Origin of the sequence: Citrobacter sp. R-1.5.2, assembly GCF_035064245.1 — a bacterium.
In the GTDB taxonomy this organism is placed as follows: Bacteria; Pseudomonadota; Gammaproteobacteria; order Enterobacterales; family Enterobacteriaceae; genus Citrobacter.
The window spans coordinates 57,672-173,014 of record NZ_JASEYC010000008.1 but is presented as its reverse complement, the minus strand read 5'-3'; the positions used below and the strand labels follow the sequence as shown (position 1 = coordinate 173,014).

Here is a 115,343-nt window from a genome sequence, read left to right as displayed (position 1 = left end):
CTTTCTCAAAAGCAGAACTCTTTTTATTTTTTATGCCATACAAAGCATGGATATCGGGATTTTCAGATAAAATAGGAATGGTATCTTCGTAGAGTAAAACATCAATATCAGCATCAGGATAATTCTTTTTAAGCGTGCTGATGACCGGTGTGGTTAGCAACATATCGCCGTGAAAGCGCATCTTTATTACCAGGATCTTTTTCACACTCTACCCTTTCAGGTTATTGTTAATTTTCAAATCACGCTACCGCCCCAGGCTCAACAGCTACCTGTGTACTGCAGAACACACCATCTTATTTTATCGTTTATATTATACCACTATTCACTTGACAATTCGATATCTATGTGAATTAGAGAACAAATGAATATTTACAATATATGAGACTATCGATCATATTATGAAAATTGAGCCTACATTCTCAACTACGGCACATAGGCTCATTTTAATGCTAATTCGTTACTTTTTCTGGCTCATTTTTGTCATACAACATCAGGATGGCTATGCTGTATAATAAAAAAACATTTATGAACATCTTTTCAAATAAACAATATATAAGAATGTAGCCAACGAGAGAGCACAGTAATGAAATGCTAAAAATATCTTTTTGGCTTCTGGCTCGGATATATATGTCTTTAAATGTAATGCAAAAAGCCGCAGTAAACAAGACGAGACCAATTGCTCCAACATTATAAAGAATTATCATAAAGAACGGTTCATCTATATTATAGCCATTGTTCCGCTCAGAATATACTCCACCATTTTTCGGCGCGTTATGGTCCTCTAAATACTGGTTGTATGTAGAATTTCCATACCCAATGCCAAAGACGGCATTGTTGATATTTTTCATTACTAAAGGAAAACGGTCTGAGATGATTTCATCACGACTGGATGTGACGTTATTCATTTGCAGAGTTTGATCGACTTTCATTTTTACCTGACCCACTGTGTTGTAGGCCCCGAAAAGCAAAGCAACCATTATAAATAGCAAGCCACAGGTAGCAGCGATAAATCTCTTGATGGTTTTACTCACCAGAAATGAAATCAGGAAAATCTCTACAACAATTGCTAAGATTCCTGCCCGACTCCCGGTGTATGATAAAAAAACAAATGCAAGCGCAGAAATGATATACAATACTGTTTTCAGAAAGTGATTCTTGAATAAGATCGCCCCTGTTAATACAAACGGAAATAGCATAACAACATAGAATGCGAAACCATAGCGAAGCTGTAGATACAGTTCCTGCGGGTTATTTTTTATAATTCTTAAAATTGGCACCACTAAGACAATATAGGATAGAGTAAGTATCGCACCAATGACAAAAAACTGTCTCAGTGAGGTGATATGTTTACTGAATGCGCCAAAAAACAACATCATCACTAACGGGTAACGCCAGTCTTTTATCAATATGGTAAAGGCATCAAGAGATTTATCTTTATAGGTAAAAAATACAATACAAAAAACACACCATAACGTGAAGAGTAACAATAATTTTCTCTTCTGCATGAGATCGAGCACAATGTTTTTAATATCTATTTTGTTGGCTTTAATATAGTAAATAGATAAAACCACAGCGAGCAAAGAGGTCATATTTAGCACCCCCTGATTATCTATCGTAAATAAGCCAAAAATCATTAAGACCAATACAACTTTGCTTAAAATCAAGATATTACCATTTTGACTGTATCTTACTTGATTCATAAAATTCAAATCTCACTTCTTCAAATTGCCTTGTTAATCAACAACAAACACTCACTCGCACGATTTATGGGGCATATCTTATTATATAACATCGTAAAAATCCCCCATTAATTTTAGTCTCTTCCTCTCATTGTGTTTCTTCGTTCTAATCACAAAAAAAATATCATATAACACCATGATTAATAAAGAAAATTTACCCACCAAGTATCTCTTTCCTTCCTTTACAGTTTGTTCTATTCTATGCCAACAGGAGAGCCATTTTGTCTTACATAAACACGCGTGCACTCTGAAAGAATCAAAAGGAAAAAGATGTGAAAGAAAATATAATAAAATATATTAAGAATGCACATATTAATAATGACGATAAAAACATTCCATGTGTCAATATTACCTATGGCGCTGACAGACCCTTTCTTTATGGTACGGGCGTTTCAATAACATCGGTACTTTTAAATAATCGGGATCTGAACTTCCATTTCCATATTTTCACTAATTATCTTGATGAACATCAACTTCATCTTTTTTCTGTCCTGGCAAGTCAATACAATACCCGCATTACGTTTTATGTGCTGGATGATAATGAATTAAAAAATCTACCTACTGCATCTAAGGCATGGAATTACTCAATCTATTTCCGACTTATTGCAATCGATTATTTTGCCGATAAACTCAGTAGCATTATATATCTTGACTCTGATATTATATGTAAAGGAAGCCTTGCCTCGTTACTCACGGAAGAATTTAATGGTAATGTATTAATGGCTGTCCATGATAGCTTTGTCGATACGTCTGCTGTTGCCGGTATCAATCCAGGCCTGTACTTCAACTCAGGTTTTATGTATTTTAATCTTCCAGAATTGAAAGATACTAATTTGACTCTGCAGGTCATTTCAAAGGTCAATGAAAACCGTTTTTCACATCCCGATCAGGATGCGTTGAACGTTCTCTTCAATGATCGCGTAAAAATTCTGGACCATAAATTCAATTCATTCTTTAACATCGATACGTTAGCCAAGAAAGGTGGTGATGCCTTTAAAATCACATCACAAACGGTATTCATTCACTATGTCGGCGTCACTAAACCCTGGCATGACTGGGCGCAATATTATGCTGAAGTCGAATACTTCAAAATAGCCAGAGAGAATTCGCCGTGGAAAGATATTCCTTTATTGGCGCCTACTACGTATAAACAGCTATCGCGGAAAAGCACACATTTAAAACACAATGGTCATCTCCTCGGTGCTTTTATTTTCTATGTTAAGTATTTAGTTAACAAATATCAAACACAGAAAAAACGCTAATACTCTGATATTATTATCTTTTCAGGAATGGTTGTGTCTCTGGCATATTGCATAAAATGATCGATTTTTATGACCATAACCATTCCGTTTTTAGCCTTCCACTGCAGAGATTACAAAGCGGGACAACACAACTCAGGCCCCCTTTCTCGTGATCCGTACAGTTTCCTCAAAAAATCAGCAAAAATGATGGTAAAGCCATAGTTAAATACATAGAATCCCCAGCACATCCATAAGCCAGCTACTATTATGCTAGAATTGCTTTACACCGCCCTTTTCTACCTTATTCAGCCTCTGATCTGGATACGGCTTTGGGTGCGCGGACGTAAAGCTCCGGCGTACCGTAAACGCTGGGGTGAACGCTACGGTTTTTATCGCCGCCCACTGAAACCAGGCGGCATCATGCTCCATTCAGTTTCCGTGGGTGAAACGCTGGCAGCAATCCCATTAGTCCGCGCTCTGAGACATCGTTACCCCGATTTGCCGATCACGGTTACCACCATGACGCCAACCGGTTCTGAGCGCGTGCAATCTGCTTTTGGCACAGACGTTCAACATATCTATCTTCCCTATGATTTACCGGATGCACTGAACCGTTTCCTGAATAAAGTTGACCCCAAACTGGTGTTAATTATGGAAACCGAGCTCTGGCCAAATTTGATCGCTGCGCTGCATAAGCGCCATATCCCGCTGGTCATCGCCAACGCACGCCTTTCCGCACGTTCAGCCACTGGCTACGCTAAATTAGGGAAATTTGTTAGCAGGCTATTACGCCGCATTACGCTGATTGCTGCACAAAACGAAGAAGATGGCGCTCGCTTCATTGCATTGGGAGCCAGAAGCAATCAGGTCACCGTCACCGGTAGCCTGAAGTTTGATATTTCCGTCACCCCACAGCTGGCCGCTAAAGCAGTTACGTTACGACGCCAGTGGGCACCTCATCGCCCGGTATGGATTGCGACCAGCACGCATGACGGGGAAGAAAGCATCATCATCGCAGCTCATCAGGCGCTGTTACATCAGTTCCCGAATCTTTTATTGATTCTGGTTCCCAGACACCCTGAGCGCTTCCCGGATGCCATTAACCTCGTACGCCAGGCTGGTCTAAGCTTTACCACACGCTCTTCTGGCGAAGTTCCGTCCTCAAGTACCCAGGTGGTTATTGGCGACACGATGGGTGAGTTGATGCTGCTGTACGGCATTGCCGATCTTGCTTTTGTCGGCGGCTCTCTGGTTGAGCGTGGTGGGCACAACCCACTGGAAGCAGCGGCACATGCTATTCCTGTATTGATGGGCCCGCATACCTTTAACTTCAAAGATATTTGCGCCCGACTGGAACAGGCAAGTGGGTTGATCACCGTCACCGACGTCACCACGCTGGTGAAAGAGGTTTCGTCCCTACTGACCGATGAAGATTATCGTAATTTTTATGGTCGCCATGCTGTTGAAGTACTGTACCAAAATCAGGGCGCGCTACAGCGTCTGCTGCAGCTGCTGGAACCTTACCTGCCACCCAAAACGCATTGAGGGCTGTCATGCAAAAACGGGCGATTTATCCAGGAACCTTCGATCCCATAACTAACGGCCATCTTGATATCGTGACACGCGCGACAAGCATGTTTGATCACGTGATCCTGGCAATTGCCGCAAGCCCCAGTAAAAAACCGATGTTCACGCTGGAAGAACGCGTTCAACTGGCACAGCAGGCAACGGCGCATCTGGGTAATGTAGAAGTCATGGGATTTAGCGATTTAATGGCAAACTTTGCCCGCGATAATCAGGCCAATATTCTGATTCGTGGCCTGCGTGCTGTGGCTGATTTTGAGTATGAAATGCAGTTGGCGCACATGAACCGCCACTTAATGCCTCAACTGGAAAGCGTCTTTTTGATGCCTTCTAAAGAGTGGTCGTTTATTTCATCATCGCTGGTTAAAGAAGTCGCCCGCCACCAGGGTGACGTGACCCACTTCCTGCCGAAAAATGTTCATCAGGCGCTAATGGATAAGCTGAAGTAGTGCATTTAGCCGGGTAAGCCGACAAGGTTTATCCGGCCTGCAATGGATGTTATTTCTGACAGCGGCGGCAGTAGAACGTCGTTCGCTGAGCGTGCTTAGTCGCAACAATTGGCGCTCCGCATACGCGGCAAGGCTCACCTTCACGTCCATAAACCTGTAATTCCTGAGCAAAATAGCCCGGCTTGCCGTCACTTTGCAGAAAATCTTTCAGCGTCGTTCCACCCTGTTCGATAGAGCGCAGCAATACAACCTTAATAACGCGTACCAGCAGCTCACACTCATCTTTCGACAGCGATGATGCCAGGCGGTCAGGGTGGATGCCAGCCGCAAAGAGAGACTCACTGGCGTAGATATTTCCCACCCCCACTACCAGCTTATTATCCATCAGCCAGGGTTTTATCGCCGTTTTCTTCTTTGCGCATTTCTGCTGGAGATAAGCGGCGTTGAAATCGTCGCTCAGCGGCTCTGGGCCAAGATGAGCGAGGACATTATGTCCATCCAGTTCTTTCGTCCACAGCCAGGCGCCAAAACGTCGAGGATCGGTATACCGCAGGACTTTGCCATTACTCATCACTAAGTCGACGTGATCATGCTTTTCTGCGGGAAGTTCTTCAGGAAGAATACGCAGACTACCCGACATCCCCAGATGAATGATAATCCAGCCATCCGCCAGTTCCAGCAGCAGGTATTTCGCGCGGCGCTGTACGCTCAGCACAGGTTTATCGCTCAGGCGATAGATTTCCTCAGATACCGGCCAGCGCAAACGACCATTACGCACAGTGGCGTGTAGAATCGTCGCCCCTACCAGATGCGGCTCAATACCACGGCGACTGGTTTCGACTTCAGGTAATTCAGGCATAGCATCTCCGGCGCTGTAACAGGTCTCATTAATATGGGGACGGCCAGAAAACAAAAAACCCCGCCGAGGCAGGGTTTTTCTTTACATCAAAACGAAAATTATTTGATTTTCGCTTCTTTGTATAAAACGTGCTGACGGACAACTGGATCGAATTTTTTCAGTTCCAGTTTTTCCGGCTTAGTACGTTTGTTCTTCGTAGTGGTATAGAAGTGACCAGTACCAGCAGAAGAAACCAGCTTGATTTTCTCACGAATACCTTTAGCCATGATTTATTTCCTCTTAGTACTTAGTACTTTTCGCCACGGGCACGCAGTTCGGACAGAACTGTTTCGATGCCTTTCTTATCAATTACACGCATACCTTTAGCAGATACACGCAGGGTGACAAAACGCTTCTCGCTCTCAACCCAAAAACGGTGAGAGTGCAGGTTAGGCAGGAAACGGCGTTTAGTCGCGTTCAGTGCGTGGGAACGGTTGTTACCGGTCACCGGACGCTTGCCAGTAACTTGGCAGACTCGGGACATGTCTATTCTCCAAAAATCAAATTAGCTCGAGCTTCGTATGGGGTATTGGCGCCTCGTCAGGCTTCTCAGCCCGGTTATCGCAGTTCAATACACTTAATCGTTCATACTGCAACGTCGTTGGATGCCGAATGAATGATTTTATGTATTTGCGAACTCTCGATTGCCAGGCCCAAATGCCAAACCCGAGATTCTCAAAGGTGGCGTAGTATACGCTGAGTCAGCGATGTGCTCAAGTCCCGAACAGACAAAGATCCCGATGGATCGCGTAAAGTGCGTTAAATCCAACCGCGTTCCGCTAAAGAAACGTACTCTCCGCGCCCAATTATCAGATGATCAAGCACCCGGATATCCATGAACTGACAGCATTTCACAACACGCTCGGTGATGAGTTTATCTGCTTTGCTCGGCTCTGCACACCCCGAGGGGTGATTATGCGCAAGGATCACCGCCGACGCATTCATTTTTATCGCTTCACGGACAATTTCTCGCGGATGCACCTCTACATGGCTAAGCGTCCCGGAAAAAAGTTTGCTGTGTTTTATCACTCGATGTTGCGAATCCATGAAGATCACCAAAAAGATCTCGCGCTCTTCTTGCGATAGCTGACTTTGCAGAAACTCGCGTGCCATTTCCGGGCTAAGTATCGACCTTTCTTCTATCACCCGCACGTCGTAGTAGCGTCTTGCCAACTCAGCAATGCCCTTAAGCTGAGCGTACTTCGCAAGGCCAATGCCTTGAACCAGGCTAAAATCCATGTAGTCAGCCGACAACAAGCCGTAAAGCGAATCAAATTGCTGTAGCATTTCTTTCGCCAGCGTCAGGACATCTTTTCCCCTGATTCCAGTGCGTAAAAACAGCGCCAGTAACTCGACGTCCGTCAGTGAATTGACCCCAAACTCCATCATCTTTTCCCGGGGCATCAAACATCCTGTATTTTTCATGCTTCTCCTCCCTTTCGCATCCGCATGGTGGCATAACACCAGCGGCGGATCGATGCTCTGTTATCCATTCCTCGTGGCGCTTCGCAAAGTGGATCACGGTCAAAAGCACGATAAATGATGGAGTGTGATAAAATATCCGCCTTCTGGTGTAACCCAACAGGAAAGATCATGATGAGCCTGGCCGGTAAAAAAATTGTACTTGGCGTCAGTGGTGGCATTGCTGCGTACAAAACCCCTGAGTTGGTACGTCGCTTACGGGAACGTGGTGCAGACGTCCGCGTAGCAATGACTGACGCGGCAAAAGCCTTTATTACTCCCCTGAGCTTACAGGCAGTTTCGGGCTATCCGGTATCCGACAGCCTGCTTGACCCCGCTGCTGAAGCCGCAATGGGTCATATTGAACTGGGTAAGTGGGCCGATTTGGTTATTCTGGCCCCCGCCACGGCAGATCTGATTGCTCGCGTCGCAGCAGGTATGGCCAACGATCTGGTTTCAACAATCTGTCTGGCAACCCCTGCTCCTGTTGCAGTGCTGCCAGCCATGAACCAGCAAATGTACCGCGCCGCCGCAACTCAACATAATCTTGGCGTCCTCGCCTCCCGCGGTTTACTCATTTGGGGACCCGACAGTGGTAGTCAGGCATGTGGCGACATCGGTCCTGGCCGTATGCTGGATCCCTTAACAATTGTGGATATGACGGCAGAACATTTTTCTTCTGTAAACGATCTGCAACATCTCAATATCATGATAACCGCGGGCCCAACGCGCGAACCGCTTGATCCTGTGCGTTATATTTCCAACCATAGCTCCGGGAAGATGGGATTTGCTATCGCCGCCGCAGCAGCCAGACGCGGGGCGAATGTCACTCTGGTATCGGGCCCCGTTTCTCTGCCCACACCTGCTTTTGTACAGCGCGTAGATGTCATGACGGCATTAGAAATGGAAGCAGCCGTGCAATCTTCAGTGCAGCATCAGCATATTTTTATTGGCTGCGCCGCAGTTGCTGATTATCGCGCGGAGACCGTCGCCCACGAAAAAATCAAAAAGCAGGCGACGCAGGGCGATGAATTAACAGTAAAAATGATCAAGAACCCGGATATTATTGCCGGTGTTGCCGCACTGGATGCTAACCGTCCTTTTGTCGTTGGGTTTGCCGCCGAAACAAATAATGTGGAAGAATATGCCCGGCAAAAACGCCTCCGCAAGAACCTTGATGTGATCTGTGCGAACGATGTTTCGCTTTCTACTCAAGGATTTAATAGCGACAGCAACGCATTACACCTTTTTTGGCAGGATGGAGATAAAGTCTTACCGCTTGAGCGCAAAGAACTCCTGGGCCAACTATTACTCGACGAGATCGTGACCCGTTATGATGAAAAAAATCGACGTTAAAATTCTGGACCCGCGCGTAGGGAAACAATTTCCGCTCCCGACGTACGCCACCTCTGGTTCTGCCGGACTTGACCTGCGTGCCTGCCTTGATGACGCCGTAGAATTAGCGCCTGGCGCAACAACGCTGGTGCCAACCGGGTTAGCCATCCATATCGCCGATCCTTCACTGGCCGCAGTGATGTTGCCACGCTCAGGTCTGGGTCATAAGCACGGTATCGTACTGGGTAACCTGGTCGGTTTGATTGATTCCGACTATCAGGGTCAGCTGATGGTGTCTATCTGGAACCGTGGCCAGGATAGCTTCACCATTGAGCCAGGCGAACGTATTGCACAGATGGTCTTTGTACCGGTTGTGCAGGCTGAATTTAATCTGGTGGAAGAGTTTGAAGCCACCGATCGTGGCGAAGGCGGCTTCGGCCATTCCGGGCGCAAGTAACCCGTAGAGAAGCATCCCTCAGCGTAATAACGCAATAACATACCGCAAACAGTCGTTTGCGGTCGCTGTGTGGATGCCTGCCTGGCAAGTGCTTATTTTCAGGGGTATTTTGTAACATGGTAGAAAAGCAAACTGCGAAAAGGAATCGTCGCGAAGAAATACTTCAGTCTCTGGCGCTGATGCTGGAATCCAGTGATGGAAGCCAGCGTATCACGACAGCAAAACTGGCAGCCTCTGTGGGCGTTTCCGAAGCGGCATTGTATCGCCATTTTCCCAGCAAGACCCGCATGTTCGATAGCTTGATTGAGTTTATCGAAGATAGTCTGATTACCCGTATCAATCTGATCTTAAAAGATGAAAAGGACACCAACGCACGTCTGCGTCTGATCGTTCTGCTGATTTTAGGATTCGGTGAACGTAACCCCGGTCTGACGCGCATTCTGACCGGGCATGCGCTCATGTTTGAACAGGATCGTCTGCAAGGCCGTATTAACCAGCTTTTTGAACGCATTGAGGCACAGTTGCGCCAGGTTCTGCGAGAAAAAAGAATGCGTGAAGGCGAAGGTTACACTGTAGATGAAACGCTGCTGGCCAGTCAGTTACTGGCTTTCTGTGAAGGTATGTTATCTCGTTTTGTGCGCAGCGAATTTAAATACCGTCCAACGGATGACTTTGACACCCGCTGGCCGTTAGTTGCCGCACAGTTGCAGTAACGACTTCGTTTTGTCCGGCCTACGTAAACCGTAGGCCCGGTAAGTGCGTAGGCCGGATAAGCGCAGCGCCATCCGGCAGTTCTTATACGCCGAACTCTTCGCGATATGCTCGCACGGCTGCCAGATGTTCTGCCATTTCAGGCTTCTCTTCCAGATAGGCAATCAGGTCTTTCAGAGTAATAATAGAAATCACCTTGCAACCATAGTCACGCTCTACTTCCTGGATAGCTGAAATCTCGCCACGCCCACGTTCCTGACGATCGAGAGAAATCAATACGCCAGCAAGCCGTGCGCCATTCGCCTGGATAATCTCCATTGACTCACGAATCGCTGTCCCGGCGGTGATCACATCATCAACCAACATCACACGTCCTTGTAGCGCGCTCCCCACCAGGTTGCCGCCTTCGCCGTGGGTCTTCGCCTCTTTACGGTTAAAGCAGTACGGTAAATCTTTGTCGTGATGCTCCGCCAATGCAACCGCTGTCGTGGTAGCGATAGGAATACCTTTGTACGCAGGGCCAAACAGCAGATCAAAATCAATACCGGAATCCACCAGCGCCTCGGCATAAAAACGGCCTAACAGTGCCAGGTCGCGCCCGGTATTAAACAGCCCGGCGTTGAAGAAATAGGGGCTTTTGCGCCCGGATTTCAGCGTAAATTCGCCAAACTTTAGTACCTGCTTGCTAAGCGCAAACTCAATAAACTGGCGCTGATACGGTTTCATGGATTCGCTCCTCATCTCACTTTATTACAGACAAAAAAAAGGCGACTAATCAGTCGCCTTTAAAATCAATTTTCTAACGCCGCCTTCTGCGTCGCTACAATGGATTCAATTCCCCCTCGGGCCAATGCCAGTAGGGTGAGTAGCTCTTCGTGGCTGAACGGCTCACCTTCTGCCGTACCTTGTACCTCAATAATGCGACCGTCCTCGGTCATCACCACGTTCATGTCGGTTTCTGCGGCAGAATCTTCAACGTATTCCAGGTCGCAGAGCGCTTCGCCATTTACAATACCTACGGAGACTGCCGCAACCATCCCTTTCATTGGGTTGGTTTTCAGCTTACCGCTTGCTACCAGTTTGTTCAGCGCGTCAGCCAAAGCGACGCAGGCACCGGTAATGGATGCGGTACGCGTACCACCATCAGCCTGGATAACATCGCAGTCCAGCGTAATGGTGAACTCGCCAAGAGTTTTCAGGTCAACTGCTGCACGCAGCGCACGCGCAATAAGACGCTGGATCTCCATGGTACGGCCACCCTGCTTACCTTTTGCCGCTTCACGTGCGTTACGGGTATGCGTGGCACGAGGCAGCATGCCATATTCTGCGGTGATCCATCCCTGGCCCTGGCCTTTCAGGAAACGCGGAACACCTTCATCAATAGACGCGGTGCACAACACTTTGGTATCACCAAATTCGACCAGCACGGAGCCTTCAGCGTGTTTTGTATAATTACGGGTCAGGGTGACGGGACGCACCTGATTGGCACTACGACCTGCTGGACGCATGATAAAATCTCCGGCTTGAAACGAATGTGGCTGCGCATTATACGGACTTCCGACGGTTATTCCTATCCTGACAAGACGTGGATGGCTATAATCCTCCCATCTCATCTTCAAAAACAGGAACGTCTATGATCCGCAGCATGACCGCCTACGCCCGGCGTGAAATCAAGGGTGAATGGGGTAGCGCTACCTGGGAAATGCGCTCGGTAAACCAGCGTTATCTGGAAACCTATTTTCGTCTGCCGGAGCAGTTCCGTAGTCTTGAACCTGTTGTGCGTGAGCGCATCCGCACACGTCTGACACGCGGTAAAATCGAATGCACACTGCGTTTTGAACCTGATGCCAGCGCACAAGGCGAACTCATTCTGAATGAAAAACTCGCTAAACAGCTCGTTAGCGCTGCTAACTGGGTCAAGATGCAGAGCGATGAAGGCGAAATTAATCCGGTCGATATCCTGCGCTGGCCGGGTGTAATGGCCGCTCAGGAGCAAGACCTGGATGCTATTGCCGCTGAGATCCTCGCCACGCTTGACGGTACACTGGATGATTTCATTGTCGCGCGTGAAACTGAAGGTCAGGCACTGAAAGCACTGATCGAGCAACGCCTGGAAGGCGTTAGCGCTGAAGTGACGAAGGTTCGTGCACATATGCCGGAAATTCTGCAGTGGCAGCGTGAGCGTCTGGTCGCCAAACTGGAAGACGCGCAGGTCCAACTCGAAAATAACCGTCTTGAGCAAGAATTGGTGCTGATGGCGCAGCGCATCGATGTGGCGGAAGAGCTGGATCGTCTGGAAGCTCACGTCAAAGAAACCTACAACATCCTGAAGAAAAAAGAGGCGGTAGGTCGCCGTCTGGACTTCATGATGCAGGAATTCAACCGCGAGTCGAACACCCTGGCATCCAAGTCTATCAATGCAGAGGTCACTAACTCCGCGATTGAACTGAAGGTATTGATCGAACAGATGCGCGAGCAGATCCAGAATATCGAGTAAGTCACCATCTCACGTAGCCCGTCGATAAACGGCGGCGCTACGTGTTTTTTTCGATGAGCATGTTTATAACTTCTCACTACGCATTATATTTTCTCATCATTTATCACCATCAGTAATATAATGAAGCGCATGCCATATGGCATTTTCATCAATCCTGCATTAGCTGTAGTTATTAAAATCACTTCGCCTTAGAAAATCTCAATCGTGACAGTGCGCACAAATCGTTAACCTTAGCCCCCAGCAAATCAGGGGGAAGACATGCTGTTACACGTTTTATATTTAATTGGTATCACTGCTGAAGCCATGACGGGTGCGCTTGCGGCAGGCCGTCGTCGTATGGATACATTTGGCGTTATTATTATTGCCACCGCAACAGCCATTGGCGGTGGATCAGTGCGCGACATTCTTCTAGGCCACTATCCGCTCGGCTGGGTGAAACACCCTGAATACGTCATTATCGTGGCAGCCGCTGCGGTACTCACCACCATTATTGCTCCTGTCATGCCCTACCTGCGTAAAATCTTCCTCGTACTGGATGCGCTGGGCCTGGTGGTCTTTTCTATTATCGGTGCACAGGTTGCGTTGGATATGGGACACGGGCCAATTATTGCCGTAGTTGCAGCGGTTACCACCGGCGTCTTCGGCGGCGTATTACGCGATATGTTCTGCAAACGCATCCCGCTCGTATTCCAGAAAGAACTTTATGCCGGCGTGTCATTTGCCGCTGCTGTGCTGTACATCGTGTTGCAACATTATGTCTCCAGCCACGATGTTGTGGTTATATCTACCCTACTGTTCGGCTTTACAGCACGTTTACTGGCGCTGCGCCTGAAGTTGGGACTACCGGTATTTTATTATCGCCATGAAGGCCATTAAGGCATAAAACCGGCGATACGCTGAGCAGCTAACCAGTTGCTCAGCGCTATTACCTCCCTGTTTTTCAGCCACTGCATCACCAGTTGGACCCGCCGCTCACCCATAGACGGAAGCTGCCGCCAATCTTTTTCATCGCGTTGTTGTAGTTGCAGCCAAGCGCTATCACCGCTGGCATTCACTGCGGCCTGGGTCAACGGTATGCCCATCGCACCAACCCAGCGGTTGAAGGGAAGACGGCGAGACTGATTAAACTGATGCCACAGCCTCTCCCCTTTGCTTATCCCAAATGTGGATCGTAGCTGTTCCTGGGTTAATCCCAGCCAGGAAAAAATGTGCTCAAAGCGATATACCTGATGCAGCTCCCGCCATCCCGCCTCACCTATCCCCTGCAGATCCAGCACCTCTTTTGCCCCAACCCAGATCAGCCTGGCCACAAACTGCTCGTAACACTCGGGTGCGGCATAAAAACAGGTCAGTGAATTAAAGTGCCCATCAGGTGGTATTGGTTTAGTGCGCTGGGTACTACGCCAGACAACTTCATCAATGCGGGGGATACCTTGTCCGGCCAGGCTCACCAGAATGTGATCGCCAGGTGCGATATCCCATTCATTCCAGCGTCGTACAGACCCAACATTGACGCGCTGTACCCGTTTATCATCCAGCATGACGGGTGCCAACACTGCAACAACGGCAATTTTTCCACTCTTACCAACAGAGAACTGAATACCTGTTACTTCAGATATCCGGGAAACAGGGGGGTATTTCCATGCAGCCAGCCAGTCTCCCTGCCCAGGAAACCAATGCCGTGCTTGCGGCTCTTTTTCTGCACGTATCACCACACCATCCGTCACGAAAGGTAATGCCGAAGTCCACCATCTGGCGCGGGCATGCTCGACCTGATCCGCATTTGCCACCGGCTGCGTATAGCGTTGGGTGAGGCTGAATCCCGCACCAGTGAGTTGCCGTAGTCTTTCCGTCATCTCCACAGGACCATCAGGCCAGGCCCAAATAAATATGTTCAGAGAGCGTAATAACTCCGGCGTGTTCTGCTGCATCATCATACCGGCAACCTTAGAACGGGCATTCACACCGCCTTTCTTTTGCTGGATATGCCCATCCTGCTGCAAAAAAATCTCCCCCTGCAGCGTGCTGTTCGCAAGCTGTCCTCGGACAGTCCGCGGTATCGAAGGCATCTGGAGAACCTTGTGTGTCCAGTCTTCGCCTTTGATGCCGTTACCACGGCTGATCGCCTTAATCAGATTGCCATCCCGATAAACCAGCGTTACTGCAACACCGTCTACTTTTGGTTGCACCCAGAGATCGCTACGCGTCTGCATCCATTGCTGCACCGCTTGCTTATCTGCCAGCTTACGAACACCCGTATGAGGAACAGGGTGCAATATTGAGCCGCTTATCGGTGGCGCAGACAGGTCTGTCTGTGAATCACCTCCGAAACAGCGTTGCCATTGGTGTAGCTGCGCATTCAACTGATCATAAATACCGTCATCTACGGCACTCACACCCTGCTTCCAATAACTATCATTCCATTGCGTTATCTGCTGTTGTAGTCGCGACATTTCCTCGTTTGCCCGATCCGCAGACCAGGCGGGACACGCGGCCCCGGCCCGCAAATGGCAGAACAGCAACACCAGCACAATGCTTTTCCATAACCCCATACCACCTCCGCCTGAAAATGCGTTTCCCGGCAGATATAGCGCAAAGCGCCGTCAAAACAGAGCGGCAAAAATTCATCATGCGAGCAGCTTTCCTGGCATTTTCACTTTTTGCAGCAAACCGCCAGTAAAACAGGAAACTGGTACGCAAAACGCAATAAACATGCGCAAAAAGTGTGACAAAGGCTACGTAGCAAAGCGGCTACGTGTATAATAAGCCCGTATGTAGGCTCTCTTTCGACAATCACATACATTAAGATACTCATGGCTCAAGGCACGCTTTATATTGTTTCTGCCCCCAGTGGCGCGGGTAAATCCAGCCTGATTCAGGCTTTATTAAAGACCCAACCGTTGTATGACACCCAGGTTTCTGTTTCACACACCACGCGCGCACCGCGCCCGGGGGAAGTGCATGGTGAACACTATTTCTTTGTGAACCATGATGAATTCAGAACCATGATTGGCAGAGATGCGTTCCTGGAACACGCTGAGGTATTCGGCAATTATTACGGCACCTCGCGTGAAACCATTGAGCAAGTATTAGCATCCGGCGTAGATGTCTTTTTAGATATCGACTGGCAAGGTGCACAGCAAATTCGTGAAAAAATGCCGCATGCGCGCAGCATTTTTATTTTGCCACCTTCTAAGATTGAGCTGGACCGCCGTCTCCGAGGCCGCGGTCAGGATAGCGAAGAAGTAATCGCGAAACGTATGGCGCAAGCTGTTGCAGAAATGAGCCATTACGCCGAATATGATTATCTTATTGTGAATGATGATTTCGATACTGCCCTGGGCGATTTGAAAACCATCATTCGCGCCGAACGTCTGCGCATGAGCCGCCAAAAGCAGCGTCATGACGCTTTAATCAGCAAACTGTTGGCAGACTGAACCCACATTCAGTATCATGCCCAGTCATTTCTTCACCTGTGGAGCATTTTAAGTATGGCACGCGTAACTGTTCAGGACGCTGTAGAGAAAATTGGTAACCGTTTTGACCTGGTACTGGTCGCCGCGCGTCGCGCTCGTCAGATGCAGGTAGGCGGAAAGGATCCGCTCGTACCGGAAGAAAACGATAAAACTACCGTAATCGCGCTGCGCGAAATCGAAGAAGGTCTGATCAACAACCAGATCCTCGACGTGCGTGAGCGCCAGGAACAGCAAGAGCAGGAAGCCGCTGAATTACAAGCCGTTACCGCTATTGCTGAAGGTCGTCGTTAATCACAAAGCGGGTCGCCCTTGTATCTGTTTGAAAGCCTGAATCAACTGATTCAAAACTACCTGCCGGAAGACCAGATTAAGCGTCTTCGGCAGGCGTATCTCGTTGCACGTGACGCTCACGAGGGCCAAACACGTTCAAGCGGTGAACCCTATATCACGCACCCGGTAGCGGTAGCCTGCATTCTGGCCGAGATGAAACTCGACTATGAAACGTTAATGGCTGCGCTGCTACATGACGTGATTGAAGATACCCCTGCCACCTACCAGGATATGGAACAGCTTTTTGGTAAAAGTGTTGCTGAACTGGTCGAAGGGGTATCAAAGCTTGATAAGCTTAAGTTTCGCGATAAGAAAGAGGCGCAGGCCGAAAACTTTCGCAAGATGATTATGGCGATGGTGCAGGATATCCGCGTCATTCTCATCAAACTTGCCGACCGTACCCACAACATGCGCACGCTAGGCTCATTACGCCCGGATAAGCGTCGCCGCATCGCCCGTGAAACCCTCGAAATCTACAGTCCGCTGGCACACCGTTTAGGTATTCATCACATAAAAACCGAGCTGGAAGAACTGGGTTTTGAAGCGCTGTACCCGAACCGCTATCGCGTGATTAAAGAAGTGGTTAAAGCCGCTCGCGGCAACCGCAAAGAGATGATCCAAAAAATCCTCTCAGAAATCGAAGGACGTTTGCAGGAGGCTGGCATTCCGTGTCGTGTAAGTGGACGCGAAAAGCATCTGTACTCTATCTATTGCAAGATGGTACTCAAAGAGCAGCGTTTTCACTCGATCATGGATATCTACGCTTTCCGCGTTATTGTTCATGACTCCGATACCTGCTATCGCGTACTCGGCCAGATGCATAGCCTGTACAAACCACGTCCTGGTCGCGTTAAAGACTATATTGCCATTCCGAAAGCGAACGGATATCAGTCTTTGCACACCTCAATGATCGGCCCACACGGCGTCCCGGTTGAAGTACAAATTCGTACTGAAGACATGGACCAGATGGCAGAGATGGGGGTTGCAGCACACTGGGCGTATAAAGAGCACGGCGAAACCAGTACTACGGCACAAATCCGCGCCCAGCGCTGGATGCAGAGCTTGCTGGAGCTGCAGCAAAGCGCCGGTAGCTCATTTGAATTTATTGAAAGCGTCAAATCTGATCTCTTCCCGGATGAGATTTATGTTTTCACACCGGAAGGGCGAATTGTCGAATTGCCTGCCGGTGCAACACCTGTAGACTTCGCCTATGCTGTGCATACCGATATCGGTCACGCCTGCGTTGGTGCCCGCGTAGACAGGCAGCCTTACCCACTTTCGCAGCCGCTCTCCAGTGGCCAAACCGTTGAAATCATTACCGCACCAGGCGCTCGCCCCAATGCGGCATGGCTCAACTTTGTGGTCAGTTCAAAAGCTCGCGCCAAAATTCGCCAACTGCTGAAAAACCTTAAACGCGATGATTCCGTCAGTCTGGGTCGTCGTCTACTCAACCATGCCTTAGGCGGTAGCCGTAAACTGGCAGAGATCCCGCAAGAGATCATCCAGCGTGAGCTTGAGCGCATGAAGCTCGCCACGCTTGACGATCTGTTAGCTGAAATCGGCCTGGGTAACGCCATGAGCGTGGTCGTTGCGAAAAACCTTCAGCAGGGTGAGGTGCCGGCAAATGCGCCAGCACAATCTGGTCATGGTCATCTGCCGATTAAAGGCGCAGATGGTGTGCTGATCACCTTCGCGAAATGTTGTCGCCCAATTCCTGGCGATCCAATCATTGCCCACGTCAGTCCGGGTAAAGGTCTGGTGATCCACCATGAGTCCTGCCGTAATATCCGTGGCTACCAGAAAGAGCCTGAGAAGTTTATGGCGGTTGAATGGGATAAAGAGACCGAACAGGAGTTCATCACTGAGATTAAGGTGGATATGTTTAACCACCAGGGTGCTCTGGCAAACCTGACGGCGGCAATCAACACGACCACCTCCAATATTCAAAGCCTGAATACTGAAGAGAAAGATGGCCGCGTCTACAGCGCCTTTATTCGCCTCACTGCCCGCGATCGCGTACATCTGGCGAACATTATGCGCAAAATCCGCGTCATGCCGGACGTGATTAAAGTCACCCGTAACAGAAACTAGTCTTTTATGAATGAACAGCGTTATGCACGTATCCGCGAGATGCTCGCGCGGCGTCAGCCCGATCTGACTGTCTGCATGGAGCAAGTCCACAAACCTCATAACGTTTCTGCGATCATTCGTACCGCGGATGCCGTCGGCGTGCATGAAGTCCACGCCGTCTGGCCGGGTAGTCGTATGCGCACCATGGCCTCCTCTGCCGCGGGCAGCAACAGTTGGGTGCAGGTGAAGACTCACCGCACTATCGGCGATGCCGTCACGCAGTTAAAAAGCCAGGGCATGCAAGTTCTGGCAACTCACCTCTCTGACAAAGCTGTCGATTTCCGCGAGATTGATTACACGCGACCAACCTGCATCCTGATGGGCCAGGAAAAAACCGGTATCACCCAGGAAGCATTAGATCTGGCAGATCAGGACATCATCATTCCGATGATTGGTATGGTGCAGTCGCTGAATGTCTCGGTCGCCTCGGCGCTGATTCTGTACGAAGCACAACGCCAGCGGCAAAACGCCGGGATGTACCAGCGAGAAAACAGCATGCTGCCGGAAGACGAGCAGCAACGTTTGCTGTTTGAAGGGGGATATCCAGTGCTGGCCAATGTGGCGAAGCGCAAAGGACTCCCCTATCCCCACGTGAATACGCAGGGCGAAATTGAAGCCGATGCAACGTGGTGGGCCACTATGCAGTCTGCGAGATAAACACGATGAAAGGCCGTTTACTGGATGCCATCCCACTCAACTCTCTGACGGGCGTTGGCGCAGCACAAAGCAGTAAACTGGCTAAAATTGGCCTGCACACCGTGCAGGACCTCCTGTTGCACCTTCCTCTGCGCTACGAAGATCGTACTCATCTTTACCCAATTGGCGAACTCTTGCCGGGCGTCTACGCCACCGTTGAAGGCGAAGTGTTGAATTGCAATATCACCTTCGGTGGCCGCCGGATGATGACCTGCCAGATAAGCGATGGCTCGGGTATTCTGACGATGCGCTTCTTCAATTTCAGCGCCGCGATGAAAAATAGCCTCGCTACCGGAAGACGGGTGCTGGCCTACGGCGAAGCCAAACGCGGGAAATATGGCGCCGAGATGATCCACCCGGAATATCGCGTACAGGGCGATCTCAGCACGCCGGAACTCCAGGAAACGCTCACTCCGGTTTACCCGACAACCGAAGGCGTGAAGCAGGCAACACTGCGTAAACTGACCGATCAGGCGCTGGATTTGCTTGATACCTGCGCCATTGCCGAACTGCTACCACCGGAATTACTACAAGGGATGATGAGCCTGCCAGAAGCTCTGCGCACGCTGCACCGTCCACCGCCGTCACTCCAGCTAAGCGATCTGGAAACCGGACAACATCCGGCACAGCGGCGTTTGATTCTGGAAGAACTGCTGGCACACAACCTCAGCATGCTGGCGTTACGCGCCGGAGCCCAACGTTTTCACGCCCAGCCGCTGAGCGCGAACGATACGCTAAAAAATAAGCTACTGGCAGCCCTCCCCTTTAAGCCAACCGGCGCACAGGCGCGAGTAACCGCCGAGATTGAACGCGACATGGCGCTGGATGTCCCGATGATGCGACTGGTACAGGGTGATGTTGGTTCCGGGAAAACACTGGTTGCAGCACTTGCTGCTCTACGGGCAATTGCACATGGCAAGCAAGTTGCGCTGATGGCCCCCACCGAGCTCCTGGCTGAGCAGCACGCAAACAACTTCCGCAACTGGTTTGCACCGCTGGGAGTTGAAGTGGGCTGGCTGGCCGGCAAGCAAAAGGGTAAAGCGCGTCAGGCACAGCAGGAAGCTATTGCCAGCGGCCAGGTACAGATGATTGTCGGCACTCACGCTATTTTCCAGGAACAGGTTCAGTTCAACGGTCTGGCACTGGTTATCATCGACGAACAACACCGCTTCGGCGTGCATCAACGTTTGGCACTATGGGAAAAAGGTCAGCAGCAGGGGTTCCACCCGCATCAGTTGATCATGACCGCCACGCCAATCCCACGCACGCTGGCGATGACCGCCTATGCCGATCTCGACACATCAGTAATTGATGAACTGCCTCCAGGACGTACACCGGTCACCACCGTCGCGATTCCGGATACCCGCCGCAGCGACATCATTGACCGCGTGCGTAACGCTTGCACGCACGAAGGTCGCCAGGCGTACTGGGTCTGCACGTTGATCGAAGAGTCTGATTTACTGGAGGCCCAGGCAGCAGAGGCCACATGGGAAGAACTTAAACTCGCTCTGCCGGAGCTTAATATTGGTCTGGTGCACGGGCGCATGAAACCTGCCGAGAAGCTGTCTGTCATGGCTGCGTTTAAACAGGGCGAAATGCATCTGCTGGTCGCCACTACAGTGATTGAAGTCGGTGTAGACGTACCAAACGCCAGCCTGATGATTATTGAAAACCCGGAGCGTCTGGGCTTAGCGCAGTTACACCAGCTGCGCGGCCGCGTCGGTCGCGGCGCAGTCGCTTCTCACTGCGTCCTGCTGTACAAATCACCGCTGTCAAAAACAGCGCAAAAACGTCTGCAGGTGCTGCGAGACAGCAACGACGGATTCGTTATTGCGCAAAAAGATTTGGAGATCCGCGGCCCCGGTGAGCTATTGGGTACACGCCAGACCGGAACGGCGGAATTTAAGGTAGCGGATTTACTGCGCGATCAGGCAATTATTCCGGAAGTTCAGCGCATTGCCCGCCATATTCACGAACGTTATCCACAGCAGGCAGTGGCGCTGATAGAGCGCTGGATGCCAGAAACTGAACGTTACTCCAACGCATAACCCTCTTCATCGCGGCGGTTATCACACCGCCGCACGGCCTTTATTGCGCAAAAATCGGTAACAGCAGATACAGCTTAATCACCAATGCGTTGACGATATCGATAAAGAACGCCCCCACCATCGGCACCACCAGAAACGCCATATGTGATGGACCAAAACGTTCGGTAATCGCCTGCATGTTGGCAATCGCTGTCGGCGTTGCGCCGAGGCCAAAGCCACAGTGCCCGGCAGCCAGCACCGCCGCATCGTAGTTCTTACCCATCAGGCGCCAGGTGACGAAAATTGCATACAGCGCCATGAAAACGGTCTGTACAACAAGGATTGCCAGCATTGGTAGCGCCAGCGAGGCCAGTTCCCACAGCTTGAGGCTCATTAACGCCATTGCCAGGAACAGCGACAGACTGACGTTACCAAGCACCGAAACCGCTCGCTCAAACACCCGATAAAAGCCCAGTAGCGCCAGACCATTACTCAGGATCACGCCGACAAACAGTACGCAGACGAAGGTCGGTAGTTCCAGCACCGTACCCACCAACATTTGCGCAACGATTTTGCCCACCGTCAGGCAGATAGCAATCAGCGCGATAGTTTCAATCAGCACCAGCGAGGTGATCATGCGCCCAACATCCGGCTTTTCAAACGCAGTCGGTACTGCCTGATCGTCCGGCATACCGTCCGGAGTTGTGGAGTGTTTTACCAGATAGCGCGCAACAGGCCCACCGATCAAGCCACCCAGCACCAGGCCGAACGTTGCGCATGCCATTGCCACTTCAGTTGCATTAGCGAAACCATAGCGTTCAATAAACAGCTTGCTCCACGCCGCTCCGGTTCCGTGTCCACCAGAGAGCGTTATCGAACCGGCAATCAGGCCCATCAACGGGTCGAGACCCAGCAGGCTTGCCATACCGATACCGATGGCGTTCTGCATTAATAGCAGCCCAACAACCACAATCAGAAAGATGCCCACCACGCGGCCACCCGCGCGCAGGCTGGCAATATTGGCATTCAGGCCGATAGTTGCGAAGAACGCCAGCATCAGCGGATCGCGCAACGTCATATCAAAATTGACCTCCCAGCCCATGCTTTTTTTCAGCACCAGCAACGCGATCGCCACCAGCAATCCACCTGCTACAGGTTCGGGAATCGTATATTTTTTCAGGAAAGAGACTGACTGGACGAGCTTACGCCCCAGCAGCAACACCAAGGTTGCAGCAACCAGTGTTGATAATGTATCGAGGTAAAACATATACAGCTCCATTAGTGCGCTTTGCAGTTCTGCTACGCACGATTCATTCCAGGTCGATTTTTAGCTCTTAATGAGTTATCGGGGTGGATTTTAAGCAGAAAATGGTGAAAAGTTATATAAAAATGTTTGTTTATCCGTTTTAAATATTAAGAATAGTTACTCGCAAACGTTTGCTTTTCTGTCCTGGTCAGATAAAATCACCGCTTTTCCACCATGGGATTGCCTCTGATGTCCGTTAACGCCGTAGAGTCGACAAATGCGCAACCGGTTGCGCAGACTCACAACAGTGAACTGATTTACCGTCTTGAAGATCGACCCCCGCTAGCCCAAACCCTGTTTGCCGCCTGTCAGCACCTGCTGGCCATGTTCGTCGCGGTGATCACGCCTGCTCTGTTAATCTGCCAGGCGCTCGGCTTACCGGCTCAGGATACTCAACACATTATCAGTATGTCGCTGTTCGCTTCCGGCGTGGCTTCTATCATTCAGATCAAAGCCTGGGGACCGGTGGGTTCAGGGCTGTTATCCATTCAGGGCACCAGCTTTAACTTTGTTGCGCCGCTGATTATGGGCGGTACGGCGCTAAAAACCGGTGGCGCCGATATCCCAACCATGATGGCGGCGTTGTTTGGCACACTGATGCTGGCAAGCTGCACCGAGATGGTTATCTCGCGTGTATTGCATCTGGCACGTCGTATTATTACTCCGCTGGTCTCAGGGGTGGTAGTGATGATCATTGGTCTGTCACTGATTCAGGTGGGCCTGACATCGATTGGCGGCGGTTACGCGGCAATGAGCGACAACACCTTTGGCGCGCCGAAGAATTTGATGCTGGCTGGTGTCGTGCTGGCGCTGATTATCATTCTTAATCGCCAGCGCAACCCATACCTGCGCGTTGCGTCACTGGTGATTGCCATGGCGGCGGGCTACCTGCTGGCCTGGTTTATGGGCATGTTGCCGCAAAATACCGCGCCGGTAAGTCAGGATCTGATCATGGTGCCAACGCCGCTGTACTACGGTCTGGGCATTGACTGGAGCTTACTGTTACCGCTGATGCTGGTCTTTATGATCACCTCGCTGGAGACCATCGGTGATATTACGGCCACCTCCGATGTCTCCGAACAACCGGTCTCGGGTCCGCTGTACATGAAACGTCTGAAAGGCGGAGTACTGGCGAACGGCCTGAACTCGTTTGTTTCTGCCGTGTTCAACACCTTCCCGAACTCCTGCTTCGGTCAGAATAATGGGGTCATCCAGTTAACCGGCGTTGCCAGCCGCTATGTTGGTTTTGTGGTGGCGCTGATGCTGATCGCACTGGGTCTGTTCCCGGCAGTCAGCGGCTTTGTACAACATATCCCTGAACCTGTTCTGGGCGGGGCAACGCTGGTAATGTTCGGGACTATCGCCGCCTCCGGGGTACGCATCGTGTCACGTGAACCGCTGAACCGCCGTGCCATCCTGATTATCGCACTGTCGCTGGCTGTCGGTCTCGGCGTCTCCCAGCAACCGCTGATCCTGCAGTTTGCGCCTGACTGGGTGAAAAACCTGCTCTCTTCCGGTATTGCTGCTGGCGGTATTACCGCTATTGTTCTGAACCTGATTTTCCCGCCAGAGAAAGCGTAAGCGAAATGCGGCGTTGATTCTGAATCAATGCCGCTGTAACGCTCTTTCACCATTCCCGCCTTGAGGATTGCGCGTAAATCGTGCATAACTTGACTATGTGCACTTCGCGGGATGGAAGACCATGAAATTTATTGGAAAGCTGCTTATTTACGTGCTGATCACCTGTGCAGTGGCGATCCTCGGCCTTTATTTTCTACTGCAAACCCGTTGGGGTGCAGAGCATGTCAGCGCATGGGTGTCAGAGAACAGCAGCTACCACCTGGCTTTTGATGCCATCGATCACCGGTTTTCCTCCCCATCCCATATTCTGTTGAAAAATGTCACTTTTGGTCGTGATGGGCAACCTGCCACGCTGGTCGCAAAAACGGTTGATATTGGCCTGAGCAGTCGTCAGATCACCGACCCGTTGCACGTTGACACCATCTTGTTGCAAAACGGTACGCTCAATCTTTCTCAACAAACTGCGCCGCTTCCGTTCCAGGCCGATCGCCTGCAGCTACAGGATATGGCATTAAATAGCCCCGGCAGTGAGTGGAACCTGAGTGCGCAACGCGTGAACGGCGGCGTTATTCCCTGGAACCCTGAGGCGGGTAAAATTCTCGGCAACAAAGCGCAAATTCAGCTCAGCGCCAGTTCATTAACGCTTAACGACGTTCCCACCACCAACGTGCTGATCGAAGGCAGCATTGACCATGACCGCGTGACGTTAAGTAACATTGGCGCAGATGTCGCACGCGGCGCGTTAACCGGCGTTGCGCAGCGGAATGCTGATGGCAGCTGGGTCGTGGAGAACCTGCGGTTAAATGATATCCGGCTACAAAGTGATAAATCACTGGTCGATTTTTTCGCACCACTAACCACAATTCCGTCCCTGCAAATTGGTCGTCTTGAGGTGACGGATGCCCGTCTGCAAGGTCCTGACTGGGCAGTAACAGATCTCGATCTGAGTTTGCGCAATATGACCTTCAGCAAGGACGACTGGCAAACTCAGGAAGGGAAGCTGTCGATGAACGCCAGTGAGTTTATCTACGGTTCACTGCACTTTTTCGACCCCATTCTGAATGCCGAATTCTCACCGCAGGGCATTGCACTACGCCAGTTCACCACTCGCTGGGAAGGCGGTATGGTTAGAACATCCGGTAACTGGTTGCGCAGTAACAAGTCGCTAGTCCTTGACGATGTTGCCATTGCCGGGCTGGAATACACGCTGCCGGAAAACTGGAAGCAATTGTGGATGAAACCCCTGCCTTCCTGGCTAAACAGCCTGACGCTGAAAAAATTCAGCGCCAGCCGTAACCTGATTATCGATATCGACCCTCTGTTCCCATGGCAGCTCACCGCACTGGACGGTTATGGCGCCAACCTCGGGCTGGTACAAAATAATCAGTGGGGTATCTGGAGTGGTAGCGCCACGCTCAATGCCGCTGCTGCGACGTTTAACCGTACCGACGTGCGCCGACCTTCTCTGGCCCTCGCCGCGAACAGCAGCACCATCAATATCAGCGAGCTAAGTGCCTATACGGAAAAAGGGCTGCTGGAGGCGACCGCCAGCATTTCGCAGTTGCCGCAACGCCAGACGCAGGTCAGCCTGAACGGGCGTGGTGTGCCAATGACTATCCTGCAGCAGTGGGGATGGCCAGCACTGCCGCTTCCTGGTGACGGTAACATTCAGCTTACGGCCAGCGGTAATATTCTGGCAGATGCGCCACTCAAACCGACCGTGAACGGCCAGCTACATGCTGTAAATGCTGATAAACAGCAGGTGACGCAAACCATGCAGGCGGGTGTGGTATCCGGTAGTGAAGTCTCAGCGCCGCCACTTGCGCAGTGATTATTGCCCGGTGGCGCTTCGCTTACCGGGCCTACTTCCGCTCATAAACGAATATATTCACTGCACAACAACCATTTCACCGGCTCGTCCTCTTCTATCGCCGGGAAGCGTCCCCCAGGCTCAAGAAAGTGGTTATCGTGCCGGTCGTCATTCACCATTGAGATTTCCCAGCCCAATACAAACGCTTTCTCGGCCCAGAAACGATGATACAAACGGGGTGGCAGACAGATGCCTTGCCCTGGTTTCAACACCAGCGTTTCACCGGGCTTAACGGTTCGCCGCTGACCATCCACACTTACCTCAATAATATGCTGCGCGTCATACTGAGCATCGGGCGTGGCCCATGCCAGCTGCATACATAAATCACCGCCGCCGCGATTGACAATATCTTCCATTTTATGGGTGTGAAAATGCCACGGCGTTTGTTGATCTTGTTGAATTTGCAGCATCTTTTCGGCATACGGTTTGGGGTAGTTTGCCGAACCCAACACGCCATTGCGCAACGTCAGTAACGTCAGCCCGGTTTGCGCAAAATCTCCGCGCCCAAAGTCAGTAACGTCCCAACCCAGCTGGAGATCGCGCACTTCACGCCACAGAGTTTGATCCTGTTGCCGCCAGGCGTCGACGGTAAAATACGCAAAGTCAGGCAGACAGATTCGAAAAGTCTCGGCAATTGCATGCGCCTTATCAACGGCATAATTAATTTGTGAACGCTTCATTCCACTTTTCCTTGTCGCGAAAGAGGCGGGTTTCCCCGCCTGCATGCCGTTAGTAAAGTGATGCTTTGCCAGTAGATCCAAACAGCTTCATTTTATGGCGTATCACATCCCGTGCGGCGCTAATCGCTTCCGGGTAAATCACGTTCGGGTCCCACCAGGTTTCTTTCGCCAGAATTTCACGCACCTTCTGGAAGTAGGCGTACTTCATATCGCTGGAAATATTGATTTTGCCCACGCCCAGCGTGACAGATTCGGCAATCTCCGCATCCGGGTTCGCCGAGCCGCCGTGCAGCACCAGCGGAATATCCAGCCGCCCGGCGATATCACGCAGAATGTTCATTTGCAGCTCTGGCTGCATTCCTTTCGGGTAGATCCCGTGGGCGGTACCAATCGCTACTGCCAGCGTGTCAGCTCCGGTACGGGCGATAAAGTCCTGCGCCTGAGCAGGATCGGTGTAGGTGACTTTTGATACACCGCCTTCCACTGACGTTCCGGTCTGGCCGATCGTCCCCAGCTCCCCCTCAACCGAGACACCTACCGCATGCGCCAGTTTGACTACTTCGCGGGTCAGGGCCACGTTTTCCTCATAGGGCAGCAGCGAACCGTCGATCATCACCGAGGTAAACCCACACTGAATCGCCCGCAGGACATGTTCCACCGATGCCCCATGGTCCAGATGCAGAGTAAAGGGTACAGGGCTGCGCATCGTGATATCGCGGACATAGCTAAAAAACGCATCACCGACGAAATCATGCTCGCTGGGGTGAATCGAGATAATCGCTGGCGTGTTGGTTGCTTCCGCCTCTTCGACCACTGCACGCACAAAGCAACTATCCGCCACGTTGAAGGCGCCAATGGCAAAACCGTGCTGACGAGTAGGCTGCAGTAATTCTTTCATCGAAACTAACATGTTAATTCTCCAGTTTCAGGGTGTAGAAAGCCCTGCCAGTGCGTCATCGCAGAGGCATAGAAGGCGTTACAGAAAATGAATCAGGCTTTGCCGATAGCGCCGCTGGCCTGCAGATACGGAATAATGGCTTCTTCGCAGGCCTGTTCCATCAGGGCCAGGGCATCAACAAGTTCACAGGATTTGTCGCGACACAGGGTATGTAGCAATGCGGCTTTTCCGGCTTCAAAAACCGCCGCGCCAACGTTAATTTTGGCGACGCCAAACATCGGACAACGCTGTAGCTGGTCAAACGGCGTACCGCTGCCGCCATGTAGAGCCAGTGGCACCGTCGATAAACGGGCAATCTCCTCAAGGCGCTGGAAATCAATCACCGGCGTCACACCCGGCGCATACATACCGTGCGCCGTACCGACCGACACCGCCAGCACGTCGATCCCGGTCTGCTGGATAAATGGCTCAACGTCAGCAGCCTGGGTCATCAAATCAACGTTCGTCGCGTGGTCGTAGCGTGGAGCATCGGCAAGATGCCCCAACTCGCCTTCCACACACAGCGAGACGCTGGCAGCCAAATCCACAACCGCACGGGTCTGACGAATATTTTCCTCCAGCGCAAACGCCGAAGCGTCGATCATCAAGCCACTAAACCCGGCGCGAAAAGCCTGGCGGATGCGTACAGGATCTTTGCCGTGGTCCAGTGCCAGCACGACCGGCACCGAAGCTTCATCCGCCAGCGTTTTGACGACCGCAACGGCTATCGATGCAGGAAAATGGTCCAGATGCCCCTGATACAGATTCAGAATAATGGGCGCATGATGTTTCTCAGCCACCCGAACCGCCGCCCGGGCGCTTTCCAGGTTCATACAGTTGATTGCCAGCAGCGCGTACTGTTCACGCCAGGCTTTCGTCACCATACTTTTCATATCAGCAAACATACAGCCTCCGGTTATTCCAGGGTGAAGGTGATTTCTTCGTCTTTCAGCTTCTGATCGCTGAGTTCGTCAAACTCCTCGTCACGCTCAGTCACCGGTTTCTTCCACAGTGAGAGCATCACGCCGCAAATCACCGTGCCGATCCCCAATGCCAGGCAAAACAGCAGCGGGTGTGTGAAGAGTGGGACCACGAACATGCCGCCGTGCGGAACCGGACTTTCGACACCCCATACCATAATCAAGCCGCCCGCCACCGCTGATGCCACCACACAGGACCCAACCACACGCAACAGGTCACGTGCCGCAATCGGTATAACGCCTTCGGTAATCATGCAGATCCCCATCGGGAATGCCGCCTTCAGTGCCTCACGTTCGGCCCGGGTGTACTTGTGGCGCGTCAGCAGGAAGGAGAGCGTAATGCCGAACGGTGGGATCATCGACCCGACAAACTTGACCGCTTCAGGGCCATACACGCCGCTAACCAGCATGCCATCCGCAAACAGCGACATGGTTTTATTTACCGGTCCGCCGAAGTCGAATGTCGCCATTGCGCCGAGGATCGCCCCCATCAGAAAACGGGACCCACCCTGCATGGACTCCAACAGGTGGATCAGCGCGTCCTGCAGCCAGGCAATCGGCTTGCCGATCAGCGTCATCATCAACAGACCGCCAATCACAGTACTCAACACCGGTAGCACCATGATGGGCATCAGCCCCTGCATTGATTGCGGTAAACGGATATAACGTTTCAACAGCAGAACGGTGTAGCCAACCAGAAACCCGCCAAGCATTCCGCCAATAAAACCGGTATGAATTTCGCCACAGACAAAACCGACAATCAGACCCGGCGCAAATCCGGGGCGATCGGCAATGGAGTAAGCAATCGCCGCGCTAATCAGCGGCACAATCAACCCCATCCCCCAACCACCTATCTGGTTGAGCATCCAGGGTATTGTCCCGATTTTTTCACCCACGTTAGTGCCGCCAAGTATTTGCCCCAGAGCAATACAGATCCCAGCGGCAACAATTAACGGAATCATCCACGAAATCCCCGTTAACAAATGCTTTTTAACTTCCTGAGATAGCGGAATTTTATTTTCACTCATGTGAAACCCCTCCAAAATGAGGATCGCTACTGGTTTGCGTTAACTAATGATTTTTCAACCTTTTCAAGAAACTGAACCGGTGATTTTATGACTATTTCCGTTTTCACTCGCACAATGCGTTTATTTGAAAACCGTTCCTCACCTTTTATTTTTACATCCACAGCAAGAATCACGACATCTGCAGATGAAATATCCTCTGCCAGCAATTCATTTTCCGTTCCGATAGTGCCCTGGGTTTCAACTTTAATATTATGACCAAGCGCTTTAGCACCTTTAATTAATTTCTCACGGGCAATATAGGTGTGCGCAATACCCGCCGTACAGGCGGCAACACAAACAATATTCATAACATGCTCCACTTTTTATTTAGCAGACATTGGATTCAGCATATTGGCTAAATAGCTCAATAATTTTCTGTGGACTGCTTTCGATCAGTAATTGTTCAATAATATCTTCGTCAGCCAATGCTCCGGCAACCTGCGAGAGCAGACGAATATGCGTGGTGTTCTGATCTTCAAGACGAACGGCAAACAAAATAATGCACCGCACATTGCTGCCATCCAGCGTTTCCCAGGGAATATCCTGCCGGGTACGCCCAATAGCCAGCGTCGTATTGATCACCGCTGATGATTTTCCGTGCGGGATCGCAATATGATTTTCGAAGCCGGTTGATCCCTCAGATTCACGCTGCCAGACATCCTGAATAAACGTTTCCCGACAGCTAATAGCACCATCTTTTTGCAGAATATCAGTCAGTTCCTCAATCACCTCCGTTTTGTTTGTCGCCTTCATGTCCAAAATAACGCGATTCGTATTAAGTATTTTCGTTATGTCCATCAATCATACCTCATGGAGTTCAGACATTAATTTTCAACGACCAGTGACGTCGCCCGATGTAATTTTTCAGTAATAACCGTTTCCATTACCCGCTTAATATCCGCATCATTGAAGAAGGCGGTGACATACACGACAGGCATAGCAATGGCGGGTAAATTAATGGTCGACACCACCAATTCAATATCGTCCGTCAGCACAGAGGACAAACTACCTGCCGACACCACGCCAACAATGGCCCAGTCCGGAAAGGCACGCAGAATGCGGCTCTTGAGTAAATGGGAGGTGCCAATACCGGTCGAGCAGACCAACAGCACACGCTTACGCGCCATCTGGCGCTCCATTGCCGCCTGAAAGTGGACGGTAAGATATCCCACCTCATCTTCCGATACCGCCCGCTCGCCCCAACCGCTAAACACCCGATTCACCGCGCATTGGGTCAACCGCCAGACGTCCTGCAGCTCGCCTTTGATATCCTCCAGCAGCGGATTGCGAATGCGGATCTGGTAGTTCAGGCGGTTAATCAGCGGCTTAATGTGGATCAGCAATCCGTCATACAGCGCCGTGTCCTGGCTAAGATCGCTGTCGACCATCTCGGCGAAGGTGGCAATCAACCGATGGGTAATCAACCGCGCTTCATCGCTGGAGTGCATATGGCCAATGACGCTTACATCGTTATGCTCCTCAATCACGACGCCAGACGAGATAATATATTGATAAATAAACCAGACTTCGTCTTCCGGCAGTGAATGGGCTATACGTTTTTCTATACGTTGAATCATGCGGCTGGCAATTGAGAAAATGCTCTCATCACATGAAGTGATATTTTCATCTTTTCGCGGTAAGGCATTTCCACGCGTGATGCGATACATCATGATCAGAATATGAGTAAAAATATTGACGTAATACGGTTCGCCTAACGACCAGCACAGATCATTCTCCATTTCCTGCAACAGCGTCTGGACAAATAAAACGTCTTCCTCACCAAAATAATGGACTAGCGCTTTATAGCTCCCCGGGTCAAGACGTGAATAAACCACACTACCGGGTTCATTATGGTTAATCACACCGTTGATCAGTGATGCCATCGCCTGGCGCACACCACTCTCGCTACCTTCGATATGCGTGCCGCTTTGGCTGCGGATCAGCGATAAACCCAGCGGGGCAATCCATGATTCAATCACCTTCAGATCGTTAACTATCGATGCACTGCTGATAAAATAACGTTCGGACAATTTACTGATCGATGTTTCATGTGGCGTTTCGCTTAATAATTGCGAGGCTATCTTGACGCGTCGTGAGTTATTCATCATGCCGTCAGCATCATCACCCTCCGTCCCTAATAACTGGTCTAAATATAAAAGATCGGTAATATTATCGGCACTTAATATCACACCTGCGCCAGCACGCTTATCAATGGCTATTTTCCATTCCGATAACCACTGTTCCAGTAAACGCAGATCGCGTTGTACGGTCTTTTCCGAAACAGATAAATGCTCAGCAATTTTCAACAGTGTGACATATTCCTTCCGGGACAGAAGAAACCTTAATAATCTGTTTTGTCGCGAGGTAATCATTTGCATTATTTACCCTTATTACACACCAGATTAAATATCTAAAGAAGCATTTATGCTCCACGTGTAATCCGTGATGATAAATATAAAAGGACTACGATGATGCAACAATACTAAATCGTGTCCTGTATTCCGGACAGAAATAAGACAAAAAAGGGAATAGTGAGATATTTACAGCGCAGATCACATTTTTTTCATGTATTAGAGTGACAGCGATCGCAAATATGGATAGGTAAAAATTTAAGTCAGGATATTTTTTCTTTTCAGATCTGGAACGCTGTACGCACCGTAGGCCGGATAAGACGCAATGCGTCGCCATCCGGCACCACATTCACATGCGCTTATAGGGTTATCTTCAACATATCTTCCTCACCAGGCGTAACCACCGTTCCCCACGCGCTGCACACAGATGAACCGCCCTGCACATCGCTAACCTGCGGAATATTACGCAGACACAGCGTCCAGTTACGCGCTTCACCGACACCCTGCACGGTCAGCGTATTGCCCACTCGTACTACCTTCAGCGTGAAGATAACCGAGCCGTCAGACGCCGGAACTTCACAGAGCGCTTCACGCCCTTCCTGCAGATGGAACAACTGAAACGCGGTCCCTTCGTGCCAGGCGTAATCCGGCTTCTGATTATTGTTCCCCAGCGCCAGCAGCGTGTTATCCCTCACATACACCGGCAGGCTCAGGAAGTCGTGCCGCTGCTTATGCCAGCGACTGCCTGTTATCTCGTCATTACGCCACAGGTGCGTCCAGTCACCTTCCGGCAGGTAAAATTGCACGTCACCGGTTTCCGAGAACACCGGTGCCACCATCACGCTATCACCCAGCATGTACTGACGGTCAAGATAATCACACGCCGGATCGTCCGGGAACTCCAGCATCATCGCCCGCATCATTGGCGTGCCATGGGTACTGGCGCGAACCGCTTCACGATACAGGTACGGCATCATGCGGCATTTTTGCTCAGTGAAGAAACGCACCACATCGCAGGATTCATCATCGTACGCCCACGGCACGCGGTAGGATTTGCTGCCGTGCAGGCGACTATGGCTGGAGAGCAGCCCAAACGCACACCAGCGTTTATAGACATGTGCTGGCGCAGTATTCTCGAAACCACCAATATCGTGGCTCCAGAAGCCAAAGCCCGACAGGCCGATAGATAAGCCGCCGCGCAGACTTTCCGCCATCGATTCGTAGTTGGCATAGCAATCACCTCCCCAGTGCACCGGGAACTGCTGTGCACCGACAGACGCAGAGCGGGCAAAAAGTACCGCCTCTTCTTCTCCCACCGTCTCTTTCAGTACGTTCCACACCAACTGGTTGTAGATGAACGCATAATGGTTATGCATTTTTTGTGGGTCAGCGCCGTCAAACCACTGCACATCCGTTGGGATACGTTCGCCAAAATCCGTTTTGAAGCAATCGACGCCGATATCCACCAGGCCTTTCAATTTGTTGGCATACCACTCGCAGGCCGCAGGATTCGTGAAATCATAAATCGCCAGCCCCGGCTGCCACTTATCCCATTGCCACAGAGAACCATCAGGGCGTTTAAGCAGATAGCCTTTCTCTTTCAGCTCGTTGAACAGCGGCGATTTCTGGCCAATGTACGGGTTGATCCACACACAGACCTTTAACCCTTTTTCTTTCAGGCGACGGATCATCCCTTCCGGATCCGGGAACGTCGCCGGGTCCCACTCAAAATCACACCACTGAAATGCCTTCATCCAGAAGCAGTCAAAATGGAAGACATGAAGCGGCAGGTTGCGTTCGGCCATACCGTCGATAAAGCTGTTCACCGTCGCTTCATCATAATTGGTGGTGAACGATGTGGTCAGCCACAGGCCGAACGACCAGGCGGGCGGCAGCGCCGGACGACCGGTAAAGCGGGTATAGCGATCCAGCACCGCTTTCGGCGTTGGGCCGTCGATGACGAAATATTCCAGATACTCGCTTTCAACGCTGAACTGCACTTTCGACACTTTCTCAGAGCCAATTTCAAACGACACACACTGCGGATGGTTCACCAGCACGCCGTAGCCGCGGTTGGTGAGATAAAACGGGATGTTCTTGTAAGACTGCTCAGTACTGGTGCCGCCATCGCGGTTCCAGGTTTCCACCGTCTGACCATTACGTACCAGCGCAGTAAAGCGCTCGCCCAGCCCGTACACCGTTTCACCGACGCCCAGATCCAGGCGTTCAAACATATAGTTTTTCCCGCTGTTGGTGTCCTGGACATAGCCGTTATTTTTCAGCTGGCTGCCGGTAATACGTTCGCCGTTACGCAGGAAATCCAGCGACCAGAACTCGCCTTTAGTGACCCGCACGCTCAAATTACCGCTCTTCAGTTCGACAAATTCAGCGGTGTTTCGCATCTCGACGCTGATGTCCTGCAGCACGTTCAGCGGGTAATGCGGGCCGGTATCCAGCGCGCCCTGGAAGTGTTCCATACGCACCCCAACCACGCCTTCCTGCGGCGAGAAAAAGCGCAGGGTGAAGAGTGGAGTATCCAGTTGCCATGTACGTTCACGCACATCGCGCGGCGCAACGTAGACAATCATCTCGTTACCCTGCTGTTCAACCTCGAACACCTGAATCGGGTGAGTTAAATTCAGGCCAGGCTGCGTCAGCCAGTTTCCGTCGCTAATTTTCATCGTCAGTTCCTTAGTTCTGTCATTCTTTCGTCGTAAAATCCTGCTGATTGCGGCGCGCGCCCTGAGCCAACTGACTCATAATTTCCGTCAGATACGGGGTTTTCAGGGTGTAGAAACGTTTGGCAATCACGGCACTCAGCAGGTAGCAAATGGCCGGGACAATCGTGAACAATGCGATAATGATGCTAATGGTGGCGCTATTTTGGGTTTTCGCTGCGGCATCGTAGCCGCCGCCCGCCAGCATCCAGCCGATCATCGCCCCGCCAAGCGCCAGGCCCAGCTTGAGCACGAACAGCGTTCCCGCAAAGCTGATACCCGTCAGACGTTTTCCGTTGCACCACTCGCCGTAATCAACGGTGTCGGACATCATTACCCACTGGATTGGCGTCACGAGTTGATGCAGTACGCCAATCACGAAGATGAAAGCGAACATGGTGAGGTTGGCGTGCATCGGCACGAAGAACATTGCCAGGCTGATGACCGCCAACAGGGCATTCGTCCACCAGAAGACACTCACTTTGCATTGCCAGTCAGTCAGCGGTTTTGCCAGCGCAGAGCCGATCAGATTGCCGACACAATAGGTGGTGAGGAAGGCCACAAACACTTCCGGCTTGCCCAGAATCCAGGTGACGTAATACATCATCGCCCCGCCGCGAACGCAGACGGCAAGGATGTTGAGAATGGTCAGCAGGCCGACGATGCGCCATTGATCGTTTTGCCAGATATCACGCAGGTCTTCACGCATTGAAGTGCTGCCCGGCGGCGCTTTCACACGTTCTTTGGTGGTGAAGAAGCAAAACGCCAGCATCAGGAACGCCACGACCGAGAGCACGGCAATCCCGCCCTGGAAGCCCAGCGCTTTATCTTCACCGCCAATCAGATTAACCAGCGGCATCATCAGCACGGTGGAGAGCATGCCGCCCGCCGTCGCCAGCACGAAGCGCCATGACTGTAGGGAGATGCGCTGCGTGGGGTCATTAGTGATCACGCCGCCCAGCGCACAATAGGGAATGTTCACCACGGTATAAAGCAGGGTCAGCAGCGTGTAGGTGATTGCGGCATAAATCATTTTGCCGTGCAGGCTGAGATCCGGCGTGCTGTAGGCGAGCACACAGACCAGACCAAACGGCAGCGCACCAAATAGCACCCACGGGCGGAATTTCCCCCAGCGTGAACGGGTGCGGTCGGCGAGCAGTCCCATGCAAGGGTCTGAGATGGCATCCAGCGCGCGGGCCAGTAAGAACATGGTGCCGACAAATCCGGCCGGAATACCAAAAATATCGGTATAGAAGAACATCATATATAACATGACGTTATCGAAGATAATGTGGCTGGCGGCATCACCCATGCCGTAGCCAATCTTCTCTTTAACGGACAAAATCTCACTTTTCATTACTCATCCTTGTTAGCACTTTCACACGCACTGATACCGGTTACAGTTCTTGTAAACCATCCCTGTGAGCGCGGGTATTGCGATATCTCGTTATCAAATTACGATTCTTATTTTCTGTGATCGGGGTAGCGTCGAAAAATGTGTCGAAGTGTAAGCGATGGATTTTGTAGAGATTTATTTGAAACTGGTCATGGTAAGGAGAAAGGGAAGTTAAAAAAGTGAGTGAGGGGGTGTGGAAACCGTAGGAAGTAGCTATAATGCGCCCCGCCTCCATGTAGCAATCGAGGCGCGGAAGATCGTCATCTCCGGTGAGGTGGCTGGACTTCAAATCCAGTTGGGGCCGCCAGCGGTCCCGGGCAGGTTCGACTCCTGTGATCTTCCGCCAATTAACCTCGTCTGAACTCTCCCGAAGTCAACAAACCCCTTCGAATCCCTTGTATATCAGGATTTCTTTGCATCCAGAGGTCAACCGACTTCAACCCGTATCAAGTTGTTTTTGGGGGTGCTTTAGGGGGTGTTATTTCCTCTTGAAATATCCGCACCCCCATAATGGAATAAATGTGATACATAACAACGGCTTTTAACAACATCTTTGTTATAAAAGGGGTGCATTGGGGGTATCGGGTTAGTTACTGGCAGAAATCCCCTCAGGAGCATGGATTCATCAAAAGCCGGAGGATGTCATGGCACTAACCGATGTTAAAGTGAAAACCGCAAAGCCAAAAGAAAAGCCCTATAAGCTGGCTGATGGCGGCGGTATGTATCTACTAATTAACGCTAATGGTTCCAAATACTGGCGAATGAAGTACCGATTTGCTGGTAAAGAAAAGATGCTTTCTATTGGCGTTTATCCCGATGTTTCACTGGCCGACGCGCGCGAAAAACGCAGTGAAGCCAGAAAAATTCTCGCTGCGGGAGGCGATCCGGGCGAGGTAAAGAAAGAAGAGAAAGTGGCCCAGCAAATGACTCTGAAAAACACTTTCGAAGCTGTTGCTCGAGAGTGGCATCAGACGAAAGCCGATCGCTGGTCATTACGATATCGTGATGAAATCATCGATACCTTTGAGAAAGACATTTTTCCCTACATTGGCAAGCGCCCTATTGCCGAAATCAAACCAATGGAGTTACTGGAAACACTGCGTAAAATGGAGAAACGCGGAGCACTGGAGAAAATGCGCAAGGTCCGCCAACGCTGTGGTGAGGTGTTCCGCTATGCAATTGTCACAGGTAGGGCCGACTACAACCCCGCTCCCGATCTTGCCAGCGCGTTAGCAACACCGAAAAGAGTGCATTTCCCCTTTCTTACTGCCAATGAACTTCCTTATTTCCTTAACGATCTGGCAGGCTATACCGGCAGTATTATCACTAAGACTGCCACTCAGATCATTATGTTAACCGGTGTTCGCACGCAAGAACTGCGTTTCGCACGCTGGGAGGATATCGATTTTGAGACAAAATTATGGGAGATCCCAGCAGAAGTGATGAAGATGAAGCGGTCACATATTGTGCCGCTCTCAAAACAGGTCATTGAGCTGTTTAAACAGCTTGAGCCGATCTCAAAACACCACCCACTGGTCTTTATCGGTAGGAACGATCCTCGCAAGCCAATTAGTAAGGAAAGCATTAACCAGGTCATTGAATTGCTGGGATATAAAGGCAGGCTGACGGGACACGGTTTCCGCCACACGATGAGCACCATTCTGCATGAAGAAGGCTTCAACTCAGCGTGGATCGAAACGCAGCTTGCTCATGTGGATAAGAACGCAATTCGTGGGACATATAACCATGCACAGTATCTGGATGGACGTCGGAAGATGATGCAGTGGTATGGGGATTACATTAGTAAAATTGGAAAACCCAAGTTAATAAATGTCTCGTAATTAATAGTCTTGAGTGGATCCTGACGCAAAATCCAGTGCCATTCTGAAACAGAATCTTGGCATGATCTTTACTCCCTGAACGGAGGTGGTACCGATGAAAAATCGCCATTCACCGAAGAGTAGATTGTCTTAGCCCTGAAGCAGGCCGAACTGGGTACGCCGGTGCCTGAGGCCTGCCGTAAGCTGGGCATTTCTGATGCGACGTTCTATACGTGGCTCAAGAAATACGGTGGTATTTCACCCTCTGAGATGAAGCACGTACGCCAGCTGGAAGAGGAAAACCTGTGGCTGAAGAAACTGATGGCCGATCTGAGCCTCGACAAGGTGATACTGCAGGACGTGCTGGCAAAAAAAACCTGACGCTGGCACGGCTGCGCGAATGAGTCTGGGAGCGGCAGGTGCGTTAACGGATAATGCCACCGTGGGGTCATTCAACGGCAGGTTACGCTAGGAGTGCCTGAATGAGAACTACTTCATGTCGCTGGAGGATGCACGGTGCAAAATCGATGCATGTCGCATACCCTATAATCAGAGGCGTACCCATTCTGCACTGGGCAGGATGACGCCAGCAGAATTTGCTGAGATGTCTGCCGGTTGCCAGAATATGCGGCCAACATGAAGCCGGTTATTCCTGATTACGGCTGGCTCATATCCGGGTCAGGGTCACTTTCAATGAGCCGAGTATAGTTGATGCTACTAAAACCAAGTGTGTAGTTCTTAATGCAGTTTGAGTATACTCAGAACTGAGCAAGATCAGAAATCAACACAGTATGATAAGATAATGATTCAAAATGATTTATAATAAGTGAAGTTAAGATTTTTCTAAAAACTAAAAGCCACAAATGTGTTATAAATCATAAATAAATCTTCACAATCATATCTTTTCGTTGTTAAACATTATTAATTTCAGAGAGCAACATGACCGTACAACCAACACGAGTCTTGCCACAAAATTCAATTCAAGCAATTGAAAAAGAACTGATTTTGTTAGGCCTAATGCAGACAGAACAGCTTGGCTACTTTTCATTAGTTGGTGGGCGTCACGGCTTTGTTGCAACCTCTCGCTGGAACACAACCATTGAGTCCATTAGAAATACTTTAGATAATCCAACCCAAGGCAATAAACATGCCACCCTGCAAGCTCTAAAGGCCATAACAATTAAAATAATAACAGGCGCAAATCATTACTATGCTATTGATGAGATCGCTACAGGAAGCGAAACACGGAAACTTTCGAATCTTATAACGCTCATGAGTGAACCAGGGCGTGAAAATGAATTTAGTAAGGTATTCCCTTCAAGGTTAACAGAAGAAAATGGTCTTCCAGCTTATGCAGGGCATCACCTAGCAGCAGTTGAAAAATTGTCAGATGGAATAGCCTTGATTTATGCCCATGTGCAGATAAAAAAAATACCTAAAGGTAAATATGCTGGGGAAACTTATTCCGAACAATATTTCAACACAGTCTTCATTCCCAATACACTGAGCCGAATTGAGTATCGCATTGATCGTAAGCTTGGCTCAAGGGCGGCAGCAAAAGCCATGGAAGAGATTAGATATGAATTTTTGGCTTTGCTAAACCTGAAAGATATTAATCTTCAACTTACATCTGTTAATTTTTATAAAGCTATTAACAATGCCTATCAGGATAAGAACTACGGGCGTGTTGTCCAAGCGGATGCTGTAAATGCCATTAATGATGAAGACGCGAACTTTAGATGTAGAAGTGGTAAAAAATATGATGCTCGATATAGAAAAATAGTAAGAACCGAAACTGGTACTGATGTTGATATGCCAATCGAGTTTTACTGCGTTTGCGTTCGCTTCGATTACACTACAGGGAGCGAAGAGCATTTTAACGAAATTGGGTTTGAAACAACTCGCCAAAACTACATGAATAAGCAATTTTGTGGGAGTTTTTTTATGACCCAGCAGTCAGATAATGTTCCACACATGGGGGTGATAGATGACATCCTCAAAAGAGCTAGATAATATAATGTTATCTTTACTAGCTGAACAGAGAAGAAAAATCAATGATATTTCTTCCGGCTCCCTTCTCGCCAATGGCGAGAAGATTGCCATGTATAATTCTTTGATAGATTATATAGAACTAAATTATTCCTCAATTGAAATCTATACGCCAGCAACCTTACGTAAAGCTACACATTGCAAAAATGATGACGACCTTTATCAAGTTGTTCAATACTTCAGTGGCGGGTATTCAAAGTTATTTGATGTTAAATATTGTTATTATCAGGAAAGACAACAACTTGAAATCAGAAAGGAAGAATTTTTAAGTTACATTGAGATGAAAATAGAACCTGTTGATAAAGATGGTGTTCAAATTGAAGATTTTGATCCTGATAACTTATCATTTTATTGTGTAATTAAGAATGGAAAATAAATTACAACTAGCCTCCCTAGTAAGCAGAACATTCTTTTCGAGTGAAAATTCTTTTATTGAAAAATTATATGAAGATATTCACAGCATTATAGAGCGCCTCGAAAAAAGCAGTGATAAATATTACTGTGATGACGAGGACAAAATAACCAATGCTATAGTTCTTACCTTATGTGAACTAGGATATGATGCAACCGAACAAACCAAGCAGAATGGTTCTGTAGATATCACTGTCAAGCCTAAAGACAACTCATTCACATGGATTGGAGAGGCTAAAATAGGTTATGCAAATACCAAAATATTTGAAGGGTTATTACAACTATTATCTAGATATATTAAGAGAGATAAGAACGCAGGTCTTCTTATATATTTTCAAAATAAGAAATCGCACACATTATTCAATGCCTGGTTAAAATATCTATACCATCAGGAATGGATAAATTATTGCGTTAAACAGGGGATTTTAGATGAAGTCACTCCATTGATCGGTCACTTACAAAAGCAAGATTTTAAAAAAAATGACAATTATTTCCATGACTTATCTGTAATCAAACCCTGTGGTAAACCAGTAGAAATTAGAATGTTTTATGCAGATTTAAACCATAACCCAGTGGACAAAAGTGGAGTTAAAAATCAATCTTTAAAATTAGGTCAAGCGAAAAATACCCTTAGAGGCTATTGCCAGAAATGGGATGATAAAGATTTCAGCACATCCGACTTAACTAGTTTATTTGAAAGCCTCAAACTTTTTATTGATTTTGATTAAACCAACTAACAATAGCAGGAAAATAGCTTGCAAATAATAAATTAATGTTTTTGCAACACCCCTCATCTAATTACAATACTTGTCGAGTACTATTTCCACCGACATCAATCAATCATCCCTCTATAGTTTTTATTTTTTTGCCACCATAAAATTACAAAATGACCTTTCGGATGCATTTTTCAAGGCATACATTAACATTAAGTAGCGCCATATGTAAGTATCCAGTGACCTCCCCTAAATAACTGTTCTAAATATTAGATCACATAAAGGGAACTCAGCCCGGATTGTGCGCTCTGATCAATCGCCAAACATCACAAACCAACAACCGGACTGAGCGATGCCGATCATAGCACCAATACCCCGTACTGAACGACGCCTGATGCAGAAAACAATCCACAGAACACACGACAAGAACCATGCCCGCAGACTGACCGCCATGCTGATGCTGCATCGGGCCGCTGCGTCAGCGACGTTGCCAGAACCCTCTGCTGCGCCCGTTCATCTGTGGGGCGCTGGATTAACTGGTTTACCCTGTATGGTGCGGAAGGCCTGAAATCCCTGCCTCCGGGTCGTGAGCGTCGCTGGCCGTTTGAACAGATTTGCTTATTGTTACGTCAGCTCGTAAAACGTTCTCCTGATAACTTCGGATACCAGCGCTCACGCTGGAGTACGGAACTTCTGGCAATAAAAATCAACGAGATAACAGGCTGTCAGTTACATGCTTCAACGGTTGGCCGCTGGTTACCTTGCGCAGAGCTGGTATGGTGCAGGGCCGCTCCCACACTGCATATCCGTGATCCACATAAAGATGAGAAGATGGCGGCTATCAATGGAGCGCTGGAAAAATGTAGTGCGGAAAAACCCGTGTTTTACGAAAACCATCAGCTCATTCCCCGGAGGTAAACATGGGCAGTCAAAAGTGTAGCGGTATTCGGATCAGTTATTTAGGATTAGATACAACTGTCAGTTAGTAATATCAGTATGTTGACTTGAAAAAACCATACTGGCTGCTTTTGTATAACTATGGAAAAATGGAGAGTGGAATATCAGGGCAACGGAGGGATGTTTATGTTGGCTTTTCATAACTGGCTGTCTGGGATCGCAGGCGGAAATAATTTTGTCTACATCAAACGGCTGTCCGCCAATGATACTGGAGCAACTGGCGGTCATCAGGTCGGGCTTTATATCCCTTCAGGCATTGTTGAAAAGTTGCTTCCATCCATCAACCATACACATGAGCTGAACCCTTCAACCCATCTCACTGCGCATGTTTTCTCACACCAGTGTCCTGATAGTGAGGCACGGGCCATCTATTACAACAACCGTTTTTTTGGCGGGACCCGGAATGAAAAGCGTATCACACGCTGGGGAAGAGGCAGCCCACTGCAGGATCCTGAAAATACTGGAGCCCTGACGATCTTGGCCTTTAAGCTCGATGAACAGAGAGGCGATTGTTCGTCTGTGGAAATCTGGGTCTGCGTCAGCCCTGATGAAGAGGATATTATCGAGTCCGCTATCGGTGAAATTATTCCCGGAACGCTGATATCCGGGCCTGCAGGAGAAATTCTCGGAGGTCTATCTCTTCAGAATGCACCTGTGAATCACAAATATGCTATCCCTGAAGACTGGAAAAGGCGTTTTCCGACAGGAAGTGAAATAATTCAGTATGCCGCTGGCCATTACGTGAAAAACGCCGACGATCCGGATGAACAGCTTATTGACCGTCGGCGAGTCGAGTACGATATCTTTTTGCTGATTGAGGAATTACATGTACTGGACATCATCCGAAAGGGATTTGGTTCTGTGGATGAGTTTATTGCGCTGGCCAACTCTGTCAGTAATCGTCGTAAATCCAGGGCAGGAAAGTCATTAGAACTGCATCTTGAACACCTTTTCGTTGAGCATGGTCTGCGGCACTTCGCTACGCAGGCAGTCACTGAAGGTAATAAAAAGCCTGACTTTTTGTTTCCGTCTGCGGAGGCTTACCATGATGTAGAGTTTCCTGAAGAAAATCTGCGTATGCTAGCCGTGAAGACAACCTGTAAAGACCGCTGGCGCCAGATACTGAACGAAGCAGATAAAATCTCGCAAGTGCACCTGTTTACGCTACAGGAAGGGGTTTCTCAGACTCAATATAGAGAAATGCAGGATGCAGGGGTCAGGCTGGTTGTGCCATCGTCGTTACACAAAAAATATCCAGAAGCGGTTAGAGAAGAATTGATGACGTTGGGAGCGTTTATTGCGGAACTTACTGGGCTCTATGCAGAGCTGACGTAGGCACTACCTGGCATGAACATGCAACAACATGCCAGGTAGTGGTAGTTAAACCTTTTTAGCATCGGCAGAAACAGCTTTCAGGATGTAAGGTTCCAGCAGTCTAGCAACAGCTTCAAACACCGGTACCACCACGGAGTTACCGAACTGCCGGTATGACTGCGTGTCGGAAACCGGAATACGGAAGGGTTTACCGTCTGGCTTTTCAAAGCCCATCAAGCGTGCGCACTCACGAGGGGTGAGCCTGCGCGGACGACGAGCCTGGTTTTCTTCATTTAGAAAGTCGGCTTCACCTGCGGCCATATCCCAGCCACGATCTACCAGAATTTCGGATCCGTCTTTGTGATAGCGGGCAGAAAGCGTACGGGCAACACTTTCCTTATTTTCAGGATTAACGAGGCCAAAACCGAAGCCATTCCCTTTAGCCGCATGCTTTTTTGCATAGTTGTAGAGATATTCCCAGAGTTTGGGCGTCAGGATATATTTACTGTCAACGACTGGTTCCAGAAGCTCGCGAAATAACGGTCGTCGATCCGGATAAAAACGACTCACGTCGCGCAGGGTAAAGCCATTGTGAATATTCAAGTCGCGGCGGAAACCGACCAGAACGATACGTTCACGGTGCTGGGGCAGGAAATGTTTTCCATCGATGACCTTAGGATCGCTTTTTCCCACATCAGCCGCATCTGCAACTTCATAGCCCAGCTCGTCGAGCGTCTCCATGATTACTTTAAAGGTTTTACCTTTGTCATGACTCTTAAGATTTTTCACGTTTTCCAGCACAAAGATGGCTGGCTTTTTGGCCCTGATAATACGTGCCACATCAAAGAAAAGCGTTCCCTGTGCCTCACATTCAAAACCATGCGCACGGCCAAGTGAGTTTTTTTTGCTCACGCCAGCAAGGCTGAACGGCTGGCAGGGAAAACCTGCCAGAAGCACATCATGATCCGGCACATGCTCATCAATGAAGGCATAGGCGTCGGTTTCCGACACTTCAGGTTTGTCACTAAGAGTGACTTCCCGGATATCTAGATTGAATTTGTGTGCGTGTTCATCATTAAACCAGTTGGCTTTATAGGTGCGCACAGCTTCTTTATTCCATTCGCTGGTAAAAACGCACTGACCACCGATAGCCTCAAAACCATTTCTAATACCACCAATGCCAGCAAACAGGTCAATGAAGCGGAACGCATAGTCTGGATGATGTACAGACGGTTCCGGCAGCATTTTACGAAGAAGCTCTACTTCTGCTGAAGTCAGCGACTTAGGGGGGCATTTGCCATTAATCCAGCGGTTAATTGTTTCCCGAGTCCAATCATTTTTGCCAACTTTCCTCAATAACTCAGCCACGTACTTCTGGTCATAGATTTCCAGTACCTGCTCAATCAGTTTCTTATCATTTTCCTGTCGCTGTTTTTCTTCTGCTTCTGCTTTCTCAAGCAAATCCTGCGCCAGTAATTCAAATTCAGACATATCACCTCCATTGGGTCTTATAGGTGAAACTCTATCACTCATTTGACCCAGAGGAAATATTTTTGTCTGGATATTTAAACAGTGCTTGTTGTTAATCGTTGTCAATTCCTGAAAGCGCTACGCATAAGGCAAACAGCCTACTATAGCGATATGGTGCAGATGATGGTGTTAAATCACGATTCTGTATGTGCAAACTATGAGCGTTGCGTGTCTTACTCAGGATGGTATTGCAAAGACGGCAGATCATCGTGAGATGTATATACCGTTCTGGCACCAATCAGACGGCCATTACCGTCGAGAGCGATAAAGGGCATTCCAAAGATGGTAGATCCGTGCATGCAGGGTAAGCCTTACATGAAGAGGCGGTACCCAGTGCATTAACATTTAATATTTAATATTTAATTTTCAACCCAGGTTTCAATAAGAAACAATTAGTTCCTCGATTCGTTAATACGACAATATAACCATTCTTCAAGATCACTTTTAAGCCAGCGAGATGCCCTACCCAACTTAATTGGTTTTGGAAACATCCCGTCCTGTATCAGTTTATAGAACCATTTATCGCTCAGACCAGTGAGCTGGGTAATGAATTTCATATCAATGAATTGATCTTCAAGTAGTGTAGGTTTTGTATACATAGTGATGTGTTCCGGTTAAGGATTAATAACCGGAGCTGTTAGTAAACTGATTTACTGCCAGCTCCTCCACATCAATGGTTTCTGTTGTAAAAATATGCAGGGGTGATAATCTCCTGCATTGAATACTTCGTTTACACGTTTCTTGGGCGGCCTAACCCGCTTGGTGGCGGTACCTCATTACAGGCGTAAATATTCATGCCATTCTTTTGTTCCTGCTTGGCAAGGTAGCTGATGATATATCTCAAGCCATGGATATAATCGGTATCCCGATGGTTAATAGTTTTGTTGATATCAGCTTTATAACTCTCCTTATATTCACATCGATGATATTTACCTTCCCCTTGCGTTATTTCCTTCCACAAAGCACCTATGCGTTCTGCTATCGGAAATGCTTTACGTATTTTTTGCCCATCCAGATACACCACCGAGTGAGAATGAAACCTACTGTCCTGACCATATTCAATCACCCAGAAAAATCCAGCTACACCATGTTCCTGTTCAACTTGCCAAAATAGCTTTCGAAGATCCTCCTGAAGACAACTGTACTCCTTTTTGTAACGTTCTGAGTTCTGGTTGTACGAAAAGTCCAGTCGAATACCGAGAATCTTTGAATAGCGTTCAATGACTTTGTTCAGATGGTGATTTATCAGACTATGTAAAAACCAGTCCATTTTATATTTTGCAATATATGGATAGTTATCGTTCATATTGTTTCCTCTGAGGTTATGGTTCAGAGGAAGGGGATGTGTTGTATTTTTATATCTGTGGGTATCTAAGATGGAGCTCTTATTAATTATATTAATTAACCTTAATTATTTGAAAGTACAATCAAATAAAAACCACCAACTTAATCATGGTTCTAACCTAACGGTTTTGCTTCAGGCGAATCAGAGTTCTGGGCTGGTAAAGGTGACGAGTAACACAAAATGGTGATTTTTTGTCTCTATGTACATGATATATATTGATAATGAATAATTTACTTTAATAAAATGACAACCTTTATGCATGAAATCACGTAGTGATTATTGGTGGGGGTTATGGTTCAGTTTTTTGATGATAAACATGAAGTTAATATGTTGTATTCTGCCTTAAAGACTTTGGGTGTAGATTACTCACCTGATGCAGGGGAAATTAACGTAAAGGGTTATGAAGAGAGTGTTCGGCAGTTTTTGGTACATAATGAATTTGATGAACAAGGCGCTGATTCTTTAATAAATAATGCCTATGCTATCGTGAAAAACTCCAGCCCTTTACCAGACGAATTAGAGTGGTTTGTTTGTGACCCTAGAGCCAGTTATTGGTTTCTTGTTAAAACTGAATTATCAGTAAGCATGCCCAAAACTTCTAGTGATATATTTACTGAAATTTTTTGTACTTATAATTTTAAAGTGTCTGGGAAATTGCTACCCCCAGAGCATAATGCCAGGGTTAACTACCTGAAAGAAATTGTACGAAAACTTACTCCTACACTAAGCATGAGAGAGTACATAATTAAATCTCATCGTGAATGGAGCGATATGATTGTGGGGCAAAATATTTTTAATGATGTCAATGGTAGTACCGGTGTGCCCCTTAAATGGCTAATCACTTACCTGCGGGAAAATAAGGTGGCTCTGAGCGAATATCCAGTAGGGGAAAGCATGGAGGAGAAACTCGCATTTTGTTATGCATCCTATTTCACTTGGTTCTCGTGGTATGAAAACAGTGACGCTGATAAAAAGCTTTTTCTAACAAGGTTTAAAAGTGCACTAAGCACTCAAAAATCAAGGATTAAGAAAAGGACAGGAAATCTCAAAGTGCTTAATGTGAATGTCTCTGAAGAAACCCATGACAAAATACGGGATATTTCCATCTCTGAGGGGATATCTAACTCTCGGGTTATTGAGTATGCTATCAATCTTGCATGGAAAGAGAAAAGGTTTAAGAATTAAAACTAAGTTAGACATATATTACTCTCATGAACATACCAGCATAACGGCAGAACTTTACGGTCCTGCCGTTTCTAGTTTTATTTATTGCAGGAGTCGTCATGAATAACCAGCAAGGTTTGCAGTCATTAAATCATTCGCTTTCCAGCCTGCCGCAATGGGTGTCTGAACGCATACTGCAGCAGATAAATCAGTTAACCCATTACGAGCCAGTGATCGGCATTATGGGTAAATCCGGAGCCGGGAAATCCAGCCTGTGTAATGCACTGTTTGCCAGTGAGGTATCACCCGTCAGCGAGGTGGCGGCCTGTACACGTGAGCCACTGCGCTTTCGCCTGCAAGTCGGTGACCGCTATATAACGCTGATGGATCTGCCCGGCGTGGGCGAAAGTGGCGCTCGCGATACCGAGTATGCTGCGCTGTACCGCGAACAGCTTCCTCGCCTCGACCTGGTACTGTGGCTGATTAAGGCCGATGACCGGGCGCTGACGGTGGATGAACATTTTTATCATCAGGTGATTGGAGAGGTATACCGGCATAAGGTGCTGTTTGTTATCAGCCAGTCGGATAAGGCCGAACCTACCAGCGGTGGGGGACAGTTGTCCACGGCGCAGAAGCAGAATATCAGCCGCAAAATCTGCCTGCTGCATGAGCTGTTCCAGCCCGTCCATCCGGTGTGTGCTGTGTCGGTCCGTCTACAATGGGGGCTTAAGGTGATGGCCGAGCGGATGATTAAGTGCCTGCCACGTGAGGCCACCAGCCCGGTGGTGTCGCAACTCCATCCTTCCTTTCGCACGACGGTAGTCCGGGAACAGGCTCGTAGCGATTTTGGTGAAACCGTCGGGGCCGTACTCGATAGCATCAGTGCCTTTCCCCTGATACCCGCCCCGGTGCGGGCCGTCATTCAGGCCGTGCGCACCACCGTGGTGTCAGTGGCCCGTGCCGTCTGGGATTTCTTCTTCTGAGTATTTAACCCATCCCTGTTACTTCCCTGCCCCTGTCGCCGATGCGACGGGGATTTCTTTTATTTGTTTTCCCATTATGAGGAGTCTGCTTATGACCCGTCTGGCTTCGCGCTTTGGCGCAGCAAACCTTATCCGTCGCGACCGTCCGTTAACCCGTGAAGAGCTGTTTCGCGTAGTGCCCAGTGTATTCAGTGAGGACAAACACGAGTCCCGTAGTGAGCGTTATACCTATATACCCACCATCTCCCTGCTCGACAGCCTACAGCGAGAAGGCTTCCAGCCATTCTTTGCCTGTCAGACCCGCGTGCGTGACCCGGGTCGTCGTGAACATACAAAGCATATGCTGCGCCTTCGTCGGGAGGGGCAGATTACCGGTAAGCAGGTGCCGGAAATCATTTTGCTGAATTCACATGATGGCACCAGTTCGTACCAGATGTTGCCGGGACTATTTCGCGCAGTTTGTCAGAACGGGCTCGTCTGTGGTGAGTCGTTTGGCGAGGTGCGGGTGCCGCACCAGGGGGACGTGGTGAGTCAGGTAATTGAAGGCGCGTATGAGGTACTGGGCATTTTTGACCGTGTGGAGGAGAAGCGGGATGCGATGCAGTCGTTGCTGTTGCAGCCTCCTGCGCAACAGGCACTGGCACAGGCTGCACTAACGTACCGGTTCGGGGAGGACCACCAGCCGGTTGCGCCGTCACAGGTGCTCTCCCCGCGCCGCTGGCAGGATGAGAGTAACGACCTGTGGACCACGTACCAGCGTATTCAGGAGAACCTGATTAAGGGCGGGCTCAGTGGTCGTAGCGCAAAAGGCGGGCGCACGCATACCCGTGCCGTGCGGGGCATAGACGGTGATGTGAAGCTTAACCGGGCACTGTGGGTGATGGCGGAAGCGATGCTCAGTGGTTTTCGGCCTGCGTGAGTTCACACTTTGCATCAGATAACGTTACGGCGGTGTTAATAAATGACACTCCCTGTCATTTTTGGTGGGAATTTTTGCCGAGTATTTCACCGAAAAATGGCGCAGGCCTGACAGATTCAGGCTTCAGGCCTCCCTCAAAATAGCGGCTCCAACAGACATATCCTGACAACCCCCTCCTTTAGAATCTCATGTCTTTCAACCGGTTAACCTGCACGGAGGAACCATCATGCCACCGACAGAGCGTCGCTACGACAGACTGGCGGTCAGGCTGTCGTTGATTATCAGCCGCCTCGTAGCGGGTGAAACGCTGGATATGCAAAAGCTCGCGACCGAGTTTGACGTGTCAGTCCGCACCCTCTACAGAGACTTTCGTGAACGGCTGATTTATCTGGATCTCGAATGCCATCAGGGCTGCTATCGCCTACGGACAGGGGCCGGGCCGCAGGGCGAGCTGGATGTCCTGACGTTTGCCCACCGTACCGGCATCGCCGGCCTCTTTCCGGGGCTGGACCGTCGGCTGGTGAGCCTGCTGCTGAACTGCGAGGGTGCCCCCTGCCTGACCGGAGATGCGGTTTCTGTGGGCTCACCTGCGACCCAGCTGTCCTTTTACCGGCTGGTACAGGCTATTACCACCTGCCAGCGCGTCACGTTGCTGACTGACGGAAATCGTTGCGAAAGACTGGCCCCTTACAGGCTGATTGCCCAGCAGAGCCACTGGTACTTGGTTGCGGAGCATCACGACCGTCCGGTGGTGTTTTCGCTCAGTGATATTCACCTTGTGCAGCCCCTCACTGAGAGTTTTAAACGCAACGAGCGCTTTTACCGACTGACAGAAGATTTAAGTTTTATCCGAGCACTGCCGCATTTTCAGTTTATTCAACAGGCAATCACCAACATAACTACAACCTAAAGGAAATCAGCTTCTTGCCGATACCCTTTTAGGGGAAATTCTACACACAACAAGGTATTTATGATGAAGCGAAACCTGAACACCAGCTACCGGCTGGTATGGAACGAAGTTTTGGGAGCATTTGTTGTTGTCTCAGAATTGGCAAAAGCAAAAGGAAAGCGCAGCACTGCTGTTCTCGCGCTGGCAGTTGCCGGACTGGTGGCAAGCCCTGCGGCACTGGCTGATGATGCGCCGGGAAACACCCGTACGGTAGCGGCCGGTGAGGTAGTCAATGGTGCGGTGATCGGCAATCACGACTCACAGATCGTTTTCGGTAAGACAAACAACACAGTCATCAACACAGGCCTGGAGTTCGGTGCTGATAATGATGACAACAGCGGTGGTCAGTGGGTACAGACGGGGGGCGTGGCAAACCAGACCACCATTAATAATAGCGGGCTGCAGGGTGTACTGGCTGGCGGCAGCGCCACAGACACCACAGTCAACAGCGGTGGTGGTCAGAGCGTGCATGGTCAAGCTTCAGATACCACGCTTGACGGTGGTACACAGTGGGTACACAGCGGCGGTATTACCTCCGGCACGATCATTAATAAAGACGGGGCTCAGCTGGTAAAAGCTGGAGCGCAGGCTACCGGTAGTGTGGTGAATACCGGAGCACAGGGTGGTCCCGATGCAGAGAACAACGACGGGCAGTGGGTTGCCGGTACCGCAACTGATACCACCATTAATAACGATGGTCGTCAGATTATTGCCGCTGGTGGCCTCGCTACCAGCACAGTGATTAAAGCGGACGGCGACCAGAGTGTGCACGGTTCGGCAATTAATACCCTGCTGGAAGGTGGCTTCCAGTACGTTCATGAAGGTGCCAGCGCCGAAGGTACAGTGATTAGCCAGAACGGCTGGCAGGTGGTGAAGAACGGAGCGACGGCAACGGATACCACTATCCTTAATGGTACTGGCACCGAGGTGGCAAACGGCAACAGCGCATCCTCGCAGAGTGTGCAGGCTGGTGGCTCTGCCCTGAACACCACTATCGGTGATGATTCACCCTCCGGCGAATTGCTGACCGACCTGTCGTATCAGATGGTGGATGGTGGACGTGCGGAAAATACCACCATCAATAATGGCGGGGTACAGTCGGTTTTTGCCGGTGGTACAGCTATCGGCTCGGTCGTGAATCGTGGTGGTCGGCTGGAAGTGTCCATCTGGCAGGATGAACCTGTTGCCGGGAAAACGGCAGTGGCCGGGTCGGCGAATAACGTCACAGTGGAAGCGGATGGCATATTGTCGGTGGATGCGGGCACTTCCGCGACGGATGTGGTCATCAAACAGGGCGGTGCATTATGGGCGACCACCGATTCCACGGTTACCGGGACGAACAGTCTTGGGGATTTCTTCATTGATGGCACCACGCATATCGCTACCAATGTCCTGCTGGAAAACGGCGGGCGTCTTGATGTACTAGGCAATGGCATCGCCGATACCACTACGGTTAATCAGGGCAGTATTCTGGCCGTCGCGACCGGTGGTAAGGCGCAGAACATCGTAATGCATGACGGCGGTGTGCTGATTGCCGATACCGGTGCAACGGTCAGCGGTACGAACACCACCGGCGCATTCGGCATTGACGGCGCAACCGGTAAGGCCAGCAACCTGCGTCTTGATAACGGCAGTCAGTTCACGGTACTGGGTAACGGCAGTGCGGATAACACCACAGTGGGTGCAGGCAGTACACTGAATGTGGCCCAAGGTGGCACGCTTACTGGTACCACCACATTTGGCGACGGTGCATCGCTGACAGGGAGTGCCACCAATAGCGGACAACTGCACTTCAGCAACGGTAACGCAGCCATCAGCGGTTCGGTAAGTGGTGACGGGCAATTACTCAAAGAGGGTAACGGTACCCTGACGGTCAGCAATGGCACGTTGTCTCAGTCACAGGTAACCCTGAATCAGGGAACGCTGGCGCTGAACAATGCGATCATCAACAGCGATATCATCGCACAGTCTGGTACCCAAGTGCGCCTGACTGGCAACTCGGTGATGAACGGCGCGATTGACCCGACTGACGTCACCCTCGACAGCGCTGCCAGCTGGAATATTCAGCGTGGGGCGGCAGTGAAATCGGTGCTCGATAACCTCGATAACGCCGGAACCATCAGTTTTACTCCAGCCACCGGTAGTCAATTTGTCCCGGAAACACTGACGGTCACCAATCTGACGGGCCGTAACGGCACCATCAACATGTCGATTCGTCTTGATGACCCGGCCTTCCCGACCGATATGCTGGTCATTGACGGCGGACAGGCAACCGGCAAAACTTGGCTGAACTTCACCCATACCGGTGATGCAGGGCTGGGCCTAGCAACAACCGGCAACGGCATCAAAGTGGTGGATGCGATTAACGGAGCCACCACTGAAGCCGGAGCCTTTGCGCTGGGCCGCAAATTGCAGGCCGGGGCGTACAACTACACCCTGAGCCACGGCAGTGCCGATGAAAACTGGTACCTCACCAGTGAAGCGGGTTACCGTGCCGAAGTGGCGCTGTACGCCTCTTTGTTTGCGCAGAGTATGGATTACGACCGTGCATTGGCGGGAACATACAGTCAGCGCAGCAGCGCCGTGAACGACCAAGGGATCTGGGGACGTATTCAGGGCGGGCATACCGGGCGTGATGGTAACGGCGGCATTGCACAGGGCGACACCCCGGAAAGCAGCGGCAGCTACGGTTTTATGCAGCTTGGTGGTGACTTGTTCAAGCATGATACCGGTACACTTTCCCTAACCACTGGTCTGTATGGCGCAGTAGGCCAATCGTCGGTGGATGTGAAAAACGACGATCGCTCTGCGGCAGGCAGCGTGCGTGACACGGTGTACAGCATCGGCGGCTATCTGACAGCAGTTCATGATGCCAGTGGATTGTGGGCAGATATCGTGGCACAAGGCTCCCGTCACAGCCTGAAAGCCAACTCTTCGGATAACCGTTTTGATACTGACGGCACTGGCTGGCTGGCCTCTGTGGAAACCGGTCTACCGTTTAACATCAGTCAGGGATTGGTGCTGGAGCCACAACTGCAGTACGTCTGGCAAGGACTGTCTCTGGATGATGGGCATGACAACGGCGGTTACGTGAACTTTGGTGACGGCAGTGCGCAGCATGTCCGCGCCGGTATCCGTTTTGGCAGTTCGTCTGAAATGGACTTCGGTCAGGGTACCTCTGCGGTCACAGGGTTTGCTGACAGCATGAAGCGCAGCGCAAGTGAGCTTCCGGTGAACTGGTGGGTACGTCCGTCGGTCATCCGCACGTTCAGTTCCGATGGCGATATGAGCATGGGCACGGCGACTGCAGGCAGCAATGTCAGCTTCACCCCGTCTCAGAAAGGCACGTCGCTTGACCTGCAGGCGGGTATTGACGCACGAGTACGGCAGAATGTCACACTGGGCGTGCAGGGCGGTTATACCCGCAGCGTCAGCGGTAACAGCGTTGACGGTTACAACGGTCAGGCCACACTGAAAGTCACCTTCTGATAATCCTGCCACTCTAACCAGAGTGGCATCAGTAGTCCTCACAGCCCCTGTTGCTCTGGCAACAGGGGCTTTTTGCATTTAAGGAGGCATATGCCTGAATCTCACTTACTGCCACCGGGGCCCTTCACCCGAAGACATGCGCAAGCGGTCACTACCACGTACAGCAATATCACCCTCGAAGACGACCAAGGCAGTCACTTCCGCCTTGTGGTTCGTGACACTGAAGGCCGGATGGTCTGGCGGGCATGGAACTTTGAACCCGATGCCGCTGAAAGTCTTAACCGCTACATCCGCACCTCCGGCATCCGTACAGGCACCTCCACCCGCTGACCGCGAAGCATTTACCCGCACATTTCACCTCCCCGAACACGCTTTATTCCCCCATTTGCCAGCCATCGCCGCTGGCGTTTTTTATTAACGGAGACATGCCCATGACAACACAGACGCAGTACGACCTCGCACCCGCTAACCAATCAGAATTTGAACTGACCGTCACGCAGGTACCCGACGAACAGCGTATCGATTTCTGGCCGCAACACTTTGGCACTATCCCGCAGTGGACAACCCTGGAACCGCATATTTTTGCCTGGATGGACCGCTTCTGTTCGACCTACAGCGGTGGTATCTGGTCCTTTTACACCCTCAGCAATGGCGGGGCGTTTATGGCTCCCGAGTCTGACAATGATGAGACATGGCGTCTGTTTAATTGCCTGAACGGCAACGATGCCCAAATGAGTGCAGAAGCCGCAGGTGTCGCTGTCTGCCTGATTGAATACAGCCATCACGCCTGTCGCACCCAATGCGATGCCATGACTGAACACTATTACCGCCTGCGGGACTACGCCCTGCAGCATCCAGAGGCCCACGCCATTCTGCGTATTATCGACTGACCGAAGGAGCAACAGATGAAACAGCTTTCCTTTTTACCCGGCGAGATGACGCCACAGGACCGGCGTCTCATTCAGCGGGCGCTCAGGGCGCTGGACCGGCACCTGCATGAACCTGGGGTGGCCTTCACCTCCTCACACGCTGTCCGTGAATGGCTGAGACTGCATATGGCCGCACTTGAGCGGGAAGAGTTCCGGGCGTTGTATCTGGACAACCAGAATCAGTTGATTGCCCATGAAACGCTCTTCACCGGCACGATTAACCGTACTGAGGTGCATCCCCGGGAAGTGGTCAAACGTGCTCTGCACTTCAATGCCGCAGCAGTAATACTGGCGCATAACCATCCTTCCGGCGAGGCGACACCCAGCCAGGCCGATAAAACCCTCACGCAGCGACTGGTGCAGGTGCTTCAGTTGGTGGATATCCGCGTTCCTGACCACCTGATTGTCGGCGGCAGGCAAATCTATTCGTTCGCAGAACACTGTCTGCTATGAGGTATGACATGAAAATTATCAGTAAACGCCGGGCAATGACGATATACCGCCAGCATCCTGAGTCCCGAATCTTTCGTTACTGCAGTGGAAAATATCAGTGGCACGGTAGCGTCTGTCATTACACCGGCAGGGACGTTCCGGATATCACCGGAGTCCTCGCGGTATACGCCGAACGCCGCCAAGACCGCAACGGGCCCTATGCCTGTCTGATGAGTATCACCCTAAACTGACAATAAAGGAGGTTATCAATGAGCAATATCACATGGGGCCTGCAGCGGGATATCACACCGCGCCTGGGGGCCCGTCTGGTACAGGAAGGAAACCGGCTGCATTATCTAGCTGACCGTGCCAGCATCACCGGTAAGTTCAGTGACGCCGAATGCCGGAAGCTGGATGAAACATTCCCGCACTTTATCAGCCAGATGGAATCGATGCTGACCACTGGTGAAATGAATCCTCGCCATGCCCACTGTGTCACCCTGTACCACAACGGTTTTACCTGCGAAGCCGATACCCTTGGCAGTTGCGGCTACGTATACATCGCCGTTTACCCCATCCAACGATAACGAATTTCACGAGAGAAAGCATGAAAACTCTACCTGCTATAATTTCGCGGGCGGCGAAGCCCTGTCTGTCGCCCGTTGCAGTCTGGCAAATGCTACTTACACGCCTGCTGGAAAAACACTATGGTCTGACCCTGAACGATACGCCGTTCTGTGATGAAACCGTTATACAGGAACATATCGATGCCGGTATTACGCTGGCTGATGCCGTTAATTTTCTGGTGGAAAAATACGAGCTGGTTCGAATTGATCGCAAAGGATTTAACTGGCTGGAACAATCCCCTTATCTCCGGGCTGTTGATATTCTTCGAGCGCGACAGGCAACTGGCTTGTTGCAGAAAAGCCGTGACGACGAAGCACGGTGAATATTGCGTAAAACCTTCCCGATTCACAATGTCGAACTTTCCTCCTTAAACGTTCATTGCCTAATGCGCCTGCTATTATTGGCGGGCGCGTTTACTATTACGGACAACATATCATGCAGAAAGAAGCTGAAGTCTTAATTGACCATCATGAACTGGTTTGTTCAACCAAACTTGAACGCGTAGATGGTTGTTGGCAAACTTAATGTGACAAACTTCAATTGCTCGGTTTACAGAAGAACTACGGCACTTAAGGGAAGCGGAAGGTCAGAAGTGGATGCCGCCTTGCCACAGTGAAAAAGACTAAAAAAACAGCTAGGCATACCCCTGATCCACTCAAGCAAAATTATCTGGGGGTGCTTATGGGGGTTCTTCATTTATAAGTAAAAAATTATCACTATGAATTCAACAAGTTAACTATTAAATTCGACTCCTGTGATCTCCGCCAATTTGCTTATCTTATATCCGCCATTTGCCATATCTTCTCCATTCACAAATTCCTTTATGATTCTCAGTTCAAAATTCTAAATACATCTATTCACTTTGAGAATATTATATGAGCACAGCGCTTACTATTTTAGCCATTACAGCTACTGTAATTAGTCCATTATTAGCCGTTCAAACTCAGAAATTCATTGAAAGGTACTCACAAAAAAAATCATTGAAGATTGATATATTCAAACAACTCATGGCGACACGATCTCAGAATGCCAGATTATCCAATGAGCATGTTCGCGCGCTAAATATGATAGACTTAGCATTTTACGGTAAAGTAAAAAAAGGAAAGACAAAGAGGAGCACTTCTGAGGGTAGCGTATTATCTTCATGGAAGCTTTATTTTGCACACTTGAATACTTCATACCCAGGTAACGATAATGCCCAGGGCGCTATATGGAATCAAACAAGTAATAGCTTGTTCCTGGACTTATTATCAGATATTGCAAAAGATATTGGCTATGATTTCGAGCGAGTCCAATTACAAACAGCTACATATTCTCCGGTTGCCCATGGAGCAATCGAGAGCGATCAGATAAAAATAAGAAAAGGTTTAGCTGCAATATTTTCAGGAGAAGATGCCTTAAAAATGGAGATCATAAATATTCCGGGAAGGCAGGATAATTAATAGACCCACTGCTCATTTTGAGTCTCAACACCCAACCTTTCCAACGCCTTTCTGCCCAAGGAGTTCGACAAGCCACGCCCAAAATTTCCCTTCCGACAAGTGGCTCCGCGCGGCGGGATTTGATACCGGGCAACAGATTACTGTAAAAGTGATGAACGGCTGTATTGTCCTGATGGTCTATGGCGAGCAGGAACAACGGCTGCAGGATGAGTTGAAAGAGGCACATCAGAAGTTGAACAGAATTGAGAGCACGCTGGCGACTCTCCAGTGAGGTACGACTGAACCTGTATGCGTTACTTACAGGTTCAACTGATGCCGGATGGCGCTAACGCTTATCCGGCCTACGGACTGCATGCAATAAGAGACAACATTGCGGCCTTTCATTTTCAGTTATTCGGTTTTACCGAACAACTGCCATAACCCCATATTCAATACGTAAAAAACCACCGATCGGTTAATCAGCGCTTCTTTCAGATCACCGCTCATCCTGAAACGGGAGGCTTTCGAGAGCAATATCGCTGCTATATGTTGCGAACAGGCTAGATCAGGATAAAAGGAAAAGATGCAGGAAACTGCATTTGAGATTCGAAGAATTTATTTATTAATAAAATCAGTGAATAACAGAGGGGGGATTATGGCACCATTTCCATGATCGGCTGGGATATTTATTGAGGTTCAATCCTGAGTATTTCAGTAACTGTGATAATAAATAATATTTTTATACTAACTAATACAAAATATTAATGATATAAACAGTATGTTTTTTGATCAAAAGAGTTATTTCTAATGCATTTTATAGTTACAGATAGTTTTGATTTATTTGCATGATGAATAATTTCTTTGCTGTTCAAAAAACAGCCACATCAATTTACCTCATCAATGTATATGGCTGAGAATTAACTTTAATTTGTTTGTTTTATGATGAACATCAATTAATTAAGGGTTAATACAATGTTTCAAATCGCATCGTTAAGACTATTCTCAATTCATACCCACTACGAGACTATCTCCTTTATCAATTTATTCATCAGAATAATTATCCTGGAGAGCTTCAAATGCGCCATAAGTCTCGTCGTACCTTGCTATCACAATGTATCATTTTATCCCTGACCTCTATTTCTGGTTATGCGTTAGCTGATTCGTCAATGGCCAGCAGTGGTAGTGATCCTGTGGTTAGTGGTTTGACTCAATATTCAACATCGGGTTATCACTATAACAGCGATACCACTGATGCAGTCATGACCGGAGGGCAAAGTAAGACTAATATTTACCTGACTGATAACTCCAGAAATAGCAACGGCCATCGGGGTGACAATGATACTCAATCATTGACAGTCAATGGTACGAATATGGACGGCTATTACATTCAGGCATATGATGGTGGAACAGCAAATATTATTCTAGAAAATGGTACGACTGCCGATATGATTGAGGCAGGTGGCCACGACGTCAGTACAAACGTTAATATTACCGTTGATAACTCAACATTAGCGGGTGAAAACAACGCCGACGATGCTAATTATATTAAGAACGATAAAAGCTACATGGGTGGCGCATCCATTTTCGCTGACTCTGGTTCAACTGAAGGCTCAAACGATATCGCGGTAGAAAACGGTAGCCAGCTGGGTGGTGCCATTTATAGCGTAACCGGGGGGAACAATACTATTGATGTCTCTGGTGGCAGTACCGTAAACGGTGCAATTTATGCGTTCAATAATACTACTTCTGGTCGCAACAACATTACGGTAGATGGCAGTACTGTTACTGTTGATGCAAACAATAGTACATTGCAGGGCTACTTCGAAGGTACTGCAGAGAATAACTATGCCGACAGCGTTTATGCAGGCAATAAAGACGCAGCAGAGATTAATGCGTCCCTTCAAGGACAGACCATTGCAATGGGTGTTTATGGGACACAGGCCTCCAATATTGCTCTAAATAATAGTACCGTAACCGGTTCTATTGCTGTTATTGGTGATAATTACTCCACAGCCTCCACAGCCCAGATCTCTCTGGATGGTAGCATCCTGAATGGCAGTATCAATTCCGCAGATGAAAACAGCACTACCGTTCAATTGAACGCTTCCACTGTAAACGGCAACATCACTACCGGCGCGGGTGATGATACGGTGACATTAACCAATAAATCGACAGTGACGGGTGATGTTGACGGTGGCGCAGGTACCGATACTCTTTCTATGGATGCTGACAGTTCTATTAACGGGACAATTAGCAATTTCGAAACCATCAATACGACAGACAACAACAATATCGATATTACTAGCACCGATAGCACCACCTGGAATATTCAGAATGGTTCTACATTACAGTCAGACACCACGGGCAGCAATGTACAGGTCAATATGACTTCTGACAGCCATGTTGATTTTGGTGAAGTTGACGGCACCAATGACAGCCTGACGGTGACCAGTATTGCTCCGTCCAGCGCAAGCCAGCAAGATGAGACGATTGCGACCTTCACGACCACCTCTGGTAACGCTGATAATCCTGACAGTGCCGTTGAAGCCCAGTTCAGCAATGGTAAACAGCAGGTCGAAAGCCGTAGCGGTGCGTACAACTACGACAACTCTCTGACTATTGAGCAAGCAGCACAGCTGAAGAGCGCCCGTCTTACCGCGCCTGCCGGAACGGCCTATAACGTCCAGCTCGACAGCTCTCGTGGGGAACTGGCCAGCGACGTACAGGGCGCGATTGCCGGTCTGGATGCTGCTAAACAAGCGGGCCGCATGGTGACCGACGACCTGGCTAACCGTCTGGATCAGGTACACCTGCAAAGCCTGTACGGCCACGTTGCAGACGGCGCGCAGATCTGGGGCGACTTCCTGTACCAGAATGGCGATTACAGCGATGACGTCGACTACAAAGACATCACCCAGGGCGTACAGGGCGGTGTTGACTGGACGTCTCGAATGGCAAACGGTGACAGCTTGACCGGAGGTATCGCGCTGGCCTGGACCCGCAGTCGCGACCAGAATAACAACGGCAGCTCAAACAGCTTTAACAATACCGTGTACGGCAACTACTACAGCGTGTACGGCGGCTGGCAGCAGGCGTTGCACGACAACCTGTGGAGCATGTTTGTTGATGGTAGCTTCAGCTACGGCGATATGCGCTACAACATGTCTGCCAGCAACGTCAAAGATAACACCAGCGGCATGACCGAAGCGCTGAGCGGCTCTTCTGACGGCAACCTGTACACCACTCAGGTTCGTACTGGTGTGAACGTACTGCTACCGGGCGATACCGTCCTTCAGCCATATGCTACCCTGGGCTGGGATAAGGCCGATGAAAACAGCTTCTCCGATCAGGAAGTCACCTTCGGCGACAACCAGGTTTCCGAATGGAATACCAGCGTCGGTATGCGCGTTACGACAAAACTGGCCGACCTCAACAAAAACGTCGAGCTGTACCCATGGGTGGATGCCCGCTACCAGACTGAGTTCAGCGATAATACCGATATTACTGCAGCGGATTATCACAACAGCGACGGTAACAACATGTCGATGGGGATCTTCGGTGCTGGTATCAACACCACCATCGGTAAAGATTTCTCACTCAACACCGGAGTGTACTTCGGTACGGGTGATGTAGATAACGATGCCAGCGTTCAGGCCGGTATCAGTTACCACTTCTAATCTATCCAGGAGTTTATTGCTCCTTTCAGCGGATGAACGAGTAAGCGTGACTTACACGTTCACCTTGTGCCGGATGGCGCTTGCGCTTATCCGGCCTACAATTCGCGCAAAAAATAAAGCCGCCGATCGGTTAATCAGCGGCTTTTTCTTTTATCAGCACTGACGTCAGAAGTTATATTTCACACCCAGCATACCGCGGGTATCGCTGTAGCCTTTGTCACCAACCTGTTGGGCCACGTTGCTCCACACGTTGAGGCGCGGGGTGATTTGGCCTTCAACACCCACTTTCAGCTCGCCGATATTTTTGGTGCCGCGCATGTCGTTGCTCACATCGTCCATTTTTACGCTGGTTGTCTGCGTGTTGTGGATCCAGTTGGCTTCCACGAACGGCTGAAACTCGCGAGATTTACCGTCATCGATGGCGTTATGGCCGTTGATATAGGCCTTCACACCCAGACGGGTCATCAGGTTACCATTAGTGTTGTCCTTCACGCGGGTACCGTTCGCTTCGCGGTGATTGTCGGCCTGCACGTCCATCCACACCACCTGCGCTTTTGGTTGCAGCCAGTAGCTATTGCGCTCACTTTCGCCCAGCTTGAAGCTATAACCGGCCTCGACCGAAGCGGTTATCCCGCTGGATTTATATTTCTCCGTCGCCTGCTCCTGGCCCATCACTTTGTTATCAAACCAGTTGTACAGCGCCCAGGTATCCACATAGGTACCTGACTTGTCTGCCTCATTGGCATACCAGGTGCCGTACAGTCCCACACTGTAGCCAGTAACCTGACCACGCGAATAGTAGCCTGTCAGGCTGGACTGCGTACGGCTCTGGCTGTTGGCATAACCGGCCATCGCGCCAATGTGCCAGCGATCAAGACCATCACTACTCCACTGTGCCAGGTCACCCCCCAACTGCATCACATAGCTGTTACTTTGGGTTTTTAGCTGCCCGCTACTCTCTTTGAAACGGGTATGGGCACCAACGTTACGCAGCCACAAACTGGTGACTTTTTTCTCGCCCGTCAGCATGTCGGTGTACTGTGTTTCGCCCAGGCGATCGTGCAGTCGGGTCATAAACAGCGTGTTAGCGGCATAGTTGTTCGCCAGATAGCTACCCGCTTCCGGGCGGTACTGCTGCTCTGTAACAGGAGGTGCAACAGGTTCTTCCGGTTCAGGAATAATCGGGTCCACAGGATCGACCGGGTCTGGGTCAACAGGATCAGGGTCATGCGGATCGACGGGGTCCGGGTCTTCCGGCTCCGGCGGAGCAGGAATAAAACTGGTCAGATACCAGTTGTTACCCTTCTGCACCACGTTATAGTCGTATGCGCCAGCAACAATACGGCCCGCCTTCTCAAAGGTAGCGTCAGAATTGCCCGCAACGTCGATTATCTCAATACCTTCAACGGTTTGCGCCCCGGCCCCACCAATGTTGTTTACTGCCACAAAAGCATTGCCTGTGGTGTTGCCAAGCACCTTCAACTTATCGGTTTCAGAGGTATCGTCATTCAAAACTGTGTTGAAAACCAGCTTACCGCCGTTCCCGGTGAAATCTTCATTAATAGTAAGCGTCTGCCACGGCTCACCGTCAGCATGGCCAAAGTTCACGACTGCTCCACCGTTCAGCGTCAGGTCAGTCAGCGTTGAGCTGTTGGTCATGTTCCAGGTTGCATCGCTCATTTTAAGCGAAATCACGCCCGTCCCGGCAGTAGCGCTGGTGATGTATGACGCCCCACTCCACAACGAGTTATCGGTCATGTTGAGCTTAATGGTACTGTTTTGCTGTGGCAGGCTGCTGGTTGCGGCAGTCGCGCCGGCGGCGTGAATATCGCCGTCGATAAGAAAACGTCCGCCAGCAGAACCATCCACAATGCCACCCGTTTCGGTGCTGATGGCATAGCTTTCGTTGCTGTTGTCGCCCGCCATGGTAATGGCGGCACCGCCTGCGAGGTTTATCGCGCCGCGTGAAGCTGCATACAGGCCGCGCGGGGCTTTGCTGTATGACGCCGCTTTCGCCGAATTGTTGACGTTGATTGTTGCATTTTCGCCGAGATTCACGGTCGCGTTGGTGGAATAGACCGCGTGTGCACTAACGCCGTTGACCGTAATCGTCGCGTTATTGCCCAGTTCCGTTTTCGACGATGAGGCGGCATAAATCCCAGTGGAGGAAGCACCCGACGTCTCGATGGTGGCGTCATTGCCAAGCAGGATCGAGGAACCGCTCTGCCCGGTGCGAAGACCTTCTGAACTGTCACCTGTCGTCACAATGTGTGCCCGGTCGCCGACCACAATGGTATTTTTGGCCTCCGTTACGTCTTTCATCGCGTTTGCTGTGATACCACGTCCCTGAGAACCGGTGGTTTGAATATACAGATCGTCGCCGACGTAAATGCTGGCCGAGCCTTTCCACCCCTGACTATAAGAGTTGTAACCGGCGTTAATACCGTCACCATCCTGACCGTCGACATAAATGCTGGTACGATCCCCGGTGATGATAAAGACCGGGTTATCCGGCGTATTGGCCCCGTGTGTGCGGATACCGTCAACTTCTTTACCATTATTGGCGGCATTCTTCGACTGCGTGCGAATCGTCAGGTCGTCACCGAAAATAACGCCCGGACTACCCGTTGTACTGTTCTGAATAACGGTAATAGAGTGCTCAAAAGCTTCAGCGCCGGGTCCATTAATCGTTAATCCATTGCCATAAACGGGAATAGTGCCCGCACTCCATTGGTAAACATAATTCGGCATAGCGCTGGTTTTTGCGAAATTCGCACCTGCCTGTGCGGGTATTATAGCCTGCAATTCCGGGGGTAGACTGCTCACCAGCCCGCTAGAAGGAAGACTATCAACGTCAACCCAGGCGGCATGGGTTGAAAATATCATTGAGGCCAACGCGGCTGATACCGATATGGCAAGACGTGAGTAATTCCTGGGGTTTGGCATAATAGCCTCCTGCTTTTGGGCGTAGAGCGTCCGTCACATCGCCATGATGTGAAAATAATAAAATGAAAATAGATTTATAAAATATTAGAAAGAATTTTATGAATACTTAGACCGAGCTTATCTTCAAGCCGAAGTTTATATACATATATTCTTTTAACATCTATATTGTCTATCTTGGTTATTTGCTGAATACTAATACCTGAAACAAATCGCTTGAGTAATATCATTTCCGTGTAGTTTAGTGAGCGTCCGCGTTTGCTATTGGCGAGATGGCCAGTAAACAGTCGGCGGATTTTCTGATGTTGGACATCCTCATCATCGTCAGAATAAATAATACCTTGTATTTTATTACTTTTTGCAAGCCAGTAATTGGCTAGCGGCGTCAGGATCCTGTCAGATATCAGCACGATATGCATACCACTTTGCGTCAGGCGATCCACCCAGTGCGGATCAGCAAACAGGCGCAAATTCGGGAATGAAAAATCAATAAAAATAAACCCATGAGATAAATAGTTCTGATTATTAAGCAGGAGTTTTTCGATAATTCCTGTTTTCAGAAAACGATTTCCCTCTGGCCAGATTGCAAAGGCGGCACGGTGACAGTACTGTGCCCGTACCGCAGCATCCGGAAATAATTGACAGGATAATTCACAGCTTATGCAACGAACACTCTGTAGCGGTTTTATCTTCATCAACGATGACCCCTGCTATTTTTCCCTAAATATTTCATTTGTAAATAAATGTGTCAATCCAACACATTGTGAGTTCCATGTCAGTTAATAACAGTGAGTCATTAGAAATGTTATAAACTCCTGAGGAGTAAATTAACATTGGCTATAAATAACATGATACAGCGTAGTATTCCGACGTTTTATATCGGATTATTCGCCAGTTCATTAGGATTTTTATGCATAAACCCGGACTATAGGATAAATCCGAATATAGCACTATTTGCTAAAATACAACCTTAATGAACGATACTTATTAATAACACAATTCTGATAACTCAATCACCCATGTGATGCTGGGGATAAATATAATTGTCATTCAGATAAAACTGTAATGAATTCTTATTATTTCACCTTAGCTAATTCTCACCTAAGAAATAATATCGATAACTATTTGTATTTAAAGGGTTTTAATGATTAACAAAAAATTCTTATCCTCGATCATGTACAAAGATAGAGGCGCGCTATCAATTTGCATGTAGTATTAAAAGGTGCACTACAGCACCCCGTGGTACGTTACGTGACAGAGGGCCGGGCAATTGTACCTTATCAATCAGTTGGTCGAATTCAATCCTGATAACAAAAGTCTGGTCAACCGGCAGACCGGGCATGCAATTCAACTGCAACTTCCTGCCTCGCTGTGTTTTCTCTATTTAATTACTCACGCGAGTGACATTGTTTCTCAGAACACGCTGATAAAAGTAGGCTGGGGAGAGAGAAATAATGTCACGACGACCAATACCCTCTACCAGGCTATTCTGACACTACGTAATGCATTGGCGGATGTCGGGTTGCCCCGTGATACGGTGAAAACTATTTCCCGCCGCGGACTTACATTGAATGAAAATACGCAGGTAGAGACAATTACGCTTTCTCCTGGTGATGTTTCTTTGTCAGCCAGTATTCCAGGACATGACGACCCTGAGGTAATACTCCCCCCGGCACAGACAACGCAGGTCGCCTGGTGGAATCTTTTATTTACCGCCAGCGCGGTTATCGTCATCCTGATTATCTGGCTGGTGTGGTATCAGACGCGCCCGACCATGCCGTTTAACAATTTTGTGTCCATCTCTATGCAGATTCCATCGCGTCAGAACTGCAAAATTTATTATTCACCAAATGAGCAAGATCACGAGGGCTATTTCAGCCTGATGCAGTTACATCCCGAGCTCTGTGAAAAAAACAAACATGTGTTTCTTACCGGTTACCGTAAAACAGAAAGAGTAGTGGCATTTGTATGCGATAAAGATGCGCGGGTAGATGCTCGCGCATTTTGTACCACCCATTACTACTGGATGCACGAGACAAGAAATGAAAAAAACACGTAATCGGACCCTGCTCGTAGCCGTGCTGGTCGTGATGTTCGGTTCAGGTGCCTGGTTATGGCATTCGCGGTATGCTGACCAGCCACTGAATTGTGTGGGAAACGTTGAATGGAATATTGGCAACAAGCGTTTTACCGGCACAGTATCGTTTCGCATGCGCAATGATGAAGGGCTGGCGACCATCACCGGAAAGTTATATGGGCATAACACCACGGATATCAGCAGAAACATTTATTTTAGCTATACCCGGCAGCACGATGCGCGATTACTGCAGGCGATGCAGGTCGTAAAAACCTTCGCTGACACAGCAGATGAGGCCGATATCAACAATACTCTGCCAGGGTTTTATCGCCAGACCGGACGGAGTCTGAGCCTGGTGATGGAGGAATATAAAGGCGCATGGATTTTTGCGAGTTCAAGTGTTCCCTCACTGTACTGCCGCAAAAAGTAACATCAGATTCAGATACAAAAAATACAGTTTCTCCGTGGTGATGCATATTTGTCATCATTGACTTACGAGACATGTGTCACTGAATCCACCAATAACCCATTGCTATTCTTTCCCCCGAATCAGGAAACCTCCTGAATACCTTGATATTCATTGCGTAATAATTAAGCGAAATGGACGCGTTATTTCGTCCCAAAGACTTCAACAGACCAATGGATATTTGGAGAAAACGTGGGCAGGGACGTTTATCTCTCCGGCGAGCAATGTCTGACTATTCAGACGTTATTGCATTTCAGGAAACAATGTGTTTCCGATGTATTTATGGCGTACTTATTGAGGGATATTTAATGTTTACGTTTAAAAAGTGCCTGATTGCACTTTCTATTAACCTGGCTGTCGTTTCATCGGGTTTTGCCTGTACAACCCTGCTGGTTGGCAATGAAGCATCAGCGGACGGATCGATGTTGGTTGCCCGTAGTGCCGACAGTGATGCCCTGAAAGCTCAACATTTTGTCATTCATCCGGCCAAACAGAATCAGACCGGTGTTTACAGCACCAAAGCGCATAATGGCGCAAATGATTTTACCTGGCCCCTGCCGAAAAACTCCCTGCGTTATACCACCGTTCCTAACTGGAAAACCCAACTGCACGGCGCAACCGGGTTTAACGAACTGGGTGTTGGCGTAAGCGGTACAGAATCTATTTTTGCCTCGCCAAAAGCACTGGCAGTCGATCCGTACGTTGAGGATAAAGGGATCACCGAAGACGATATCCCGGATATTCTGCTGTCACAGAGTAAAACCGCACGGGAAGCCGTAGCACTGCTCGGCCATATCGTTGAAACCGCCGGTGCAGGTGAAGGCTTTGGGGTCGCCGTCGTGGATGATAACGAAATCTGGTATCTGGAGACCGGTAGCGGCCACCAGTGGATGGCGCAGCGTCTGCCCAACAATCAGTACTTTGCTACCGGTAATCAGGGACGTTTACAGGATTATGATCCTAAAAACCCGGACATGATGGCATCGAAAAACCTGGTTGAGTTCGCCACTGAAAAAGGTCTTTACGATCAGGCAAAAGATGGCAAATTCAACTTCTCCAAAGTCTATACCCGTGATGATGAACGCGACCGTAACTATAACGATCCCCGTGTCTGGACCATCCAGAAAGCGTTCAATCCTTCTGTAAAACAGGATATGGCTAACGGTCGTGAATTCCCGGTCTTCATGACGCCAGAGAAGAAAATGACGCTGGATGATGTGAAGGCGGTACTGCGTAATCACTATGAAGGCACCAGCCATGACCCCTATACCAACGGCCTGAACGGGAAAGAGCCGTGGCGCCCTGTCAGCGTGTTCCGTACCTACGAGGCACACGTCATGCAGGTACGTCCGTGGTTGCCAAAAGAGATTGGTGAAACGACTTATATCGGTTTGGGTATGGCCGATCTCACCGCTTTCGTTCCGTACTACAGCGGTCTGAAAGCCTATCCGGCCAACTATACGATGGGTACAGATAAGGCGGACGATCAGTCTATTTACTGGAAATATCGTAAATTGCAGACGCTGACGATGACCGATTATCCGAAGCTCGCGCCAATCGTTAAAAAAGCCTACAAAGCGTGGGAAGATAAAGTTGCGAAGGAGCAAAAAGAGGTCGAAGCAGAATATTTGAAGATGGCGAAAACTGATAAGCCTGCTGCGGATAAGATGCTGAATGACTTCAACTTGCGCATCATGGCCGATGCTGAGAAGCTGACGGAAGACCTGACCAATCAGCTGTTCACCCTCCGCACCAAAGACATTCAGTCTGATATTTTCTTTGCTAACGCCGCGAAGAAAGACTGAGTCACGACGCGATAATAGGCTGGCGCAAAGCGCGTATTAGCGTTGCGCCAGCATTTCACACCGCGCCTTTACCGCCTCGTGCAACAGGCGCACCGCCGTTGAAAGCTGCTTCCGATGCGGGCATATCATATTCAGTGGGACTTTTTCTCCCTGATAATCCGGCATCAGCAGTTGTAATCGACCGTCACGCACATCTTCACTCACATCCAGCCACGACTTGTACGCTATCCCCTCGCCGGCAATCGCCAGTCGGCGGATCACTTCAGCATCGTCGCTCATAATGGTGCCGTTGACTTGCACACTGCTCACCTCACCGTTGCGCGTAAACGTCCAGCGATCGTGCAGCCGCCCACGCAATACAAAGGTCATGGCATTCAGTTGTGCTAAATCATCCGGACATTGCGGCTCACCGTTTTGCAAAACCCACTCCGGAGAAGCCACCAGCACACGTCGGTTACCCGGTGCAACGGGCAGCGCGATGTAAGACGCATCTTCTGTATTGCCGTAGCGAAACGCGACATCGACGGGGTCTTTAAAGACATCCGTGACCTGATCGGAGAAAAAGATCCGCAGACGCAGCGCAGGATAACGGCGTCGAAATGACTGAAAAACCGGCAGCAACAAATTCCGCCCGAGATCGGAAGGAACGGCTATTTGCAGCGTGCCTGAAATTTCATCTTCCGGCGTCTGGATTTTTTGTAACCCGGCATGCATCACATCCAACATCTGGCGGGCATAGGGCAACCAAACCTCGCCTTCCGGCGTCAGCCGCAGACTGCGTGTGGAACGGGCAAACAAGCGGATGGTGAGCGTGGATTCCAGACGCTTGATGGCAGAACTGACCTGAGCGGGCTGGACGCCAGCTTCGCGTGCGGCATCGCTAAAGCTATTCAGCGCCGCGGCGCGGACAAACAACGTGAGATCTTCAAGCCGGAACATTTTCACTCCCCGAGTATAAGTCCTGTCGCCGTGGGGCTATTTTTCCCGTTCTGTTGCCGGTTTACCATCGAATTATTCAACTGATTCCTGTAACCGGAGAGACCATGAAAGCCATCGCCATTACTCGCGCCGCAACCCACGGCAACAACATTGAGTTTTTACACGAGATAGATCTGCCTGTTCCGGTCGCCACTGGGCATGACCTGCTGGTTGAAGTGAAAGCGATTTCCGTCAATCCAGTCGATACCAAAGTTCGCGAAGGTTTCAATGCGGACGTGCCGCGCGTGCTGGGCTGGGACGCTGTGGGTGTCGTGAAATCCGTCGGTGAAGCGGTGACATTATTCTCACCAGGTGATGAAGTCTGGTATGCCGGTGCGCTGGGTCGCGCCGGGAGTAACAGCGAATTTCAACTGGTTGATGAGCGCATTACCGCGCTGAAGCCGCAATCACTGGATAACGCATCTGCCGCAGCCCTGCCGCTGACCGCGATTACCGCATGGGAAATGCTGTTCGATCGCCTCGGCGTAGAGGAAGGTGGCAATGAGAATGATGTTTTATTGATTGTTGGCGCTGCTGGCGGCGTCGGCTCCATTTTGACTCAACTGGCCAGTAAGCTGACGAAAATGACCGTGATCGGCACAGCATCACGCGCGGAAAGCCAGAAATGGGTCCGTGAAGCGGGTGCGCACCATGTGATTGATCACAGTAAACCGTTAACGGATGAGCTGGCGCGGATAGGAATCAAGGAGGTAACACACGTTGCCAGCCTGAATAATACCGAGCAGCACTACCAGCAAATCATTGATGCACTGGCTCCGCAGGGAAAACTGGCGTTGATCGATGATCCGCAAACGCTGGATGCACGTCCGCTAAAAGCCAAAAGTATTTCGCTGCACTGGGAATTTATGTTCACCCGTTCGATGTTTACCACCCACGACATCATTGCACAGCACCAGTTATTAACGCGTGTAGCAAAGCTTATCGACAGCAACGTGATCCGCACGACACTGGGCAAACATTTTGGCGCTATCACGGCGGAAAATGTGCAAAAAGCGCATGCACAAATTGAAACGGGTCGTTCAGTTGGCAAGATTGTGTTGGAGGGGTTTTAGAATGTCAGATGCTGAAATTATTTCCATTATTGCGGTACTGAAAGCCAAACCAGGGAAAACCAACGCACTAAAACAGGCGTTAAAAGCGCTGTTACTCCCCACTCGTCGGGAGCCGGGAAATATTGAGTATGACCTGTTCCAGTTGCGCGACACACCGGATGTTTTTTACGTGCGTGAGTCCTGGCGCGGTCAGGCCGGTTTGGACGACCATATCGCCCTACCACATTTTCAATCATTCATTCTGCAAATGAATGACCTTCTGGCTGAACCGTTACGGCTGGATTATCTGACCCCGATTGAGCCGTAATATTAATACCATGCTCCCCTGCGGTTTGGGGAGCACAACAAATACCAACCTGAGGATTTACTTAACACAAGAATAACAGGACAAAAAATAGATATGCTCATTAGCCTCTAAAAAACAGTGGCTTTCATCACAAAGTTAACATTGAATGTATATCGTTAATATTCATTCTATTTCACAATAATAATGATCATATAAAGATATATCAATCAGAAACATCCGCCAAATTCTCGCCCTTTACTTCCGGTGCATACCATAAAAAAAGATGAATACAGAAATATTATTTCATAATAACAAGCATTGTTATTTTAATGGGGTGGGAGGAAATTAAGTTCACTAAGGAAATTCTGATAAAGATAACTTTAGCCCCCTGAAATTAACCATGATGATGTCAATAATGGTTAATTAGCTGTAGAGCAAAATGGATATCGCCCAGGCGATTATAGACTTTACTGCGGGTTAGATAACCCGCAAAAAGCAACAACAAGGAATGGATCATGTCTACACCCGCGAATTTTAATGGCCAACGCCCAGTGATTGATGTCAATGACGCAGTTATGTTGCTTATCGATCATCAAAGCGGCCTGTTCCAGACCGTTGGCGATATGCCAATGACTGAACTGCGTGCAAGGGCAACGGCTCTGGCAAAAATCGCCACCTTATGCAAAATGCCGGTGATCACCACCGCTTCTGTGCCGCAGGGGCCAAATGGTCCGCTTATTCCGGAAATTCATGAAAACGCACCTCATGCTCATTATGTCGCGCGCAAAGGTGAAATTAACGCCTGGGATAACAAAGAGTTTGTTGCGGCGGTAAAAGCGACAGGTCGTAAAACACTGATTATTGCCGGTACCATCACCAGTGTATGCATGGCATTCCCGGCCATTAGTGCGGTAGCTGAAGGTTTTAAAGTCTTTGCAGTCATCGATGCTTCCGGCACTTACAGCAAAATGGCGCAGGAGATCACCATGGCCCGCGTCGTACAGGCTGGCGTTGTGCCGATGGATACTGCCGCGGTTGCGTCCGAACTACAGAAAACCTGGAATCGGGAAGATGCAGCGGAATGGGCTGAAGTCTATACCAAAATCTTCCCGGCTTATCAGTTGCTGATTGAAAGCTATACCAAAGCCCAGGATGTCGTGAAAAATAACGAACTGCTGGACTCTCAGCGCGCTTAACTTTTTCCTTCTTTCACAAACGCCTGTTTAGTATAAGCAGGCGTTTTGTCATATGCGGCATCAACCCCTGTCAGCCATTACGTCCAGCCATAACACCCCCATCGACATCCCAGATGGCGCCAGTCACCCATTGCGTTTTGTCTGACAACAGGAACGCGACGGATTCAGCCACATCACGCGGCGTACCGACCCGACCAATCGGATGGAAGCTGTCAAAGCTACTCATCACACCTTGTACGTCTTCTTTCGGGATAAATCCTTCGTAGATAGGTGTATGCACGACGGCTGGCGAAACGGCGTTGACGCGAATACCGTGAGAGCCCAGTTCGATAGCCAGATTTTTGGTCAGAGCATGCAGACCCGCTTTTGCCATTGAGTACGCTGAAGAAGGCGTTGCGCCAATCGCCTGTTGTGCCCACATCGAACCAATATTCACGATGGCCCCCTGGATGTTAGCCGCCACCATATTTCGCACGACATCGCGGGTGATAAAAAATGTCGCACGGTTGAGGCTCATGTACAGTTCATAATCTTCAATGCCATGCTCAGTAAACGGTTTGGGGAAGAAGACCCCGGCCGCATTCACCAGCAGGTTAATGTCTTTGTGCTCGGCGTTCACCGTTGCCATTACCTGCTTCATTCCGGCGTCTGACATCAGATCCGCCACAATGACCGCCACATCACCCAGCGCCGCCAGTGCCTGACGGGCCCGTTCCGCTTTCTCGGCACGATTGCCAACCAGTACCACGCGGCCACCCCCCTGAAGGATCAGCTTCGCGGTTTCAAATCCGATACCACTGGTGCCACCCACCACTAACAGTTTTTTTCCGGCAAATAATGCGTTCATCGCTAACCTCATTTAAAGAGTGTGTTGATGCACTAAAGATGCCAGCTGGCGGCGGTACTGACGAATGAGAAGAAATAGCGTATCAAGAAAGAAAATCTATCTTGCTGGCGTATACTCAGAACACTCAACGAGAAGGGAAAATGGCAAATGCGTTCACTCAACCGGCTAAAATGGTTACATGCTTTTGAAGCCACCGCCCGTCATGGCAGCTTTACCGGCGCAGCGCAGGAATTGGGGGTGACGCCTGCGGCCGTTGGTCAATTGGTTCGCGCGCTGGAAGATTGGGTAGGCCATCCGCTGCTGCATCGTACCCGTTCAGGCAAAGAACGTCTTACGTTGGTCAGCGAAGCACAGGAGGCGTTGCGCGAGATAACACAGGGACTGGATAACCTGGAATCCGGATTAAATAAACTTCGCGGTCGGCGGTCGCGTTCTGTGGTGATCATCACAGCCTCTCAGGTACTGGTGATGAACTGGCTGATGAGCCGTCTCAACCGTTTTTCACAGGCACATGAAAATATTGAGCTACGCCTGAACGTGACGGAAAAGCTGATGGATGTCGCCCACGGCGAAGCCGATCTGGGGGTACGCTGCGGAAAGGGTGACTGGCCGGGGGTGAACAAAACCTGGCTCATGGATGAAGAAGCCGTTCTGGTCTGCAGTCCACGAATGGTACCGGCAGATAAAATATCCTGTGGTGAATGGCTGGCGGCACAGAAGCTGATCCATGATGATACTCCCCATCCCGGTGCCAATTTCCCCGCCTGGAGCGATGTCCTGTCTGCCACCCATGCACCAGCCGTTCGCGATAACGGGCTGCATATCAACTCTACCTCAGCAGTTATTCTGGCAGCGCTCAGCGGCCAGGGTGTGGCTATCGTGCGCCGTGCTCTGGTGCAACAACTGCTCACTGACGGGCAACTGGTTCAGCTTCACCCCAACACCTGCTGGCCCCTGGCGTGGTCTTACTACATCGTCACTCCACAGCACACAACCATGCGCCCGGAGGTGAAAGTATTTAATGACTGGCTGATTGCGGATGTGCTGGCGGAGATCAATCCCTTCTCTGCTATGATACCTGCACACAAATAAGACAAAACAACATGCAGAGGAAAAGATGAGCTCCACCAGAAGAGGGATGATGAACGTCCTGATTGCCGCCGTATTGTGGGGAAGTTCAGGCGTTTGTGCACAGTACATCATGGAGCAAAGCCAGATGTCGTCACAGTTTCTGACCATGACGCGCCTGATTTTTGCCGGACTCATTCTACTGATGCTCTCTTTTGTGCACGGCGACAAAGTCTTCTCCATTATCAAAAACCGCAAAGATGCCATCAGCCTGCTGATTTTTTCCGTGGTTGGCGCACTCACTGTACAGCTAACCTTCCTGCTGACCATTGAAAAATCCAACGCCGCGACCGCGACAGTGCTGCAGTTTTTGTCACCAACCATTATCGTGGCGTGGTTTTCTGTGGTGCGAAAAGCGCGACCGGGGATCTTAGTGCTCACAGCAATATTCACCTCGCTGGTTGGCACATTCCTGCTGGTCACCCACGGTAACCCGACGTCGCTGTCCATTTCACCTGCCGCACTGTTCTGGGGTATCGCTTCTGCATTCGCCGCGGCTTTTTATACCACCTATCCTTCAACGCTTATCGCACGCTACGGAACGTTGCCGGTCGTCGGCTGGAGTATGTTGATCGGCGGCATGATCCTGCTGCCGTTCTATGCCGGGCAGGGAACAAATTTTGTGGTAAATGGCAGTTTGATTCTGGCGTTTTTCTATCTGGTGGTTATCGGCACGTCGCTGACGTTTAGCCTGTACCTGAAAGGTGCGCAGATGATTGGCGGCCCGAAAGCAAGCATTTTGAGCTGTGCAGAACCGCTGAGTAGCGCGTTGCTGTCTCTGTTGCTGCTGGGCATTACATTCACCCTACCTGACTGGCTGGGCACACTGCTGATCCTCTCTTCCGTGGTGCTGATCTCAATGGACTCCCGCCGCCGCGCCAAAGCGGTTTAATACCCACCGGCGCGGCAACGGGCTACGATTACCAGCCCGGAACCGCGCCGCCGTTAAAGATGGTTTCCGCCGCCCTGGCCACTTCCGGTGACTGATAAGATTGCAGGAATTCTTTTACATTCTCTGCATCTTTATTATCTTCTCGCGCCACCAGGATATTCACGTACGGTGAATTTTTGTCTTCTATAAACACGCTGTCATGCACCGGAGAAAGCCCGGTTTGCTGAATATAAGTGGTACTGATAATCGCCACATCCACTTTCTGATCGTCCAGCACACGCGGTAACTGCGCACCTTCCAGCTCCATAATTTTCAGATGCCGTGGATTATCGGTGATATCCAGCGCCGTTGGCAGCAGGCCAGTATCCGCTTTCAGAGTGATTAATTTCTCTTTTTGCAGCAGTAACAGCGCCCGCCCGAGGTTAGTCGGATCATTAGGAATGGCAATCGTCGCACCGTCTTTCAGCTCAGCAATGGTTTTGATTTTTTTCGAATAGCCGGCCATTGGGAAAACGAAGGTATTGCCTACCGCCACCAGCTTATAGCCGTGCGCTTTATTATCTTGTTCAAGGAACGGACGGTGCTGGAAGACGTTGGCATCCAGTTCGCCATGATTGGTTGCATCGTTGGGGAGCAGTGAACCACTAAATCCAACCAGTTCGACATCCAGGCCGTACTTCTCTTTAGCCACTTTCTTCGCAACTTCCGCGACATCCTGCTCTGCCCCGTTAATTACGCCGACTTTGATATGCTTTGCATCACTGCTCTGCTGATCGCAACCAGCCAGCAGTAATCCCGCCAGCAATATTGCCGCCCCGGCCCCGAAATGAGGTATCTTCAGCTTCACGTTTTTATCCTTTTGAAATAACCGCCTGATGGGTAATGAAATGACTATAACGGGAAGGCCGCTGCGGTTTAAAAAACGAAAAAGCATCAGCAAGAAGAAAAAAGCATAACGGGAAAAAGATAAGTTAGTCGGAAGATGCCGTTAGTTCATCACTTGAAAGCCCGGTGATAATTAGCACCAGTTCACAATCGATTCCCTTCTCAAGCATGGCATGAGCTATCCGCAACGCTTCGTCCTTTTTACCTTCGCGTTTGCCTTCGAGTTTGCCTTCTAGCCCCCCTGTCCTTCGCCCCGACTCACGTAAGCATTCTGCAATTGTCATTAATCTCTCCTTATGTTGGGGAACGCGCAGGGCAACTTCTCGAATAAACGCCTCAAAACGCGGTGCGCTGCCAAACTGCACCAGGTAATTAAATAGCGTTTCTACCTGACTGTCATTAGCGTGTCCCTTAATCAGCAGAGCAACCAGTTTATCGACCAGCACCATCAAATCGCGCTCGCGTATATGCTTCTGGACAAGTTCCAGTAGCGCCACCCGCCGATGTTGCATAATCTCATCATCAGACACCATCGTGATGTCAACCAGTGGGAAGGTCGCGCCATAAAGCTTCCGCGCAGTTTCTGGATCGTCAAATTCATCCAGCCAACACAGTGAAAAAGGGTACGGGCTGGCGACGCCATGATAAAAAAGTATCGGAACCACCAGCGGCAGCGTTTTGTGGCCGGCATCAAGGTGGTTCTGCATCGCGGCAATGGCGTAACGCATCATCCGGAATGCCATATGAGCATCCGGTGAACTCTGGTGTTCAATCAACGCGTAGATATAGCCTTTTCCGGTCCTCGTTTTTAGCGACCACAGAACATCGGAATAACTGGCACGCAGGTCTTCCTCAATAAAACTCCCTGGCTCCAGTTTCAGTGTGTTCAGATCGCAACGTTCACGTAATGGTGCTGGGAGATAAATATCAAGAAAATCCCGTGCCGTTTCTGGATGGCTTAAGAATTTTTTAAATACGGCATCATGCGGCGTAGAAGTTGTTGGTTTTTTCATGGCGGTCCGTCACCAGAAGAACAAGATGACGGAACCTTACTCGCCAGTCGCACACACAACATCTGGGAACTTTTCTATCTGCGAGGCGGCTTGACGGATAAATACATGCTTTTGCAATGTATTCATTTTCAGGGAATAGCGTTCGCAAAAATGCCCAGTAAGCGTGATCACTTCGGGGCATTTTTTATAGGCCATCCGGCGATAGCAACATCACACCAGAACTTTCACTATTTCCATTAACCTGACGACATCTTCAGGTCGGGTATTACCGCTATGTGGATCAATAATCGAGCTGTAAACATGCGGCATCACGCGGGGTACTCCCGCCTGCAGACAGGTTTGCAGGATAACGCCGAAGTTATCAAGATCGATTCCACCGGTCGGTTCAATCAATGTCATGCCGTTTCGCGCCGCGGTCGTCGCCAGTGCGTACAGCTCAGGGAGCGACTGTTCACCGCCCATCGGGAAGAACTTCGCCGCGTGAGCCCCTGAATCGAGCATCATACGTACTGCTGCATCGCAGGAAACGCGGGCTGGCGTGCCCTGGATGCTACTGACGCCGGTCGAGATCAACACCTCCCCCGGCGTGCCCGTCGGGCTGACCAACGCGTTGATATGGGTCTGTTCACCGCCCGTTGCCGCCAGCGCTCCGGCAGCAAAACCACAGCCGGTAAAGGTTTGGTTGACGTGTGCCGGATGGACCTGTGAGGCAATCATCGCCGCTTTGTAATACTGCGCCGGGTCGCCCGCCCCCAACCCTACAGAAATTGACGGCACATCATCCATCCAGCGTTTAACTTCGCGGACGCCTTCCTCAACCGAAGCAAATTGTGCGGAAAGTATGCCGATCACCGCATGGCCTTCAGCAGCCTCATAGATCTCACGGGCATTAGCGATATCCTTCGCCAGCACGTTAATCGCCACTTTATTACGATAAAAATTAATGTGCTGCATGCTCTGCAATCTCCTTTAATCGTGCCACGATCAGTGCCATTTCCCCTTCGGCAAGCGTACGCGGGTCAAGGCTAAAAACCCCCTGATGAAGGTTGTAACGGCGAGCGTAAATGGCGATATCGCCACCGCGCAACTGCGCTTCCACGGCATATGCATCCAGCCCCAGCGCTTGCGCGTTCACCCGAATACGAATCCGCCAGATAGCGCGACCGGCCTCGTCCTGCTCGATATCCGCATTCAATCCGCGAATGTCTGAAATCGCCTGTGCCACAGGTTGAAGTTCCTCGGCAGTCACCACAGTCTGTCCCTGATGGTAGTTTTCCAGCGCATAGACCAGCCCGACCATATTCTCCTTGCCGATTTTCATCGCTCTGGCAATTCCGTGATGCTGGGCTTTACAGGCCGCAATCCACTGTTTCTTCCCAGTGATAAACCCAGACGTCGGCGCGTTAAAAGCTTTTGCGCCGCTGTAGACCACCATATCCGCCCCGCTTGCCACCCAGGCGTGCAAATCTTCCTCTGCGGCGGCATCGACAATCAGCGGCAGGTTATAGGCCTGCGCCACCTGCACAAAATCGGCAATACTCAACATACCTTTCTGCACGCAGTGGTGCGATTTCACGTACAGCAGCGCGGCAGTATTGTCGTTAATCGCGCTCTCCAGCTGCCAGCGGGCCACCAGATTACTTGAACCGACTTCCACCACACGTCCGCCGCCTAAGCGGATCGCGCTGGTGATGGGCGCCCCGTAGTCAACGTTATGCCCGCGTAGCATGACAACTTCATTCGCCATACCAGAGCTGTCCGGCATCAGCGTGACTCGCGCCCGGTCGCCGCGGGTAATGGCCGCAGCAACGGCGATAGCAATACCCGCCGACGCGCAGGAGGTGATATAGCTGTCCTCCGCGCCAGTAAAGCGGGAAACCAGCTCGCCGGTGCGATCCACCAGCCGATCAATTTCAACAAAGGCCGACGCTGCTCGTGCGGTGGCTTGCATCACTTCCGGCGCAACGCTGGAAACCCCCAAAATAGTCATCTTGCCGCAGGCGTTAATGACCTGTTTTAGGCCGAGTTGTTGATAGATATTCTGTGTCATGGCTTACAGCACTCCTAACAGCGAACAGACCACACTGAGCGCGACAATTGACAGCAAAATGGTGGTGTAACGCGGCCCTTTCTTCACCAGATAGAAGTAGATGGCGAACACCGCCGCCAGCGGTAACAGGCCGGGTGCAATAGAGTCGAGGATCTGCTGAACCACCACTTCAGAGCCTTTCAGGGCACTGAGTTTTAACGGTGTGGTGATCTTGACGTAGCTTGCAGAAAGCGCCCCCATCATGATCAGACCCAGCACATTCGCACCGTAGATCAGTTCTTTAATTCGCCCCCCTTGCAGCAGGCCGATAATCGAATCACGTCCCAGCGTATAGCCTTTGTGAACCATGCCGTAGCTGATTGCCAACGTGATAGCTGGGTAGAGAATGAGCGGCACAATACCGCCCATCGCGCTGCCATTCGCGGCGAACGGGATGAAAATAGCAATTAACAGCGGCATGACGGCGGCCCAGATTATGGAGTCGCCCATCCCGGCCAGCGGTCCCATTAATCCCGTTTTAATGCCGGTAATTGAGGCATCACTAATTGGCTCGCCGCGCGTTTTCTGCTCCTCCATCGCAATGGAGATCCCCTGAATCACCGCACCAAACGTCTGCTCAGAGTTGAAGAAGTTCAGATGGCGTTTCAGCGCCTCTACCTGCTCTTCTTTTTGCGGGTAGAGTTTTTTGATGATCGGCGTCATCGAGGCGCAGAAAATCAGGCTTTGCAAACGTTCATAAGAGCTGGAAACTTCCGCGCCCAACCAGTAGATAAACCAGGCTTTGGTGATATCTGCTTTGGTCAACGTGCCACTTTCACGCACACGTTCAACCAGTTCATGCTGCATTACGTCGCTGCTCATCATGCTGCTCCTTCATTTTTTGCCAGACCTTTAATCAGGAAGGCCACGCAGGTACCAAAGATTGCCATCGCCATGATGTCTACCTTCAGGTACAGCACCGCAAAGAAACCGCCGATAAACCACGGCAGCAGGCTCTTTTTACCGATCACCATAATGGTGATGGCGAAGCCCAGCGCCGGCAGAATGCCGCCCATAATTTCAAAGGAGTGCGTCAGCCAGTGCGGCATCAGCTTCAGGAAGCTTTCCACAACGTCCTGACCAAAATAGTTGGCGGCAAAGACCACCGGGAAACGCAGTACCAGCCCAAGCAGCGCCGGGTAGAGGAACGCACAGCGCATAATGCCTGCCATGTTTGCCGTTTCCGCATGCTTGTCGGCCATATGTACCCACGCCGCGTTTAACGTACGGCGCAACTGGTCGAGGAACACGCCGATGACGCCAAACGGGATCGCCAGTGCGATAGCCAGGTTCGGGTCCATTCCGGCCTTCACGGCGATAGGAATTGAAATGCAGGCAGCCAGCGCCGGATCCGACGGGACGTTGCCGCCTGGCGTGGAGGTCACGCCGAGATAAACCAGCTGCATACCTGCGCCGATGATCATCGCCGTTTCCATGTTGCCTAACAGCAGGCCAACGAATACGGCAATCACCACTGGCTGTAGCAGCATGGCGGAGAAGGTGTAGCCAAGGCGTAATCGGGCAAACCAGTAATACAACCCCATCAGGCTTGCGAAGACTAAAGTATCCATAATTAAGTACCCTGTTATCAAAGAATTAGAATTTTTTCAGGATATCGTCCAGCGACTGCGGCTTATCTTCCGGGATAGTCTGGAAGAACACCTGAATCCCATGATTTTTCAGGTCGCTCAGGATGCCGACGTCTTTTTCATCCAGCGTAATGTTCTGGAATACTGCTTTGCGGTTTGGCCCACCGCCCAGCCCACCGACCTGAATGGTGGTGACATCAAATCCCAACTGAACCGCTTCCTGAACCGCCGCCAGGGAGGGGAACAGCACCAGAACCTTGCCGTCACCCAGTTGATTCTCTTTCCAGGCAGCGGCAAAACTTTGGTTACCGAAACAATCCACTTTGATGTTCGGCGGCGCGGCCATCAGGTAGATATTTTTCATAAATGGATCGGCATCCAGCTCATCGCTGACCACCGCAATCCGGTTTGCCTGAGATTGCCCAACCCATTTGGTCACCACTTGTCCATGAATCAGACGGCTATCGATACGACATAAGACGATGTTTGCCATGATATTTATTCCTTATTGTGATTGTTGTAATTGACGTACGTGGGCAACAACGTCCAGGCAGCTGCTACGCCCGGCCTCGACCAGTTCGGCCACGCAGGCGGTCAGTTGGCCATGCTCGCGTTTGTCGAGCGCCTCCAGTAACAAAGAGGCGTTGAGCCCGGAAATCACTGCCACCGGGTAATCGGCGCTCAGCCGTGCCGCCACGTTAGACGTGGTGCCGCCAATAAAATCGGTCAGGATCAGTGAGCCTTCCGGCATAGCTTTCACTACGGCTTCGACGCGCTGATAAAACTCGCCAAGCGTATCAACAGGCATCAGCGCAATTTCCGTCACGCCTTTGATTTCACCCATCACCATGCGCAGGCTGTTGCAAAGCTGTTGCCCCCAGCCGCCATGGGTCAGCAGCAGGATCTGGGGCAAGGATTCAGTGGTAGTCAAAATGGCCTCCTGGCTCGATTACATAGACATAGGTAAACAGAGCAAAGGCTGTGCCAGAATTTGTGTCACGCGGGGGAGGTGTGGGTGCCGACGGGGCGCAAAGCCCCATCAGGCAAGGGATTAGCTATATAACAGTTCGTAGATATAAATATATTCCGCATCCGATAAGCGAATGGCATAGGCCTCTTCAATCGGCAGGAAAGCAGATTTAATGACACTAAACGCGCGAACATCCAGATCCGGCTTGTTCTCCAGCGCCATCTGTAACGGTTTGCGGTTAATCACGATACGCTCGACCATACAGCAGCAGTGGATCAGGAAGCGCAGTGTCACCTGGCGGCTCGGTTTCAGCGAAAGCGCGGTGGTCAGATGATTCAGCACGCCTTCCATTTCTTTCAGAATACGCTGAGGGTTAAGCACTGAAATATGGTTAATGATACTTTCCATGGTCAACGCACTGATAAAACGCATCGCGCTGCGCTCCATCTCCAGACGACGTTCACTGCTTGAAAGATCCGGCGTCAGCAGACTGAGCACCAGTTCAGGCCCCTGCTCGGAGAACAACTCTTCAAGCGAGATAAACGGGATATCAGGCAGTCCCGGCTGGAAAGTACCGACAATGCCTGCCAGTCGTTCGCTGGCGTTAATCGCCTGCTGAATGCGCTCCAGGCTGCGAACTTCGTTGTAATCAAGGATCACCATCCGCGTATCCTGCGACATCAGCTCACCAAAACTTTCTTCCAGCACCTTTTTGATTTTTTCCGCCGTGCCCATCCCGGTGATGCAAGAGATAACCAGCACTTTGCCACTGTTTTCCTGCTGTGGTGTACAGAGCTGGCAGGGTATATTTTTGCTCTGCATCAGTGCCGCCAGTTGCGGTAAATCACTGGTTTCATAGCTTAAATCTAGTCCTATCTCCAGCAGGCTGGTGAGCGTAATGTTGGGCATCAGCAGAACATCTATCTGGAATAATTTGCTGATCGTGCTACCAAAATGGACCAATGAGCCAATATCCACCATCAGGATCAATCGGCGATATTGCCGGGTCTGAATCATCTGCGTCAGGGCTTCCAGCGTGTCATGCACCGACTGCTCAAAAGGCATATCGATAGCGCTGAACACCTCGCGTTCCAGCACACGATTCACGTACTGCGCCTGGCTTGTGGCGGTCGTCGCGCCGTGGGCAATCAAAATCACCCCGCAGTCCGGGCTGGCGTCAATCCGTTGGCGGTAATGACGGCACTCTTTGAGGAACAGGCACAGCCAGACCACTTCCGTCGCCGGACACTGAATATGCAGCAGTTCATTGATTTTTCGGCATAACAGCGTGGCGTTTTCATATTCATCTTTGCAGCGATCGAGGATCAGGCTGGAAGAATAAAGTTGCGGAATAAGGCCGCGCTGCACGTAGCCAATCAGCGCCAGAAAGTGTTTACGCAGCGGGTTAACCAGATTTTCCGGCAGCGTAAAACCAAGCACCTGCTCAACGCAGCCAATCAGCAGCGTGACCCGCTCTTCAATCTGATCGCCATAGCGCGGGGGATGCGCCACGCTGTCGCGGCTGTAGAGACCATATTCAAAAATCGAGCTGAGCTTGTTTTTGAGGATTGCCAGCGTTTCGGCTGGCGGTACGTTGCTGTTACGCAGGTTGATGTATTCCCGGGTCAGGAAGCTGTAAAAGAGATCACTCTCCTCAATTTCAGCTCCGGTGGCCAGCGAATTTTTCAGTGCCGGCAACGTGCGGGCATCAATGCTCAGGTGTTCTTTGCCTTCGAACAGCGCCCCAACCAGCAGACGTTGTTCCGGCGTGGCGTTAAAGGGGATCTCGGTCAGACGTTTATCCAGCTGTAGCGTATCGCTGTGCTCCGTCATCCCCGAGGCCCAGGCCTGGGCGCAGAGAAACTGAATATCGCTCTTGAGTTGACCAATATTGCCTTCCAGCGGCTTGTTCAGCAGCCAGAGCAGCAGGGTACGGTCGATGCTTACCGTACGCTCGATTTTGCGGCTCTCACGCTGTAAGAAACCAACAATCAGTTCAACCTGCTCTTCCACCGAACGCTGGCGGATACCGGGGAGATCGATACATACCTGAATACGTCGCTGAAAGGTGCGTAGCAACGCCGAGCTTACCGGTTCGGTGGTCGCACATATCAGGCGAACTGAAATAGACCGCGCCACAGCGCTTGAACCCAGCGGCCGGTATTCACCTTTGTCGAGAATAGAAAACAGTTTTTCCTGACCTTCATACGGCAGGCGATGCACTTCATCAAGCAGCAGATAGCCGCCATCAGCCTGTTCGACCAAACCGGGTTTATTCTCGTTTGCGCCGGTAAACGCCCCCTGTCGATGACCAAACAGGTGCGAAGAGAGCAGTTCCGGGTTATGCGCGTATTCCGCGCAGTTAAAATAGACCAACGGTGGAGGCGTTCCCGCTGCACGTTCACAGGCGAAACGGTGCATCAGTTCGGCAAAAAAGGTTTTACCAACGCCGGAGGGACCGGTCAGCAGAACATGCAGTCCGTGGGGATACAGCACCGCCGCGCGGCCTTTTTCCACCGCATCACGCAGGCTGCGATCGTAACCAATCAGGCCGGAAAAGGGATCGTCTGTTGCCTGGTTTTCCTGAACAGGCAACAGGTCAGCAACGGTTTGCACTTCACGCTCGGACTCATCCAGTTTGCGCCCCAGCAGCGTTTCAATTGCCTGACGATGCAGAAAGAATACCGGACGCCCGCGGCTTTTAATCGCCAGGCCGTCGTTCCAGAGCTGATTGAGATCTTTACTGACTGAGTTGCGCGCCAGCCCGAGGTTAAAGCCGATGGCCTCCGCTGTGAACGCCGTTTCCTGCGCCAGATGGGCAAGATTCAGTCCTCGCGTCAGCCGTTCCAGCTCTCCCAGTATTATCTCAATCCGTCTCATCTCTTTACCGCTTAAGAAATAAATGATTGTTCAGAACATACACTATTCTGCTACGCAAGAAAGTGAGGCGGCATCCAGACCTTCCGGTCATCAAAACGTTTTCGACAAATAATGGCGTGCGGAACCGGTTTCCGGGAAGTTATCGAGGGTCATTTGCAGCTGATAGCCGTTTTTCTGATAAAACGGCAGCGCCTGGAAACTCATGGTATCAACCAGCGCATGCAGACATCCTCGCTCACGTGCCGTCTGTTCTGCCACCTGCATCAGTTTTGTGCCATAACCGTCTTTGCGCAGGGCGTCATCCATCCATAAGAACTCAATGCACAACCATTCGCCTTTGATTTTGCCGATCAGCCCACCCCGAATCTTATTGTGTTCATCACGCCAGTAGACCGCCAAATCGCCAAAATTGGTCGTTTTCAGGAACTGGAAATTGTAAGCACGCAGCCCGGTAAGCAGCGCGTTTTGATCATCTTCTGTAACGGTATCAGTAATCTGTATCTGCATCCTATCCTCCTGAAAGACTACAACTTCTGGCTGATTTATTTTTAATCGTTAACACAGGCTGATGAGTGAGCCGTATGCCGTCTACACTTACTCTTGAGATGATGCGCATCAACAACAAGGATTATTATCATGAAATTAGCCGTTTTTCCGATTATTGCCGTCCTTTTCACGCTACCGGGCCTGGCACAGGCTGACTCGGCTTACGGCGGGTTACAGTCGGTGCACGAAAAGAACACTGTACTCAAGGATTTGCGCAAACTTTGCACCCCACAGGGGTCGCCATCAGATGAAGTGTGGGAAAAAACAATTATGTCTGATACACGCAATCAGCAGCATATTCGCGAAGCCATTGTGGCGATAGAAAGAAATAATCAGAACAACTACTGGGAAGCGCTTGGCAAAGTTGAATGCCCTGATTTATAGCCATTATGTTGTAAAATGAGCACTGTAACCGGTTTCTGTATCGCAAAAACACGTATTGTTGCCACAACGAATAAAGAGTAAGGGAGCAACAATAATGCGATACCGTTTTCCTGCGAACTTCTGGTGGGGCAGTGCCTGCTCCGCGCTGCAAACGGAAGGTGATAGCCTCAACGGCGGCAAAAGCCAGACCACATGGGATGTGTGGTTCGACCGCCAACCGGGTCGTTTCCATCAGGGAATTGGCCCGGCGAACACATCCACGTTTTATCAGCATTGGAAACAGGACATCGCCCTTCTCAACCAGCTGAAACATAACAGCTTTCGTACATCGCTGAGCTGGTCACGCCTGATCCCAAACGGCACGGGTGAGGTGAATCCAGAGGCCGTTGATTTTTATAACAACGTTATCGACGAGTTACTGGATCAAGGTATTACGCCCTTTATCACCCTGTTCCATTTTGACATGCCGATGGTGATGCAGGAGAAAGGCGGCTGGGAAAACCGTGAAGTGGTCGAGGCATTTGGCCACTATGCACAGACCTGCTTTAACTTGTTCGGCAATCGGGTGAAGCACTGGTTCACCTTTAACGAACCGATTGTCCCGGTAGAAGGCGGTTATCTGTATGATTTCCACTACCCTAACGTGGTGGATTTCAAACGCGCCGCGACGGTGGCGTACCACACCATTCTGGCACATTCGATGGCGGTTCGGGCGTATCGCGCTGCAAACCTTGACGGTGAAATCGGTGTAGTGTTGAATTTAACGCCTTCTTATCCACGCTCGCAAAACCCGGCAGATGTAAAAGCCGCACACCATGCAGACCTGCTCTTTAACCGTAGTTTCCTCGATCCAGTGCTGAAAGGTGAGTACCCGGAAGACCTGGTAGAACTGTTGAAAGAGTACGATCAACTGCCAGCATGTCTCCCCGGCGACAGCCAGCTGATAGCTGATGGCAAAATTGATCTGCTGGGCATCAACTATTATCAGCCGCGCCGCGTGAAATGTCGTGATAGCGCAGTCAATCCGAACGCGCCGTTTATGCCGGAATGGTTATTTGATTACTACGAAATGCCGGGACGTAAAATGAACCCTTACCGTGGCTGGGAAATATATGAGCCGGGTATTTACGATATTATTACCAACCTGCGTGATAATTACGGCAATCCACGCTGTTTTATTTCTGAAAACGGTATGGGTGTCGAAAATGAGCAGCGTTTCATCCAGCAGGATCAGATAAACGACAGCTATCGTATTGAATTTGTATCTGAACATCTGAAATGGCTACATAAAGGCATTAGCGAAGGCTGCAATTGTCTTGGCTACCATATGTGGACCTTTATTGATAACTGGTCATGGCTGAACGGATACAAAAACCGCTACGGTTTTGTCCAGCTCGATCTGGAAACGCAAAAACGCACGGTGAAAAAGAGTGGCGAATGGTTTGCTCATACCGCCGAGCACAATGGTTTTGATTGAAACCAACCTGGATGCCGGATAGCGATCCGGCATACCGAGTTTTAGTTTATTGCATACCTTTTATGCGAACTTTCGCCGCCACCAGAAGCGCCGTCAGCAGCATCAGAGCACCTGAGAGCATCAAGGGAGACAGCAAACCAAGGTTATCGAGCGCATAGCCTCCCACCGCTGCCCCGCAGGTATTGGCAAGCTGGATCACGGCGACCTGAACGGACCCGGCTTTCTCTGCCTGATCGGCCAAAGAACGGGTGATCCACGTCGACCAGCCGACCGGTACCAGCGCAAACGACAGCCCCCAGATAATCGCAATTGCGGCCGCCACCACTTTGTCACTCCCCCACAAAATCAGCACCAGCGCACTGAGCGCGAGCACCAGCGGTGCTCCGGCTAATGCCAGTTTGACCGAACGTTTCAGGATCACCGACGAGAGCGACGTCCCGACAAAGCTGGCAATACCAAAGCTCAGCAGCACCAGCGTCAAACCATCCACATCAAATCCCGCCAAATTCATGTACACCGGGCGGATGTAGGTAAAGAAGGCAAACTGCCCGGCAAAGGACATGAAGATAGCCATCATGCCAGCCATTACCCCCGGTCGTTGCAGCAGGCTAAACATGTTTTGTTTCTGATGTGATGGCTCACCGGGCAGCGAAGGCAGCGATCTCACCACCCAGATGGTGCACAGCACGCCCATCACCGCCGCGGCATTAAAGACGTTGCGCCAGCCAATGATGCCGCCTAAAAAACTCCCCAGCGGGGCGGCAATGACCAGTGCGATAGAGACTGCGCCAAAGATCACTGATAACGCTTTCGGCACCGTCCGTGCAGGAACCAGACGCATGGTCAGCGATGCCGACATCGCCCAGAACCCTCCGAGTGCCAGACCGAGGCAGGCACGACCAATCAACAACAGGGTAAAAGAGTTGGCAAAGGAAACCAGCAGGCAGGAGATTGTCAGCAGTACCGAAAAGAGGATCACGACATAGCGACGATCGGTTGCCTGAATAATTTGTGTCACAAACAGGCTGGCAAACATGGCGACAAACGCCGTTACGGTCACCGATTGCCCGGCAACACCTTCCGAAATACCGAGGTCCTGCGCCATTGGCGTCAACAAACTGACGGGCAGAAATTCAACGGTTATCAGGCAGGCAACACAGAACGCCACGGCGAATACCGCCGACCAGTTCGGTCGGGTATTTGCCTCAGCGCGGGATTTTTGTTCAATAGCGTCACTCATTTTGTTACCTGCGTGGGGTTATTGTAGAAAAGTTACGCAGTGTAACATTAAATTTGTGACGTATTTAACGTTTCAGCAACTGTTTATCGCCGGATGGCGACGTCGTCTTATCCGGCCTACAACAGAGGGTCTTTGCTGACCCAATTAAGCGTCACGTGCAGCCCTTGCCAGCCCGACTATCCACTCCTGGTGACCGTTAATCATCGGATTAGGTAGCGTGCGTGCCAGCTCCTGTGCCGGAACACCACGCTGCGACTCCTGGGTCAGAATACGTACGCGCCCGCCAGGTAAATCTTCAAACAGCCAGGCATGGACAACATCCAGACGCGAATCAGCATCCCCTTCCGCCCAACCGTGCCAGGCAATACGCGCAGCCTGACCATCGACCGGTGGCGCATATTCGATGACTTGCGCTTCAATTGGGAAGCCAAAGGTTGTGAAACGGAAACGGGCGTTCACGCTCAGTAACGGTCCGGAGCCATCGTGAAATCGGATATCCGCCACATTGCTGTAATACGTCGGCCAGCGCGTTGTGTCGTTGAGCTGAGCCCAGACAGCGCGGGTGCTCAGTCCGGCAACAATGATTTCATTGGAGGCAAAGTTATCGGTCGTCCCTGGCAAATACGCCTGCGGCCAGATAATTGCGCTTTGTTGAGTCGCTTGTTTCATGATGAACCTCGTCGTGTAAGTTAACGAGGTTCATCATGCGCGGGAGAGAGATATAAATATAATGACGATTAAAAATATCCGTCATCATATATTTTGATATCAGTGCAACCAGTGCACTCCATCTTCAGGTTGAAAAAAGGCGTTATAGCGCATCTGAAACGCATTTATCTCCTGCATATCCGGCTCCATTTCGCGCAGAAAACCCAGCGCCAGGCGTACCTGTGCGTCGGTAATCGGCGCGGCCAGCCGGGCTTTTTGCAACACCCGGTGCCACTGCAGCAGATTCTGTTCACTACCGTCTACAATGACGATTTGCCAGATTAGCAGCACCTGGGCAGCATTTTGCAGATGCGATTCGTCAGGTCGATGGAGGTACTGTAAAAACGCCTCTCCCTGCACTTTCCCCATCTGATCGATCATCGATTCTACCGGCACGACATCAATACTCAGACGTTCGCTCAGACGGCGAATCGCGCGCCGTGACCCGGACGTCAGTACCCGAAAACCCACAACAAAAACAACAACCAGCGTGGCCAGCATTATCCAAATCATGCGCACATCCATTACCCGACAGGACGCCCATCATAGCGGCAAATTCACCTGTGTCGACGACTGAACGTGTCATAATGTGACTTATCGAACCCATGAGCAGACATCATGAAATCTGATATCATAACCCTCGATCTTAATCTGTTGAAAACGCTGGATGCCCTGCTGGATGAACGCAACGTCACCCGGGCGGCGCAACGACTCTCGCTCACCCAACCGGCGGTTAGCGGCATGCTAAACCGTCTGCGTGATTATTTTGACGATCCGCTGTTTGTCCGCACACCGCACGGTATTGTCCCAACATTACGGGCTCGCGAAATGGCTGCGCCCATCAAACAGATCCTCAGCGACATTGATATCCTGCTTAAGCCCGCGCAGTTCGACCCGCTCACCGCGGTACTCACCTTTACCGTCGCCGCGACCGATTACGCCCTTAAAGCGGTGATCGTGCCGTTTATCGCCGCGCTTCGCGCACGTGCGCCAGGTATTCGTGTGCGGGTCGTTCCCGTTGAGCCGGAGCAGCTAACAACACAGTTTGAGCAGGGTAAAATTGACCTGGCGCTGCTGACGCCGGATTCAACACCGGATAATCTGCACAACCGCCCGTTATATAACGAAGAGTATGTTTGTCTCATGCGTCATGATCATCCCGATGCCCATCAGGCGTTAACACTCGATCGCTTCTGCGCGCTGGAGCATGTGCTGGTTTCTTATAAGGGGGAAAGTTTCTGGGGGGTCACCGATGATGCGCTGGCAGATGTTGGACGAAAACGACAGATTGGTTTGTCAGTCAGCAGTTTTCTGGTTCTGCCGGATATCCTCGCGATTAGCGAGATGATTGCCGTCGTCCCTGCCCGGCTGGCCTATACCGATCCCCGGATGCACGTTGTGCCACCGCCGCTGCCCATTGCTGGTTTTACTAAAAGTATGGCCTGGCACGAACGCACGCACCGCGATGCGGCGCATCAGTGGCTACGCAATCTGGTGCATGAAACCAGTCAGTCTAAACCATAAAAAAACCCGCCATGAAGGCGGGTAAAAGTTACCACTACACACTTAAGCGACTTTCAATTGCTGGATCTTTTTCTCGCGACGAATTTTACGTTCTTCAAACACGGCCACGATAGCCATCAGGCAGATACAACCGATAGCGGCGGTATCCAGCGCGGCGAAGGTACCTGCCCAGCCAGTCAGACCGAAAACCGGTGTACCATCAGCAATCATCCCCAGACCCAGCTTGGCGAAGCTGTCACCGATCAAATAGGCAAATGTCCCTTTAATCCCATCGGCAGCGCCGATCGCTTTTTTCGGTACGAAACCAACGGCTGCGACACCGATTAACAGCTGCGGGCCAAACACCAGGAAGCCGAGGGCAAACAGCGAAGCCAGATAGACATACTGGTTGCTGGCGTGCTGGTAAACACCCAGTGTCGCAATGATTAATGCCAGTGCCACACAGGCCACCAGCGCCCGGCGACCGTTTGCCAGGTCAGAGAGCCAGCCCCACAGCAACGTACCGACCAGTGCACCCACTTCAAACAGAGTAAAGCCCTGAATCGCCACTTCTTTGGAGAGCTTCAGTTCCTGGAACGCGTACACGGTAGACCACTGGTCGATACCAATACGGACCACGTACAGGAAGATGTTGGAGAAGCACAGCAGCCAGATCACTTTGTTTTTCAGCACATACTCAACAAAGATCTGCCACTTGGTCATGTCATTTTCTTCGGTCTCTTTGTCTTCTTCGCTGATCTCTTCACCGAACAGCTCTTCAGCTTTCCCCAGACCATAAGATTCCGGGGAGTCGCTGCCATAGCGCAGGCCGATAAAGCCAACAATCAGGGCGATAATCGATGGGAAGATAAACATACCAATGACGTGACCGTCGAACAGGTAGTTGGCACCAAACAACGCCACACCCGCCGCACCGGCACCACCGAGGTTGTGGGAAATGTTCCACATACCGAGGTAAGAACCACGTTTACGGCGAGGTGTCCATTTGGTGATGGTGGAATAACTACACGAACCGCCAGTACTCTGGAAGAAACCGCTCAGCGCGTAGAAGGTAATCATCAGGAACAGGCTGGTTGAACCTGCGCCCATGCTGGCACTGAAGCCGAGCATACAGATAGCAGAGAGGATCAACATAAACGGCAGGAACTGCTTGGTGTTTTTGCCATCCGCGTAATAAGAAACCAGCGTTTTACCCACGCCGTAGGTGATGGAGAAGCCCAGGCCAATCATCCCCAACTGCGTCATGCTCAGCCCGTAGGTGGAGATCATGTCGTTCTGCGCGATGTTGAAGTTTTTGCGGATCAGGTACATGGTCAGGTAGCCGATGAAGACCACCAGATACGACTGCATGAACGGTTTGAACCACATTTTGCGCCGCACATCGAGCGGCAGATCCAGGGTCGGCTTGCGCACCTGGTTTAAGAAGGCCAGCATAGGACTCTCCGAGCTAATTTTTATACCTGCGAATAGCAGGCATTGTAAAAATCAGCCCGGGATCACGCCTGAGACAGCGTCCAGGTGAAACCGGGAAAATTTCTTAGTTTTACCCCACTCGGGGCAAAAAGGTGAGGTGCATCACGCTTCGTTGAGATCGCGCGGGGCCTGGGCGTTTAAAAACGGCAGCAGCAGCAGCGCGGAAATTCCCGCCGCAATAGCGATCACCACAAAGAATCCTGTCCAGTGCCAAACCTCCATCACCTTCGCCAGCGGCCAGCCGGAGAGTGAAGCGCCCAGATAGGCAAACAGCCCGACAAACCCGGTTGCCGCACCCGCCGCCTCTTTGTGCGAGCACTCCGCCGCCGCCATACCAATCAGCATTTGCGGGCCAAAAACGAAGAATCCGGTGGTGAAAAAGCACGCCGCTTGCATCACGTAGCTGGCGAACGGCATCAGCCACAACGAACCGACGGAGAGCAAAATCCCGGCGGCAAAAATCAGGTTCATTGGCCCACGATTGCCGTTAAACAGCTTGTCCGAGCCCCAACCCGCCACCAGCGCGCCGACAAATCCGCCCAGCTCAAACATGGTCACCGCGGTGTTGGCGGTCACCAGATCGACCCCCAGCGTTTCTGACATGTACAGATTACCCCAGTCGTTGATCGCTGCACGTACCACGTACACCAGCACATAACACAACGACAGCAGCCAGATGTAGGGATTCAGCAATACATAGCGGGTGAGAATTTCTTTGCGGGTTAAGCCTGCGCCCTCCTGCTGCTGGGCAATTTCTAACTCATCGTGCCGCCAGTCGCCAACCGGGGGTAAGCCAATCGCCTGCGGCCTGTCGCGCAATCTCCAGCACAGGAAAAATCCCACCACAATCGCCAGTATTCCGGCAATCATCATTCCTGCACGCCAGCCATAATGCAGCGCCGTCGCCGCCATCACCATCGGGATCAGCGCCCCGCCGACGTTATGTGCGGTGTTCCATAGCGCCCACCAGCCACCACGCTCGGTACGCGAGTACCAGGCAGTCAGCAAACGGGCGCATACCGGCGATCCCCAGCCCTGAAAGAACGCATTCAGTGCCCACAGTAGCGCAAAGGCCCAAAGCGAGGTCGAGAAACCAAACAGGATGTTTACCACGCCGGTTGCAATCAAGCCAATGCCCATAAAATAGCGGGCGTTGGAACGATCGCTGACGATACCAGAGACAAACTTCGACAGGCCGTAAGTGATGTAAAACAGCGTTGCCAACAGACCAATATCGCTGCGGGTCAGCACACCGCTGGTCAGGATATCCGGCACCGCCGCGTTGAAGCTTTTGCGCGTGAAATAAAACAGCGCATAGCCAAGCCAGATGGTGGTCAGAATATGCCGCCGCCAGTAGCGATAACGGGCATCTACTTCACTTTTATTGGTAATGAGTGGCGCATTAGCCGGGGCTTTTAGAAACTGAAACATTGCCATTCCTTACACATAACGCTGAGGCAAAGAGACGCTGACCCGCGTACCGTGCGTACAGGATATCGAAAGCTTACCGCCGAGGGCCGTAATGCGCTCACGCATCCCGGTGAGGCCAAATCCTTGCTGATTCGAACCCGGCGGCAGGCCGCTGCCATCGTCCTCAATCACCAGCATCAACCGCTCATCCTGTAGCCAGCCCTGCAACGTCACCGCGCTGGCATTGGCATGCTTAACAATATTGTTCAGTCCTTCCTGGCAGACGCGAAACAGCGTCACCCGCTGACTCTCGCTGAGTTCTGATTCATCAATATGCCAGTCGAGGTGGCTGACGATACCGCGACTTTCCAGCTCCATTTCCCGCATCAATGAACGGATAGCCTGCTCCAGGGTTAAATCATCTAACTGGCGCGGGCGTAAACGCCCCAACAGGCGACGTACCGAATCGTATACCCCGAGTGAAAGCTGCTCAATATGCGCCCCACTGCGCTTCACGCCTGCGTTTTCCGGCGCCAGTCGCTGAACGATACCGGCCTGAGTACGAATCGCGGTAATGGTCTGCCCGATATCGTCGTGCAGTTCACGCGCCACGTCGCGGCGCACGCTTTCTTCGGTTTCCAACAAACGTTCCGCCAAACGATGATTACGCGCCAGCTCGTTTTGCAACGACTGGTTGAGTTCACGCAGGCGCTGAATACCCGCGCCGAGCAGCAGACCGGTCAGGCTCTGCGCCAGCAAGGAGAGCAGCAAGTCGACGGGATGGTCGTGCCAGGTCTGGCTGGCAATCAGCGCGATGGCATTCATCAACGTGGCGATCAGCGCCCCCTGCCAGCCATAGTGCCAGGCAAGTGCAATAATCGGCAGCGCGAGGCAAAACGGCGTAAAGCGTGACAGCTCATTCGGCAGGCCCAACTGCAACCACAGGCTGACACTGAACAACAGCAGATACCAGACCAGATGTCGTCCGCGCCAGTTCACAGGTTGAGAAACCACCGCCGGTCCCAGCGGCAGCCAGGTGGTGCTGGTCAGATAGTGCCAGAACACCAGGCAGATCGGCGCCAGCGTCAGTCCACCAGTGAGTGTTAGCAGCAGCACGGTCCACGCCTCTTCACCTTGCCCAAGCCATGGTAGCGATTGCAGCAATGCCGCCGCGGTCAGTGCTGCCCCCTGTAATAACAATGTGCGCCAGTCACGCTGATGGCGGAAACGTGAGGTCAGTGCGACGGGAAGTAAGGTGAGAAAGCTACCGATCACCAAAAGTGGCAGATGGGACAGTGCCACTTCCTGTGCCAGCCAAAACAGAAGCAGCCATTCCGCACCCAACAGTACCGGCCAGTAGCCGCGCGGGCATTGCAGCATCAACCCCAGGCGCAGGCCGAATGGAAACAGCAGCACTGCCAGCTCCGGGCGTTCAACCAGATGCAGGCTGATGCTCCACAGGCAAAACCATGCGGCAGAGAAGATAAAAAAGCAGGCAACAATGGTGACTAACCGGGAAAAGAACGTGTTCATTGCCAGCCGTCAAACATCCGCCGTGCCAACTCAACATCGTTGCTTACGCCCAACTTTTCCATCAGGTTGGCGCGGTGCACGTGTACCGTTTTTGGTGACAAGCCCAGTTCAGCCGCAATCTCTTTGACTGCCATCCCTTGCGCCAGTTTTTCTGCCACCTGACGTTCGCGTTTGGTTAGCGGGTCCTGACGCCCGGCCGCCAGTTTGACGGCGATGTCCGGCGTTAAATAGCAGCCGCCAGTCGCCACGGTACGCACCGCGGCAATCAGCTCATCGGGGCTACAGCGTTTTGAGAGGAAGCCTCGCGCCCCTGCGTTCAATGCCTGCTCCACCAGCGCCGGGCTGTCGTGGACGGAGAGCATGATAATCGCCATGCCTTTTGGCAACTGGCTTAACAGTTCGAGGCCGGAAATGTCAGGCATGGAGATGTCGCAGATACAGACCTGCACACCGCGCCCTGGCAATCCTGCCAGCGCCTCGCTACCTGAGCCAAACTCAGCCACAACCTGCAAATCGGGTTCAAGGCCCAGCAGTTGGGCAAAGCCAGAGCGAACGATAGTGTGGTCGTCGATAAGGGCTACGGTGATCATGGGGTTGTCCTGGGGCTGCGAAACGCCTGATGGCGCTGCGCTTATCAGGCCTACAAGAAGGTAGGCCGGATAAGGCGTTTACGCCGCCATCCGGCAAAGGCGCTTACCTTAACGATATACACTTCATCGTTCAAGCCTTGAACGAATTACTCGAAGAAGACGCTTATCTTATTAAACATCGACGGGTCGGACTGGTTGCGTGCGACTTTCACCACGTCTTCCAGTTTATCTATCTGACTTATCATCTGTTCCAGACGTTGGTCGTCATTCACCAATAGCCAGATACGGCTCTTATCACTGTCCTGAATCGGTAGACAGAGGATACCTTCCACGTTGAACGCACGGCGGGCAAACAGTCCACAAACGTGGGTCATTACACCCGGGTGATTGCGTACGGTGAGTTCCAGGATTACGTTGTCATGAGTCTGCTGTTGCATGGCTTATTCCCCCACCATTTCAGTGTTTGCCGCACCCGGCGGTACCATCGGGTACACTTTTTCTTCTGCATCAATACGTACGTGGATCAGCGCAGGTCCTGGACGATTAATTATCTCCTGCAGCGCCGCCTGTGGATCCGCTTCATGATTTAAATCGCAGGTTTCGAGACCAAAACCGGCGGCAATCTGCATAAAGTTAATCATCCCCGGATAGGTCGCAGCAAACACTCCTTGTTTATAGAACAGGCTCTGCTGCTGATACACCAGACCCAGCGCTTCGTTATTCATCAGGATGATCTTAATATCCAGCTGATTTTCACTGGCAGTCGCCATTTCCTGAATATTCATCATCAGGCTGCCGTCACCAGAGAAGCACAGCACTTTCTTGTCCGGGTTCGCCAGCGCCGCACCAATCGCTGCGGGCAGACCGAAGCCCATGGTCCCCAGACCACCAGACGTCAGCCACTGACGTGGGCGATTCAGCGGGTAGGCCTGCGCCGCCCACATCTGATGCTGGCCCACGTCGGTAGTGATGATGGCGCTATCGTCTACGCAAGCCGCAACGGCGTTAATCAGCCCATAATGGCTGAGCGGATCGCTTTCCTGTGGAATGGTACATGGAAATTCACGCTGCAAATCCGCCACCATGTGATGCCACACGCCGCGCGACTGCGCCTCAATCAATGGGATCAGCTGTTCCAGCACCTCATTCACCTCCGCCTGAATGGCTACGTGCGGCTGTTTGATTTTACCCAGCTCGGCACGATCGATATCCACGTGGATAATCTTTGCATTCGGGCAGAACTGCTCGGTTTTACCAATCGCCCGGTCATCAAAACGTGCGCCAAGAACAATTAATAAATCAGCTTCTTGCAGAATAAAGTTGGTGCTGCGTGCGCCGTGCATGCCCAGCATACCTAACGACAGCGGATGCGCTTTTGGCAACATGCCCAGCGCCATTAAGGTCATGGTTGTGGGCAGCATCGCTTTTTCCGCCAGCTCACGTACGCGCTCAGGTGCGTTAATCACGCCGCCGCCGAGGTACAACACCGGACGTTGTGCCGCATTGATCATGGCGGCAGCATCGCGAACGCTGTCCGCGCTAAAGGTTGGCGCAGGGGCTTTTTCTGCAGGCTCCGGCATCTCTTCAATGTCAAATACGGCTGTTTGAATGTCCTTAGGTATGTCTATCCACACCGGGCCTGGGCGTCCTGACTGCGCAATGCGGAAGGCATCGCTCATGACCTGCGGTAATTCATTGATATGGCGAACCAGATAATTGTGTTTGGTGATGGGGATAGAGATGCCGTAGGTGTCAACTTCCTGGAAGGCGTCAGTGCCGATCATAGAGGCCGGAACCTGCCCGGTGATACACACCAACGGAATAGAGTCCAGGCGCGCATCGGCGATAGCAGTAACCAGGTTAGTTGCCCCCGGCCCGCTACAGGCCATACACACCGCAGGTTTACCCTCGGTTCGTGCCATCCCCTGGGCGATAAACCCCGCACCCTGCTCGTGGCGCGCCAGGATATGACGGATTTGCGTGCTTTGGCTTAAGGCGTCGTAGACGGGGAGAATTGAGCCACCAGGAATACCGGTGACGACTTTAATTCCCTGACGTTCCAGGAAATGAACGATGAATTCTGCGCCCGTAAAGCGCGTACGCTTGGATGTGATGCCCGAACTTGCCATGCTCCAGTCCTTTTATTCTGGGCCTTTGCTCCGGGCAGGTCTCTTATACGAAAAACCCCGCCCGGTTTGCGCCGGCGGGGTTTTGGAATCGTGTGTTGTTCCGGACCCTACGGCGCATTGCCGACGACCACCACCACACGCACGACGACCGCTGCGCGAGATGGCGCAGTTTTTAGTAGGGTCGCAGTCAGCATGGAAGGGTTCATTAGGGACCTTGTCTGTTTGTTGGTTAACAGGATTTATACAAACACAGGTTTTTCAGCGTGACAATGGAAAATTTTTCATCTGCGCAAAAATGCGTCAAAGATCACGTTTAGCTGTACGCAATGTAAAAACAAAAAACCCCGCCGGGGCGAGGTTTTTTTCAGGGTTTGCGGCTGGTAACCGCAGAACACACTGTGTTACGTCAACGCAAGAAGTATACGCGATCGGCAACGAACGCGCAATTTAAGGTACGGATTTTGACGTTTCTGAGTATGGATCGCTTTGCGGATTTTGTCCATAAAATACTGTTCATACATACAGTATTTATCTATACTGTGAATGTTCGCAGTGCGCGAGGGGGCCGCTGTTTTACCGGCGCAACAAAGTCCTGGCTGAAACGGGTGGTGCCGTCAGCGCCTTAACCCCCGAAGTGAGCACACTGTGTTACGTCAACAAAGGTGCTGGCAACAGGCAGCGGCGAGGTACGCCAGCACCGTGCTCCTTGTACCAAAAGGAGAGCGTATGAGCCTCGTGGATATCGCTATTCTTATCCTCAAACTCATCGTTGCAGCACTGCAACTGCTTGATGCTGTTCTGAAGTATATAAAATAGTTCAGATTCAAGTCGCACTTAAGGGGAGCGGGTTATCACCTGCTCCCCTTTCACCTTCTCCCAGGTGCTTGTGTCGCGCCAATATGTTACGTTTTTATGACATTCTCAGGGAAGAATACCGCTATGACTCTTTCTGTTTTCTGCATTTTACTGTTCGCCGCGCTGCTTCATGCCAGCTGGAACGCCATTGTTAAAGCAGGAAATGACAAGCTGTACTCGGCTATCAGCGTGAGCGGCTCGGCTGCGATTATGGCTCTGATTCTCTTACCCTTCGCCCCCCAACCCTCTGCCGCCAGCCTGCCATTTTTGGCGATTTCAACCGTATTACAGGTGGTGTACACCGTCCTGGTTGCCAAAACCTATCAGGTTTCGGACATGAGCCAGACCTATCCCATCATGCGCGGCACCGCCCCATTGTTGGTCGCTATCATCAGCGTCCTGTTTCTCGGCGATAGTCTGTCAATGCTGGCCTGGGTGGGGATTGCCACAATCTGCCTGGCGATCCTCGGCATGGCATTTAACGGACGCAGCAGTTCACAACGAGGGATCGTTCTGGCGCTCATCAATGCCTGTTTTATTGCCGGCTATACGCTGGTTGATGGCACCGGTGTTCGGCTTTCAGAGACTGCTCTGGGCTACACGCTCTGGACCTTCTTCCTGAACGGCTCCTGCTTGTTGAGCTGGGCGATGATTGCCAGACGCCGCGAAGCCTCCCGCTATCTGGCGCACCAGTGGAAGAAAGGTATTCTTGGTGGTATTGGCACCATGGGCTCTTACGGGCTGGCACTGTGGGCGATGACTCAGGCCCCGCTGGCGGTGGTAGCCGCACTGCGTGAAACATCCATTCTGTTTGGCGCACTGCTCGCCTGGTTGCTGCTAAAAGAGAAAGTCGCCGGAGTACGCCTTATCGCGGCCGCAGGTATTGCCGCCGGCGCAGTATTGCTACGTTTGTCATAATCGCGCTGTCGACCTGATGCAATCCGGCAACATTTGTTGCCGCTATTTGTTTACATTTCCTGCCGTTCATCGTTGAAACATTCCAGCCCACTATCTGGCCTTCTTTTTCTGTTGTGGTAGATTCCACGCGCATTTATGGGAAAGTGCAGCACCTTATTCTTATTTTTTCTTCATTTGAAAAGTAATCAGCGAAATGAAAAGGCATAGAAGCGTCAATTTGTTGTTGATGTTGGTATTACTGGTGGCGGTGGGTCAGATGGCGCAAACCATTTATATCCCTGCGATTGCTGATATGGCGCGTGAACTGAACGTTCGCGAAGGCGCGGTGCAAAGCGTAATGGCTGCCTACCTCCTGACCTACGGCGTGTCACAACTGTTTTACGGCCCGCTTTCCGACCGCGTAGGTCGTCGCCCGGTGATCCTCGCCGGGATGTCTATTTTTATGCTGGCTACGCTGGTCGCCATTACTACCCATAGTCTGACGGTATTGATTATCGCCAGTGCCATTCAGGGTATGGGGACAGGCGTCGGCGGTGTGATGGCGCGAACCCTACCGCGAGACCTGTATGAAGGTACTCAGCTTCGTCACGCGAATAGTTTGTTAAATATGGGTATCCTGGTCAGTCCACTGCTGGCACCGCTGATTGGCGGCATGCTGGATACGCTGTGGAACTGGCGCGCTTGCTATATTTTTCTGCTGATTCTGTGTGCAGGCGTCACATTTAGCATGGCGCGCTGGATGCCGGAAACACGGCCTGCTGGCGCGCCACGTCCACGGCTTATTGCCAGCTACAAAACCCTGTTTGGCAACGGCGCATTCACTTGTTATGTGCTGATGTTGATCGGCGGCCTGGCAGGCGTTGCCGTCTTCGAAGCCTGCTCTGGGGTATTGATGGGCGCGGTGCTGGGTTTAAGCAGCATGGCGGTCAGTATCCTGTTTATTCTGCCTATTCCGGCAGCGTTTTTCGGCGCATGGTTCGCCGGTCGCCCTAACAAGCGATTTTCAACGCTAATGTGGCAGTCGGTTACCTGCTGTCTGGTTGCCGGGTTGATGATGTGGATCCCAGGTTTGTTCGATGTGATGAACGTCTGGACACTGCTGGTTCCTGCCGCGTTGTTCTTCTTCGGTGCGGGGATGTTGTTCCCACTGGCAACCAGCGGCGCAATGGAACCTTTCCCGTTCCTGGCAGGTACTGCCGGCGCGCTGGTTGGTGGCTTACAGAACATTGGATCTGGCGTGCTGGCGTGGCTCTCCGCGATGCTACCGCAGACCGGACAAGCCAGCCTCGGGCTGCTGATGACCCTTATGGGGCTGCTGATTTTTGTGTGCTGGCTGCCGCTGGCGTCACGCGTGTCGCATCAGGGACAGGCGGTTTAAGCGCATGATGGCCCGGCTTATCGCCGGGCTTTTCACATTCAGGCGCAATCATCGTATTAATCAACGGCTCCAGTGCGGGACGCCAGGCACCTTCTTCACCATCATAAAACTGCGTATCAGCATTGATTGCATAGGGGATTTTTGCCTTGCGCAGTTCACATGCCATAAACCGTGCAAATGCAGTTTGCGCGGCAGAAGGCGTATTTTTGATGGTTTCTCCCGGTGACCAGCCCCCCACCCAACTGACGTGCCCCGTTTTCTGTTGCCAGTGAATAGCCGTATTAATACGGGCGCGAATGGCGGCTTTTTCTGCCGCAGTCCCCGACGTCCAGGGGTACTTACCGTTATTTTTTAGCGGCCCCCACGGGAAGATATGCCATTCAGCCAGAACGGTATTCTGGCTTTGCGGCGGTAATTTCAGATTAGGCAAATCTTCCGGTGCCGCGCGCAGGCGCGGCGCAATGAAAATCATCCGCTGCGGGTCGATGGCATGGATAGTACGAATGGTTTTGTCATACACCCGATTGAGCGAAGTCTGATTGTGATTAAGCTTATCGGCAGGCTCATAAATCAGGTCAAAGCCCAGCAACGGCGAACTTTGACCAAAGTAATGCGCCACCGCTACCCACCAGTTAACCACCTCTTTTTCATTGCCGCTATTGGGGTCTTTTTTATATTCATCAGCCTGATAAGCAATAATCGGGATCACGCCGTATTGCTCGCAAGCCTCTACCAGCTTGCGCAAATGGATGAGTCTGGCTTCTGTTGGCTCACCCGCCACACGAATACGCACATGAGAGATCCCCTTCGCCTTGAAATCCCGTACCACCAGCGGATCGAACTCGCGGATACCGCGATCGGTGCGAGCCCAATCGACGTCCATTCCAACCCCAAGCTGCTGTGCATACAGCGCCGCCGTCAGCGCAGGGGGTGCGGCATACACGGCGGCACTGGCTAACAGTAAGAGGGAAACAATCGGCTTTAACACGGTCGTCCTTACGCAAATCATCAGGTGTGATATCACGTATTTAGCATGATTTTTGATACCTGGTGTAGAGAGAAAGCGTAAAAAATATTCGCGGCCCGCTTATTTAACCTGCTCCTGCAGCCAGCCAATAAATGCCTCGATTTTTGGCCACTGCCTGCCAGGCAACGTGGTGATGTAATAGTGTTGATGGCATTTCAGCGCCATATCACCGAAAGGCGCGACCAGTTCCCCGCTGTCGAGGCGCTTTTGTACCAGTCTCTTTCGTCCCATCGCTACGCCGATATGGTTCATCGCCGCAATGACCGCTAAATCAGAACGATCGAAGCCGATACCTGATGATGTCGGCAAATTCATGGCAAAATGCTGCGCCCAACTGTGCCATTCATCGGTCCCGGAGTCGTTGCTCCATGCCTGTCTATCGTGCAACAACGTGCAGTGCGGCAGATTCACTAACGACCCCGTAAGGTCATAACGACGGGCATAGTCCGGGCTGCATACCGGCAGGATCTCTTCATCCATCAGGAAATGGTGCGTGAGCTGTGCAGAGGGAGCATCGTCAAAATAAATGGCCAGATCAACCCCGGCACGTTGCAAATTGACGTTGTCATTCCCGGTCAGCATGGTCAGAGAAATCGACGGATAGCGACGGGTAAAGTCACCGAGCGCCGGAACCAGCCAGCACTGTGCGATGGAGGGGCGTGAGTACACAGTGAGCGTCCCGGAAAGTTCCTGGTTTTTGATATCGAGGATTTCCTGATTCAGCGTATCCAGCGACGATTTCAACGCCCAGAACACCCGTTTACCTTCGTGAGTGAGCTCCACTTTGCGGTGAGAGCGAACAAACAGCTGAATCCCCAACTCTTCTTCAAGCTGATTAATACGGTGGCTGACGGCGCTGGGGCTTAGGGAAAGTTCGTCTGCCGCCAGCGCAAACGACTGATGCCTGGCCGCCACTTCAAAGGTATACAGTTTTGAGAGTTGCCAACCATTGAGCAGCCGATTTCTGACTTCACGAAGGGGGTCCATATTCACCTCTTTCATCCTGAATTATTCGCCGGAGTGTAAAAAAAACCGCTGTAAAAATCAGCATAAAGATGAATCAAGGTGAACCATATCGCATAAATAATGCGTAATTAGATGTAAATCACTCATTTGATTTAATCTGGCTCATGTGAAAGGGGATTTTTATCGTTTGTCAGACTGTGCCTTATTTTTGTCCAATACCCCTATATTAATCACAGGGCAAGGTGAGTTATGCACTCTCAAATCTGGGTTGTGAGCACGCTGCTGATAAGTATCGTGTTAATCGTTTTGACCATCGTGAAGTTTAAATTTCACCCGTTTCTGGCGCTGCTGTTAGCCAGCTTCTTCGTGGGTACCATGATGGGCATGGGGCCGCTGGATATGGTCAACGCCATTGAGAGTGGCATCGGCGGTACGCTGGGCTTTCTCGCTGCCGTTATCGGTCTTGGTACCATTCTCGGCAAAATGATGGAAGTATCCGGCGCGGCGGAACGCATCGGTCTGACGTTGCAGCGTTGTCGCTGGCTTTCGGCTGACGTCATTATGGTACTGGTCGGGTTGATTTGCGGCATCACGCTGTTTGTCGAAGTCGGCGTGGTGCTGTTGATCCCACTGGCTTTTTCTATTGCTAAAAAAACCAACACCTCACTGCTGAAACTGGCGATCCCGCTGTGTACTGCGCTGATGGCTGTACATTGCGTGGTACCGCCACATCCTGCCGCCCTGTTCGTGGCCAACAAGCTGGGCGCGGATATTGGCACCGTAATTGTTTATGGTTTACTCGTGGGCTTAATGGCTTCGCTTATCGGCGGGCCGCTATACCTGAAATTTCTCGGCAACCGTCTGCCATTTAAACCCGTCCCGACTGAGTTTTCCGACCTGAAGGTTCGCGACGAAAGTACACTGCCATCGCTCGGTGCTACGCTGTTTACCGTGCTGCTGCCGATTGGCCTGATGCTGATGAAGACCGTCGCTGAGCTGAATATGGCGAAAGGCAGCGCGGTTTATACGCTGCTGGAGTTTATTGGTAACCCAATCACCGCGATGTTTATCGCCGTTTTCGTGGCCTATTACATCCTCGGTTTGCGTCAGCATATCGGCATGGGCACGCTACTGACGCATACCGAAAATGGTTTTGGCTCCATAGCCAATATTCTGTTGATTATCGGCGCAGGCGGCGCATTCAACGCTATCCTGAAAAGCAGTGGGCTGGCGGATACCCTCGCGCTGATCCTCTCGAATATGCACATGCACCCGATTCTGCTGGCATGGCTGGTAGCACTGATCCTGCATGCTGCAGTGGGTTCAGCCACAGTTGCCATGATGGGTGCGACAGCGATTGTGGCCCCTATGCTACCGCTTTACCCGAACGTCAGCCCGGAGATCATCGCTATTGCCATCGGTTCTGGTGCAATTGGCTGCACAATCGTTACAGATTCCCTCTTCTGGCTGGTGAAGCAGTACTGCGGAGCCACTCTGAATGAGACATTCAAATACTATACGACCGCGACATTTATCGCGTCCGTTATTGCACTGGCGTGCACATTCCTGCTTTCCTTTATTATCTAAGCGCAACGAGACTGACTATGGAAAACATTCAAACACTTATCGCCCAGTATCCTTTAGTGGAAGATCTGGTCGCTCTCAAGGAAACGACCTGGTTTAACCCTGGCACCACCTCTCTTGCGGAAGGTTTACCGTATGTTGGCCTGACTGAGCACGACGTTCAGGACGCCCACGCCCGTCTGACGCGCTTCGCGCCGTACCTGGCAAAAGCCTTTCCGGAAACCGAGGCCACTGGCGGCATTATTGAATCTGAGTTGGCCACCATCCCGGCGATGCAAAAACGGCTGGAACAAGAGTACGAGCAGCCTATCCACGGCGAGCTGCTGCTGAAAAAAGACAGCCATCTGCCAATTTCTGGCTCAATCAAAGCCCGTGGCGGTATTTATGAAGTACTGACACACGCCGAAAAACTGGCACTGAAAGCAGGTCTGCTGACGACAAATGATGATTACAGCATGCTGCTTTCGCCCGAGTTCAAACAGTTCTTTAGCCAGTACAGCATCGCGGTAGGTTCAACCGGCAACCTGGGGATGTCTATCGGCATCATGAGCGCCCGCATCGGCTTTAAGGTGACGGTACACATGTCTGCCGACGCGCGCGCATGGAAAAAGGCTAAGCTGCGCAGCCACGGCGTTACCGTTGTGGAGTACGAAGAAGATTACGGTGTGGCAGTTGAACAAGGGCGTAAGGCGGCAGAGTCCGATCCGAACTGTTTCTTTATCGACGATGAAAACTCTCGCACGCTGTTTTTAGGTTATGCGGTTGCCGGACAGCGCCTGAAGGCCCAGTTTGCCCAGCAGGGACGTGTGGTAGATGCTGACCATCCACTGTTTGTTTACTTGCCGTGCGGTGTGGGTGGTGGCCCTGGCGGGGTGGCATTTGGTCTGAAGCTGGCATTCGGTGACAACGTTCATTGCTTCTTCGCAGAGCCGACTCATTCACCGTGCATGCTGTTGGGGATTTACACCGGACTGCACGACACGATTTCCGTGCAGGATATCGGCATCGACAACCTGACGGCGGCAGATGGGCTGGCAGTCGGTCGCGCATCGGGCTTTGTAGGCCGGGCGATGGAACGTCTGCTCGACGGTCTGTACACGCTGGAAGACCAGACCATGTATGACATGCTGGGCTGGCTGGCGCAGGAAGAAGATATTCGTCTTGAGCCGTCAGCACTGGCTGGCATGGCTGGCCCGCAGCACGTTTGTGCCTCCGCGGATTACCAGCAGATGCATGGATTCAGTGCCGAACAGCTCAAAAACGCCACTCATCTGGTATGGGCGACCGGCGGCGGTATGGTGCCGGAGGCCGAAATGGCGCAATACCTGGCAAAAGGACGCTAACCCCCGCTGATCTCAACGCAGCATCGCCATCAGCTCCATTGGTGAGCGATGCTGTTTAATCAGATCGCGCATGACGCGCATATGGGGTGATGAGTGTTCAAAGAAGGCCTGATATCCCGCACACAGCACGTTTTCCCCGTGAATATCCCCATGCACCGGGCAATCACCACGGTAAAATTGCGATAAGGAACATGACCGGCAGCGCGCGCTCTGCGGTGAGGTCGATTGCCGTTCCATTTGTACCGCCAGTCCACACCATCGACGCAGCGTTTTATCAAAAAGCTGAATAGATACCCGATTAATATCTTCACGAACCCAGATATCAAATATCGTATTTAAAAACTGCCCCCACCCTTCTGGTGTGACAGATTCAGCCGTCAGGTTGCCTGCTTCATCGCGCTTCATCAGAGGGATAAACTGTATGAGACGAACATCTCCTTGTCGTAAATCACGGTACAGTTCAATAGGTTGTAAACTCTTCTGGTGATCAATCACCACCTTTAAAATACCCTCACTAACATCCATGTCCTCACATACTGTCATGCAAAATTCCCGATATATACGATAAGTTGGCGAACGTGTGTTACAGCAAACAGTATTGCAAGGGATAACACCGCGAGGGAGATCATAAATTTGTCACGCACCGCGCGAGATTCAGAAAAATCGCTATGCGTAACATCCATCAGGTTACGGCTGCGGGTGTAGCGCCAGAGAATAATCGCCACAATTGCCAGCACAGCTATCGAAACCCAGAATAACGCTCCCGCCTGATGCCAGTTATGCTTAATCGCCAGCGCCATCAGTGCACCATAGCCTAGCAACGTACGAAACCAGGCCAGCGATGTCCGTTCCGGTTGTAGACCAGGATCGGACTGGCGACGAGCCTTACGACTATCCGGCATACAGCACCAGCGCCATAACAATCACCGCCACAAGCGTCAACATAACGCTGATAATCAGCAGGCTGTTGGTGTACGGCATGTCCTCTTTCAGACGCATCGCCTTTTCATTTCGCAACCAGCGCAGATAACCGTAGATCGCCAGCCCCCCTGCAAACAGACACAGCAACAAAGCAAGTGCCTCACGGATGACCGGCGTAGCAAAGTCCGGGGCCAGTTGATCAAGACCAACGCCCGCCGCCAGAAAACCCAGCGCAGTGCGGATCCACGCCAGAAACGTACGCTCATTTGCCAGTGAGAAGCGGTAATCCGGCGCTTCCCCAAGGCGGGAAATCTTCATGACGACTCCTTCAATATTATTGTCTGGTCGTTATACCGGAACAGGGAAGGAGTATGAACCTGATTCGCAAACGAAAGGGAGCGTAATGTGATGAGACAATGGAAAAGAGAGATGTGCTTTGTAATGCCGGATGGCGACTGGCGTCTTATCCGGCCTACAGTGAACGATGTAGATGTAGGCCTGATAAGCGCAGCGCATCAGGCATTCCTGGATATGCTGGCTGGATAGGTCAGTTTTAACCTAATCCCCAGAAGAGCACCGCCAGCAGTTGCGGAGTAATAATGCGCAGGAACATCACCAACGGATAAACGGTGGCGTAGGAGAGCGCTGCTGCGCCACTGGTGGCGTGCAGGTTGTTAGCGAATGCCAGCGCAGGAGGGTCCGTCATCGACCCTGCCAGCATGCCGCACAGCGTCAGATAGTTCATTTTTGCAAAGATACGAGCCAGTAAACCGACAGTAATCAGTGGAATGGCGGTAATAAAAATACCGTAGCCCACCCAGCTCAGACCGTCGCCCTGCGTCAGCGTATTCACAAAATCGCCGCCGGATTTCAGCCCAACCACCGCGAGAAAGAGCACAATACCTAGCTCACGCAACGCCAGGTTCGCGCTGGGAGGCATAAACCAGTACAGCTTACCGATACTGCCAATACGCCCCAAAATCAGCGCCATAATCAGTGGTCCACCGGCCAACCCCAGTTTTAATGCCACCGGGAAACCGGGGATAAACAGCGGGATTGAACCCAACAAAACCCCAAGCCCGATCCCGATAAACACCGGCAACATCTGCACCTGCTGCAGTTTTTGCTGTGCGTTACCCACAACATTGGCAACGGCATCAATCGACGAAGGTCGCCCCACCAGATTCAGGATATCGCCAAATTGCAGGCTGGCATCGCTGCTGGCGACCAGTTCAACGCCCGCGCGGTTCAGACGGGAAATCACCACGTCGTAACGTTCTTTAAAGTGCAGGTCGCGGATCCGCTTGCCAAGTACCTGTTCGTTGGTCACAACGACACGTTCAACGCGCAAATCCGTGCCCCGCGTTGACAGTGAAGTGTCCACTTCCTGCCCAATCACCACCTTCGCATTATGCAGATCGCCTGGCTGTCCGACCAGGTGGAGCAAATCGCCCATCTGGATAATCGTCCCCGGCGACGGCACCATTAACGTTTCATCTCGCTTCAGGCGTGAACAGATGATTTTGTCGCTGTTCAGAATAGGGACATCCTGAATCGCCATATTATTGAGGTTCGGGTTTTCAACACGAATGTTCATCGTCTGAATCAGCGTATGACCATTGGTCAGCGTTGATTCATGCTGCTGAGCTTCGGACTCGACGTTCACGCGGAAAATGAGGCGCATCAGCCACATCGTGAGCAAAATACCGCAAATACCGAAAGGATAAGCCATGGCATAGCTCATCCCCATCTGATCGACTACATCCCCCGGCGTACCCAGATCGCGCAGAATTTGCTGCCCGGCACCCAGCGCAGGTGTATTGGTGACCGCGCCGGAGAAGATCCCCAGCACCACGGGCAGCGGAATCGCGAAGATCTTATGCAAAAGCGCGGTGACCAGCCCCCCGATAATTACGATCAGCACTGCAAACAGGTTCAGACGCAGTCCCGAAACACGCAGTGAGGCAAAGAAACCCGGCCCGACCTGGATGCCGATGGTATAGACGAAGAGTATCAGGCCAAATTCCTGAATAAAATGCAGCATATCGCCGCTCAGGGTCATCCCTGCCTGATCGACAAAGTGTCCGACGATAATACCGCCAAACAGCACGCCTCCGATGCCAAAACCAACGCCCCGTACTTTTATGTTGCCGATCCATAACCCGACAACCGCCACCAATGCCAGAACGCTGACCGTCAATGCTATATCACTCATTCTTCTGTTCCCTGTGAATAACATCATTAAGTAAATGGATTCTCGCAGAGTACAGGCGCAATGTATGGGTGGTAAAGCACAAAAAAGCCCCGTCATTTCTGGCGGGGCAAAGGCTTGGAGCTATTTAGCTATTTAATGCGGGACGTTCGCTGATGGCGATACGTTGTGGAGCAATGGTTTCAGGCTCATTACGGGTCAAATCAATATGCAGCAAGCCATTGGTGAAGCTTGCGCCGGAGACTTCCATATTTTCAGCCAGCGTAAAGCTCAGGCTGAATGATTGAGTGACCAGCCCCTGATGCAACCATTTGGTCTCTTTTTCCGGCTGCTGCGGCGTACCTTTTACGGTCAGACGCGTGCCTTCCAGTTGAATATCCAAATCTTCCTGGCGGAAACCGGCTAACGCAAGGGTAATGCGGTAGTGGTTATCATCGCTCTTTTCGATGTTATAGGGTGGGAAGCTTTGGCTTTCACCGGCGTTTTGTAATGCATTGGCCAGTTTGTCAAAACCGATCCATTGACGCAGCAGTGGGGATAAATCGTAGTTACGCATAATATTCTCCTTCTAAGAAGCGAGTAAGTACCTTTCGGCTCCCTGACGGCAAGCCTGTGCTTAGCGGGGCCGCGCAAGCGGCCCGACAGATAAATTAGTTGATTTCGATGCGGCGCGGTTTGTTCGCTTCAGGAATCACGCGCTCAAGCTCGATATACAGCAGACCGTTTACCAGGTTTGCGCCGCGAACGTGGATGTTCTCCGCTAACTGGAACTTGCGTTCGAAGTTGCGTTCGGCAATACCCTGGTACAGGTAAGTACGTTCTTTTTGCTCGTCCGCATGCGCGCCTTTCACCACCAGCAAATTATCCTGAGCGGTAATTTCCAGCTCGCTTTCAGCAAAGCCCGCAACGGCAATTGCAATGCGGTAATGGTTTTCGTCTACCAGCTCAACGTTGTACGGAGGGTAGCCACCATTGCTTTGGCCCTGGTTGTTTTCCAACAGGTTAAACAGACGATCAAATCCAATAGCAGAACGGTATAGCGGGGATAAATCAAAGTTACGCATAATCAATAGCTCCTGAAATCAGCGAGAATGTTGGACCTTCCATCTTGGACAGGTCAGGTAGCCAGGACACCCATCAGGCATGCCCTTCATTTGTCTACACCCTAAAAATGGGTCTTAATACAAACTTTTCAAGCGTACTCCTCTGACTTTTTTTGCAGTTTGTTGTCTATTGCATACACTGGGGGGAGCAGTCGTTATCGTTAAATCGCGATTGCCGCCACATTGCGACAAGATGGTGATGTTATTTTCGCAACGGATCGCTTTAACTCACCATGCAAACACGATGATTAGCAGATGAAATAATGATGATAAAAAAAATGGTGTTAACACTGATGATGTGCAGCGGGATGGTTTTTATAAGCGGCTGCTCCAGCGTGATGTCACATACCGGAGGGAAAGAAGGGACCTATCCAGGCACCCGTGCCAGCGCCACAATGATTGGCGATAGCGATACGAACTGGGGAACAAAGTCGTTGGCTATTCTGGATATGCCTTTTACTGCGGTTCTGGATACGGTACTGCTCCCGTGGGATCTCTTTCGCAAAGATAACTCGGTCCGATCCCGCGTAGAAAAGAGCGAGGAAAAAACGCAAGCCACCAACGCCATTATCCCCCCAGCTCAAATGCCTGCGCCTTAAGTTAACGTCCGGTTTCTGTCACCCATAGCTGGCGGAAACCGTCGACGTCTTCCATCCAGGCAACCTGTCGGCCATCAGGAGAGAAGACAATCGCATCTGCTGAAGGTGGGTTGCCATGGCTGGTCGTTAAAAATTCAATCTCTCCCGTCTGCGCATCGCAGCAGGCAATTCGGTTTTCCAGCACAAATCCCAACCATCGACCCGACGGATGCCAGTTGAATGCCGACTGAATATCCGTGGCGCTACGGGTTAGTTGACGCGGCTCCCCCCCTTGCACGGTAATGAGCCATAACTGCACGATACCGTTGTCATCGCGCATCAGAAACGCAATTTCGGATGCCTTTGGATTACTGCGTACCCAATGGCGCGGTTGATTCACCAGCCCCGGGAAGGCGCGAGCGTGAGTAAACGTCAGGCGTCGTTGAACGATGCCGGCTGGTGGCGCAGGCATTGTTGCTTCCGTTCCCTCCAGAGGCGCATCGCCAGGCTGTTTCCAGCCACTTTCATTGCGTGGCAAATCAACGATAAACAGTTCCGGTACTTTTTCGCCACTGACAGACAACGTATCGCCGATAAAGGCCAGCGTATGATTTCCTACCCAACCCTCTTCATAAGCCCGGTTAATCTCATCGCTGCCCGGTTTGGGTTCCGGTGTAGTCTGACTGACCAGCACACACCAGTGGCTACCGCTGTACTCACGCGGATGATCTGCTGACACAGTCACCGGGCCATAGGGAACAGCCACGCCAACGTTACGTAAATCCAGTGTCGGAGAACGCTCATGCAGCACATGGTCGTTGTAGGTGAAGCTAACAAACTCACCGTTCGGACTAAAGACATGCACATGACTACCGCCACGCAGCGCGCCTGGGGTATATGGCGCGGTAATATCCATCGCATCCAGATTCGCCACTGCGCTCTGGGTTGCAATCACACCACGGCGATGATGAAAGTCATAATACCATGTTTCATCTGGGTTTTCTGGCCCATGAATAAAGACATACTGCTCAGACTTAGGATGAACGGTCACCACGCCGACATGTGCGCCTTGTGTAGCACGGTAAATGACGTCAACCTCACCATCCTGCACATTCACTCGCTCAATGGTTTCACCCGTAAATGACGCGCCGGAAGGACGCACATCATAGACCAGCCACTGGCTGTCCGGTGTCCAGGTGTTGATATTGGTAAGTTGATGATTACGCGCTGCAAAGGTGATTTGTTTCATGGCAGTGTCCCGGACAAAAAATACTGCTCCTTTTTACCACGCACAGCACGTATCCCATAAGCCTTTAGCGGGCCGCAAGCGCATCAGCTTGCTGAGCGTTCACTGCCAAAGTAGGGAAGTCCTCGAAGGTGTAGTAACGAATGGGCGGCGGTAACCGCTCCATTGCTGTACCCGGCCACAGTTGCAGCTCTCCGACAGCATTAAGATCAACGCCCTGCCAGTGGTGCGGCAGCGCCAGTCGCTGCAGAACAGCCTGCTCGCCGGGCACGCGTGTCGGCAAACGATTATCCCCCATCTGATAGTTACGCCGCAGTACCAGATATTTTTCCGGCACCCGACGCCGACTGTTCCACCAGCGACCGTCCAGCATATCGAAATGGAAACGGGTGAGTTCCGGCGACTGAGCGCCAAGATGGACAAGTGCCTGCCGAAGCGCCGTTCCCATCGCCACCTCGTAAACCCCCTGAGAAACCGTTTGCCCCTCCAGAATCAGTGACACCGCCAGGCGGGCACCAAGCAGGTTGGAGTAAAGATCTTCTGGCGAAAAAGCAGAAACACCTTCAGAAAATCCGGGAACAGACTCAAAACCGTACCATTGCGCAATTTCATGCCACTCCGCGACCTGAAAAGCCAGATGAGCGGCCAGCCAGGCTGCCAGCGTATATCGCGCGACTGGATCGGTTGGTGGTGTAAAGGCATTAAACACCAACCGGCGCTGGGCCAGTTCGGTATCCAGATCGAGCGTAAAAGCCTGCCCCAGTTTCGGCAGGATCTGACTAAAGATATAGACCGTCATATCAGCGGTATCACGAACGTGGGCGGTATCAATAAAACCGCCACGGGCGGTATAGAGAATACCGTTATTCTCACGGCTTAAACCGCTCAGGTTTTCCAGCCCGGCCAGCATGCTATCGTTGTACTGATGCAATCCAAGGTGGCCTGCCGGGACCACGTTATCCAGCTGATAAAACGGTACCGGCATGCCCAGAAATTCCGCATGCAAGTTGTAGCCAAATGCACAGCAAGGACGTAACCCTTTAGGCAGTGGCTGTGGCGGCATAGCAGGCCACGCGGTGGTTGCCCTCGCTGTTGCCTGCGGAGCCAGATCTAATGCCACCGGTAATACCGCCCCAGCACTGCCTGCGAGAAGTAATGCCAGTAACGACGTGGTTTTCAGCAACCTGCTCAAAATGCCTCTCCAACCTGAAAATAGAAACCGCTGCTGCCTTTGCCGATGCCATAATCCAGGCGTACGTTGACGCGTGGCTTGAATTCAAAGCGATAACCGACTCCTGCCGAGGGCAGCCAACGTCCGTCGTCCAGCGCACTAAATGATGGCCCCATAGTACCTGCGCCCAGCCAACCGACCACGCCGTGCCGCCAATCGAGCTTGCGGCGATACTCAAGTTGTCCGCTAACGACATTCTTATCCCGATAGCGCCCTTCGTAATAACCGCGCATGCGTTGATTGCTACCGAGCAGCGGCATCATGCTCCACGGCACTGATCCCTGGGTAAACGTGCCATCCGCCTCCCATGCCAGCACGTTTTTATCGTCCAGCGAGTGGTAACGACTGTAATGCAACTGGTATTCATCAAACCGGGTATCACTCCCCACCTCCGGATTAAAGCGGGTGTAGCGTACATCGGCATACTGTCCTTTACGCGGATTAGGGACGAAATCACGATCGTCCCAACTCAATTCTACGCTGCTCCCGGAACTGAGAACCGATGCCCCCTGCGGCGTGTTTTCAATTTTCGGAGGGTCGTTGTCGTCCATTTGCGCAGCATGCTGAGTATTCAGCGACCAGCCGAGTCCCAGATAGATGTTAGGTGCTAACCGCCGGTATAGCGTTGGACGCAAATCCAGGACCTGAGCGGTATATTGCTGTTTTTGGCTATCTTTATCTCCAGCGCTAAAACCCTGTCCCCAGTAGTAGGTTGGGGTATCTGTTAATGCGCCATTAAGAAAGAAACGCCAGCGATCGTCGGCGAAAAAAGCATAATTTTGCATCGTGATGCCGAAAGCCCCCGTCGAGCTAAAGTAACCGCTCAGCGTCAGCGTCGAGTTTTGACTCACCGTATCGTTCGGATCGGGTCGATACATCCCCACCACCGCCGTACCGATCCCCAACCCCAGTTCCGGGGTATAAAACGGCCCAGGCATCACTCCCCAGTCGATACCTTTACTGGCGTTAAAGTTATCGCTGGCGCCCAGTTTATTCAGCCAGCCGTCAACCTCGTTACGGGTCGGCAGCGCCGACTGAACGTATCCGGCAAACAGGCAGAAAAACAGAATCAGGCCGATGCGCGTCAAAAACGATACTCTCCCGCAGCAAAGAAGCTATTACGATCGGCAAAGCCAATTTCGGTGGTGATATTAAAGTTGCGGGTCAACTCATATTGCGCGCCTACCAGCACATTCCAGGGTGATTGCAGGTGCTGTTTAACATCGAAGCGACCATTGCCATCCTTGTTCGCAATATCCACCATTTTTTGCAGTGCTGCAGAAGGCATTGTGAGATCGTTCAGGCTGCCGCTAAATTCTTGCTGCACATCCTGATACATGCTGCCCACCCACAGATTTAACTTGCCGGATGGCATGTGCAGGGCCTCCACGCCGGGAGTGGTAAAGCGATAACCTACACGCGGAGAGACGGTAAAGGCATTAATACTGCCATCAAGGATATCGAACTGCGTTTGCGTATAGTTGGCATCAAAAGCCGTAAACCAGTTGCCCACTCCGCCAACCAGAGTCGTTCCTACACCGTAGGTTGTACCTTTAAAGTCGAGCTGAAATGCCAGATTCTGCAAATTAGCTGGTGTGCGGTATTTACGTGGTCCTTTGACTCCTACACCTATCTGCGAAACAGAGTGCCCGTCGGTATAGCCAATCAGGCCATAGACGTTCATAAAAGGCAGTAGCCAGGCATCCAGTTTTAAGGTTTCGGTTTTACTTCTCTCTCGGGTATTGCCAACGTTGATTTTAAACGCGTTATCCAATGAGTGACCGCGCAGGGAAAGACCGTTGAAATTAATACTGTCTACATTAATATTTTGCCTGATATTCATGTAGTTAATATTCACGCCAAACGGCTCAGGCAGGTCGTAGCCACGTTTACGTGCCTCCTCACCTAAAAACGGCAAAACAGAGTGGCTTGCGGTTGGTTTAGCCGCGGGTTTTGTTGGCAAAGAAGTAGCCTGACCATCGTCCTGATAGTCATACAGCGGTGTCAATGTTGAGCCAGAATCCGTCGCAGCCCAGGCTTGAAAAGCCAAACAGGAAGACGTCATCAACACCAGGCGGATGCGTGTGTTAGTCATAAGGAAACATAGTTGCAGGCAGGAATCGCCCGAATATAAAAGAAGGGGGGAGAGTATAGAAGTTACGTGCTAAGTGGGGGGATTAATGTGCGATTTCACATCTGATAATACAAACATGATTTTTATAACATTCTTAATGTTCTATGCCTGGCCGAAGCCAGGCACAACGTGTATCAGGAGAGAACGTATTTCTCAATTGCCCAGGCAACGCCGTCTTCAAGATTGGATTTCGTCACGAAGTTAGCCACTTCTTTCACCGACGAAATAGCATTATCCATTGCAACACCTACGCCTGCGTATTCGATCATCGCGATATCATTTTCCTGATCGCCAATCGCCATAATCTCTTCAGCTTTAATTCCCAGCGCATCGGCCAGTGATTTTACGCCCGTCCCTTTATTGACGCGTTTATCCAGAATTTCGAGGAAGTACGGCGCACTTTTCAGCACGGTGTACTTCTCTTTTACCTCTGCTGGAATACGCGAGATAGCTTTATCGAGGATCTCTGGTTCATCAATCATCATCACTTTCAGGAACTGGGTCGCCGGGTCCATTTTCTCTGCTTCACAGAACACCAGTGGGATGGTCGCGACGAAAGACTCATGTACCGTGTAGTAACTGATGTCACGGTTGGCGGTATACAGCGTATTGCGATCGAGTGCGTGGAAATGCGAGCCGACCTCCCTGGAGAGTTGCTCCAGGAAACGGTAATCATCATAGCTCAGCGCGGTTTGCGCGACGGTACTTCCGTCTCCGGCTTTCTGCACCAGTGCACCATTGTAGGTAATGCAGTAATCACCGGGTTGTTCCATATGCAGTTCTTTCAGATAGCTGTGGACGCCAGCATACGGGCGCCCCGTGGTCAGCACCACATTCACACCTCGCGCGCGCGCCGCGGCAATGGCCGTTTTGACCGCAGGTGAAATGGTGTGATCGGGCAGCAGAAGTGTGCCATCCATGTCGATAGCAATAAGTTTGATAGCCATGAGTTCCCCGGATTAAATGAGTCCGTCCTCATGCTAACGCGATTCCGCTCAAAAAACAGCTACGAAAAGGGGGATAGAAAGGGGAATCGGGATTCCCCTTTTTGTAGATGGGTTGCCGTTTGTA

General features: G+C 50.9%; 113 protein-coding genes, 1 tRNA gene, 3 pseudogenes and 1 other annotated feature (1 of these 118 only partly in view). Of the genes and pseudogenes, 57 read left to right on the top strand and 60 right to left on the bottom strand.

Translation table 11 applies throughout. The annotated features are described in order from the left end of the window. Positions 1-181, bottom strand: partial view of a lipopolysaccharide core heptosyltransferase RfaQ gene (rfaQ, locus tag QMN38_RS15985; RefSeq protein WP_416348266.1) — the 5' portion only. The gene continues 824 nt to the left of window position 1, outside the view; only the first 181 of its 1,005 coding nucleotides appear in the window; it begins with the start codon at positions 179-181; the stop codon falls past the left edge of the window. 268 nt (positions 182-449) lie between these two features. Next, positions 450-1,700, bottom strand: coding sequence for an O-antigen ligase family protein (locus QMN38_RS15980; RefSeq protein WP_323605336.1), 1,251 nt, complete (start codon positions 1,698-1,700; stop codon positions 450-452). Between the two features lie 311 nt (positions 1,701-2,011). On the opposite strand from QMN38_RS15980, the gene QMN38_RS15975 reads away from it, so the two are divergent. The 3 genes from QMN38_RS15975 (at position 2,012) to coaD (ending at position 5,013) form a co-directional block, all read left to right on the top strand. After that, a complete protein-coding gene (locus tag QMN38_RS15975; RefSeq protein WP_323605335.1) occupies positions 2,012-3,001 on the top strand; it encodes a glycosyltransferase in 990 nt (329 codons plus the stop codon). A 246-nt stretch (positions 3,002-3,247) separates the two neighbouring features. Further along, complete coding sequence (gene waaA, locus QMN38_RS15970; protein ID WP_271442024.1) at positions 3,248-4,525, top strand: lipid IV(A) 3-deoxy-D-manno-octulosonic acid transferase; 1,278 nt, start codon at positions 3,248-3,250, stop codon at positions 4,523-4,525. An 8-nt stretch (positions 4,526-4,533) separates the two neighbouring features. Then, positions 4,534-5,013, top strand: a complete 480-nt coding sequence (gene coaD, locus QMN38_RS15965) for a pantetheine-phosphate adenylyltransferase (RefSeq protein ID WP_271442023.1) — start codon at positions 4,534-4,536, stop codon at positions 5,011-5,013. A 49-nt stretch (positions 5,014-5,062) separates the two neighbouring features. Here the strand turns inward: coaD and mutM are convergent, their stop codons facing one another. The 4 genes from mutM to radC (QMN38_RS15945) all read right to left on the bottom strand — a co-directional run bounded on the left by mutM (position 5,063) and on the right by radC (QMN38_RS15945) (position 7,336). Continuing rightward, entirely contained in the window at positions 5,063-5,872 is an 810-nt protein-coding gene (mutM, locus tag QMN38_RS15960) for a bifunctional DNA-formamidopyrimidine glycosylase/DNA-(apurinic or apyrimidinic site) lyase (RefSeq protein ID WP_323605334.1), read from the bottom strand. 98 nt (positions 5,873-5,970) lie between these two features. After that, positions 5,971-6,138: a 50S ribosomal protein L33 gene (rpmG, locus tag QMN38_RS15955; RefSeq protein WP_003024094.1), complete on the bottom strand. Its 168-nt coding sequence runs from the start codon at positions 6,136-6,138 to the stop codon at positions 5,971-5,973. 20 nt (positions 6,139-6,158) lie between these two features. Continuing rightward, entirely contained in the window at positions 6,159-6,395 is a 237-nt protein-coding gene (gene rpmB, locus QMN38_RS15950) for a 50S ribosomal protein L28 (protein WP_003024071.1), read from the bottom strand. A 275-nt stretch (positions 6,396-6,670) separates the two neighbouring features. After that, a complete protein-coding gene (gene radC, locus QMN38_RS15945; protein ID WP_271442021.1) occupies positions 6,671-7,336 on the bottom strand; it encodes a RadC family protein in 666 nt (221 codons plus the stop codon). A 171-nt stretch (positions 7,337-7,507) separates the two neighbouring features. Here radC (QMN38_RS15945) and coaBC point away from each other — a divergent pair, with 171 nt between their 5' ends. The 3 genes from coaBC to slmA all read left to right on the top strand — a co-directional run bounded on the left by coaBC (position 7,508) and on the right by slmA (position 9,877). Further along, complete coding sequence (gene coaBC / locus QMN38_RS15940) at positions 7,508-8,728, top strand: bifunctional phosphopantothenoylcysteine decarboxylase/phosphopantothenate--cysteine ligase CoaBC (protein WP_271454910.1); 1,221 nt, start codon at positions 7,508-7,510, stop codon at positions 8,726-8,728. After that, entirely contained in the window at positions 8,706-9,164 is a 459-nt protein-coding gene (gene dut / locus QMN38_RS15935) for a dUTP diphosphatase (RefSeq protein ID WP_061066835.1), read from the top strand. Before coaBC ends, dut begins: the two co-directional genes overlap by 23 nt. Positions 9,165-9,280: 116 nt before the next feature. Continuing rightward, on the top strand, positions 9,281-9,877 hold the full coding sequence (gene slmA, locus QMN38_RS15930; protein ID WP_003827257.1) for a nucleoid occlusion factor SlmA: 597 nt from the start codon (positions 9,281-9,283) through the stop codon (positions 9,875-9,877). Positions 9,878-9,959: 82 nt separating this feature from the next. Here the strand turns inward: slmA and pyrE are convergent, their stop codons facing one another. Beyond that, a complete protein-coding gene (pyrE, locus tag QMN38_RS15925) occupies positions 9,960-10,601 on the bottom strand; it encodes an orotate phosphoribosyltransferase (RefSeq protein ID WP_271442020.1) in 642 nt (213 codons plus the stop codon). A gap of 65 nt (positions 10,602-10,666) precedes the next feature. Beyond that, the gene (gene rph, locus QMN38_RS15920; RefSeq protein WP_003024054.1) at positions 10,667-11,383 is read right to left on the bottom strand and encodes a ribonuclease PH; all 717 of its coding nucleotides are present in this window, start codon (positions 11,381-11,383) and stop codon (positions 10,667-10,669) included. A 125-nt stretch (positions 11,384-11,508) separates the two neighbouring features. Between rph and QMN38_RS15915 the strand changes: the two genes are divergently transcribed. Then, positions 11,509-12,372 carry a YicC/YloC family endoribonuclease gene (locus QMN38_RS15915; RefSeq protein ID WP_271442019.1) on the top strand — a complete coding sequence of 288 codons (864 nt, stop codon included), beginning with the start codon at positions 11,509-11,511 and terminating at the stop codon, positions 12,370-12,372. Between the two features lie 258 nt (positions 12,373-12,630). Then, positions 12,631-13,248, top strand: coding sequence for a trimeric intracellular cation channel family protein (locus QMN38_RS15910; RefSeq protein ID WP_038635410.1), 618 nt, complete (start codon positions 12,631-12,633; stop codon positions 13,246-13,248). On the opposite strand, the gene ligB is transcribed toward QMN38_RS15910, so the two are convergent. Then, complete coding sequence (gene ligB / locus QMN38_RS15905; protein WP_323605333.1) at positions 13,245-14,924, bottom strand: NAD-dependent DNA ligase LigB; 1,680 nt, start codon at positions 14,922-14,924, stop codon at positions 13,245-13,247. The two genes, QMN38_RS15910 and ligB, sit on opposite strands and share 4 nt — an antisense overlap. Positions 14,925-15,185: 261 nt before the next feature. On the opposite strand from ligB, the gene gmk reads away from it, so the two are divergent. Genes gmk through recG form a run of 5 tightly spaced genes read left to right on the top strand, consistent with a single transcriptional unit; the run spans position 15,186 to position 21,052 of the window. Further along, a complete protein-coding gene (gmk, locus tag QMN38_RS15900; protein WP_137382115.1) occupies positions 15,186-15,809 on the top strand; it encodes a guanylate kinase in 624 nt (207 codons plus the stop codon). 54 nt (positions 15,810-15,863) lie between these two features. Then, a complete protein-coding gene (gene rpoZ, locus QMN38_RS15895) occupies positions 15,864-16,139 on the top strand; it encodes a DNA-directed RNA polymerase subunit omega (protein WP_000135058.1) in 276 nt (91 codons plus the stop codon). Between the two features lie 18 nt (positions 16,140-16,157). Further along, positions 16,158-18,269, top strand: coding sequence for a bifunctional GTP diphosphokinase/guanosine-3',5'-bis pyrophosphate 3'-pyrophosphohydrolase (gene spoT / locus QMN38_RS15890; RefSeq protein ID WP_323605332.1), 2,112 nt, complete (start codon positions 16,158-16,160; stop codon positions 18,267-18,269). A 6-nt stretch (positions 18,270-18,275) separates the two neighbouring features. Continuing rightward, positions 18,276-18,965, top strand: a complete 690-nt coding sequence (gene trmH, locus QMN38_RS15885; protein ID WP_271454907.1) for a tRNA (guanosine(18)-2'-O)-methyltransferase TrmH — start codon at positions 18,276-18,278, stop codon at positions 18,963-18,965. Between the two features lie 5 nt (positions 18,966-18,970). Next, positions 18,971-21,052, top strand: a complete 2,082-nt coding sequence (gene recG / locus QMN38_RS15880; RefSeq protein ID WP_202037395.1) for an ATP-dependent DNA helicase RecG — start codon at positions 18,971-18,973, stop codon at positions 21,050-21,052. A 40-nt stretch (positions 21,053-21,092) separates the two neighbouring features. On the opposite strand, the gene gltS is transcribed toward recG, so the two are convergent. After that, on the bottom strand, positions 21,093-22,298 hold the full coding sequence (gltS, locus tag QMN38_RS15875; RefSeq protein ID WP_271442014.1) for a sodium/glutamate symporter: 1,206 nt from the start codon (positions 22,296-22,298) through the stop codon (positions 21,093-21,095). Between the two features lie 228 nt (positions 22,299-22,526). Between gltS and xanP the strand changes: the two genes are divergently transcribed. After that, positions 22,527-23,918 (top strand): xanthine/proton symporter XanP, encoded by a 1,392-nt coding sequence (xanP, locus tag QMN38_RS15870; protein WP_271442013.1) that lies wholly within the window; start codon positions 22,527-22,529, stop codon positions 23,916-23,918. Between the two features lie 121 nt (positions 23,919-24,039). Then, the gene (locus tag QMN38_RS15865) at positions 24,040-25,749 is read left to right on the top strand and encodes an AsmA family protein (protein WP_323605331.1); all 1,710 of its coding nucleotides are present in this window, start codon (positions 24,040-24,042) and stop codon (positions 25,747-25,749) included. Between the two features lie 41 nt (positions 25,750-25,790). Here the strand turns inward: QMN38_RS15865 and QMN38_RS15860 are convergent, their stop codons facing one another. From QMN38_RS15860 to QMN38_RS15820, 9 genes are all read right to left on the bottom strand, one after another. Then, positions 25,791-26,468 carry a D-lyxose/D-mannose family sugar isomerase gene (locus QMN38_RS15860; protein WP_323605330.1) on the bottom strand — a complete coding sequence of 226 codons (678 nt, stop codon included), beginning with the start codon at positions 26,466-26,468 and terminating at the stop codon, positions 25,791-25,793. A 49-nt stretch (positions 26,469-26,517) separates the two neighbouring features. Then, entirely contained in the window at positions 26,518-27,378 is an 861-nt protein-coding gene (locus QMN38_RS15855; protein ID WP_137382123.1) for a ketose-bisphosphate aldolase, read from the bottom strand. An 80-nt stretch (positions 27,379-27,458) separates the two neighbouring features. Then, positions 27,459-28,310, bottom strand: a complete 852-nt coding sequence (locus tag QMN38_RS15850) for a class II fructose-bisphosphate aldolase (RefSeq protein ID WP_323605329.1) — start codon at positions 28,308-28,310, stop codon at positions 27,459-27,461. Positions 28,311-28,321: 11 nt separating this feature from the next. Next, entirely contained in the window at positions 28,322-29,413 is a 1,092-nt protein-coding gene (locus tag QMN38_RS15845; RefSeq protein ID WP_271442008.1) for a PTS fructose transporter subunit IIC, read from the bottom strand. A gap of 26 nt (positions 29,414-29,439) precedes the next feature. After that, the gene (locus tag QMN38_RS15840) at positions 29,440-29,760 is read right to left on the bottom strand and encodes a PTS fructose transporter subunit IIB (protein ID WP_271442007.1); all 321 of its coding nucleotides are present in this window, start codon (positions 29,758-29,760) and stop codon (positions 29,440-29,442) included. Between the two features lie 19 nt (positions 29,761-29,779). After that, complete coding sequence (locus QMN38_RS15835; RefSeq protein WP_271457316.1) at positions 29,780-30,250, bottom strand: PTS sugar transporter subunit IIA; 471 nt, start codon at positions 30,248-30,250, stop codon at positions 29,780-29,782. A 26-nt stretch (positions 30,251-30,276) separates the two neighbouring features. Then, positions 30,277-31,830 (bottom strand): BglG family transcription antiterminator, encoded by a 1,554-nt coding sequence (locus QMN38_RS15830; RefSeq protein WP_323605328.1) that lies wholly within the window; start codon positions 31,828-31,830, stop codon positions 30,277-30,279. A gap of 332 nt (positions 31,831-32,162) precedes the next feature. After that, positions 32,163-34,484, bottom strand: a complete 2,322-nt coding sequence (yicI, locus tag QMN38_RS15825) for an alpha-xylosidase (protein ID WP_323605327.1) — start codon at positions 34,482-34,484, stop codon at positions 32,163-32,165. A 19-nt stretch (positions 34,485-34,503) separates the two neighbouring features. Further along, positions 34,504-35,877, bottom strand: a complete 1,374-nt coding sequence (locus QMN38_RS15820) for a glycoside-pentoside-hexuronide family transporter (RefSeq protein ID WP_271442004.1) — start codon at positions 35,875-35,877, stop codon at positions 34,504-34,506. A gap of 290 nt (positions 35,878-36,167) precedes the next feature. Between QMN38_RS15820 and QMN38_RS15815 the strand changes: the two genes are divergently transcribed. The 9 genes and pseudogenes from QMN38_RS15815 to QMN38_RS15780 all read left to right on the top strand — a co-directional run bounded on the left by QMN38_RS15815 (position 36,168) and on the right by QMN38_RS15780 (position 43,201). Further along, positions 36,168-36,262: transfer RNA gene (locus QMN38_RS15815), tRNA-Sec, on the top strand. Between the two features lie 298 nt (positions 36,263-36,560). After that, a complete protein-coding gene (locus tag QMN38_RS15810) occupies positions 36,561-37,757 on the top strand; it encodes a tyrosine-type recombinase/integrase (RefSeq protein ID WP_323605326.1) in 1,197 nt (398 codons plus the stop codon). 123 nt (positions 37,758-37,880) lie between these two features. Next, positions 37,881-38,111: pseudogene (locus QMN38_RS15805) on the top strand (transposase); the annotation flags it as partial. Positions 38,112-38,214: 103 nt separating this feature from the next. After that, positions 38,215-38,376 carry an integrase core domain-containing protein gene (locus tag QMN38_RS27005; RefSeq protein WP_416348265.1) on the top strand — a complete coding sequence of 54 codons (162 nt, stop codon included), beginning with the start codon at positions 38,215-38,217 and terminating at the stop codon, positions 38,374-38,376. Between the two features lie 299 nt (positions 38,377-38,675). Continuing rightward, positions 38,676-39,749: a hypothetical protein gene (locus tag QMN38_RS15800; RefSeq protein WP_323605325.1), complete on the top strand. Its 1,074-nt coding sequence runs from the start codon at positions 38,676-38,678 to the stop codon at positions 39,747-39,749. Then, positions 39,724-40,161, top strand: coding sequence for a hypothetical protein (locus tag QMN38_RS15795; protein ID WP_048241915.1), 438 nt, complete (start codon positions 39,724-39,726; stop codon positions 40,159-40,161). Before QMN38_RS15800 ends, QMN38_RS15795 begins: the two co-directional genes overlap by 26 nt. Next, positions 40,151-40,924 (top strand): hypothetical protein, encoded by a 774-nt coding sequence (locus QMN38_RS15790; RefSeq protein ID WP_053071105.1) that lies wholly within the window; start codon positions 40,151-40,153, stop codon positions 40,922-40,924. The genes QMN38_RS15795 and QMN38_RS15790 overlap by 11 nt, the downstream gene beginning before the upstream one ends. Before the next feature lie 337 nt (positions 40,925-41,261). Further along, positions 41,262-41,803, top strand: a pseudogene (locus QMN38_RS15785) (helix-turn-helix domain-containing protein); the annotation flags it as partial. Between the two features lie 189 nt (positions 41,804-41,992). Further along, on the top strand, positions 41,993-43,201 hold the full coding sequence (locus tag QMN38_RS15780; protein ID WP_048241913.1) for a type II restriction endonuclease: 1,209 nt from the start codon (positions 41,993-41,995) through the stop codon (positions 43,199-43,201). A gap of 45 nt (positions 43,202-43,246) precedes the next feature. Here QMN38_RS15780 and QMN38_RS15775 read toward each other — a convergent pair whose 3' ends face one another. The 4 genes from QMN38_RS15775 to QMN38_RS15760 all read right to left on the bottom strand — a co-directional run bounded on the left by QMN38_RS15775 (position 43,247) and on the right by QMN38_RS15760 (position 46,016). Beyond that, positions 43,247-44,671, bottom strand: coding sequence for a DNA cytosine methyltransferase (locus QMN38_RS15775; RefSeq protein ID WP_048241911.1), 1,425 nt, complete (start codon positions 44,669-44,671; stop codon positions 43,247-43,249). A 212-nt stretch (positions 44,672-44,883) separates the two neighbouring features. After that, a complete protein-coding gene (locus tag QMN38_RS15770; protein WP_256473287.1) occupies positions 44,884-45,009 on the bottom strand; it encodes a hypothetical protein in 126 nt (41 codons plus the stop codon). Positions 45,010-45,102: 93 nt separating this feature from the next. Then, positions 45,103-45,309, bottom strand: coding sequence for a helix-turn-helix transcriptional regulator (locus tag QMN38_RS15765; protein WP_048241909.1), 207 nt, complete (start codon positions 45,307-45,309; stop codon positions 45,103-45,105). A gap of 131 nt (positions 45,310-45,440) precedes the next feature. After that, positions 45,441-46,016 carry a rolling circle replication-associated protein gene (locus QMN38_RS15760; protein ID WP_048241907.1) on the bottom strand — a complete coding sequence of 192 codons (576 nt, stop codon included), beginning with the start codon at positions 46,014-46,016 and terminating at the stop codon, positions 45,441-45,443. Between the two features lie 330 nt (positions 46,017-46,346). Here QMN38_RS15760 and QMN38_RS15755 point away from each other — a divergent pair, with 330 nt between their 5' ends. The 15 genes and pseudogenes from QMN38_RS15755 (at position 46,347) to QMN38_RS15685 (ending at position 60,645) form a co-directional block, all read left to right on the top strand. Continuing rightward, positions 46,347-47,240 (top strand): hypothetical protein, encoded by an 894-nt coding sequence (locus QMN38_RS15755; RefSeq protein WP_323605324.1) that lies wholly within the window; start codon positions 46,347-46,349, stop codon positions 47,238-47,240. A gap of 98 nt (positions 47,241-47,338) precedes the next feature. Continuing rightward, complete coding sequence (locus tag QMN38_RS15750) at positions 47,339-48,202, top strand: GTPase family protein (protein ID WP_048241903.1); 864 nt, start codon at positions 47,339-47,341, stop codon at positions 48,200-48,202. 91 nt (positions 48,203-48,293) lie between these two features. Then, complete coding sequence (locus QMN38_RS15745; protein ID WP_323605323.1) at positions 48,294-49,121, top strand: DUF932 domain-containing protein; 828 nt, start codon at positions 48,294-48,296, stop codon at positions 49,119-49,121. Between the two features lie 226 nt (positions 49,122-49,347). After that, positions 49,348-50,031 carry a helix-turn-helix transcriptional regulator gene (locus QMN38_RS15740; RefSeq protein WP_001135318.1) on the top strand — a complete coding sequence of 228 codons (684 nt, stop codon included), beginning with the start codon at positions 49,348-49,350 and terminating at the stop codon, positions 50,029-50,031. Between the two features lie 60 nt (positions 50,032-50,091). Continuing rightward, positions 50,092-53,559, top strand: coding sequence for an AIDA repeat-containing protein (locus QMN38_RS15735; protein WP_075262209.1), 3,468 nt, complete (start codon positions 50,092-50,094; stop codon positions 53,557-53,559). Between the two features lie 90 nt (positions 53,560-53,649). Further along, positions 53,650-53,889, top strand: coding sequence for a DUF905 domain-containing protein (locus QMN38_RS15730; protein WP_001115184.1), 240 nt, complete (start codon positions 53,650-53,652; stop codon positions 53,887-53,889). A 101-nt stretch (positions 53,890-53,990) separates the two neighbouring features. Continuing rightward, complete coding sequence (locus tag QMN38_RS15725) at positions 53,991-54,449, top strand: antirestriction protein (RefSeq protein WP_032655093.1); 459 nt, start codon at positions 53,991-53,993, stop codon at positions 54,447-54,449. A gap of 15 nt (positions 54,450-54,464) precedes the next feature. Continuing rightward, on the top strand, positions 54,465-54,941 hold the full coding sequence (radC, locus tag QMN38_RS15720) for a RadC family protein (protein ID WP_048241897.1): 477 nt from the start codon (positions 54,465-54,467) through the stop codon (positions 54,939-54,941). Between the two features lie 8 nt (positions 54,942-54,949). Next, on the top strand, positions 54,950-55,171 hold the full coding sequence (locus QMN38_RS15715) for a DUF987 domain-containing protein (RefSeq protein WP_001548171.1): 222 nt from the start codon (positions 54,950-54,952) through the stop codon (positions 55,169-55,171). Between the two features lie 18 nt (positions 55,172-55,189). Then, complete coding sequence (locus QMN38_RS15710; RefSeq protein WP_048241896.1) at positions 55,190-55,507, top strand: type IV toxin-antitoxin system YeeU family antitoxin; 318 nt, start codon at positions 55,190-55,192, stop codon at positions 55,505-55,507. Positions 55,508-55,527: 20 nt separating this feature from the next. Further along, on the top strand, positions 55,528-55,869 hold the full coding sequence (locus QMN38_RS15705; RefSeq protein ID WP_048241894.1) for a TA system toxin CbtA family protein: 342 nt from the start codon (positions 55,528-55,530) through the stop codon (positions 55,867-55,869). A 553-nt stretch (positions 55,870-56,422) separates the two neighbouring features. Next, on the top strand, positions 56,423-56,989 hold the full coding sequence (locus tag QMN38_RS15700) for a DUF6680 family protein (protein WP_323605322.1): 567 nt from the start codon (positions 56,423-56,425) through the stop codon (positions 56,987-56,989). 48 nt (positions 56,990-57,037) lie between these two features. After that, positions 57,038-57,260: pseudogene (locus tag QMN38_RS15695) on the top strand (SymE family type I addiction module toxin); the annotation flags it as partial. Between the two features lie 17 nt (positions 57,261-57,277). Then, complete coding sequence (locus tag QMN38_RS15690; RefSeq protein WP_271454898.1) at positions 57,278-57,409, top strand: hypothetical protein; 132 nt, start codon at positions 57,278-57,280, stop codon at positions 57,407-57,409. 635 nt (positions 57,410-58,044) lie between these two features. Next, positions 58,045-60,645, top strand: a complete 2,601-nt coding sequence (locus tag QMN38_RS15685) for an autotransporter domain-containing protein (protein ID WP_323605321.1) — start codon at positions 58,045-58,047, stop codon at positions 60,643-60,645. Positions 60,646-60,810: 165 nt separating this feature from the next. Here QMN38_RS15685 and QMN38_RS15680 read toward each other — a convergent pair whose 3' ends face one another. Then, a complete protein-coding gene (locus QMN38_RS15680; RefSeq protein ID WP_323605320.1) occupies positions 60,811-63,591 on the bottom strand; it encodes an autotransporter outer membrane beta-barrel domain-containing protein in 2,781 nt (926 codons plus the stop codon). Between the two features lie 74 nt (positions 63,592-63,665). Continuing rightward, on the bottom strand, positions 63,666-64,283 hold the full coding sequence (locus QMN38_RS15675) for a helix-turn-helix transcriptional regulator (RefSeq protein WP_271455751.1): 618 nt from the start codon (positions 64,281-64,283) through the stop codon (positions 63,666-63,668). Positions 64,284-64,858: 575 nt separating this feature from the next. Between QMN38_RS15675 and QMN38_RS15670 the strand changes: the two genes are divergently transcribed. The 3 genes from QMN38_RS15670 (at position 64,859) to QMN38_RS15660 (ending at position 67,936) form a co-directional block, all read left to right on the top strand. Beyond that, positions 64,859-65,647, top strand: coding sequence for a winged helix-turn-helix domain-containing protein (locus QMN38_RS15670; protein ID WP_323605319.1), 789 nt, complete (start codon positions 64,859-64,861; stop codon positions 65,645-65,647). Then, on the top strand, positions 65,631-66,095 hold the full coding sequence (locus QMN38_RS15665) for an HlyD family secretion protein (RefSeq protein WP_271442793.1): 465 nt from the start codon (positions 65,631-65,633) through the stop codon (positions 66,093-66,095). Before QMN38_RS15670 ends, QMN38_RS15665 begins: the two co-directional genes overlap by 17 nt. Before the next feature lie 344 nt (positions 66,096-66,439). Then, positions 66,440-67,936 carry a C69 family dipeptidase gene (locus tag QMN38_RS15660; RefSeq protein ID WP_271449768.1) on the top strand — a complete coding sequence of 499 codons (1,497 nt, stop codon included), beginning with the start codon at positions 66,440-66,442 and terminating at the stop codon, positions 67,934-67,936. 36 nt (positions 67,937-67,972) lie between these two features. Here the strand turns inward: QMN38_RS15660 and QMN38_RS15655 are convergent, their stop codons facing one another. Beyond that, positions 67,973-68,875, bottom strand: coding sequence for a LysR family transcriptional regulator (locus QMN38_RS15655; protein ID WP_271442791.1), 903 nt, complete (start codon positions 68,873-68,875; stop codon positions 67,973-67,975). A 104-nt stretch (positions 68,876-68,979) separates the two neighbouring features. On the opposite strand from QMN38_RS15655, the gene QMN38_RS15650 reads away from it, so the two are divergent. From QMN38_RS15650 to QMN38_RS15640, 3 genes are all read left to right on the top strand, one after another. Continuing rightward, entirely contained in the window at positions 68,980-69,987 is a 1,008-nt protein-coding gene (locus QMN38_RS15650; RefSeq protein ID WP_271442790.1) for a zinc-binding alcohol dehydrogenase family protein, read from the top strand. 16 nt (positions 69,988-70,003) lie between these two features. After that, a complete protein-coding gene (locus QMN38_RS15645; protein ID WP_271449771.1) occupies positions 70,004-70,294 on the top strand; it encodes a putative quinol monooxygenase in 291 nt (96 codons plus the stop codon). Between the two features lie 494 nt (positions 70,295-70,788). Beyond that, positions 70,789-71,469 (top strand): hydrolase, encoded by a 681-nt coding sequence (locus QMN38_RS15640; protein WP_202037376.1) that lies wholly within the window; start codon positions 70,789-70,791, stop codon positions 71,467-71,469. 70 nt (positions 71,470-71,539) lie between these two features. Here QMN38_RS15640 and QMN38_RS15635 read toward each other — a convergent pair whose 3' ends face one another. Further along, the gene (locus QMN38_RS15635) at positions 71,540-72,316 is read right to left on the bottom strand and encodes an SDR family NAD(P)-dependent oxidoreductase (RefSeq protein ID WP_323605318.1); all 777 of its coding nucleotides are present in this window, start codon (positions 72,314-72,316) and stop codon (positions 71,540-71,542) included. Between the two features lie 147 nt (positions 72,317-72,463). Between QMN38_RS15635 and QMN38_RS15630 the strand changes: the two genes are divergently transcribed. Further along, the gene (locus QMN38_RS15630; RefSeq protein ID WP_323605317.1) at positions 72,464-73,408 is read left to right on the top strand and encodes a LysR substrate-binding domain-containing protein; all 945 of its coding nucleotides are present in this window, start codon (positions 72,464-72,466) and stop codon (positions 73,406-73,408) included. A gap of 25 nt (positions 73,409-73,433) precedes the next feature. Beyond that, positions 73,434-74,336, top strand: coding sequence for a carboxylate/amino acid/amine transporter (locus tag QMN38_RS15625; protein WP_271441409.1), 903 nt, complete (start codon positions 73,434-73,436; stop codon positions 74,334-74,336). Between the two features lie 28 nt (positions 74,337-74,364). On the opposite strand, the gene nlpA is transcribed toward QMN38_RS15625, so the two are convergent. From nlpA to QMN38_RS15575, 10 genes are all read right to left on the bottom strand, one after another. Further along, positions 74,365-75,183: a lipoprotein NlpA gene (gene nlpA / locus QMN38_RS15620; RefSeq protein ID WP_271449764.1), complete on the bottom strand. Its 819-nt coding sequence runs from the start codon at positions 75,181-75,183 to the stop codon at positions 74,365-74,367. Positions 75,184-75,307: 124 nt separating this feature from the next. Next, positions 75,308-76,234: an Rpn family recombination-promoting nuclease/putative transposase gene (locus QMN38_RS15615; RefSeq protein ID WP_323605316.1), complete on the bottom strand. Its 927-nt coding sequence runs from the start codon at positions 76,232-76,234 to the stop codon at positions 75,308-75,310. 210 nt (positions 76,235-76,444) lie between these two features. Next, positions 76,445-77,188, bottom strand: coding sequence for a 2-dehydro-3-deoxy-phosphogluconate aldolase (gene dagF / locus QMN38_RS15610; RefSeq protein WP_323605315.1), 744 nt, complete (start codon positions 77,186-77,188; stop codon positions 76,445-76,447). Next, positions 77,175-78,284 (bottom strand): D-glucosaminate-6-phosphate ammonia lyase, encoded by a 1,110-nt coding sequence (gene dgaE / locus QMN38_RS15605; RefSeq protein ID WP_323605314.1) that lies wholly within the window; start codon positions 78,282-78,284, stop codon positions 77,175-77,177. The genes dagF and dgaE overlap by 14 nt, the downstream gene beginning before the upstream one ends. Before the next feature lie 3 nt (positions 78,285-78,287). Next, positions 78,288-79,148: a PTS system mannose/fructose/sorbose family transporter subunit IID gene (locus QMN38_RS15600; RefSeq protein WP_323605313.1), complete on the bottom strand. Its 861-nt coding sequence runs from the start codon at positions 79,146-79,148 to the stop codon at positions 78,288-78,290. Further along, entirely contained in the window at positions 79,145-79,894 is a 750-nt protein-coding gene (locus QMN38_RS15595; RefSeq protein WP_003023960.1) for a PTS mannose/fructose/sorbose/N-acetylgalactosamine transporter subunit IIC, read from the bottom strand. Before QMN38_RS15595 ends, QMN38_RS15600 begins: the two co-directional genes overlap by 4 nt. Positions 79,895-79,919: 25 nt before the next feature. Continuing rightward, a complete protein-coding gene (locus QMN38_RS15590) occupies positions 79,920-80,405 on the bottom strand; it encodes a PTS sugar transporter subunit IIB (protein ID WP_202037369.1) in 486 nt (161 codons plus the stop codon). A 12-nt stretch (positions 80,406-80,417) separates the two neighbouring features. Continuing rightward, entirely contained in the window at positions 80,418-80,843 is a 426-nt protein-coding gene (locus QMN38_RS15585) for a PTS sugar transporter subunit IIA (protein WP_202037368.1), read from the bottom strand. 120 nt (positions 80,844-80,963) lie between these two features. After that, positions 80,964-83,762 carry a transcriptional regulator DagR gene (gene dagR, locus QMN38_RS15580; RefSeq protein ID WP_323605312.1) on the bottom strand — a complete coding sequence of 933 codons (2,799 nt, stop codon included), beginning with the start codon at positions 83,760-83,762 and terminating at the stop codon, positions 80,964-80,966. Between the two features lie 90 nt (positions 83,763-83,852). Further along, positions 83,853-84,269, bottom strand: coding sequence for a GNAT family N-acetyltransferase (locus tag QMN38_RS15575; protein WP_323605311.1), 417 nt, complete (start codon positions 84,267-84,269; stop codon positions 83,853-83,855). Between the two features lie 129 nt (positions 84,270-84,398). Between QMN38_RS15575 and QMN38_RS15570 the strand changes: the two genes are divergently transcribed. Both QMN38_RS15570 and QMN38_RS15565 read left to right on the top strand, forming a co-directional pair. Further along, positions 84,399-84,692 carry a YicS family protein gene (locus QMN38_RS15570; protein ID WP_202037365.1) on the top strand — a complete coding sequence of 98 codons (294 nt, stop codon included), beginning with the start codon at positions 84,399-84,401 and terminating at the stop codon, positions 84,690-84,692. Positions 84,693-84,786: 94 nt separating this feature from the next. Beyond that, positions 84,787-86,169 carry a glycoside hydrolase family 1 protein gene (locus QMN38_RS15565; RefSeq protein ID WP_323605310.1) on the top strand — a complete coding sequence of 461 codons (1,383 nt, stop codon included), beginning with the start codon at positions 84,787-84,789 and terminating at the stop codon, positions 86,167-86,169. A gap of 46 nt (positions 86,170-86,215) precedes the next feature. Here the strand turns inward: QMN38_RS15565 and nepI are convergent, their stop codons facing one another. From nepI to QMN38_RS15550, 3 genes are all read right to left on the bottom strand, one after another. Beyond that, positions 86,216-87,409, bottom strand: a complete 1,194-nt coding sequence (gene nepI, locus QMN38_RS15560; RefSeq protein WP_271449761.1) for a purine ribonucleoside efflux pump NepI — start codon at positions 87,407-87,409, stop codon at positions 86,216-86,218. A 144-nt stretch (positions 87,410-87,553) separates the two neighbouring features. After that, entirely contained in the window at positions 87,554-88,078 is a 525-nt protein-coding gene (locus QMN38_RS15555; RefSeq protein WP_323605309.1) for an SRPBCC domain-containing protein, read from the bottom strand. 99 nt (positions 88,079-88,177) lie between these two features. Then, the gene (locus QMN38_RS15550) at positions 88,178-88,630 is read right to left on the bottom strand and encodes a DUF1198 family protein (RefSeq protein WP_271441420.1); all 453 of its coding nucleotides are present in this window, start codon (positions 88,628-88,630) and stop codon (positions 88,178-88,180) included. 105 nt (positions 88,631-88,735) lie between these two features. On the opposite strand from QMN38_RS15550, the gene QMN38_RS15545 reads away from it, so the two are divergent. Further along, the gene (locus QMN38_RS15545) at positions 88,736-89,641 is read left to right on the top strand and encodes a LysR family transcriptional regulator (protein ID WP_323605308.1); all 906 of its coding nucleotides are present in this window, start codon (positions 88,736-88,738) and stop codon (positions 89,639-89,641) included. A gap of 42 nt (positions 89,642-89,683) precedes the next feature. Here the strand turns inward: QMN38_RS15545 and uhpT are convergent, their stop codons facing one another. From uhpT to ivbL, 7 genes are all read right to left on the bottom strand, one after another. Further along, positions 89,684-91,075 carry a hexose-6-phosphate:phosphate antiporter gene (gene uhpT / locus QMN38_RS15540; RefSeq protein ID WP_271441422.1) on the bottom strand — a complete coding sequence of 464 codons (1,392 nt, stop codon included), beginning with the start codon at positions 91,073-91,075 and terminating at the stop codon, positions 89,684-89,686. A gap of 141 nt (positions 91,076-91,216) precedes the next feature. After that, a complete protein-coding gene (uhpC, locus tag QMN38_RS15535) occupies positions 91,217-92,545 on the bottom strand; it encodes an MFS transporter (RefSeq protein ID WP_271449758.1) in 1,329 nt (442 codons plus the stop codon). Between the two features lie 9 nt (positions 92,546-92,554). Continuing rightward, positions 92,555-94,057 carry a signal transduction histidine-protein kinase/phosphatase UhpB gene (gene uhpB, locus QMN38_RS15530; RefSeq protein WP_271449757.1) on the bottom strand — a complete coding sequence of 501 codons (1,503 nt, stop codon included), beginning with the start codon at positions 94,055-94,057 and terminating at the stop codon, positions 92,555-92,557. Next, positions 94,054-94,647 carry a response regulator transcription factor UhpA gene (gene uhpA / locus QMN38_RS15525; protein ID WP_048213756.1) on the bottom strand — a complete coding sequence of 198 codons (594 nt, stop codon included), beginning with the start codon at positions 94,645-94,647 and terminating at the stop codon, positions 94,054-94,056. Before uhpA ends, uhpB begins: the two co-directional genes overlap by 4 nt. Positions 94,648-94,793: 146 nt before the next feature. Then, positions 94,794-95,084: an acetolactate synthase small subunit gene (gene ilvN, locus QMN38_RS15520; RefSeq protein WP_038635677.1), complete on the bottom strand. Its 291-nt coding sequence runs from the start codon at positions 95,082-95,084 to the stop codon at positions 94,794-94,796. Positions 95,085-95,087: 3 nt separating this feature from the next. Continuing rightward, entirely contained in the window at positions 95,088-96,776 is a 1,689-nt protein-coding gene (ilvB, locus tag QMN38_RS15515; protein ID WP_323605307.1) for an acetolactate synthase large subunit, read from the bottom strand. A gap of 107 nt (positions 96,777-96,883) precedes the next feature. After that, positions 96,884-96,982, bottom strand: a complete 99-nt coding sequence (gene ivbL / locus QMN38_RS15510; protein WP_003827118.1) for an ilvB operon leader peptide IvbL — start codon at positions 96,980-96,982, stop codon at positions 96,884-96,886. A 520-nt stretch (positions 96,983-97,502) separates the two neighbouring features. Between ivbL and tisB the strand changes: the two genes are divergently transcribed. The 3 genes from tisB to emrD all read left to right on the top strand — a co-directional run bounded on the left by tisB (position 97,503) and on the right by emrD (position 99,927). Then, positions 97,503-97,592 carry a type I toxin-antitoxin system toxin TisB gene (gene tisB / locus QMN38_RS15505; RefSeq protein WP_003840643.1) on the top strand — a complete coding sequence of 30 codons (90 nt, stop codon included), beginning with the start codon at positions 97,503-97,505 and terminating at the stop codon, positions 97,590-97,592. A gap of 123 nt (positions 97,593-97,715) precedes the next feature. Further along, positions 97,716-98,549, top strand: coding sequence for a DMT family transporter (locus QMN38_RS15500; protein ID WP_323605306.1), 834 nt, complete (start codon positions 97,716-97,718; stop codon positions 98,547-98,549). A 193-nt stretch (positions 98,550-98,742) separates the two neighbouring features. Then, positions 98,743-99,927, top strand: a complete 1,185-nt coding sequence (gene emrD, locus QMN38_RS15495; protein WP_271441427.1) for a multidrug efflux MFS transporter EmrD — start codon at positions 98,743-98,745, stop codon at positions 99,925-99,927. Here the strand turns inward: emrD and QMN38_RS15490 are convergent. Then, on the bottom strand, positions 99,854-100,936 hold the full coding sequence (locus tag QMN38_RS15490) for a cellulase family glycosylhydrolase (protein ID WP_271441428.1): 1,083 nt from the start codon (positions 100,934-100,936) through the stop codon (positions 99,854-99,856). The genes emrD and QMN38_RS15490 overlap by 74 nt on opposite strands. A 78-nt stretch (positions 100,937-101,014) precedes the next feature. Then, positions 101,015-101,941: a DNA-binding transcriptional regulator DsdC gene (dsdC, locus tag QMN38_RS15485; protein WP_323605356.1), complete on the bottom strand. Its 927-nt coding sequence runs from the start codon at positions 101,939-101,941 to the stop codon at positions 101,015-101,017. A 228-nt stretch (positions 101,942-102,169) separates the two neighbouring features. Here dsdC and dsdX point away from each other — a divergent pair, with 228 nt between their 5' ends. Both dsdX and dsdA read left to right on the top strand, forming a co-directional pair. Beyond that, positions 102,170-103,507, top strand: a complete 1,338-nt coding sequence (gene dsdX / locus QMN38_RS15480) for a D-serine transporter DsdX (RefSeq protein ID WP_323605305.1) — start codon at positions 102,170-102,172, stop codon at positions 103,505-103,507. Positions 103,508-103,524: 17 nt separating this feature from the next. Next, complete coding sequence (gene dsdA, locus QMN38_RS15475; protein WP_323605304.1) at positions 103,525-104,847, top strand: D-serine ammonia-lyase; 1,323 nt, start codon at positions 103,525-103,527, stop codon at positions 104,845-104,847. A gap of 12 nt (positions 104,848-104,859) precedes the next feature. On the opposite strand, the gene QMN38_RS15470 is transcribed toward dsdA, so the two are convergent. The 3 genes from QMN38_RS15470 to QMN38_RS15460 are packed head-to-tail and all read right to left on the bottom strand — an operon-like array spanning position 104,860 to position 106,086. Further along, the gene (locus QMN38_RS15470; RefSeq protein ID WP_323605303.1) at positions 104,860-105,390 is read right to left on the bottom strand and encodes a radical SAM protein; all 531 of its coding nucleotides are present in this window, start codon (positions 105,388-105,390) and stop codon (positions 104,860-104,862) included. Next, positions 105,387-105,749: a DUF202 domain-containing protein gene (locus tag QMN38_RS15465; RefSeq protein WP_137382181.1), complete on the bottom strand. Its 363-nt coding sequence runs from the start codon at positions 105,747-105,749 to the stop codon at positions 105,387-105,389. Before QMN38_RS15465 ends, QMN38_RS15470 begins: the two co-directional genes overlap by 4 nt. Next, a complete protein-coding gene (locus QMN38_RS15460) occupies positions 105,739-106,086 on the bottom strand; it encodes a YidH family protein (RefSeq protein WP_005121491.1) in 348 nt (115 codons plus the stop codon). Before QMN38_RS15460 ends, QMN38_RS15465 begins: the two co-directional genes overlap by 11 nt. Positions 106,087-106,176: 90 nt before the next feature. On the opposite strand from QMN38_RS15460, the gene QMN38_RS15455 reads away from it, so the two are divergent. After that, positions 106,177-106,314: a hypothetical protein gene (locus tag QMN38_RS15455; protein WP_323605302.1), complete on the top strand. Its 138-nt coding sequence runs from the start codon at positions 106,177-106,179 to the stop codon at positions 106,312-106,314. Positions 106,315-106,321: 7 nt separating this feature from the next. On the opposite strand, the gene QMN38_RS15450 is transcribed toward QMN38_RS15455, so the two are convergent. The 3 genes from QMN38_RS15450 to ibpA form a co-directional block, all read right to left on the bottom strand. Further along, on the bottom strand, positions 106,322-107,983 hold the full coding sequence (locus QMN38_RS15450; RefSeq protein WP_137382182.1) for a putative transporter: 1,662 nt from the start codon (positions 107,981-107,983) through the stop codon (positions 106,322-106,324). 124 nt (positions 107,984-108,107) lie between these two features. Beyond that, complete coding sequence (ibpB, locus tag QMN38_RS15445) at positions 108,108-108,536, bottom strand: small heat shock chaperone IbpB (RefSeq protein WP_005121488.1); 429 nt, start codon at positions 108,534-108,536, stop codon at positions 108,108-108,110. Positions 108,537-108,630: 94 nt separating this feature from the next. After that, on the bottom strand, positions 108,631-109,044 hold the full coding sequence (gene ibpA / locus QMN38_RS15440; protein WP_040231504.1) for a small heat shock chaperone IbpA: 414 nt from the start codon (positions 109,042-109,044) through the stop codon (positions 108,631-108,633). Continuing rightward, positions 109,038-109,110 (bottom strand) — a sequence feature (ROSE (Repression Of Heat Shock gene Expression) occurs in the 5'-region of heat shock genes and acts as an RNA thermometer to modulate expression.). (Overlaps the previous gene by 7 nt.) A gap of 239 nt (positions 109,111-109,349) precedes the next feature. Between ibpA and QMN38_RS15435 the strand changes: the two genes are divergently transcribed. Further along, the gene (locus QMN38_RS15435; protein ID WP_323605355.1) at positions 109,350-109,682 is read left to right on the top strand and encodes a YceK/YidQ family lipoprotein; all 333 of its coding nucleotides are present in this window, start codon (positions 109,350-109,352) and stop codon (positions 109,680-109,682) included. A 1-nt stretch (position 109,683) separates the two neighbouring features. Here the strand turns inward: QMN38_RS15435 and QMN38_RS15430 are convergent, their stop codons facing one another. The 5 genes from QMN38_RS15430 to yidA form a co-directional block, all read right to left on the bottom strand. Next, entirely contained in the window at positions 109,684-110,910 is a 1,227-nt protein-coding gene (locus QMN38_RS15430; RefSeq protein ID WP_323605301.1) for a YidR family protein, read from the bottom strand. Between the two features lie 64 nt (positions 110,911-110,974). Further along, the gene (locus QMN38_RS15425) at positions 110,975-112,099 is read right to left on the bottom strand and encodes a DUF4056 domain-containing protein (protein ID WP_323605300.1); all 1,125 of its coding nucleotides are present in this window, start codon (positions 112,097-112,099) and stop codon (positions 110,975-110,977) included. After that, positions 112,096-113,217 carry a BamA/TamA family outer membrane protein gene (locus tag QMN38_RS15420; protein WP_416348264.1) on the bottom strand — a complete coding sequence of 374 codons (1,122 nt, stop codon included), beginning with the start codon at positions 113,215-113,217 and terminating at the stop codon, positions 112,096-112,098. Before QMN38_RS15420 ends, QMN38_RS15425 begins: the two co-directional genes overlap by 4 nt. Positions 113,218-113,222: 5 nt before the next feature. Beyond that, positions 113,223-114,233: a hypothetical protein gene (locus QMN38_RS15415; protein WP_271449748.1), complete on the bottom strand. Its 1,011-nt coding sequence runs from the start codon at positions 114,231-114,233 to the stop codon at positions 113,223-113,225. Positions 114,234-114,406: 173 nt separating this feature from the next. After that, positions 114,407-115,219, bottom strand: a complete 813-nt coding sequence (yidA, locus tag QMN38_RS15410; protein ID WP_271441436.1) for a sugar-phosphatase — start codon at positions 115,217-115,219, stop codon at positions 114,407-114,409. Between the last annotated feature and the right edge of the window lie 124 nt (positions 115,220-115,343).

Excerpts from the sequence above, each read along its gene's own strand:
- QMN38_RS15980 (WP_323605336.1), bottom strand. The coding sequence starts at position 1,700 with ATGAATCAAGTAAGATACAGTCAAAATGGTAATATCTTGATTTTAAGC.
- waaA (WP_271442024.1), top strand. The coding sequence starts at position 3,248 with ATGCTAGAATTGCTTTACACCGCCCTTTTCTACCTTATTCAGCCTCTG.
- coaD (WP_271442023.1), top strand. The coding sequence starts at position 4,534 with ATGCAAAAACGGGCGATTTATCCAGGAACCTTCGATCCCATAACTAAC.
- mutM (WP_323605334.1), bottom strand. The coding sequence starts at position 5,872 with ATGCCTGAATTACCTGAAGTCGAAACCAGTCGCCGTGGTATTGAGCCG.
- rpmG (WP_003024094.1), bottom strand. The coding sequence starts at position 6,138 with ATGGCTAAAGGTATTCGTGAGAAAATCAAGCTGGTTTCTTCTGCTGGT.
- rpmB (WP_003024071.1), bottom strand. The coding sequence starts at position 6,395 with ATGTCCCGAGTCTGCCAAGTTACTGGCAAGCGTCCGGTGACCGGTAAC.
- radC (WP_271442021.1), bottom strand. The coding sequence starts at position 7,336 with ATGAAAAATACAGGATGTTTGATGCCCCGGGAAAAGATGATGGAGTTT.
- coaBC (WP_271454910.1), top strand. The coding sequence starts at position 7,508 with ATGAGCCTGGCCGGTAAAAAAATTGTACTTGGCGTCAGTGGTGGCATT.
- dut (WP_061066835.1), top strand. The coding sequence starts at position 8,706 with ATGATGAAAAAAATCGACGTTAAAATTCTGGACCCGCGCGTAGGGAAA.
- slmA (WP_003827257.1), top strand. The coding sequence starts at position 9,281 with ATGGTAGAAAAGCAAACTGCGAAAAGGAATCGTCGCGAAGAAATACTT.
- pyrE (WP_271442020.1), bottom strand. The coding sequence starts at position 10,601 with ATGAAACCGTATCAGCGCCAGTTTATTGAGTTTGCGCTTAGCAAGCAG.
- rph (WP_003024054.1), bottom strand. The coding sequence starts at position 11,383 with ATGCGTCCAGCAGGTCGTAGTGCCAATCAGGTGCGTCCCGTCACCCTG.
- QMN38_RS15915 (WP_271442019.1), top strand. The coding sequence starts at position 11,509 with ATGATCCGCAGCATGACCGCCTACGCCCGGCGTGAAATCAAGGGTGAA.
- QMN38_RS15910 (WP_038635410.1), top strand. The coding sequence starts at position 12,631 with ATGCTGTTACACGTTTTATATTTAATTGGTATCACTGCTGAAGCCATG.
- ligB (WP_323605333.1), bottom strand. The coding sequence starts at position 14,924 with ATGGGGTTATGGAAAAGCATTGTGCTGGTGTTGCTGTTCTGCCATTTG.
- gmk (WP_137382115.1), top strand. The coding sequence starts at position 15,186 with ATGGCTCAAGGCACGCTTTATATTGTTTCTGCCCCCAGTGGCGCGGGT.
- rpoZ (WP_000135058.1), top strand. The coding sequence starts at position 15,864 with ATGGCACGCGTAACTGTTCAGGACGCTGTAGAGAAAATTGGTAACCGT.
- trmH (WP_271454907.1), top strand. The coding sequence starts at position 18,276 with ATGAATGAACAGCGTTATGCACGTATCCGCGAGATGCTCGCGCGGCGT.
- recG (WP_202037395.1), top strand. The coding sequence starts at position 18,971 with ATGAAAGGCCGTTTACTGGATGCCATCCCACTCAACTCTCTGACGGGC.
- gltS (WP_271442014.1), bottom strand. The coding sequence starts at position 22,298 with ATGTTTTACCTCGATACATTATCAACACTGGTTGCTGCAACCTTGGTG.
- xanP (WP_271442013.1), top strand. The coding sequence starts at position 22,527 with ATGTCCGTTAACGCCGTAGAGTCGACAAATGCGCAACCGGTTGCGCAG.
- QMN38_RS15865 (WP_323605331.1), top strand. The coding sequence starts at position 24,040 with ATGAAATTTATTGGAAAGCTGCTTATTTACGTGCTGATCACCTGTGCA.
- QMN38_RS15860 (WP_323605330.1), bottom strand. The coding sequence starts at position 26,468 with ATGAAGCGTTCACAAATTAATTATGCCGTTGATAAGGCGCATGCAATT.
- QMN38_RS15855 (WP_137382123.1), bottom strand. The coding sequence starts at position 27,378 with ATGTTAGTTTCGATGAAAGAATTACTGCAGCCTACTCGTCAGCACGGT.
- QMN38_RS15850 (WP_323605329.1), bottom strand. The coding sequence starts at position 28,310 with ATGTTTGCTGATATGAAAAGTATGGTGACGAAAGCCTGGCGTGAACAG.
- QMN38_RS15845 (WP_271442008.1), bottom strand. The coding sequence starts at position 29,413 with ATGAGTGAAAATAAAATTCCGCTATCTCAGGAAGTTAAAAAGCATTTG.
- QMN38_RS15840 (WP_271442007.1), bottom strand. The coding sequence starts at position 29,760 with ATGAATATTGTTTGTGTTGCCGCCTGTACGGCGGGTATTGCGCACACC.
- QMN38_RS15835 (WP_271457316.1), bottom strand. The coding sequence starts at position 30,250 with ATGGACATAACGAAAATACTTAATACGAATCGCGTTATTTTGGACATG.
- QMN38_RS15830 (WP_323605328.1), bottom strand. The coding sequence starts at position 31,830 with ATGCAAATGATTACCTCGCGACAAAACAGATTATTAAGGTTTCTTCTG.
- yicI (WP_323605327.1), bottom strand. The coding sequence starts at position 34,484 with ATGAAAATTAGCGACGGAAACTGGCTGACGCAGCCTGGCCTGAATTTA.
- QMN38_RS15820 (WP_271442004.1), bottom strand. The coding sequence starts at position 35,877 with ATGAAAAGTGAGATTTTGTCCGTTAAAGAGAAGATTGGCTACGGCATG.
- QMN38_RS15810 (WP_323605326.1), top strand. The coding sequence starts at position 36,561 with ATGGCACTAACCGATGTTAAAGTGAAAACCGCAAAGCCAAAAGAAAAG.
- QMN38_RS15800 (WP_323605325.1), top strand. The coding sequence starts at position 38,676 with ATGACCGTACAACCAACACGAGTCTTGCCACAAAATTCAATTCAAGCA.
- QMN38_RS15795 (WP_048241915.1), top strand. The coding sequence starts at position 39,724 with ATGACATCCTCAAAAGAGCTAGATAATATAATGTTATCTTTACTAGCT.
- QMN38_RS15790 (WP_053071105.1), top strand. The coding sequence starts at position 40,151 with ATGGAAAATAAATTACAACTAGCCTCCCTAGTAAGCAGAACATTCTTT.
- QMN38_RS15780 (WP_048241913.1), top strand. The coding sequence starts at position 41,993 with ATGTTGGCTTTTCATAACTGGCTGTCTGGGATCGCAGGCGGAAATAAT.
- QMN38_RS15775 (WP_048241911.1), bottom strand. The coding sequence starts at position 44,671 with ATGTCTGAATTTGAATTACTGGCGCAGGATTTGCTTGAGAAAGCAGAA.
- QMN38_RS15770 (WP_256473287.1), bottom strand. The coding sequence starts at position 45,009 with ATGCACGGATCTACCATCTTTGGAATGCCCTTTATCGCTCTCGACGGT.
- QMN38_RS15765 (WP_048241909.1), bottom strand. The coding sequence starts at position 45,309 with ATGTATACAAAACCTACACTACTTGAAGATCAATTCATTGATATGAAA.
- QMN38_RS15760 (WP_048241907.1), bottom strand. The coding sequence starts at position 46,016 with ATGAACGATAACTATCCATATATTGCAAAATATAAAATGGACTGGTTT.
- QMN38_RS15755 (WP_323605324.1), top strand. The coding sequence starts at position 46,347 with ATGGTTCAGTTTTTTGATGATAAACATGAAGTTAATATGTTGTATTCT.
- QMN38_RS15750 (WP_048241903.1), top strand. The coding sequence starts at position 47,339 with ATGAATAACCAGCAAGGTTTGCAGTCATTAAATCATTCGCTTTCCAGC.
- QMN38_RS15745 (WP_323605323.1), top strand. The coding sequence starts at position 48,294 with ATGACCCGTCTGGCTTCGCGCTTTGGCGCAGCAAACCTTATCCGTCGC.
- QMN38_RS15740 (WP_001135318.1), top strand. The coding sequence starts at position 49,348 with ATGCCACCGACAGAGCGTCGCTACGACAGACTGGCGGTCAGGCTGTCG.
- QMN38_RS15735 (WP_075262209.1), top strand. The coding sequence starts at position 50,092 with ATGATGAAGCGAAACCTGAACACCAGCTACCGGCTGGTATGGAACGAA.
- QMN38_RS15730 (WP_001115184.1), top strand. The coding sequence starts at position 53,650 with ATGCCTGAATCTCACTTACTGCCACCGGGGCCCTTCACCCGAAGACAT.
- QMN38_RS15725 (WP_032655093.1), top strand. The coding sequence starts at position 53,991 with ATGACAACACAGACGCAGTACGACCTCGCACCCGCTAACCAATCAGAA.
- radC (WP_048241897.1), top strand. The coding sequence starts at position 54,465 with ATGAAACAGCTTTCCTTTTTACCCGGCGAGATGACGCCACAGGACCGG.
- QMN38_RS15715 (WP_001548171.1), top strand. The coding sequence starts at position 54,950 with ATGAAAATTATCAGTAAACGCCGGGCAATGACGATATACCGCCAGCAT.
- QMN38_RS15710 (WP_048241896.1), top strand. The coding sequence starts at position 55,190 with ATGAGCAATATCACATGGGGCCTGCAGCGGGATATCACACCGCGCCTG.
- QMN38_RS15705 (WP_048241894.1), top strand. The coding sequence starts at position 55,528 with ATGAAAACTCTACCTGCTATAATTTCGCGGGCGGCGAAGCCCTGTCTG.
- QMN38_RS15700 (WP_323605322.1), top strand. The coding sequence starts at position 56,423 with ATGAGCACAGCGCTTACTATTTTAGCCATTACAGCTACTGTAATTAGT.
- QMN38_RS15690 (WP_271454898.1), top strand. The coding sequence starts at position 57,278 with ATGCGTTACTTACAGGTTCAACTGATGCCGGATGGCGCTAACGCTTAT.
- QMN38_RS15685 (WP_323605321.1), top strand. The coding sequence starts at position 58,045 with ATGCGCCATAAGTCTCGTCGTACCTTGCTATCACAATGTATCATTTTA.
- QMN38_RS15680 (WP_323605320.1), bottom strand. The coding sequence starts at position 63,591 with ATGCCAAACCCCAGGAATTACTCACGTCTTGCCATATCGGTATCAGCC.
- QMN38_RS15675 (WP_271455751.1), bottom strand. The coding sequence starts at position 64,283 with ATGAAGATAAAACCGCTACAGAGTGTTCGTTGCATAAGCTGTGAATTA.
- QMN38_RS15665 (WP_271442793.1), top strand. The coding sequence starts at position 65,631 with ATGAAAAAAACACGTAATCGGACCCTGCTCGTAGCCGTGCTGGTCGTG.
- QMN38_RS15660 (WP_271449768.1), top strand. The coding sequence starts at position 66,440 with ATGTTTACGTTTAAAAAGTGCCTGATTGCACTTTCTATTAACCTGGCT.
- QMN38_RS15655 (WP_271442791.1), bottom strand. The coding sequence starts at position 68,875 with ATGTTCCGGCTTGAAGATCTCACGTTGTTTGTCCGCGCCGCGGCGCTG.
- QMN38_RS15650 (WP_271442790.1), top strand. The coding sequence starts at position 68,980 with ATGAAAGCCATCGCCATTACTCGCGCCGCAACCCACGGCAACAACATT.
- QMN38_RS15640 (WP_202037376.1), top strand. The coding sequence starts at position 70,789 with ATGTCTACACCCGCGAATTTTAATGGCCAACGCCCAGTGATTGATGTC.
- QMN38_RS15635 (WP_323605318.1), bottom strand. The coding sequence starts at position 72,316 with ATGAACGCATTATTTGCCGGAAAAAAACTGTTAGTGGTGGGTGGCACC.
- QMN38_RS15630 (WP_323605317.1), top strand. The coding sequence starts at position 72,464 with ATGCGTTCACTCAACCGGCTAAAATGGTTACATGCTTTTGAAGCCACC.
- QMN38_RS15625 (WP_271441409.1), top strand. The coding sequence starts at position 73,434 with ATGAGCTCCACCAGAAGAGGGATGATGAACGTCCTGATTGCCGCCGTA.
- QMN38_RS15615 (WP_323605316.1), bottom strand. The coding sequence starts at position 76,234 with ATGAAAAAACCAACAACTTCTACGCCGCATGATGCCGTATTTAAAAAA.
- dagF (WP_323605315.1), bottom strand. The coding sequence starts at position 77,188 with ATGCAGCACATTAATTTTTATCGTAATAAAGTGGCGATTAACGTGCTG.
- dgaE (WP_323605314.1), bottom strand. The coding sequence starts at position 78,284 with ATGACACAGAATATCTATCAACAACTCGGCCTAAAACAGGTCATTAAC.
- QMN38_RS15600 (WP_323605313.1), bottom strand. The coding sequence starts at position 79,148 with ATGATGAGCAGCGACGTAATGCAGCATGAACTGGTTGAACGTGTGCGT.
- QMN38_RS15595 (WP_003023960.1), bottom strand. The coding sequence starts at position 79,894 with ATGGATACTTTAGTCTTCGCAAGCCTGATGGGGTTGTATTACTGGTTT.
- QMN38_RS15590 (WP_202037369.1), bottom strand. The coding sequence starts at position 80,405 with ATGGCAAACATCGTCTTATGTCGTATCGATAGCCGTCTGATTCATGGA.
- dagR (WP_323605312.1), bottom strand. The coding sequence starts at position 83,762 with ATGAGACGGATTGAGATAATACTGGGAGAGCTGGAACGGCTGACGCGA.
- QMN38_RS15575 (WP_323605311.1), bottom strand. The coding sequence starts at position 84,269 with ATGCAGATACAGATTACTGATACCGTTACAGAAGATGATCAAAACGCG.
- QMN38_RS15570 (WP_202037365.1), top strand. The coding sequence starts at position 84,399 with ATGAAATTAGCCGTTTTTCCGATTATTGCCGTCCTTTTCACGCTACCG.
- QMN38_RS15565 (WP_323605310.1), top strand. The coding sequence starts at position 84,787 with ATGCGATACCGTTTTCCTGCGAACTTCTGGTGGGGCAGTGCCTGCTCC.
- nepI (WP_271449761.1), bottom strand. The coding sequence starts at position 87,409 with ATGAGTGACGCTATTGAACAAAAATCCCGCGCTGAGGCAAATACCCGA.
- QMN38_RS15555 (WP_323605309.1), bottom strand. The coding sequence starts at position 88,078 with ATGAAACAAGCGACTCAACAAAGCGCAATTATCTGGCCGCAGGCGTAT.
- QMN38_RS15550 (WP_271441420.1), bottom strand. The coding sequence starts at position 88,630 with ATGATTTGGATAATGCTGGCCACGCTGGTTGTTGTTTTTGTTGTGGGT.
- QMN38_RS15545 (WP_323605308.1), top strand. The coding sequence starts at position 88,736 with ATGAAATCTGATATCATAACCCTCGATCTTAATCTGTTGAAAACGCTG.
- uhpT (WP_271441422.1), bottom strand. The coding sequence starts at position 91,075 with ATGCTGGCCTTCTTAAACCAGGTGCGCAAGCCGACCCTGGATCTGCCG.
- uhpC (WP_271449758.1), bottom strand. The coding sequence starts at position 92,545 with ATGTTTCAGTTTCTAAAAGCCCCGGCTAATGCGCCACTCATTACCAAT.
- uhpB (WP_271449757.1), bottom strand. The coding sequence starts at position 94,057 with ATGAACACGTTCTTTTCCCGGTTAGTCACCATTGTTGCCTGCTTTTTT.
- uhpA (WP_048213756.1), bottom strand. The coding sequence starts at position 94,647 with ATGATCACCGTAGCCCTTATCGACGACCACACTATCGTTCGCTCTGGC.
- ilvN (WP_038635677.1), bottom strand. The coding sequence starts at position 95,084 with ATGCAACAGCAGACTCATGACAACGTAATCCTGGAACTCACCGTACGC.
- ilvB (WP_323605307.1), bottom strand. The coding sequence starts at position 96,776 with ATGGCAAGTTCGGGCATCACATCCAAGCGTACGCGCTTTACGGGCGCA.
- ivbL (WP_003827118.1), bottom strand. The coding sequence starts at position 96,982 with ATGAACCCTTCCATGCTGACTGCGACCCTACTAAAAACTGCGCCATCT.
- tisB (WP_003840643.1), top strand. The coding sequence starts at position 97,503 with ATGAGCCTCGTGGATATCGCTATTCTTATCCTCAAACTCATCGTTGCA.
- QMN38_RS15500 (WP_323605306.1), top strand. The coding sequence starts at position 97,716 with ATGACTCTTTCTGTTTTCTGCATTTTACTGTTCGCCGCGCTGCTTCAT.
- emrD (WP_271441427.1), top strand. The coding sequence starts at position 98,743 with ATGAAAAGGCATAGAAGCGTCAATTTGTTGTTGATGTTGGTATTACTG.
- QMN38_RS15490 (WP_271441428.1), bottom strand. The coding sequence starts at position 100,936 with ATGATTTGCGTAAGGACGACCGTGTTAAAGCCGATTGTTTCCCTCTTA.
- dsdC (WP_323605356.1), bottom strand. The coding sequence starts at position 101,941 with ATGGACCCCCTTCGTGAAGTCAGAAATCGGCTGCTCAATGGTTGGCAA.
- dsdX (WP_323605305.1), top strand. The coding sequence starts at position 102,170 with ATGCACTCTCAAATCTGGGTTGTGAGCACGCTGCTGATAAGTATCGTG.
- dsdA (WP_323605304.1), top strand. The coding sequence starts at position 103,525 with ATGGAAAACATTCAAACACTTATCGCCCAGTATCCTTTAGTGGAAGAT.
- QMN38_RS15470 (WP_323605303.1), bottom strand. The coding sequence starts at position 105,390 with ATGACAGTATGTGAGGACATGGATGTTAGTGAGGGTATTTTAAAGGTG.
- QMN38_RS15465 (WP_137382181.1), bottom strand. The coding sequence starts at position 105,749 with ATGCCGGATAGTCGTAAGGCTCGTCGCCAGTCCGATCCTGGTCTACAA.
- QMN38_RS15460 (WP_005121491.1), bottom strand. The coding sequence starts at position 106,086 with ATGAAGATTTCCCGCCTTGGGGAAGCGCCGGATTACCGCTTCTCACTG.
- QMN38_RS15455 (WP_323605302.1), top strand. The coding sequence starts at position 106,177 with ATGAGACAATGGAAAAGAGAGATGTGCTTTGTAATGCCGGATGGCGAC.
- QMN38_RS15450 (WP_137382182.1), bottom strand. The coding sequence starts at position 107,983 with ATGAGTGATATAGCATTGACGGTCAGCGTTCTGGCATTGGTGGCGGTT.
- ibpB (WP_005121488.1), bottom strand. The coding sequence starts at position 108,536 with ATGCGTAACTACGATTTATCCCCACTGCTGCGTCAATGGATCGGTTTT.
- ibpA (WP_040231504.1), bottom strand. The coding sequence starts at position 109,044 with ATGCGTAACTTTGATTTATCCCCGCTATACCGTTCTGCTATTGGATTT.
- QMN38_RS15435 (WP_323605355.1), top strand. The coding sequence starts at position 109,350 with ATGATAAAAAAAATGGTGTTAACACTGATGATGTGCAGCGGGATGGTT.
- QMN38_RS15430 (WP_323605301.1), bottom strand. The coding sequence starts at position 110,910 with ATGAAACAAATCACCTTTGCAGCGCGTAATCATCAACTTACCAATATC.
- QMN38_RS15415 (WP_271449748.1), bottom strand. The coding sequence starts at position 114,233 with ATGACTAACACACGCATCCGCCTGGTGTTGATGACGTCTTCCTGTTTG.
- yidA (WP_271441436.1), bottom strand. The coding sequence starts at position 115,219 with ATGGCTATCAAACTTATTGCTATCGACATGGATGGCACACTTCTGCTG.